At 63.8% G+C, this 112,137-nt stretch carries 113 protein-coding genes (2 of these 113 running past the window's edge); 62 read left to right on the top strand and 51 right to left on the bottom strand.

From position 1 onward, the window contains the following. Positions 1–411 carry the 3' portion of an acyl-CoA thioesterase gene (locus P3T18_RS29435; RefSeq protein WP_429303474.1) on the top strand. Its footprint begins 75 nt before the window's first position, so the window shows 411 of its 486 coding nt (coding positions 76–486); its start codon lies off the left edge, out of view; it ends in the stop codon at positions 409–411. Positions 412–612: 201 nt separating this feature from the next. On the opposite strand, the gene P3T18_RS29440 is transcribed toward P3T18_RS29435, so the two are convergent. Next, entirely contained in the window at positions 613–1,647 is a 1,035-nt protein-coding gene (locus tag P3T18_RS29440) for an MlaA family lipoprotein (RefSeq protein WP_429303475.1), read from the bottom strand. 2 nt (positions 1,648–1,649) lie between these two features. Next, entirely contained in the window at positions 1,650–4,265 is a 2,616-nt protein-coding gene (locus P3T18_RS29445) for an MMPL family transporter (RefSeq protein ID WP_429303476.1), read from the bottom strand. A gap of 213 nt (positions 4,266–4,478) precedes the next feature. Here P3T18_RS29445 and P3T18_RS29450 point away from each other — a divergent pair, with 213 nt between their 5' ends. Then, positions 4,479–5,084 (top strand): MlaC/ttg2D family ABC transporter substrate-binding protein, encoded by a 606-nt coding sequence (locus P3T18_RS29450; RefSeq protein ID WP_429303477.1) that lies wholly within the window; start codon positions 4,479–4,481, stop codon positions 5,082–5,084. A 61-nt stretch (positions 5,085–5,145) separates the two neighbouring features. On the opposite strand, the gene ispH is transcribed toward P3T18_RS29450, so the two are convergent. Beyond that, positions 5,146–6,090 carry a 4-hydroxy-3-methylbut-2-enyl diphosphate reductase gene (gene ispH, locus P3T18_RS29455; RefSeq protein WP_429303478.1) on the bottom strand — a complete coding sequence of 315 codons (945 nt, stop codon included), beginning with the start codon at positions 6,088–6,090 and terminating at the stop codon, positions 5,146–5,148. A gap of 333 nt (positions 6,091–6,423) precedes the next feature. On the opposite strand from ispH, the gene hpnC reads away from it, so the two are divergent. Beyond that, the gene (hpnC, locus tag P3T18_RS29460) at positions 6,424–7,290 is read left to right on the top strand and encodes a squalene synthase HpnC (RefSeq protein WP_429303479.1); all 867 of its coding nucleotides are present in this window, start codon (positions 6,424–6,426) and stop codon (positions 7,288–7,290) included. Then, complete coding sequence (locus tag P3T18_RS29465) at positions 7,290–8,462, top strand: glycosyltransferase (protein ID WP_429303480.1); 1,173 nt, start codon at positions 7,290–7,292, stop codon at positions 8,460–8,462. Before hpnC ends, P3T18_RS29465 begins: the two co-directional genes overlap by 1 nt. A gap of 81 nt (positions 8,463–8,543) precedes the next feature. On the opposite strand, the gene P3T18_RS29470 is transcribed toward P3T18_RS29465, so the two are convergent. Next, the gene (locus tag P3T18_RS29470) at positions 8,544–9,086 is read right to left on the bottom strand and encodes a hypothetical protein (RefSeq protein ID WP_429303481.1); all 543 of its coding nucleotides are present in this window, start codon (positions 9,084–9,086) and stop codon (positions 8,544–8,546) included. A gap of 138 nt (positions 9,087–9,224) precedes the next feature. After that, positions 9,225–10,235: a hopanoid-associated sugar epimerase gene (gene hpnA / locus P3T18_RS29475; RefSeq protein ID WP_429303482.1), complete on the bottom strand. Its 1,011-nt coding sequence runs from the start codon at positions 10,233–10,235 to the stop codon at positions 9,225–9,227. 131 nt (positions 10,236–10,366) lie between these two features. Here hpnA and P3T18_RS29480 point away from each other — a divergent pair, with 131 nt between their 5' ends. Beyond that, positions 10,367–10,660: an acylphosphatase gene (locus P3T18_RS29480; protein ID WP_429303483.1), complete on the top strand. Its 294-nt coding sequence runs from the start codon at positions 10,367–10,369 to the stop codon at positions 10,658–10,660. A gap of 83 nt (positions 10,661–10,743) precedes the next feature. Here P3T18_RS29480 and egtD read toward each other — a convergent pair whose 3' ends face one another. After that, positions 10,744–11,727, bottom strand: coding sequence for an L-histidine N(alpha)-methyltransferase (gene egtD, locus P3T18_RS29485; RefSeq protein WP_429303484.1), 984 nt, complete (start codon positions 11,725–11,727; stop codon positions 10,744–10,746). Between the two features lie 574 nt (positions 11,728–12,301). Between egtD and rarD the strand changes: the two genes are divergently transcribed. Beyond that, positions 12,302–13,198 (top strand): EamA family transporter RarD, encoded by an 897-nt coding sequence (gene rarD / locus P3T18_RS29490; RefSeq protein ID WP_429303485.1) that lies wholly within the window; start codon positions 12,302–12,304, stop codon positions 13,196–13,198. A 38-nt stretch (positions 13,199–13,236) separates the two neighbouring features. Here rarD and P3T18_RS29495 read toward each other — a convergent pair whose 3' ends face one another. Continuing rightward, positions 13,237–13,776, bottom strand: coding sequence for a DUF962 domain-containing protein (locus tag P3T18_RS29495; protein WP_429303486.1), 540 nt, complete (start codon positions 13,774–13,776; stop codon positions 13,237–13,239). Positions 13,777–13,867: 91 nt separating this feature from the next. On the opposite strand from P3T18_RS29495, the gene P3T18_RS29500 reads away from it, so the two are divergent. Beyond that, positions 13,868–14,581 (top strand): Crp/Fnr family transcriptional regulator, encoded by a 714-nt coding sequence (locus P3T18_RS29500; RefSeq protein ID WP_429303487.1) that lies wholly within the window; start codon positions 13,868–13,870, stop codon positions 14,579–14,581. Positions 14,582–14,606: 25 nt separating this feature from the next. On the opposite strand, the gene P3T18_RS29505 is transcribed toward P3T18_RS29500, so the two are convergent. The 8 genes from P3T18_RS29505 to P3T18_RS29540 form a co-directional block, all read right to left on the bottom strand. Next, positions 14,607–15,491: a 4-hydroxy-tetrahydrodipicolinate synthase family protein gene (locus tag P3T18_RS29505; protein ID WP_429303488.1), complete on the bottom strand. Its 885-nt coding sequence runs from the start codon at positions 15,489–15,491 to the stop codon at positions 14,607–14,609. A 1-nt stretch (position 15,492) separates the two neighbouring features. Next, positions 15,493–15,843 carry a hypothetical protein gene (locus P3T18_RS29510; protein ID WP_429303489.1) on the bottom strand — a complete coding sequence of 117 codons (351 nt, stop codon included), beginning with the start codon at positions 15,841–15,843 and terminating at the stop codon, positions 15,493–15,495. A 277-nt stretch (positions 15,844–16,120) separates the two neighbouring features. Continuing rightward, positions 16,121–16,477: a hypothetical protein gene (locus tag P3T18_RS29515; protein WP_429303490.1), complete on the bottom strand. Its 357-nt coding sequence runs from the start codon at positions 16,475–16,477 to the stop codon at positions 16,121–16,123. Between the two features lie 222 nt (positions 16,478–16,699). Continuing rightward, positions 16,700–16,960, bottom strand: coding sequence for a hypothetical protein (locus P3T18_RS29520; RefSeq protein ID WP_429303491.1), 261 nt, complete (start codon positions 16,958–16,960; stop codon positions 16,700–16,702). After that, positions 16,953–17,702: a DNA/RNA non-specific endonuclease gene (locus P3T18_RS29525; RefSeq protein ID WP_429303492.1), complete on the bottom strand. Its 750-nt coding sequence runs from the start codon at positions 17,700–17,702 to the stop codon at positions 16,953–16,955. The genes P3T18_RS29520 and P3T18_RS29525 overlap by 8 nt, the downstream gene beginning before the upstream one ends. Positions 17,703–18,034: 332 nt before the next feature. Then, positions 18,035–18,394, bottom strand: a complete 360-nt coding sequence (locus tag P3T18_RS29530) for a DUF3564 domain-containing protein (RefSeq protein ID WP_429303493.1) — start codon at positions 18,392–18,394, stop codon at positions 18,035–18,037. A 147-nt stretch (positions 18,395–18,541) separates the two neighbouring features. Further along, positions 18,542–20,227, bottom strand: coding sequence for an acid phosphatase (locus tag P3T18_RS29535; protein WP_429303494.1), 1,686 nt, complete (start codon positions 20,225–20,227; stop codon positions 18,542–18,544). 158 nt (positions 20,228–20,385) lie between these two features. Further along, the gene (locus P3T18_RS29540; protein ID WP_429303495.1) at positions 20,386–20,673 is read right to left on the bottom strand and encodes a hypothetical protein; all 288 of its coding nucleotides are present in this window, start codon (positions 20,671–20,673) and stop codon (positions 20,386–20,388) included. Between the two features lie 347 nt (positions 20,674–21,020). On the opposite strand from P3T18_RS29540, the gene P3T18_RS29545 reads away from it, so the two are divergent. Beyond that, positions 21,021–21,992 (top strand): IclR family transcriptional regulator, encoded by a 972-nt coding sequence (locus tag P3T18_RS29545; protein WP_429303496.1) that lies wholly within the window; start codon positions 21,021–21,023, stop codon positions 21,990–21,992. Positions 21,993–22,080: 88 nt separating this feature from the next. Here the strand turns inward: P3T18_RS29545 and P3T18_RS29550 are convergent, their stop codons facing one another. Continuing rightward, positions 22,081–23,154, bottom strand: a complete 1,074-nt coding sequence (locus P3T18_RS29550) for a porin (RefSeq protein WP_429303497.1) — start codon at positions 23,152–23,154, stop codon at positions 22,081–22,083. 441 nt (positions 23,155–23,595) lie between these two features. Between P3T18_RS29550 and P3T18_RS29555 the strand changes: the two genes are divergently transcribed. Genes P3T18_RS29555 through P3T18_RS29620 form a run of 14 tightly spaced genes read left to right on the top strand, consistent with a single transcriptional unit; the run spans position 23,596 to position 37,019 of the window. Further along, positions 23,596–23,910, top strand: coding sequence for a non-heme iron oxygenase ferredoxin subunit (locus P3T18_RS29555; protein WP_429303498.1), 315 nt, complete (start codon positions 23,596–23,598; stop codon positions 23,908–23,910). A gap of 1 nt (position 23,911) precedes the next feature. Continuing rightward, positions 23,912–24,223 (top strand): recombinase-like helix-turn-helix domain-containing protein, encoded by a 312-nt coding sequence (locus P3T18_RS29560; RefSeq protein ID WP_429303499.1) that lies wholly within the window; start codon positions 23,912–23,914, stop codon positions 24,221–24,223. A 59-nt stretch (positions 24,224–24,282) separates the two neighbouring features. Next, complete coding sequence (locus P3T18_RS29565) at positions 24,283–25,365, top strand: Rieske 2Fe-2S domain-containing protein (protein ID WP_429303500.1); 1,083 nt, start codon at positions 24,283–24,285, stop codon at positions 25,363–25,365. After that, on the top strand, positions 25,358–26,134 hold the full coding sequence (locus P3T18_RS29570; protein ID WP_429303501.1) for an SDR family oxidoreductase: 777 nt from the start codon (positions 25,358–25,360) through the stop codon (positions 26,132–26,134). Before P3T18_RS29565 ends, P3T18_RS29570 begins: the two co-directional genes overlap by 8 nt. Positions 26,135–26,160: 26 nt before the next feature. Next, complete coding sequence (locus P3T18_RS29575; RefSeq protein WP_429303754.1) at positions 26,161–26,688, top strand: cupin domain-containing protein; 528 nt, start codon at positions 26,161–26,163, stop codon at positions 26,686–26,688. Between the two features lie 46 nt (positions 26,689–26,734). Next, positions 26,735–27,655 (top strand): alpha/beta fold hydrolase, encoded by a 921-nt coding sequence (locus P3T18_RS29580; RefSeq protein WP_429303502.1) that lies wholly within the window; start codon positions 26,735–26,737, stop codon positions 27,653–27,655. Beyond that, positions 27,656–28,540: an IclR family transcriptional regulator gene (locus P3T18_RS29585; protein ID WP_429303503.1), complete on the top strand. Its 885-nt coding sequence runs from the start codon at positions 27,656–27,658 to the stop codon at positions 28,538–28,540. It abuts the gene before it with no gap. Next, positions 28,537–29,346: an SDR family oxidoreductase gene (locus tag P3T18_RS29590; protein WP_429303504.1), complete on the top strand. Its 810-nt coding sequence runs from the start codon at positions 28,537–28,539 to the stop codon at positions 29,344–29,346. The genes P3T18_RS29585 and P3T18_RS29590 overlap by 4 nt, the downstream gene beginning before the upstream one ends. Continuing rightward, positions 29,339–30,997 (top strand): thiamine pyrophosphate-binding protein, encoded by a 1,659-nt coding sequence (locus tag P3T18_RS29595; protein ID WP_429303505.1) that lies wholly within the window; start codon positions 29,339–29,341, stop codon positions 30,995–30,997. Before P3T18_RS29590 ends, P3T18_RS29595 begins: the two co-directional genes overlap by 8 nt. Further along, entirely contained in the window at positions 30,990–31,820 is an 831-nt protein-coding gene (locus P3T18_RS29600) for an aspartate dehydrogenase (protein ID WP_429303506.1), read from the top strand. The genes P3T18_RS29595 and P3T18_RS29600 overlap by 8 nt, the downstream gene beginning before the upstream one ends. Before the next feature lie 39 nt (positions 31,821–31,859). After that, positions 31,860–33,350 carry an aldehyde dehydrogenase gene (locus P3T18_RS29605; protein ID WP_429303507.1) on the top strand — a complete coding sequence of 497 codons (1,491 nt, stop codon included), beginning with the start codon at positions 31,860–31,862 and terminating at the stop codon, positions 33,348–33,350. A gap of 16 nt (positions 33,351–33,366) precedes the next feature. Further along, complete coding sequence (locus P3T18_RS29610; RefSeq protein ID WP_429303508.1) at positions 33,367–34,332, top strand: VOC family protein; 966 nt, start codon at positions 33,367–33,369, stop codon at positions 34,330–34,332. Then, entirely contained in the window at positions 34,325–35,590 is a 1,266-nt protein-coding gene (locus P3T18_RS29615; RefSeq protein WP_429303509.1) for an NAD(P)/FAD-dependent oxidoreductase, read from the top strand. The genes P3T18_RS29610 and P3T18_RS29615 overlap by 8 nt, the downstream gene beginning before the upstream one ends. Positions 35,591–35,615: 25 nt before the next feature. Next, positions 35,616–37,019 (top strand): MFS transporter, encoded by a 1,404-nt coding sequence (locus P3T18_RS29620; protein WP_429303510.1) that lies wholly within the window; start codon positions 35,616–35,618, stop codon positions 37,017–37,019. 38 nt (positions 37,020–37,057) lie between these two features. Here the strand turns inward: P3T18_RS29620 and P3T18_RS29625 are convergent, their stop codons facing one another. The 3 genes from P3T18_RS29625 to P3T18_RS29635 form a co-directional block, all read right to left on the bottom strand. Further along, positions 37,058–38,659 (bottom strand): J domain-containing protein, encoded by a 1,602-nt coding sequence (locus tag P3T18_RS29625; RefSeq protein ID WP_429303511.1) that lies wholly within the window; start codon positions 38,657–38,659, stop codon positions 37,058–37,060. Positions 38,660–38,662: 3 nt separating this feature from the next. After that, positions 38,663–40,372 carry an Hsp70 family protein gene (locus P3T18_RS29630; RefSeq protein WP_429303512.1) on the bottom strand — a complete coding sequence of 570 codons (1,710 nt, stop codon included), beginning with the start codon at positions 40,370–40,372 and terminating at the stop codon, positions 38,663–38,665. A 185-nt stretch (positions 40,373–40,557) separates the two neighbouring features. After that, positions 40,558–41,019 (bottom strand): N-acetyltransferase family protein, encoded by a 462-nt coding sequence (locus P3T18_RS29635; RefSeq protein WP_429303513.1) that lies wholly within the window; start codon positions 41,017–41,019, stop codon positions 40,558–40,560. Between the two features lie 103 nt (positions 41,020–41,122). On the opposite strand from P3T18_RS29635, the gene P3T18_RS29640 reads away from it, so the two are divergent. Beyond that, a complete protein-coding gene (locus tag P3T18_RS29640) occupies positions 41,123–42,598 on the top strand; it encodes a PLP-dependent aminotransferase family protein (protein WP_429303514.1) in 1,476 nt (491 codons plus the stop codon). Between the two features lie 27 nt (positions 42,599–42,625). Here the strand turns inward: P3T18_RS29640 and P3T18_RS29645 are convergent, their stop codons facing one another. The 3 genes from P3T18_RS29645 to P3T18_RS29655 form a co-directional block, all read right to left on the bottom strand. Continuing rightward, positions 42,626–43,729: an NAD(P)/FAD-dependent oxidoreductase gene (locus P3T18_RS29645; RefSeq protein ID WP_429303515.1), complete on the bottom strand. Its 1,104-nt coding sequence runs from the start codon at positions 43,727–43,729 to the stop codon at positions 42,626–42,628. Positions 43,730–43,871: 142 nt separating this feature from the next. Beyond that, positions 43,872–44,075, bottom strand: a complete 204-nt coding sequence (locus tag P3T18_RS29650) for a DUF3562 domain-containing protein (RefSeq protein ID WP_429303755.1) — start codon at positions 44,073–44,075, stop codon at positions 43,872–43,874. A gap of 205 nt (positions 44,076–44,280) precedes the next feature. Further along, on the bottom strand, positions 44,281–45,354 hold the full coding sequence (locus tag P3T18_RS29655) for a DMT family transporter (RefSeq protein ID WP_429303516.1): 1,074 nt from the start codon (positions 45,352–45,354) through the stop codon (positions 44,281–44,283). Between the two features lie 190 nt (positions 45,355–45,544). On the opposite strand from P3T18_RS29655, the gene P3T18_RS29660 reads away from it, so the two are divergent. The 8 genes from P3T18_RS29660 to P3T18_RS29695 all read left to right on the top strand — a co-directional run bounded on the left by P3T18_RS29660 (position 45,545) and on the right by P3T18_RS29695 (position 53,808). Beyond that, entirely contained in the window at positions 45,545–46,144 is a 600-nt protein-coding gene (locus P3T18_RS29660; RefSeq protein WP_429303517.1) for a lipocalin family protein, read from the top strand. 88 nt (positions 46,145–46,232) lie between these two features. Continuing rightward, positions 46,233–47,009, top strand: a complete 777-nt coding sequence (locus P3T18_RS29665; protein ID WP_429303518.1) for a DUF1295 domain-containing protein — start codon at positions 46,233–46,235, stop codon at positions 47,007–47,009. Between the two features lie 75 nt (positions 47,010–47,084). Further along, positions 47,085–48,188, top strand: coding sequence for an SAM-dependent methyltransferase (locus tag P3T18_RS29670; protein ID WP_429303519.1), 1,104 nt, complete (start codon positions 47,085–47,087; stop codon positions 48,186–48,188). Between the two features lie 169 nt (positions 48,189–48,357). After that, complete coding sequence (locus P3T18_RS29675) at positions 48,358–48,954, top strand: cytochrome b (RefSeq protein ID WP_429303520.1); 597 nt, start codon at positions 48,358–48,360, stop codon at positions 48,952–48,954. Positions 48,955–49,009: 55 nt separating this feature from the next. Continuing rightward, positions 49,010–50,461, top strand: a complete 1,452-nt coding sequence (locus P3T18_RS29680) for a glycosyltransferase family 2 protein (protein ID WP_429303521.1) — start codon at positions 49,010–49,012, stop codon at positions 50,459–50,461. A gap of 174 nt (positions 50,462–50,635) precedes the next feature. Further along, positions 50,636–51,883: a Rieske 2Fe-2S domain-containing protein gene (locus tag P3T18_RS29685; RefSeq protein WP_429303522.1), complete on the top strand. Its 1,248-nt coding sequence runs from the start codon at positions 50,636–50,638 to the stop codon at positions 51,881–51,883. Positions 51,884–52,040: 157 nt separating this feature from the next. Then, positions 52,041–53,045: an alpha/beta hydrolase gene (locus tag P3T18_RS29690; RefSeq protein WP_429303523.1), complete on the top strand. Its 1,005-nt coding sequence runs from the start codon at positions 52,041–52,043 to the stop codon at positions 53,043–53,045. A 343-nt stretch (positions 53,046–53,388) separates the two neighbouring features. Beyond that, on the top strand, positions 53,389–53,808 hold the full coding sequence (locus tag P3T18_RS29695; protein ID WP_429303524.1) for a rubredoxin: 420 nt from the start codon (positions 53,389–53,391) through the stop codon (positions 53,806–53,808). A 40-nt stretch (positions 53,809–53,848) separates the two neighbouring features. Here P3T18_RS29695 and P3T18_RS29700 read toward each other — a convergent pair whose 3' ends face one another. Beyond that, positions 53,849–54,703 carry an oxidoreductase gene (locus tag P3T18_RS29700; RefSeq protein WP_429303525.1) on the bottom strand — a complete coding sequence of 285 codons (855 nt, stop codon included), beginning with the start codon at positions 54,701–54,703 and terminating at the stop codon, positions 53,849–53,851. A gap of 145 nt (positions 54,704–54,848) precedes the next feature. Beyond that, entirely contained in the window at positions 54,849–55,769 is a 921-nt protein-coding gene (locus P3T18_RS29705) for a LysR substrate-binding domain-containing protein (protein ID WP_429303526.1), read from the bottom strand. 121 nt (positions 55,770–55,890) lie between these two features. On the opposite strand from P3T18_RS29705, the gene P3T18_RS29710 reads away from it, so the two are divergent. Both P3T18_RS29710 and P3T18_RS29715 read left to right on the top strand, forming a co-directional pair. Beyond that, complete coding sequence (locus P3T18_RS29710; RefSeq protein WP_429303527.1) at positions 55,891–56,658, top strand: transporter substrate-binding domain-containing protein; 768 nt, start codon at positions 55,891–55,893, stop codon at positions 56,656–56,658. A gap of 55 nt (positions 56,659–56,713) precedes the next feature. Beyond that, the gene (locus tag P3T18_RS29715; RefSeq protein WP_429303528.1) at positions 56,714–57,829 is read left to right on the top strand and encodes a succinylglutamate desuccinylase/aspartoacylase family protein; all 1,116 of its coding nucleotides are present in this window, start codon (positions 56,714–56,716) and stop codon (positions 57,827–57,829) included. A gap of 61 nt (positions 57,830–57,890) precedes the next feature. On the opposite strand, the gene P3T18_RS29720 is transcribed toward P3T18_RS29715, so the two are convergent. The 3 genes from P3T18_RS29720 to P3T18_RS29730 form a co-directional block, all read right to left on the bottom strand. After that, positions 57,891–58,157 carry a cupin domain-containing protein gene (locus tag P3T18_RS29720; protein WP_429303529.1) on the bottom strand — a complete coding sequence of 89 codons (267 nt, stop codon included), beginning with the start codon at positions 58,155–58,157 and terminating at the stop codon, positions 57,891–57,893. A 140-nt stretch (positions 58,158–58,297) separates the two neighbouring features. Further along, the gene (locus P3T18_RS29725; RefSeq protein ID WP_429303530.1) at positions 58,298–60,460 is read right to left on the bottom strand and encodes a phosphocholine-specific phospholipase C; all 2,163 of its coding nucleotides are present in this window, start codon (positions 60,458–60,460) and stop codon (positions 58,298–58,300) included. A gap of 70 nt (positions 60,461–60,530) precedes the next feature. Beyond that, positions 60,531–60,878: a hypothetical protein gene (locus P3T18_RS29730; protein ID WP_429303531.1), complete on the bottom strand. Its 348-nt coding sequence runs from the start codon at positions 60,876–60,878 to the stop codon at positions 60,531–60,533. Between the two features lie 210 nt (positions 60,879–61,088). Here P3T18_RS29730 and P3T18_RS29735 point away from each other — a divergent pair, with 210 nt between their 5' ends. The 11 genes from P3T18_RS29735 (at position 61,089) to P3T18_RS29785 (ending at position 79,316) form a co-directional block, all read left to right on the top strand. Further along, positions 61,089–63,089, top strand: a complete 2,001-nt coding sequence (locus P3T18_RS29735; RefSeq protein WP_429303532.1) for an amylo-alpha-1,6-glucosidase — start codon at positions 61,089–61,091, stop codon at positions 63,087–63,089. 51 nt (positions 63,090–63,140) lie between these two features. Beyond that, positions 63,141–65,966 (top strand): MGH1-like glycoside hydrolase domain-containing protein, encoded by a 2,826-nt coding sequence (locus tag P3T18_RS29740; protein ID WP_429303533.1) that lies wholly within the window; start codon positions 63,141–63,143, stop codon positions 65,964–65,966. 161 nt (positions 65,967–66,127) lie between these two features. Next, a complete protein-coding gene (zwf, locus tag P3T18_RS29745; protein ID WP_429303534.1) occupies positions 66,128–67,750 on the top strand; it encodes a glucose-6-phosphate dehydrogenase in 1,623 nt (540 codons plus the stop codon). A 35-nt stretch (positions 67,751–67,785) separates the two neighbouring features. Then, positions 67,786–68,595: an ROK family protein gene (locus P3T18_RS29750; RefSeq protein ID WP_429303535.1), complete on the top strand. Its 810-nt coding sequence runs from the start codon at positions 67,786–67,788 to the stop codon at positions 68,593–68,595. Positions 68,596–68,599: 4 nt separating this feature from the next. After that, complete coding sequence (locus P3T18_RS29755) at positions 68,600–68,878, top strand: hypothetical protein (protein ID WP_429303536.1); 279 nt, start codon at positions 68,600–68,602, stop codon at positions 68,876–68,878. A gap of 312 nt (positions 68,879–69,190) precedes the next feature. Beyond that, positions 69,191–71,371, top strand: coding sequence for a TonB-dependent receptor (locus P3T18_RS29760; protein ID WP_429303537.1), 2,181 nt, complete (start codon positions 69,191–69,193; stop codon positions 71,369–71,371). 67 nt (positions 71,372–71,438) lie between these two features. Further along, on the top strand, positions 71,439–72,122 hold the full coding sequence (locus P3T18_RS29765; RefSeq protein ID WP_429303538.1) for a Fe2+-dependent dioxygenase: 684 nt from the start codon (positions 71,439–71,441) through the stop codon (positions 72,120–72,122). After that, the gene (locus P3T18_RS29770; protein WP_429303539.1) at positions 72,119–72,841 is read left to right on the top strand and encodes a PepSY-associated TM helix domain-containing protein; all 723 of its coding nucleotides are present in this window, start codon (positions 72,119–72,121) and stop codon (positions 72,839–72,841) included. The genes P3T18_RS29765 and P3T18_RS29770 overlap by 4 nt, the downstream gene beginning before the upstream one ends. Positions 72,842–73,254: 413 nt before the next feature. Then, complete coding sequence (locus P3T18_RS29775; protein WP_429303540.1) at positions 73,255–78,162, top strand: response regulator; 4,908 nt, start codon at positions 73,255–73,257, stop codon at positions 78,160–78,162. 103 nt (positions 78,163–78,265) lie between these two features. Beyond that, entirely contained in the window at positions 78,266–78,955 is a 690-nt protein-coding gene (locus tag P3T18_RS29780) for a nitroreductase (protein WP_429303541.1), read from the top strand. Positions 78,956–79,004: 49 nt separating this feature from the next. Further along, positions 79,005–79,316 carry a high-potential iron-sulfur protein gene (locus P3T18_RS29785; RefSeq protein ID WP_429303542.1) on the top strand — a complete coding sequence of 104 codons (312 nt, stop codon included), beginning with the start codon at positions 79,005–79,007 and terminating at the stop codon, positions 79,314–79,316. 28 nt (positions 79,317–79,344) lie between these two features. Here P3T18_RS29785 and P3T18_RS29790 read toward each other — a convergent pair whose 3' ends face one another. Beyond that, complete coding sequence (locus P3T18_RS29790) at positions 79,345–79,695, bottom strand: DOPA 4,5-dioxygenase family protein (RefSeq protein ID WP_429303543.1); 351 nt, start codon at positions 79,693–79,695, stop codon at positions 79,345–79,347. 556 nt (positions 79,696–80,251) lie between these two features. Here P3T18_RS29790 and P3T18_RS29795 point away from each other — a divergent pair. Further along, the gene (locus tag P3T18_RS29795; RefSeq protein ID WP_429303544.1) at positions 80,252–80,527 is read left to right on the top strand and encodes a hypothetical protein; all 276 of its coding nucleotides are present in this window, start codon (positions 80,252–80,254) and stop codon (positions 80,525–80,527) included. A 78-nt stretch (positions 80,528–80,605) separates the two neighbouring features. Next, positions 80,606–80,878 (top strand): DUF1488 domain-containing protein, encoded by a 273-nt coding sequence (locus P3T18_RS29800; RefSeq protein ID WP_429303545.1) that lies wholly within the window; start codon positions 80,606–80,608, stop codon positions 80,876–80,878. 247 nt (positions 80,879–81,125) lie between these two features. Here the strand turns inward: P3T18_RS29800 and P3T18_RS29805 are convergent, their stop codons facing one another. Then, positions 81,126–81,533: a hypothetical protein gene (locus P3T18_RS29805; protein ID WP_429303546.1), complete on the bottom strand. Its 408-nt coding sequence runs from the start codon at positions 81,531–81,533 to the stop codon at positions 81,126–81,128. Between the two features lie 391 nt (positions 81,534–81,924). Between P3T18_RS29805 and P3T18_RS29810 the strand changes: the two genes are divergently transcribed. Together P3T18_RS29810 and P3T18_RS29815 are read left to right on the top strand one after the other, a co-directional pair. After that, positions 81,925–82,398, top strand: a complete 474-nt coding sequence (locus tag P3T18_RS29810) for a hypothetical protein (protein WP_429303547.1) — start codon at positions 81,925–81,927, stop codon at positions 82,396–82,398. 264 nt (positions 82,399–82,662) lie between these two features. After that, the gene (locus P3T18_RS29815; RefSeq protein WP_429303548.1) at positions 82,663–82,974 is read left to right on the top strand and encodes a hypothetical protein; all 312 of its coding nucleotides are present in this window, start codon (positions 82,663–82,665) and stop codon (positions 82,972–82,974) included. A gap of 2 nt (positions 82,975–82,976) precedes the next feature. On the opposite strand, the gene P3T18_RS29820 is transcribed toward P3T18_RS29815, so the two are convergent. From P3T18_RS29820 to P3T18_RS29830, 3 genes are read right to left on the bottom strand one after another with little or no spacing between them, the layout of a single operon-like run. Further along, on the bottom strand, positions 82,977–83,117 hold the full coding sequence (locus P3T18_RS29820) for a DUF2934 domain-containing protein (RefSeq protein ID WP_429303549.1): 141 nt from the start codon (positions 83,115–83,117) through the stop codon (positions 82,977–82,979). 52 nt (positions 83,118–83,169) lie between these two features. Beyond that, the gene (locus tag P3T18_RS29825; RefSeq protein ID WP_429303550.1) at positions 83,170–83,529 is read right to left on the bottom strand and encodes a superinfection immunity protein; all 360 of its coding nucleotides are present in this window, start codon (positions 83,527–83,529) and stop codon (positions 83,170–83,172) included. Positions 83,530–83,573: 44 nt separating this feature from the next. Continuing rightward, positions 83,574–83,849 carry a hypothetical protein gene (locus P3T18_RS29830; RefSeq protein WP_429303551.1) on the bottom strand — a complete coding sequence of 92 codons (276 nt, stop codon included), beginning with the start codon at positions 83,847–83,849 and terminating at the stop codon, positions 83,574–83,576. A 202-nt stretch (positions 83,850–84,051) separates the two neighbouring features. Here P3T18_RS29830 and P3T18_RS29835 point away from each other — a divergent pair, with 202 nt between their 5' ends. Next, the gene (locus tag P3T18_RS29835; protein WP_429303552.1) at positions 84,052–84,336 is read left to right on the top strand and encodes a hypothetical protein; all 285 of its coding nucleotides are present in this window, start codon (positions 84,052–84,054) and stop codon (positions 84,334–84,336) included. Between the two features lie 4 nt (positions 84,337–84,340). On the opposite strand, the gene P3T18_RS29840 is transcribed toward P3T18_RS29835, so the two are convergent. The 4 genes from P3T18_RS29840 to P3T18_RS29855 all read right to left on the bottom strand — a co-directional run bounded on the left by P3T18_RS29840 (position 84,341) and on the right by P3T18_RS29855 (position 88,067). Beyond that, positions 84,341–85,000, bottom strand: a complete 660-nt coding sequence (locus P3T18_RS29840; RefSeq protein WP_429303553.1) for a hypothetical protein — start codon at positions 84,998–85,000, stop codon at positions 84,341–84,343. Positions 85,001–85,052: 52 nt separating this feature from the next. Further along, positions 85,053–85,388 carry a hypothetical protein gene (locus P3T18_RS29845; RefSeq protein ID WP_429303554.1) on the bottom strand — a complete coding sequence of 112 codons (336 nt, stop codon included), beginning with the start codon at positions 85,386–85,388 and terminating at the stop codon, positions 85,053–85,055. A gap of 136 nt (positions 85,389–85,524) precedes the next feature. Then, the gene (locus tag P3T18_RS29850; protein ID WP_429303555.1) at positions 85,525–87,483 is read right to left on the bottom strand and encodes a hypothetical protein; all 1,959 of its coding nucleotides are present in this window, start codon (positions 87,481–87,483) and stop codon (positions 85,525–85,527) included. Positions 87,484–87,878: 395 nt separating this feature from the next. Next, the gene (locus tag P3T18_RS29855; RefSeq protein WP_429303556.1) at positions 87,879–88,067 is read right to left on the bottom strand and encodes a glycine zipper 2TM domain-containing protein; all 189 of its coding nucleotides are present in this window, start codon (positions 88,065–88,067) and stop codon (positions 87,879–87,881) included. Between the two features lie 203 nt (positions 88,068–88,270). Between P3T18_RS29855 and P3T18_RS29860 the strand changes: the two genes are divergently transcribed. The 4 genes from P3T18_RS29860 to P3T18_RS29875 all read left to right on the top strand — a co-directional run bounded on the left by P3T18_RS29860 (position 88,271) and on the right by P3T18_RS29875 (position 90,975). Beyond that, complete coding sequence (locus P3T18_RS29860; protein WP_429303557.1) at positions 88,271–88,621, top strand: YciI family protein; 351 nt, start codon at positions 88,271–88,273, stop codon at positions 88,619–88,621. Between the two features lie 149 nt (positions 88,622–88,770). Continuing rightward, positions 88,771–89,235 carry a YciI family protein gene (locus P3T18_RS29865; protein ID WP_429303558.1) on the top strand — a complete coding sequence of 155 codons (465 nt, stop codon included), beginning with the start codon at positions 88,771–88,773 and terminating at the stop codon, positions 89,233–89,235. A 53-nt stretch (positions 89,236–89,288) separates the two neighbouring features. After that, positions 89,289–89,696: a VOC family protein gene (locus tag P3T18_RS29870; protein ID WP_429303559.1), complete on the top strand. Its 408-nt coding sequence runs from the start codon at positions 89,289–89,291 to the stop codon at positions 89,694–89,696. Positions 89,697–89,700: 4 nt separating this feature from the next. After that, positions 89,701–90,975, top strand: coding sequence for an RNA polymerase sigma factor (locus P3T18_RS29875; RefSeq protein WP_429303560.1), 1,275 nt, complete (start codon positions 89,701–89,703; stop codon positions 90,973–90,975). A gap of 56 nt (positions 90,976–91,031) precedes the next feature. Here P3T18_RS29875 and P3T18_RS29880 read toward each other — a convergent pair whose 3' ends face one another. Together P3T18_RS29880 and P3T18_RS29885 are read right to left on the bottom strand one after the other, a co-directional pair. Next, positions 91,032–91,649: a LysE family translocator gene (locus tag P3T18_RS29880; protein WP_429303561.1), complete on the bottom strand. Its 618-nt coding sequence runs from the start codon at positions 91,647–91,649 to the stop codon at positions 91,032–91,034. A gap of 44 nt (positions 91,650–91,693) precedes the next feature. Next, complete coding sequence (locus P3T18_RS29885) at positions 91,694–92,272, bottom strand: DUF4337 domain-containing protein (RefSeq protein ID WP_429303562.1); 579 nt, start codon at positions 92,270–92,272, stop codon at positions 91,694–91,696. A 287-nt stretch (positions 92,273–92,559) separates the two neighbouring features. Here P3T18_RS29885 and P3T18_RS29890 point away from each other — a divergent pair, with 287 nt between their 5' ends. Beyond that, positions 92,560–93,468, top strand: coding sequence for an alpha/beta fold hydrolase (locus tag P3T18_RS29890; protein WP_429303563.1), 909 nt, complete (start codon positions 92,560–92,562; stop codon positions 93,466–93,468). Between the two features lie 33 nt (positions 93,469–93,501). Here the strand turns inward: P3T18_RS29890 and P3T18_RS29895 are convergent, their stop codons facing one another. The 4 genes from P3T18_RS29895 to P3T18_RS29910 all read right to left on the bottom strand — a co-directional run bounded on the left by P3T18_RS29895 (position 93,502) and on the right by P3T18_RS29910 (position 96,710). After that, complete coding sequence (locus P3T18_RS29895) at positions 93,502–93,678, bottom strand: DUF1427 family protein (RefSeq protein WP_179740064.1); 177 nt, start codon at positions 93,676–93,678, stop codon at positions 93,502–93,504. 52 nt (positions 93,679–93,730) lie between these two features. After that, positions 93,731–94,699 (bottom strand): quinone oxidoreductase family protein, encoded by a 969-nt coding sequence (locus P3T18_RS29900; RefSeq protein WP_429303564.1) that lies wholly within the window; start codon positions 94,697–94,699, stop codon positions 93,731–93,733. Between the two features lie 149 nt (positions 94,700–94,848). Beyond that, the gene (locus tag P3T18_RS29905; RefSeq protein WP_429303565.1) at positions 94,849–95,694 is read right to left on the bottom strand and encodes an AraC family transcriptional regulator; all 846 of its coding nucleotides are present in this window, start codon (positions 95,692–95,694) and stop codon (positions 94,849–94,851) included. A 71-nt stretch (positions 95,695–95,765) separates the two neighbouring features. Next, positions 95,766–96,710, bottom strand: coding sequence for an AEC family transporter (locus P3T18_RS29910; RefSeq protein ID WP_429303566.1), 945 nt, complete (start codon positions 96,708–96,710; stop codon positions 95,766–95,768). Between the two features lie 126 nt (positions 96,711–96,836). Between P3T18_RS29910 and P3T18_RS29915 the strand changes: the two genes are divergently transcribed. Next, the gene (locus tag P3T18_RS29915) at positions 96,837–97,703 is read left to right on the top strand and encodes a LysR family transcriptional regulator (protein ID WP_429303567.1); all 867 of its coding nucleotides are present in this window, start codon (positions 96,837–96,839) and stop codon (positions 97,701–97,703) included. 10 nt (positions 97,704–97,713) lie between these two features. Here the strand turns inward: P3T18_RS29915 and P3T18_RS29920 are convergent, their stop codons facing one another. Further along, positions 97,714–98,379 carry a VC0807 family protein gene (locus P3T18_RS29920; RefSeq protein WP_429303568.1) on the bottom strand — a complete coding sequence of 222 codons (666 nt, stop codon included), beginning with the start codon at positions 98,377–98,379 and terminating at the stop codon, positions 97,714–97,716. A 192-nt stretch (positions 98,380–98,571) separates the two neighbouring features. On the opposite strand from P3T18_RS29920, the gene P3T18_RS29925 reads away from it, so the two are divergent. Next, on the top strand, positions 98,572–99,105 hold the full coding sequence (locus P3T18_RS29925) for a GNAT family N-acetyltransferase (RefSeq protein ID WP_429303569.1): 534 nt from the start codon (positions 98,572–98,574) through the stop codon (positions 99,103–99,105). A gap of 51 nt (positions 99,106–99,156) precedes the next feature. On the opposite strand, the gene P3T18_RS29930 is transcribed toward P3T18_RS29925, so the two are convergent. Beyond that, positions 99,157–99,882, bottom strand: a complete 726-nt coding sequence (locus P3T18_RS29930) for a GNAT family N-acetyltransferase (protein WP_429303570.1) — start codon at positions 99,880–99,882, stop codon at positions 99,157–99,159. 105 nt (positions 99,883–99,987) lie between these two features. Between P3T18_RS29930 and P3T18_RS29935 the strand changes: the two genes are divergently transcribed. The 3 genes from P3T18_RS29935 to P3T18_RS29945 all read left to right on the top strand — a co-directional run bounded on the left by P3T18_RS29935 (position 99,988) and on the right by P3T18_RS29945 (position 102,761). Beyond that, entirely contained in the window at positions 99,988–101,514 is a 1,527-nt protein-coding gene (locus P3T18_RS29935; protein WP_429303571.1) for a PLP-dependent aminotransferase family protein, read from the top strand. A 235-nt stretch (positions 101,515–101,749) separates the two neighbouring features. Then, on the top strand, positions 101,750–102,082 hold the full coding sequence (locus P3T18_RS29940; RefSeq protein WP_429303756.1) for a hypothetical protein: 333 nt from the start codon (positions 101,750–101,752) through the stop codon (positions 102,080–102,082). A 94-nt stretch (positions 102,083–102,176) separates the two neighbouring features. After that, positions 102,177–102,761, top strand: a complete 585-nt coding sequence (locus P3T18_RS29945) for a flavin reductase family protein (RefSeq protein ID WP_429303572.1) — start codon at positions 102,177–102,179, stop codon at positions 102,759–102,761. A gap of 13 nt (positions 102,762–102,774) precedes the next feature. On the opposite strand, the gene P3T18_RS29950 is transcribed toward P3T18_RS29945, so the two are convergent. Beyond that, the gene (locus P3T18_RS29950; RefSeq protein WP_429303573.1) at positions 102,775–103,260 is read right to left on the bottom strand and encodes an N-acetyltransferase family protein; all 486 of its coding nucleotides are present in this window, start codon (positions 103,258–103,260) and stop codon (positions 102,775–102,777) included. A 159-nt stretch (positions 103,261–103,419) separates the two neighbouring features. Here P3T18_RS29950 and P3T18_RS29955 point away from each other — a divergent pair, with 159 nt between their 5' ends. After that, positions 103,420–103,821: a lysozyme inhibitor LprI family protein gene (locus tag P3T18_RS29955; RefSeq protein ID WP_429303574.1), complete on the top strand. Its 402-nt coding sequence runs from the start codon at positions 103,420–103,422 to the stop codon at positions 103,819–103,821. Between the two features lie 279 nt (positions 103,822–104,100). Further along, a complete protein-coding gene (gene thrS / locus P3T18_RS29960) occupies positions 104,101–105,366 on the top strand; it encodes a threonine--tRNA ligase (protein ID WP_429303575.1) in 1,266 nt (421 codons plus the stop codon). Here thrS and P3T18_RS29965 read toward each other — a convergent pair. Both P3T18_RS29965 and P3T18_RS29970 read right to left on the bottom strand, forming a co-directional pair. After that, complete coding sequence (locus tag P3T18_RS29965; protein WP_429303576.1) at positions 105,302–106,654, bottom strand: MFS transporter; 1,353 nt, start codon at positions 106,652–106,654, stop codon at positions 105,302–105,304. The two genes, thrS and P3T18_RS29965, sit on opposite strands and share 65 nt — an antisense overlap. Positions 106,655–106,663: 9 nt before the next feature. After that, on the bottom strand, positions 106,664–108,079 hold the full coding sequence (locus P3T18_RS29970) for an MmgE/PrpD family protein (protein WP_429303577.1): 1,416 nt from the start codon (positions 108,077–108,079) through the stop codon (positions 106,664–106,666). Positions 108,080–108,209: 130 nt separating this feature from the next. Between P3T18_RS29970 and P3T18_RS29975 the strand changes: the two genes are divergently transcribed. Next, positions 108,210–109,139, top strand: a complete 930-nt coding sequence (locus P3T18_RS29975; protein ID WP_429303578.1) for a LysR family transcriptional regulator — start codon at positions 108,210–108,212, stop codon at positions 109,137–109,139. Between the two features lie 31 nt (positions 109,140–109,170). On the opposite strand, the gene P3T18_RS29980 is transcribed toward P3T18_RS29975, so the two are convergent. The 4 genes from P3T18_RS29980 to P3T18_RS29995 all read right to left on the bottom strand — a co-directional run. Continuing rightward, positions 109,171–109,791 carry a septal ring lytic transglycosylase RlpA family protein gene (locus P3T18_RS29980; RefSeq protein ID WP_429303579.1) on the bottom strand — a complete coding sequence of 207 codons (621 nt, stop codon included), beginning with the start codon at positions 109,789–109,791 and terminating at the stop codon, positions 109,171–109,173. A 161-nt stretch (positions 109,792–109,952) separates the two neighbouring features. Next, positions 109,953–110,948: an NAD(P)H-quinone oxidoreductase gene (locus P3T18_RS29985; RefSeq protein WP_429303580.1), complete on the bottom strand. Its 996-nt coding sequence runs from the start codon at positions 110,946–110,948 to the stop codon at positions 109,953–109,955. Then, on the bottom strand, positions 110,945–111,283 hold the full coding sequence (locus P3T18_RS29990; RefSeq protein WP_429303581.1) for a carboxymuconolactone decarboxylase family protein: 339 nt from the start codon (positions 111,281–111,283) through the stop codon (positions 110,945–110,947). Before P3T18_RS29990 ends, P3T18_RS29985 begins: the two co-directional genes overlap by 4 nt. A 13-nt stretch (positions 111,284–111,296) precedes the next feature. Next, a protein-coding gene (locus P3T18_RS29995; RefSeq protein WP_429303582.1) for an NAD-dependent succinate-semialdehyde dehydrogenase crosses the window boundary here: on the bottom strand, positions 111,297–112,137 show its 3' portion. The gene runs 596 nt beyond the window's last position; 841 of the gene's 1,437 nt are visible here — the last part of the coding sequence; the start codon falls outside the window, past its right edge — the gene reads right to left on this strand; the stop codon is at positions 111,297–111,299.

Below are 112,137 nucleotides of genomic sequence, written 5' to 3' on the forward strand. Positions count from 1 at the left end.
TTGCGCTGGATCGACGAAGAAGCGGCGATTTACGCGATCTGCCAGCTCGACAATCAGCGCGTGGTCACCAAGTTCATGTCGGAGATCAACTTCGTGAGCTCGGCGCGGCAGGGCGACATCATCGAACTCGGCATGACGGCCACGCATTTCGGCCGCACCTCGATCACGCTGCGCTGCGAAGTGCGCAACAAGATCACGCGCAAGAGCATTCTGACGGTCGAGAAAATGGTGTTCGTCAATCTCGACGAGAACGGCGAGCCGGCTCCCCATGGCCGCACGCAGATTCGTTACGCCGAAGAAGCCTTTGCCCGTTATCGCGAGAATTCCCGGCCGGTGCCGCAAGGCGTCGCGGCTGCCGTGGCCGAAGAGGAAATCGGTGCGGCACGCGGCGAAGTGGACAGCCTGCACTGAGTTCGCGTCGAGGCGGCGCGCCGCTGTTGCCTCGACTGGTTGCGATGACTCGCCGCCCATCGGCCAGCGGGTTTCTTCGCCCCGAATGAAAAAGCCCCCAACGACCTTTAAGGACGAAGGGGGCGCTTCCTGCCTGCTGCATTTCCTGCCATGACCCGGCGGCGCGTTGCGCGCCGAGCTGTCTCCTCTTTCTCGAATCCCTTATTTCGTGGCCGGCACGGCCTGCTGCTGGTCGTTGCCACCGGCAGGCGCTTTTGCGCCCGTGGCCGGGGCGCTCGGTGTCTCGCCCGGATCGGAGTAGTTCGGCACGCCAGTCGGCGCACCCGACGAGCTTCCCGATGCCGCATTCGGCGCGGCGGGCGCGTTGCCTGGGTCCGAGTAATTCGGTACGCCTGCCGGCGCGCCGGCAGCGCTGCCGGACGCCGCATTCGGCGCTTCCGCCGCGTCGCCCGGATCGGCGTAGTTGGGCAGTGCGCCGCCCGCGCCCGCTGCGGCACCGGCCGGAGCCGCAGCGCCGGAATTGTCTTCGTCGTCGTAGTTCGGCAGCGGCGCGGCGTTGTCGCCGGTGCCGCGCAGACGCGCGCGGCGCTGCTGCGAATAGGCGTCGCGTACGAAGGAATATTTGTCGAGCGCGGCTTGCTGCAACAGATCGGTTGCGCCCAGCAGATCGGAACGCACGCTGATGAACTGCAGCACGTACAGCGGATTGCGCCACGCCGGCTCGATGTAATTCATCGGATTGAATTTCACGTCGACGATCAGCCCCATGCTGTCGCGCACCGTGCTCGGTCCGAACAGCGGCAGAACCAGATACGGACCCGACGGCACGCCCCAGTGGCCGAGCGTCAAACCGAAGTCCTGGTGATGCTTAGGCAGGCCGGCAGGCGTCGCCCAATCGAGCAGGCCGCCGAGACCGAATGTCGAGTTGAGCGCGAAGCGCACGATGTCTTCGGTGGCATCCGTGATCTTCAGTTGAAGCAGCGCGTTCGCGGCGTTGCTCAGGTCGCCGAGATTCGAGAAGAAGTTGCTGATCGCCGTGCGTAACGGCTGCGGCGTCACCTTCTGGTAACCCTTCGCCACCGGCACGGCAACGTAGCGGTCGAGGCCGTCGTTGAAATTGAAAATCACACGGTTTGCCGGTTCGAACGGGTCGCCCGGTTTGCGATCGGGGCCCGTCGCGCAACCTGTGATGAGACCGGTGGCGGCAATCGCCAGCACGGTGGTTCGCAGCTTCATGCTTATATTCCTTTTTGCTTCCCGCGACGCGGGCGCGGCTTACCCATCAACACTGGCTGGAACACCACTGCGCCAATCAGCGTACAAAACAGCGACAGCGCCAACAGTCGTCCCATGCTGGACGTCCCCGGATGGTGCGACAGCCAGAGGCTGCCAAATGCCGTCGCCGTGGTGGCCGCGCTGAACAGCACAGCGTGCGTGAGGCTCGACTGCAACAGACCCGTTTGACCGTTACGCCACGCCATCACGAAGTAAATCTTGAAGGCCACGCCGACGCCCAACATCAACGGCAACGCGATGATATTGGCGAAGTTTAGCGGCATGCCGAAAACCACGCACAGTTCGAGTGTCACGAGCGCCGACACGAGCAGCGGCACGAGCGTGCGCAGCATGTCGCCGAGACGCCGCAAGGCGATCCACAGCAGGATCGCGATCGACAGCAGCGCGTAGCAGGCCGCCTGCAGGAACGACTTGATGATCAGGTCTGCGGAATGCAGGATCGAGATCGGACCGCCGATCGCGTTCGGTTCGGCCTTCTTCACTGCGTGCGCGAAGCGGGCGAGCATCACGTCGTCGTTCGGGTCGGTGCCGGGTTTCACTTTCGGCGCGATATCGACCAGCGCGCGGCCGTCTTTCGACACCCAATGCGATGAAATTTCCTTCGGCAGATTGTCGCGCGTGATTTCGGTGGGCTGCAGCAGATCCGCCAGTTGCTTCAACGCGATCCGCAGCGGCGCGGACATCGCCGTTTCCGCGCGATCGCGCGTGGCGGCGTCCGCGGCGGCCAGCTTCTGCAAGGTCGCGGACAGATGCTTCGCTTCGGCGGCGCCGGGTCCGGGATGATCGTCGGCGGCGAGCGAGAGCTGGTTCGACGCGCGCTTCAGGGCGGACACGCGCACGGCGTCGGTGGCGGGCGGCGCGGGTTGCTGGGTCAGCGCGGGCAGCAGTTGCTGCGCAGCGCTCGCAATCAGCATCTGCTTTTGCTGCTGCTCGGCGGGAACGAAGGTGTCCAGCGTATTGACGCGACCCACCTCCGGCAGCGTGCGCAGTCGCGCGGCGATGCGGTCGGCGTCGGCCAGCGAAGGCGCGAGCGTATGCACGTTGTTGACCGCCGCCTCGGGCGAATCCTTCAGCGAGAGCAGCGTCGCCATCGATTCGGTATGCGGGTCTTTCAGATGCAGCGGGTTGAAGTCGAAGCGCAGGTGCGTGAGTAGCGGCGTCGCGCCGATCACCAGGATCAGCGTGCCGATCAGCACCGGCTTGCGATGCTGGTCGAGGAAATCGTCGACCGGTGCGAGTTGCTTGAAACCCGGCGAAGCCGGTTCGCCCGGCGGATTGAAGACCTTGAGCAGCGCCGGCAGCAAGGTCATGTTCGTGAGATACGCGACGAACATGCCCACGCCGGCAATTTCGCCGAGCTCGGACACGCCGCGGTAGGCGGTGGGCAGGAACGAGAAGAAACTCAACGCGACCGCCACCGCCGCCAAGGTGAGCGGCACGCCGATGCTGTGCGCCGTGTGCACGAGCGCGGCCGATAGACGGTCTTCGCGATTGCGTTCCTCGCGATACTTCACGCCGAACTGGACGCCGAAATCGACCCCGAGCCCGACGAACAGCACCATGAAGGCCACCGAGATCATGTTGAGCGCGCCCACCAACAGCAGGCCGAGCGCCGCCGTGATGGCGAGCCCGACGAACAGCGTGATGAACACGGCGACGATCATGCGGCCCGAGCGCAAGGCCAGCCACAGAATCACCAGTACGACGATGAAGGTGCCGATGCCGTTGAGCACTGCGCCGTCTTTGACCGAGGCGAACTCTTCGTCCGCGAGCGGCTGTTCGCCGGTCAGACGCACGGTCGCGCCGAAGTGCGAGTCGAGGTGGATTGCCGCTGCCGTGTCGCGGATCGCTTTGGACGCCGTCGCGCCCGGTTCCAGCGCGTCGTAGTTCACCACGGGCTGAACCGTCACGAATGCACGCGCCGGGTTGGTGTCGGCGCTTTTGTCGACCAGCGCGCGCCACGAAAACGCGGCCGGCTGACCAGCCAGCACGCGATCCATCGTCGTGGCGCTCTGCGACAGCAGGTGGCTCATGTCGGCGAGCTTCACCTGCCCGAGTTGCAGCGGCAGCAGCAGGCTGGTGGTCAGCGTGCCGGCAAGACCCGTGAGACTCGGATCATGCGCGAGCGCGTTGACGAGCGGACGCGACTGAACCAGCTGCGACGTGGTCGACATGACTTCGTCGGTGGAGGGGAACAGCAGGCCGTTGTGTTCGAAGAACGGACCGCCGGCCGGCTGCGAGACCGCAACGAACTCCTTCGGATCGGCCTTCAACGCATCCGCGAGCGCGGCAGCGGCGGCGTCCGCGAATTCCGGCGCGTGCGCTTCCACGACGACGAGCACCGTCTGCCCGCGATCGGGGAAGGCCTGGTCCATCGCGTTTTCGAGCGATGTCCATTGCTTGTCGGTCTCGATCAGCTTGCTGATGTCGGTATTGATCTTGAAGTGATGGGCGACATAGAACCCGCTCACGACGGCGAGCACGAGCGATAGCAGGATCACTCGCAGCGGATGGCGAACCGAGTAGGCGACGAGGCGGACGATAGATGACTTCAGCATGTAGGCGAAAGGGGCCTTATCACGGAGGATATTTTTAAGAAAGTGCACAAGTATACAGAGCCAGAGCGATCTGGCTCGAATCCGCTAGCAAGTCCGACACCCGACCGGCGCACAGAGGGTGGGAACGCATTATCGGTATACTGGGTCTATCCTGCTTCTGCTGCGGGTTCTGAAGCCTGTCGGCGCTTACTTCTTCTGGGTTTTGGCGAACGTATGAAACGTTATCTGTCTGCTTTTCTGGCTGCGGCCGTGGTGTCCTCGGCGGCTTACGCGCAAACCGCGCCCGACGCGGTCGTCAAGAGTGCCGTCGAAGGTACGGTGGCGGCAATGAAGGCCGATCCGCAAGCACGCGGCGGCGACATGGCGAAGATCACGCAACTGGTGGAAACGCGCTTCGTGCCGGCCACGGATTTCCAGCGCACCACGCGTATCGCGGTCGGCAAAGCCTGGGCCACGGCTACGCCCGATCAGCAGAAGCAACTGTATGAACAGTTTACGCTTCTGCTGGTGCGCACTTACGCAGCCTCGCTGTCGCAACTGCGCGATCAGGACGTGAAGTTCAACTTCCTGCCGGTCACCGTGCCGCCCAATGCCAAAGACATCGTCGTGCAGTCGCACGTGCTCAGCAACGGCGGCGACGACGCGATCGACTACCGGCTCACCAAGGGTCCGTCGGGCTGGAAGGTGTACGACATCAACATGATGGGCGCCTGGCTGATCCAGGTGTACCAAACGCAGTTCTCCGACCAGCTTTCCAAGGGCGGCGTCGACGGACTCATCAAGTTCCTGACCGCGCACAACGCGCGCAGCGCCGGATAAAGAAAAAGCGCGATGGCTGTCGAGCCATCGCGCTTTTTTCTATCGAGCCGCTGCGAGGTGTTTAAGCTTCGCGTGCGGCGAGCGGTTGCAGCAGCTTGGCCGGCAACTTGAATTCGACCTTCTCTTCGCGGCCCGCCATGGTGGAGACTTCCACCGGACCCAATGCGCGCAGCGCGTCGATCACGTTCTTGACCATTTCTTCCGGTGCCGAAGCACCGGCCGTGATGCCGACCGTCTGCACGTTGGCAAACCATTCCGGCTTCACTTCCGAACCGTCGGCAACCAGGTAGCTCGCAACGCCGATTTCGCTGCCGATCTCGCGCAGCCGGTTCGAGTTCGAGCTATTGGTCGCGCCGACCACCAGCAGCACTTCGACCTCTTTGCTCAGCTCGCGCACGGCCGCCTGGCGATTTTGCGTCGCGTAGCAGATGTCGCGCGTGTCCGGGCCGACGATGTTCGTGAAGCGGCGCAGTAGTGCATCGATGATGCCGCGCGTGTCGTCGACCGACAGCGTGGTTTGCGTCACGTAGGCGAGCGGTGTGTCGAGCGGCAGGTCGAGATGCGCGACCTCGGCTTCGCTCTGCACCAGCAGCACCTTGCCGGGAATCTGGCCGACCGTGCCTTCCACTTCGGGGTGACCCGCGTGGCCGATCAGGATCAGCGTGCGGCCGGCGGCGACATATTGACGGCCCTGCACGTGCACTTTGGTGACGAGCGGGCAGGTTGCGTCGAGCACGTCGAGGTTGCGCGCCTCAGCGTCGCGTTCGACCGTCTGCGCAACACCGTGGGCGCTGAAAATGGCCACGGCGCCTTGCGGCACTTCGTCGAGTTCTTCGACGAAACGCGCGCCCTTCTGGCGCAGGTTATCGACCACGTGGCGATTGTGAACAATCTCGTGGCGGACGTACACGGGGGCGCCGTGTTGCTGTAACGCGCGATCGACGATCTCGATTGCGCGTACAACACCCGCACAAAAGCCGCGGGGTTGAGCAAGGATGACTCGCATAAGTGGGCGAACTCCGACTGACGCGGGCTTCGAAGAAGTCGGTAAATTCGACTTTATCGCCGCGACCATCTATTTAGTTGACGTCTTGAGCCCCGGCGTCGCGCCGGTACAGCAAAACCAAACGCGCATTCTAACGCTATCAGGCCCGCTTTGCTTCGAGGGCCCCTGACGGCGTTGGGCGCGCGCCGCATTCGGCACGAGCCGTCCAGCAAAGCGTCCCGCTGAGGGGCGGCAATGATTACCCGCTGCAGCCCTTCGACGGAACCCTTAAACTACGTGGTCCTGCGGCGCAACATTGCGGTCGCATCACAGAATGGGTTCGAGGCTCGCTGGATGGACGTCGATCATTACGAAGACTTTCCGGTCGCCAGCGTATTGCTGCCGAAGGCGCTGCGCGCGCCGATCGGCATCATCTATCAGGTTGTGCGCACGGCCGGCGACATTGCCGACGAGGGCGACTGGAGCCCGGCCGAACGGCGTGCGCGTCTGGCCGATTTCCGCGCCGGTCTCGATGCGATCGGACAGCAGCGCGCGGCACCCGTGCATCCGCTGCTGTTCGGCAAGCTGGCCGGCGTCGTGGCTCAGTATAAACTGCCGCTCGCGCCGTTTTACGAGCTGTTGCATGCGTGCGACCAGGACATCGACACCCGCCGGTTTGCCGACCGTGCGGCGCTGCTCGACTATTGCCGGCGCTCGGCCAACCCGGTCGGTCATCTGATGCTGCATCTGATCGGCGCGGCTACGCCGCGCAATCTCGCGGACGCCGACGCGATCTGCACGGCGTCGCAACTGATCGGTTTCTGGCTGGACGTCGCGGCCGACTGGAAAAAGGATCGCGTTTATCTGCCGCTCGCCGACCTGCAGCGTTTCAAGGTGAGTGAAGCGCAGATTGCGCAAGGCGTGGTCGACGAAGCGTGGACGCAGTTGATGTCCTACGAAATCGACTTCGCGCGTGAGATGCTGGTTCGTGGCGCGCCGCTCGCGCTGCGCATACCCGGACGGCTGGGCATCGAGTTGTGCGGCGCCGTGCATGGCGGCGTGCGATTCCTCCAGCGAATCGAGCAAGCCGGCTATGACGTGTTTCACGAGCGGCCGGTGCTCAACACTTTTGACTGGTGCGTCGTTGCGATGCGCTCCCTGACCATGCGCCTGTCGCGGCGCGTCGGCGTGCAAACGCGTTCTATCGAGGGCAATGCTTAATGGCGGTGGTTCTGTTTCTTCTTTCATGTCTTTCCCTGCTGATCTGGTGCGTGCTGCTGTTCGCGCGCGGCGGTTTCTGGCGGGCGCGTCCGGCGGCGCCGCTCACGCTCGCACCGCGTGTCGCGTGGCCCGCGGTCGCGGCCGTGGTGCCGGCGCGCAACGAGGTCGATGTGATCGCCGAAGCGGTCACGACCTTGCTGCAGCAGAACTACGCGGGCGAATTCCACGTGATCGTCGTCGACGACCACAGCACCGACGGCACGGCCGAAGCGGCTCGCGCGGCGGCGCTTCAACTGCAATGCCCGGACCGGCTCACGGTGCTCACCTCCAAGCCGTTGCCGCCGGGCTGGTCGGGCAAGGTGTGGGCGCAGTCGCAGGGCATCGAGGCTGTGCGCACGCTCGGCCTGCCGGCAGATTTCCTCCTGCTGACCGACGCCGACATCGGCCATCCGGCTGACGCCGTCGCACAACTCGTCGCGCGTGCGGACGCCGAAAAGCGCGATCTCGTCTCGCTGATGGTTCGTCTGCGCTGCGATTCGTTCTGGGAGAAGGCGCTGATTCCGGCCTTCGTATTCTTCTTCGCCAAGCTGTATCCGTTCGCGTGGGTCAACAACCCGCGCAATCGCACGGCGGCGGCGGCCGGCGGCTGCATGCTGGTGCGGCGCAGCGCGCTGGAAGAAGCGGGCGGCATCGAATCGATCCGCGCCGAGCTGATCGACGATTGCAGCCTCGCCGCGCGCATCAAACATCGCGGCACGGGCCGTCATGCCATCCGTCTGGACGTGGCGGCGCGCAGCGTCTCGCTGCGTCCGTACGACAGCTGGCGCGACATCTGGAACATGATCGCGCGTACGGCCTTTACGCAGTTGCATTACTCGCCGCTGCTGCTGGCGGGCACGCTGCTCGGCATGACGATCATCTATCTGATTCCGCCGGTGGCCGCGCTCGTGCTCGGTCCGACGGGCTGGCCCGCGTGGCTCGCGTGGGCCGTGATGTGCTGCGCCTACGCGCCGATGCTCAGCTACTACCGCCGTTCGCCGCTGTGGGCGCCGTTTCTGCCGCTGGTCGCGCTGTTTTACGTCGGCGCGACGTTCGCGTCGGCGGTGCGTTACTGGCGCGGCAAGGGTGGTCAGTGGAAGGCGCGCGTGCAAGCGCCGGTGCAGGAGCGCTGACGCTGAGAGACGCGCGGTGGCGTGGCGCGGTGACGTGTTAAGAGAAAAGCAAAACGGCGCCCGAAGGCGCCGTTTTTTACATCAGCCCTTGGTGAGCATCATGTAGAGCTGGATCACCATGTCAGGCGAAAACGTGAAAGGCACCCAGCCGTGCCCCGTATGACGCATGACCAGCAGACGGTCGCCGTTCGACTGTTTTTGCACGGCCATGACCGGGTTTTTCGTCGACACGAAGCGCCAGCCCGGCGGAATTCCCGGCGGCGGCTCCGGCGTCATGGACGCCCGCGCATTCGACAGTTCTTCGATCAACTGGCCGATCTGTTCGGCGCGCAACGCGACCGTCTGACCGTTGATCGTCATTGTGATTTCGTTCTGCGCCGGACGATTGATTTCGAGCGTGGGCGGAGTCGGGGCCGCGGGTGGCTCGGCCGCCTCGGCAGCGTCGGCAACGTCCGCCACGTCTGCGGGCGTGGCAGCGGATGCGGCGGCTTCAACCGGCGCGTCGTGCGACGCAACGGCGGGTGCGGATGCCTCGGGAGTTTTTTCGGCCTGCGGGGGCACGACAGCCTGAATGAGCTGATCGACGCCCATTTCCAGCGCGCCGAGCTGTTCGTGAAGGTTCATGCGAAGGTTCTCTGGTAAGACTCGCGATTTTACCTGCTGCGCGTAGGCTTTGACCTTCGGCAAACAAAGCGACGTTGTAACAAAGTGCATGCGGACCGCGCGGAATCGCCCGGCGCGGCCGCCATTTTCAGGGCGTGCTCAGCGCGCCAGATAGCCGGCTTCGCGGAACCAGTCGAGCGCGTCTTTCAGACCCTCGCGATACGGCCGCGCGCGATAGCCGAGCTCACGCTCCGCTTTGGCCGAGGTGAAATACATCTTGTTCTTCGACATTTTCAGCGCGTCGGCAGTGAGGAACGGTTCGCGCTTCGTGAATTTGGCGACACCCTCGGCGCCCCACGCGAGCGGATAAAGCGGCCAGCGCGGCAGGCTGATGGTCGGAGCTTTGCGGCCGCTCAGCGCCGCAATGTCCGCGAGCATTTGCTGCAAGGGCAGATTCTCGCCGCCGAGAATATAGCGTTCGCCGATCTTGCCGCGTTCGAGCGCGAGAAAGTGGCCGGCGGCCACGTCGTCCACGTGAACGAGATTCAGGCCCGTGTCGACGAAAGCGGGCATCTTGCCAAGCGCCGCTTCGACGATGATGCGTCCGGTCGGCGTCGGTTTGACGTCGCGCGGACCGATTGGCGTGGACGGATTGACGATCACCGCGGGCAGTCCGTCTTCGGCGATCATGCGTTCCACGGCGCGTTCCGCGAGCACCTTGCTGCGCTTGTACACGCCGATCGCCTGATCGGCTTTGAGCGGCGAGGTTTCGTCCGCCGACTGGCCGGAACTGGTCACCTTCAGCGTGGCCACGCTGCTCGTGTAGACGATGCGCTCGACGCCTTCTTTCAGCGCTGCACGCATGGTGGCTTCGGTGCCTTCGAGATTGGCGCGTTCGATTTCGCCCGGATCGGGCGCCCACAGCCGATAGTCGGCGGCGACGTGCAGCAGATAGCGCACGCCGCGCAGCGCGTTGCGCATCGACGCTTCGTCGCGCATGTCGCCCACGACGATTTCCGCGTCCAGCGACTCGACGTTGCGACGCGGACTGGTGGCCCGCACCAGCACGCGAACCTTGAAGCCTTTTTGCTGCGCGATGCGCGCCACCGACGAGCCGACGAAGCCGGAAGCGCCGGTCACGAGTATCAGATCGCGATTCTGTTCGATCATTCTGAATTCATTCTTTGCGTGAGAGTCGACGGATTGTACGTGGCGCGCGCGTCGCGTGTCGCGATGTGTCCCGAGCAATCTCGCCGCGACGCGTCTAGAATGCCCGCTTGAAAGTTTGGTAGGAGAAAGGCATGTCCCCGGATCTGGATCAGCGGATCGAAACGTATTACGTGCGGGTGCGCGGCACCGTGCAGGGCGTTGGCTTCCGCCACGCCACCGTGCGTCAGGCTCACGCGCTCGGCATCAAGGGATGGGTGGCGAATCTCGACGACGGCTCCGTCGAAGCTATCTTGCAAGGTTCGGCCAATCAGGTCGATCGCATGCTGTCGTGGCTGCGTCACGGGCCGCCGGCGGCGCGCGTGACCGAGGTGGCGGGCGAAGAGCGCGCCACGGAAAAGCGTTACGAACGTTTCGAACAGCATTGAGCGCAGCGCGCGCAATAAAAACGACGCCCCATCGCGATGATGGCGCGTCGCCTGTCTGCTTCTAAAGCTTCACTGCAAAGCGCCTAGCGCGCCACCAGCAGACTCTCCGCGAAGCCCCATTCGTCCTCGATCCACTGATGGCTGCAGGCGAAGCCGGCGTCGTCGGCAATCGCCGTCATTTCTTCCGCGCGATATTTGTGGCTGCTCTCGGTCCAGATCGTTTCGCCTTCTTTCAGCGTCACCGTGAGTTGCGATGCGCCCACGCGCGCCGTGATGTTGCGAGTCGCCCTCAAGTGCATTTCGATACTGCGCGCGTCCGGATTGAAACGCGCGACGTGCTGAAACGCGTCGAGCGGAAAATCGCCGTCCAGTTCGCGATTGATGCGCGCCAGCAGATTCAGGTTGAACGAGGCCGTCACCCCGATCGCGTCGTCGTAGGCGGCGATCAGCGTCTGCGTCGGTTTGATCAGGTCGGTGCCGAGCAACAGCGCGTCGCCCGGTGCAATCATGTTGCGGATATCGCGCAGGAAACGCGTCGCCGCGAGCCGTCCGAAATTGCCGATCGTGCTGCCCAGAAACAGCACGAGCAGACGTTCGTCGGCCGCGCGGTTTTTACTGACTTCCGCGAGACCGGCCAGATAATCGCGCTCGTAGCCGACAATCGAAATGCGTTCGATGTCGCCCAGTTCACGACGGCACAACTGCAATGCGCTGCGCGAAATTTCAATCGGGCAGTAAGAAGTGGGGCGCTTTTTACACAGCGCTTCGAGAATACGCCGTGTCTTGCGGCCGCTGCCGCTGCCCAGTTCGGCCACCGTCACGTCGTGCGGCAGGTGCGCGACGATATCCGCTGCGTGCTTCGCGAGCAGACGTTCTTCGGCGCGCGTCACGCCGTATTCGGGCAGCACGGTGATCACTTCAAACAGCGCGGAACCGACTTCGTCATACAGATACTTCGACGGCAATTCCTTCTGGGGCGTGTGCGTCAAGCCGGCGCGGACGTCGGCGGCAAAGGTGGCGCGGAACTGATCGGGCGAGGCGTCATGCGATAGGGCTGGCTGGGTCATGCTGGCTCCAGTAGTCACATTCGTTGAGCGAGATTGCTGGCCGGGAAAGCGGCATGCGCAGCGCGTTGGGCATGCGGCGGCAGTGTTGGCCGGCGAGTGGATGGCTCTCCTGCCGCGAAGCATCGTTGAGGCGGCAGACGAGACGACGGTGAAAATTCAAGGGCGCTGCGAGCTTCAGCGCAAACGCCATGCAAGCGACGTTACGACACGGTGTAGCAAGATTCGCGCTTGACTCCAGCGCGCGATGTCCGACGATCGATCCGCGCCGGCGGCGCGCGAGAAGAATAAGTGCCGAATAAGCGCCGTTAGCGGCCGACGCGTGAAGTTATGTTCTAGTGCATCCACGCGCGATGCGCACGGGATAAATGCCGTAGGTTTGCCGTCCCGCCGAACCTGCCGGATGAATAAGCCGTCTAGAATGCCGGCTTGCGTCGGAAACCGATTACAACTTGCAGCGCGTCGCCTCGATGCGCCTGCCCGTGAGACATCCATTCAATGACTGCCATTCAAGGCTCCCAGCAAAACGCGCCGCGCGATGTTGCGCTGCACACACCGAACACCGACGGGTCGAACGATGATCCAGTATGACCCGAAGCGCGGGATCGCGCTGTCGGTGAGCGCGTCGGCTCTGTTTGCCCTGCTGTCCGTCTACGCCAAACTGCTCGCGCCGCTGAGCGGTCTCGACATCTTCGCGTGGCGCGTCATCTGGACCGTGCCTGGCGCGCTCGTGCTGATCGTATTGCGCAAACGTCTGCCGATTCTGCGGCAACTTGTTGACCGAATGGTGACCGAACCCAAGCTCGCGGCCGCGATGGTGGTCAGCGCGACGCTGCTCGGCGCGCAACTGTGGGTCTTTCTATGGGCGCCGCTGCATGGGCGCATGCTGGACGTGTCGCTCGGCTATTTTCTGTTGCCGCTCGTCATGGTGCTGGTCGGACGCTTCTACTACCACGAGCGGCTCGATGGACTGCAGTGGCTGGCGGTGGTCTGCGCCGCGCTCGGCGTCGCGCACGAACTGTGGGTGACGGGCGCGTTTTCCTGGCCGACCGTGCTGGTGGCGCTCGGCTACCCGCCATATTTCGTGTTGCGCCGCAAGATCAATCGCGATTCGCTTGCCATGTTCACGGTCGAAATGACGCTGCTGCTGTTGCCCGCTGTCGGCATCGTCGTCAGCGGCGGGTCGCTGGCGGCAATCGGCGGCCGGGTCGATATGTGGTGTCTGCTGCTGCCGGGGCTCGGCGCCTTGAGCACCATCGCGCTCGCGTCGTACCTGAAGGCGAGCCGTCTACTGCCGATCGCCCTGTTCGGCATTCTCGGTTACGTGGAGCCGGTGTTGCTCGTGATCGTGTCCGTCACCCTGCTCGGCGAGACTTTGAGCGCCGCGCAACTGGCCACTTATATTCCGATCTGGATCGCCGTGGCGTTGACGGCATTGCACAGCGTGCGGCTGGTTCGTCTGGCGCCGCGCTGAGCGCGCTGATGTTCATCAGCGCGTCTCGCACGCGTGAATCAGCGATGCGCGGCCGTACGATCCGCGTTGATGCGTGTCGCGCCGACGCGTGCTTCGATCGCCTCGCGCAATGCAGGCCGCCAGCCAAAACCGAACAGCGCTTCGGCGAGTACGAACAGCGGACCGATCAGCAGGCCGATCAGATCGTCGACGAAAGCCGGCTTGCGATGTTCGTACGCCACGTGGCCGACGAACTGGAACACCCAGCCGATCAGGAACAGGCCGATGCCGCTGGTCAGCCACACGAGCGTGGATTGCGCCGCGAGCCATTGTCCACACGCGACGCATACCACCGAGACCACCGCCATCATGAGGCCGAGCGGGACGTCCAGCACGAGGTAATAGAGCGTGGCCGCAACGAACAGCACCCACGCGGGCGACAGCGCGAACGGCACGCTGCCGGCTACGAAAGCGGGCCGGCTCAGCAGCACGGCGAGCGCCAGCACGATCATCGGAATGCCGACGAAATGCGTGGCGATATTGCGCCGGTCACGATGGTAAGCCGCGTATTGCGTAAGCTGTTCCGTCAGCGTTCTCATGGATGCCGCTCCTCTTTCGAAGTCAGCATAATCGCGGGCAACGGAATTTGAAACCATCGGGTAGCCGACAATTGGGCACGGAAGCCGTTCTATGACTGCGAGTTTTTCACCGGACGCGCTGGCGGCACTGCTTGAACGCAGCGCGTGGTTTCGCTCGGCGCCTGCTGCCATGCGGGCCGAACTGATCGAGGCCGGCCGCGTGGAGCGTTTGACTGCCGGCGAGCGGCTGTTCACGCGCGGCGATTCCGACGATGGCCTCTATTGCGTGCTCGACGGCCTCGTGAGAATCGGCGCGGCGAGTTCGGGCGGCAAGGAAGCGTTGCTCGCCGTGATCGAGCCGGTGAACTGGTTCGGCGAAATTGCGCTGTTCGACAACCGCCCGCGAACCCACGACGCCTATGCCGAACGCGATTGCGCGCTGTTTCATGTGCCGCGCGCCGCGCTCGCCGCACTGCTCGAACGCACGCCGGCGTACTGGCACGCGTTCGGTTTGCTGCTGACGCAGAAACTGCGCCTCGCCTTCGACGCCATCGAAGAAGCCGCCTTGCTTCCCGCCGCGCAACGCGTCGCGCGCAGGTTGCTGTTGATGGCGGGCGGTTACGGCGAAGCGGGTGCACCGCGACACATACTCAGGGTGCCGCAGGAAGATCTCGCGATGATGCTGGCCTTGTCGCGGCAAACCATCAATCAGGTGCTGAAGCAGTTCGAGACACAGGGCGCGCTCAAGCTGCGCTACGCCGAAATAGAAATCGCCGACCCGCAAAAACTCGCAACGCTGGCGGAGTTGAGTCCGCCAACGGTTTGACGATCGTCGCAGTAGCGCGCACGGCTCAGGTGCCGACGCTCGCGAACTCCGCGCGCAGATCCTGCAGGCGATCGCGCGCCGTGCCGAGTCGCTCGACGAGTTGCGCCGACGCGCGTGTGATGGGCATGCGTGTTTCGTCCGTGATGGCGTGATCGAAGGCAAGCATGGCCTTGATGGCGGACGGATTCGGCGCCGCGAATAACAGTCGCAACACCGGTAGCAAGCTGGCGAACAGGCTGCGCGCGTCGGCTTCGCGCCGCGCGTGAATCAACTCCTGTACGGCGACCAGAAGATCCGCGCAGACATGCGCGCTTGCCAGAATGCCGCCCGCGCCGCCGCTGTTCAGGCAGTCGTCGAAGGCGTCGTCGGTGCCGCACAGCACGTTGATCGGCAACGCGCGCAGTGCCTCGAAATGCTCTTTCACGCATTCCTTGATCGCGACGATATTGCCGTGTTCCAGCAAGCGTGCCACCGTGGCCGGCGCGATCGTCACACCGGTGCGATGCGGCACGTCGTACAGAACGATCGGCCGCTCGGTGGCGCGTGCGGTCTGCTCGAAATGCCATTGCACGCCGGCCTGATCCGGGCAGACGTACGAAGGCGGCGAGATCAGATAGCCCGCGCAGTCCCAACGCTCGTAGCGATGCATTTCGCGCACCACGTCATGCGTATTCGAACCGCCAAGGCCAATCAGCATCGGCAGACGCGAACCGATCACTTCGGTCAACGCCTGCAGAACCGTCAGGCGTTCGGCTTCCTGAAGCAAGGCCGCTTCGCCCGTCGTGCTCAACGCGACAAAGCCGCTGATCTCCGTGCGCAGATAGTGTTCGGCAAGACGCTGCAAGGCGTCCACGTCGATCTCGCCATGACGCAGCGGCGTGACGATGGGCAACCAGATGCCGGAGAACATGTCAGCCTGCCTTTGCCACGGCGGCGCGGCGCGTCAACGGTCCGATGAGCGCAGTGGGCAGCGTCGCGATCAAGGTGTGCAGCGTGAAGTCGAGGTCGTCGGGTGCGATGTCGAGTTCAACGCGGATGCCCTCGCGAACCGTCTTCGTGCTGGCCACATACACGCCGAGCGGCGAATGCAGCAACGCTCGGAGTTGCGCGCCCGGAGCGTCACGCAATGGATGAGGCAGCGTGACCGGCAGGCGCGCGCGTGCGGCGGGAAACGGAATGACGTTGTCGCGATGGACGGACTGCGCGCGTGGTGCGCGGGGCGACTGACTGGCGAAACCATCGACAGCTTGCTTGAGTGCCATGTAACGCGGCGTTCGTTGACGCCATGGTTGGTCGGAACAGTGTCCAGAGTAGACCTGCACGCGTAAACACGGTGCAAAAATTCGCGTGACGGCCGGAAAAATGATGCGCACGCGCGACAGCGTCTTCACGAACCGAGCAATCGTTCGAGAAAAGGCGCCCATAAAAAAAGGCGAGTCGTGAGACTCGCCCTCCCTGAACGGCACGTTTCGGCTTCGTTATAAAGGCTTCGATTCGCTACGCGAGCCAGGCCGATACACGCCGGCAACCTGACACGTGTTATTGCGTTTTGGTCGTGTCGGTTTTCAAGCCGTCGGCTTTTGCCGGGGCGTTGCTGGCCTCTTTCGCGCTCTCCGTGCTGGTCTTCCCGGCGCCTGCTTCGACAGCGCTTTTCTTCGTGGTTTTATGCGGCTTCGCCGTGTGGACGGCGGAAATCTTTTTCACATGCGCTTTGCTCGCGGTTTTGGCCGGTGCTTTCGTCGTGGCCGCGCTCTCGGTGGCTGCGCCCGTTTGCACGGCGGTGCTCGCCTTGAGGTTCGCCTGACCGGCGGGCTGCGCGTTTGCCGGCGTGGCCGTTTGTGCGAATGCGGTCGACACGAGCAGGGCGGATGCGAGAACTGCGACAAGCGTCTTCATGATGTGACTCCAGGTCAAACCGGTTGATTCTTCTAGTTTCCGAATCGCGGCTGAGATTGCTCAGCGCTGCCGGTTTAACGTTGCCCGGAACACAGCAGTTGACGCTCCTCTGGTGACAAAACGTAACGGCTGAAATATATCGGACGACGCGCACAGGCTTCGCGGTACGCGTATCCGATTGGCAAGGGTTCCTAACGTCTGCGTCCGGGTAACCGGACGCGATCAGTTGAACGGATTGTCGACGACACCGGGCTTCGCGTCCGGCTCGTCTTTCACCTTCGCGGGCAGATTCGACTGCGCCTGCAGCGTGGCGACCACGGCGTCGATCGCTTCTTTCAGGGCGAGCGCCGCCTTCAGGCCGCGCTGATCCCGAGTCAACTCGAGCGTGCCCGCTACCACGACGCGCGTCGTACCGTTGCTGACGGTAAGCGCGTCGCCTTGAATGTTGAGCACGTCGTCGTCGTTCGAATAGGGTTTAAACACCTTTGAGTCCTCCCGGTCGTTGGTCCTTGAGGTTTTCCGGAATGCCCGGAAAGCGGATGCCCGTGGCCGATTCGAGTTCGTGAATCGTCCGGATGTCGTAGCGGTTGGTGGAGACATTGTCCACCACGACGGCAAAAGCCATTTGGCGCGACGGCACGTAGACCACCTTGAACAGCTGCGTCGGTACGAACACGCGCGTCGGTCCGATGGTCTGCAATTGCTGGCCGTTGAAAATCGGACCGGTGACGACGTACGTGTCGTCGTACGAGGTCGCGATCTTGCGGACCGACGTTTCGATACGCGCCCACAGGCGCTGATTGTTCTCGCGATTTTGCGGGACGATATTGGCGAGCGAAAACGATTGAGCCATCGCTTCCTGATTCCAGCGATTGCCCGCCGGGCTCATATGACCGCGATCGAAGCCGCTGCGTTTGTAGTCCGCGAGCGTGGCGCCTTCGCCGTCGGGCAGACGCGCATCTTCGAAAAATTTGTTCGTGCGCACCATGTCTTTGGCGGCCTCGATGTGATCGCGCGTAAGGTGCTCGGCCGACCACAACGGACCGTGCGTAATGCCCGAATGCAGCACGGCGAAATCGCTGTAGCAGAGCAGGCGCGTTTTCGGCGCCATCTTCTGATTGCTCAGAACCGGCCATTGCGCATTCGGTGTGAACTGGGTGCAGGAAGGCGCTGCGTTCGCGTGCAGTGCGACGGCGAACAGCAGGGAGGCAAACCACTTCTTCATGAGTCGTAGCGTCGATTGAGGAGGGCGCAAGAGTATAGCGTTGCGCATGCAAATCGAGCGACGCCGAAGCGGCAAAAATAACGGAACGCGCACGACGTATAGCGGTTTTCGTGCGGTGTCTGCGCTGCACGAAAATCGTGCGTGGCAAAAAAATGGGCCGCCTTGCGGCGACCCCAATGCGTGGATTTCCTACTCTACGCACGCAAACTTAAAGCGGGCTTAAGCGTGCGGCGCGTTTCGGCTGTGTTCGGACGCGCGTTGTCGCGACGAATCCGCGGCGCGCGGCCGGCGGAAAACGTCGCTGAGCAGCGAGGTGCAAAGCGCGCGAGCGGCTAATTGCCGAACAGGCTGTTTTCGGCATGCACCGCCTGCCGGTCGACAGCCTGAAGACGCCAGAAACCGCTGGTCGGCGCGCGCGTGGGCACGGCTGTCCACGCGGCCGCGCCCTGTGCGGAACTGACGCGTTGTTTGCGGTCGACGTGCAGGCCGCGCAAGGTGCAGAGCGGCGCGTCGTTGCTCGGGGCGCAGAGCGTGGTCACGCCGTCCTCGTCGTGCAACTCGCCCCACGGGGGCAGATCGATTCCCTGATGCGCCTCGCGCGACCAGCGGCGTTGCTCGGTGTCGAGCCAGAGCACCGCGTAATCGTGGTTGACGGTGGGATCCGAACCGTTGATGAGGATCGTCAGACGCATGGCAGTCCCGTACAAATTGCGAAGTCGTGCTTTATCAGTCTAGGCGGCAACGCGGGTTATGCAAGTCAAAGGTATGAGGATCCGACACGAAAAAAGCCGTGCGTCGCACGGCTTTTCTTTGCCACGGTTTCGGTTGAACGCCGTGCTTCAGGCGAGATCGAGCGTGTTGGTCAGGTCGCCCAACGGCGCCAGTCCGTTCGACGCGAAGGCGCGGTCGCGCGCCACCACGCCGTCCAGCGGCGCGAGGCCATGCACACGGCTGACGAAACGCAGAATGGAGTTGGTGTCGTACACCGTATGGTCGACGTAGCCTTTTTTTGCCAGCGGCGAAATCACCAGCGCGGGAATGCGCGAGCCCGGACCCCAGCGGTCGCCTTTCGGCGGCGCGACGGGGTCCCACCAGCCGCCGTTTTCGTCGACCGTCACGATCACCACGGTATTCGCCCACTGCGGCCCGCGCTGGATGTGTTCGATCAGATTGGCGATGTGCCGGTCGCCCGATTCCACGTCCGCGTAACCGGCGTGCATATTCAGGTCGCCTTGCGGCTTGTAGAAGGTGACGGCCGGCAGGCGTCCCGCGTCGATGTCGGCGATCAGACGGTTGGTCGAGGCGTCGTCGCCGGTGCCGCCGTCGCGCAGATGTTGGCGGCGCGCGGCCGAGCCGGGCGCGTAGCTGGCGAAATAGTTGAACGGTTGATGGTGGTACTGGAAGTCCGGCACGGCGCCCGTGTCCTGATGGTCCAGCGCGTATTGCCACGCGCCGCTGTACCAGGCCCAGTCCACGCCCTTGTCGCTCAGACGGTCGCCGATGGTCGCGTAGTTTTGCGGCGGCAGCACACGCGGATTCGACAGGTCCGCGAACGCAGGATTGCCGCCTTCGGCCGGCCGCACGTTGCTCGGTTGATAAGGCGGCGCCATGGTGTTGACGGCGTAGCCGTCGGCGGTGAATGCGCCGTCGTTGACGAACTTCGGCGGCCCGTCGAGTGCCGAGGCGGGCGAGTCGGGCGCGGCTTTCAGGCGCGTACCGGTCGGGTCGTCGCCTTCGACCACGGAAGCCATCTTCTTTGCCGGACTATTGTGGATGTCCGGGTAGAAGGGCGCCTGCGCGGAGATCAGAAAAATGTGATTCAGCCACGAGCCGCCAAATGCCGCCATGAAGAAGTTGTCGCAAAGCGTGTATTGCTGGGCGAGTCCCCAGAGACGCAGCGAGTCGGCGGAACTGCGGTAATGGCCCATCACGAGGCCGCCGGAATCGCCCCACGCGGCGAACTGGTTGTTGCGCCCCGCGTTGATCTGCATCTGGTTCTGATAGAAGCGATGCACGAGGTCGCGCGTAATCACGCCGTTCGGCAGCGGCGCGCCGTGTGCGTCGGTAATGTGGAACGGCTGGTTGCGCAGCTTCGCCAGATCCTTCTCGCCGATCATGTAGCGCTTGCCGCCCACTTCCTGCGCCTGCGGCACGAGGCCGCCCCAGATGGCCGGCAGATTCGGCAGCGGCGTGCGGCCGTCGCGGTCGAGTTGCAGATAACGCTCGGCGCTCACCGTGTCGAGCGGATGCTGCACGCCCGGGAAGTTGCCGTACAGATTCGCGAAGCTGCGGTTCTCGGCGTAGATCACGACGATCTGCTTCACCTGATCGTGCAGCGCCGCGTCGAGGCGAACATCGGCTGCGCTGCGCGGCGCGCCATTGCTCGACAGAGCCGGGTCCGTTTTGCAGCCGCTTATCGCGAGTCCGAGGCCGACGGCGGCGAGTCCAGTCAGGACACGGCGGCGGTCGGGGTCTTCGGGGGCGTCGTTCGGGTTAGGCGGCAGGATGGCGTCGTTGTCGTCCATGGAGTTTCTCGCGCTTGACGTGAATAACGAAATTTAACGTGACGTGATGTGACTTGCGTGTGACAGACAGCCATTGCGTCGACCGCCAACGGTTGACGGGCAACGGGGCACAGCGTAGGTGCAACGTGGAGTAAAGCCGGACGCGTGATACATCCGGTTCAGGGAAGACGGCGCTTCACTCGCCAGCTATTGTGCGTCGCGTCAACGGCGAGCAGCAACCAGTGTCTGGCATCCACGGGATGCCGCTTCTGGGTGGCGTAGCCGTCCACGTTCAATTCCAGCTCGTCGTAGGCGAGACGATGGCAGGTGCCGCGTGCGCCGGAGCCGTCCGCAAACTCGACGATGGCGGCGGCCGCGCCTGCCGGTTCAGGCAGTTGCGCAATACGCACCGAGCAGCCCGGATAAAGATGGGAGTCGGCTACCTGAACCTGGATGGAATCGGACATGAGCGTGGCCTCCTGACGCGAGTGGAAGCGACAGCACGACACCGCAATGTCGCGCGACGGACCGGATCAAAGAATAGCACCGCATGAGCCGGCAGCGGTGATGCGCGAGGCATGGTTAACCACACAACGGCGCACACAAATCAGCGACGTCAAGACGCGGGCAGTTCGGCGATCGAGCAAGTGCTCAGGCCGCGACCAAATGCGCGGTTTCTTATCCGCCGTCATGCCGTCGCGCAGCGCCCGGTCGAGGCGGCAAACGCCATATGACGGAGCGCCGCGAGCTTCGCGCTATCATGCTGTTCTGTATCCACGAACAGCAGTGACGAACAGCAGACACGGCAGCCAAGATGGCAAAAGAAGAGCAGACAGGAGCAGGACGCAAGACCGCAAAGCCGCGTGGCGCGGCAAGCCTTGCGTCTCAGGAAGACATAGCGCCGGCTCAAACGGGCAGCGTCGATTCAGCGGACTCCGCCGACGAGGACAGCGCCGGCGGATCGACTTATCTCGTGCCGGGTCTCGAGCGCGGCTTGCGGATTCTCGCGGAGTTCAGCGCACGCGAACCCATTCTGGGCGCGCCGGAGTTGTCCAAGCGCATCGGCATTCCGCGCACCACTACCTTTCGCCTGTTGCAGACGCTGGAAGCGCTTGGGTTTCTGGAGCGCGTCAACGGCGACCGTTACTTCCGCCTGAGCGTCGCGGTGCTACGTCTCGGTTTCGAGTATCTGAGTTCGCTCGAACTGACCGACGTGGGCACGCCGATTCTCGAACGCCTGCGCGACGTGACCGGGCTCAGCACGCATCTTCTGATACGCGACCAGCGCGACGTCGTGTTCGTCGCCAAGGCGCAGACTCACGAGCCGATGTTCAGCTCGGTCAAGGTGCATGTCGGCACGCGACTGCCGGCTCATGCCACCGTGCATGGTCAGGTGCTGATGGGCGATCTGAGTTTCGAGGAACTGCGCCAGTTGTATCCCGAGCCGCAACTCGAACGCTTCACGGAGCGCACGCCGGCTACCGTCGAAGAACTCTATGGACGTGTACGCGAAAGCGCGGCGCTCGGTTTTGCATTGAGCGAAGCCTCGTTCGAGCGCGGCATATCTGTCATCAGCGCGCCGGTGCGCGATCAGAGCGGCAAGATCGCGGCGGCGCTGACCGTCACGATTCCGCGCTCCGATATCGGCGAGGCGGATGAGCGCGATCCGCTGATCGTGTCGGTTTGCCAGGCGGCGCTCGAACTGTCCGAGCGTCTCAGTTACCGGCCGCGGCCGGATGATCCGACGGCGGCGCGGGCGCGTCGCAAGCCGGTGTCGGCGAATTGATGCCTCGTTGAGTCGAGTCCGCGTAAAACGGCCCGGTGCATGAGCAACCGGGCCGTTTTTTTTTGCAGTGCGATGAAGCGTCGATCGCTTAGAACGAGTGGTGAATGCCGGTCAGGAAGATCGTCTGGTTACGGCCGCTCGATACGCCTGCCGTGAAGAACGCGGCATCCGTATTCGAACCGGCACGCTCATACAGCGCATTCACGTACAGCTGCGTCGACTTCGACAGCGCGTAGATATCGCCGATCTCGAACTGGGTCCAGCGATGGCCGGCCATCGTCGTGGTCGCGGCGCCGCCCGCGATGCTGTTGAACGGCGTGAACTGGTAATTCGCGCCGACATCGTAGCTCTGGTACGTGTCCGAATGGCCGGTCGTCTCCAGCTTCACGCGGGTGTACAGGCCATGCACCAGCAGTTTGCCGAACTGATACGACGCGCCCGCACCCATGTTTTCGACCTTGGCGGCCGTATAGATTGCCGCTGCGACACCCTGGAACGTGTTGATGCCCGTCGTCACGATCGACGGCGTACGGTCGTGTTCGTTCGCATACGTCGCGCCGGCCTTGAACGGACCGTTCGCATAGCTAAGTGCAAAGCTCAGCGTCTTGCCGGTCGAGAAGTTCGTGGTATTGCCGAGCCCCATCATTGCGCCGACCGAAAAGCCGTTGAAACTCGCCGAACGGAACTTGACTGAGTTGTCGAACGGCACCACGCCGGTGTCGGCGAGTTCGTCGATATTGCCGGGGTGGAACGCGTACCAGCTAGCCGCCAGATACGCCGTGCTCAACGGACCCAGCACGTCGAAGCTGAACGGCGTCTGATGGCCGAGCGTGACGGTGCCGATCGTGTCGGAACTCAAACCCACGTACGCCTGACGATTGAACAGGGTGCCCGCCTTGGCGAAGCTGCCGGTGTTCGTATAGAAACCGTTTTCCAGCTGGAACACAGTCTTCAGTCCGCCGCCGAGGTCTTCGACGCCTTTCAGGCCCCAGCGGTCCGGCTGCATATTGCCCTGTTCCTCGATCCACTTCGAATGGCCACCTGCATTGCTGATATACGCGATACCGGCATCCAGGCTGCCGTATAGCGTCACACTGCTCTGCGCCCATGCGCCCGTTGTTGCGCAGATTGCCGTCAAGCCGGCTGCAATGATGTGCTTCACCGTTGGTTCTCCTGATCACACGACTGAACGCTTTCGCGATTCCGTCATCCCTGATCCGTACTTTTTGGGGTTGATGCAGCTTTGGGTTTATGCGCCTAAACTGCACTGCTTTATGTTCCACCTATGGGCGTCTGTATCGCCTATGGAAAAGTATAGTGACTTCAGAAGTGGTCAAAATAAATTTTCGGACCCCGTACAAACCCGCATGAGGGTCCGCGAATTTGTCTGGCCAATGCCGTCAAACCCAAGCACCGTAAGGCTTGCGGGCCGTAGGCGCGATTCCCTTCACGCCGCGCAACACTGTGCTGCAAACACCACACTCGGTGTTTTCCCCTAACGAACCAGATTTTTATTTTTTCTCGCCGACACCGCTCCTATAATTATCCATACACGAACTGATGTTCCTTGTATGGAACATAGAGCTTCAGGAGAAGGCGAGAAATGACTGAACAATGGCGCTGCGCCGGCCATGCCGGCGACCTGTCCGATGACGCCCCGCTCGAGTTCAAACTCGACGACACCGAAATCGGCATCTACAAGGTGGGCGATGCGCTGTACGCGCTGGAAAACGTCTGCCCCCACGCGTACGCGTTGCTGACGCAGGGCTTTATCGACGGCGATACCGTCGAATGTCCGCTGCACGAAGCCGTGTTCCATATCCCGACCGGCAAATGCCTGAAAGAGCCCGGCGGCCGCGACCTGAAGATGTACTCGGTACGTCTGGCCGGTGAAGAAATCCAGATCAAGGTGGAATGACATGCGAGAACAGATCGTCAACTTCAATCCCTTCCTGAAGCCCTGGCTTGCGCCGCAACCGAACAACGTCGCGGGCAAGGGCGTGATCGAGAAGCCGGGCGAAAGCGAGAACTTCATCTGGCAGACGCGTAAGGCCGAGCCGACCCAATACGAAAACGACTTCGGCGACGCGCTCGAAAAAGTTTTCGAAGCCGGCGCGGTGGAGTTGCAGGAAGTCGTCGACGGACTCAACCGCGTTGGCTTCCGCACCCCGGAAGGCAATACGTGGAACGCCGACCGCCTCGCTGCCGAATTCCGTCTGCTCGCCGAATAAGCGCATCTCGTCGCGCTCATCCGAATACGCCTCACCGCTTTCGTCTCTGGAGTCTTTTCATGACGTCCCCCAATACAAACCAAGGCGCGGCCGATCCGATCCAGTCCTATCTGGACCGCGGACTGCGTAACTACTGGTATCCCGTGGCGCCGAGCTGGCAGGTCGGCGACGCGCCGGTCGGCATCACGCGGCTCGGCGACCAGATCGTGCTGTGGCGCGACAAGGAAGGCAAAGTCCGCGCACTCGAAGACCGCTGCCCGCATCGCGGCGCGCGTCTGTCGCTCGGCTGGAATCTCGGTTCGAGCGTGGCGTGCTGGTATCACGGCATCGAAATCGACGGCAGCGGCGAAGTCACGAAAGTGCCCGCTGTGTCGAACTGTCCGCTGGAAGGTCAGAAGTGCGTGAAGTCGTACCCGGTCGAAGAGCACGCCGGCGCGATCTTCCTGTGGTTCGGCGACGACGCCCATAAAGAACCGACGCCGCTCGTGCTGCCGGAAGAACTGGTCGGCGAGGAGTACGCGAACTTCCTGTGCATGTCGCACTGGAAGTGCAATTACCAGTACGCGATCGACAACGTGATGGACCCGATGCACGGCGCTTATCTGCACGCGACGTCGCATTCCATGGCTGAAGGCGACAAGCAGGCCGACATGCGCGTGCGCAAGACGGAAACCGGTTTGATGTTCGAGAAAGTCGGTCAGCGCGACGTGAACTTCGACTGGGTGGAACTCGGCGAAACCGGTTGTCTGTGGATGCGCCTCGCGATTCCGTACAAGAAGAAGTTCGGCCCCGGCGGCAACTTCGGAATCATCGGCTTCGCCGTGCCCGTGGATGAAGACAACTGCCAGGTGTATTTCTGGCGGACCCGCAAAGTGCAAGGCTGGCAGCGCGACGCGTGGCGCTTCATGTATCGCAACCGCCTCGAAGGTCTGCACTGGGCCGTGCTCGAACAAGACCGCTACGTGCTGGAAAGCATGGCGCCGAACGCGCGCGAACACGAATTCCTTTATCAGCACGACGTCGGCATGACGCGCGTGCGCCGCATGTTGCGTCAGCGTGCGCAACAGCATTTCGCCGAACTCGACGCGCATCGCGCACAGGCCGCCAGCGTCACCGCGGACGCGAGCCACAGCCATGCATAACCACGCTCACCAGGCACTCGCCGCACTCGAAGGCCGGCGCGTCCTCGTGACCGGCGGCGCGCGCGGTCTCGGCGCGGCGTTCGTTCAGTCGCTGGCGCAAGCCGGTGCGCGCGTGGTGTTCGGCGACGTGCTGCACGACGAAGGCCGCGCACTCGCGGCGTCGCTCGCCGAACAAGGTCATGCGGTGAACTATCTGCCGCTCGATCTCGCCGATCCCGCCAGCATCGCGCAATTCGCGCAGCAGGCCGCGACACAACTCGGCGGTCTCGACGCCCTCATCAACAACGCGGCGATCACCAACTCGGGCGGCAAGTTCGCCGACGAACTGTCGGTCGAGACGTGGGACGCCGTGATGAACGTCAACGTGCGCGGCACGTGGCTGATGAGCACCGCCGCGCTGCCGTATCTGCGCGACTCGGGACGCGGCAGCATCGTCAATATTGCTTCCGATACGGCGATGTGGGGCGCGCCGAAGCTGCTCGCGTACGTCGCCAGCAAAGGCGCCGTGATTTCCATGACACGGTCGCTTGCGCGCGAATTCGGCGCGCACGGCGTGACGGTCAACGCGATTGCGCCGGGTCTCACCGAAGTCGAGGCGACGGCTTACGTGCCTGCCGAGCGTCATCAGTATTACCTGCAAGGCCGCGCGCTGACGCGCGCTCAAGTGCCCGACGACGTCACCGGGCCCGTGCTGTTCCTGTTGTCGGATGCCGCGCGTTTCGTGACCGGCCAGTTGTTGCCGGTCAACGGCGGCTTCGTGATGAATTGATCTTGTCGAATCGTAAGGAGAAGGAAATGGCGGACGCCGATATCGAACGCAAATCGTGGGACCAGCCCGCGGACGCGAGCTTTGCACAATGGTTGGACAGCCGCGTCGCGCGACTGGAAACGCGTCGCTACGACTGGGACGCGCTGAAGTTCCAGGCCGACTACGACCCGAAGTATCGCCGCGCGCAGATGCGCTATGTCGGCACGGGCGGCACGGGTGTCGCTAAAGACATGAACACCGTGCCGGCCGGCGGCTTCACCTTTTCGACCATGGTGATTCCCGCGGGCAATATCGGACCGAGCCATATTCATCGGGACGTCGAAGAAATTTTCTTCGTGCTGCGCGGCAAGATGAAAGTGGTCTGCGAGAAAGACGGTGAGACGTGGGAAGCCGTGCTTGGCGAACGCGATCTGATCTCGGTGCCGCCGGGCGTGTATCGCACGGAAATCAACATTGGCGAAGAAGACGCGCTGATGTGCGTGATGCTCGGTTCGCCGAAGCCGATCACGCCGACGTATCCGCCGGATTCGCCGCTGGCTTCGCTCAAGCGCTGAGCCGTCCGGCACCCGCGCCGCTTCACCCGAACCCACGAAGGAAATCATGCCCGCAGTCCCGTCTACTTTCGCCGATAGCCACAGCGCCGGGCAGAACGCGACGCTCGAAACGCGTCTCGCACGCTTTCCGGCACAGCAGATCTGGCTGCCGTCGCAACGCGCCGTGAGCTATCGCGAAGCGAACAGCAGCGACGCGAACAGCGCACACGGCCGAACGCTGCCGCTGGTGTTGCTGCACGGCATCGGCTCGGGCGCGGCTTCGTGGGTTCAGCAGTTCGAAGCACTGGGCGCGTCGCGCCGTGTGCTGGCGTGGGACGCGCCGGGTTATGGCACGTCCACGCCGGTTCAGCCCGATTCGCCCACGGCGCAAGACTACGCCGCCGTTCTGCGCGAATGGCTCGACGCGCTCGGTATCGGGCGCTGCGTGCTGCTCGGTCATTCGCTCGGCGCGATCGTCGCGGGTGCGTTGGCCGCGGCCGAGCCGCAGCGCGTCGCGAGCCTGCTGCTGTTGTCGCCGGCCGGCGGTTATGGCGCGGCGTCGGCGGAACTGCGCGAGACCCGGCGCGATCAGCGTCTCGCGATGCTGAACGAACTCGGCCCGCAAGGTCTCGCGGACAAACGCAGCGCCAACATGGTGTCCGCGTATGCCGGCGAAGAAGCGCGCGCCTGGGTGCGCTGGAACATGTCGCGCGTGATTCCGCGCGGCTATGCGCAGGCCACGCATCTGCTCGCCAACGCCGACCTCGCCGGCGACCTCGCGCGTTATCGCGGCCGCATCGATGTCGCGGTCGGCGCCGACGACACCATTACGACGCCCGACGCCTGCGAACGACTCGCACAGGCGGCGGGCACCCGACTCCAGGTCGTGCCGCGTGCGGGCCATGCCGGTTATATCGAAGCCCCCGCCGCGTACACCGCGATCATCGACACGTTCTGTCGCAACAGCGACGCACAACGGAGCCAATGAATGACGCCCGACACGATCCACGCCGAGCGCGAAGCGGACGACAACCGCGCCGATGCCAACGACACCACCTACCGTGTGCCGGGACTCGAACGCGGTCTGAAGATTCTCACCGAGTTCTCGCCCCGCGAGCCGGTACTCGGCGCCCCTGAATTATCGAAGCGCCTGAAGATTCCCCGCACGACGGTCTTCCGTCTGCTGCAAACGCTCGAATCGCTCGGTTTTCTCGAGCGTGCCGATAAGGACCGCAACTATCGCCTCGGCGTCGCCGTGCTGCGCCTCGGCTTCGAGTATCTGAGTTCGCTCGAACTGACCGACCTCGGCTTGCCGATCATCGAGGCATTGCGCGACGACACCGGTCTCACGAGCCATATCGTGATTCGCGATGGACGCGACGTCGTGTTCGTCGCCAAGGCCCAAAGCCATTCGCCGATTTTCAGTTCGGTGAAGGTGAACGTCGGCACGCGTCTGCCGGCTTACGCCACGACGCACGGTCAGGTGCTGATGGGCGACATGACGCTCGACGAACTGAAGAAGCTCTACCCGGAGCCGGAACTCGAACGCTTCACGAAGCAGACGCCCGCCACCGTCGACGATCTCTACGAACGCATTCTCGACGACGCACGGCGCGGTTTCGCGATCAGCGAATCGTCGTTCGAACGCGGCATTTCCGTGGTGAGCGCACCGGTGCGCAACGACACCGGCCGCATCGTCGCCGTGATCACGACGACCATTCCGCGTCACGAGATCGACGCCACGCTGCTCGACAGCGGCCTGATCGACAAGGTGCGGCGTGCCGCCGACGAACTGTCGCAGCGGCTCAACTACCGGCCGAAGGGCGGCGCGAACGCCGGCACGAAATACATGAAGGCATTGGGGCTCAAATGATCCAGATCGACTTGACCGGGCAGGTGGCGGTGGTGACGGGCGGTTCGTCCGGCATCGGCCTCGCGACCGCCGAACTTTTTCTGCGGGCAGGCGCCTCGGTGGCGATCTGCGGACGCAACGGCGAGCGCCTCGCGCAAGCCGAAGCCGAGCTGAAAGAGCAGTTTCCCGCTGCATCACTGCTCGCGCAAACCTGCGACGTGCTCGACGCCGAACAGGTCGGCGCGTTCGCGCAGGCGGTACAGCAGCGCTTCGGCCGCACCGACATGCTGGTGAACAACGCCGGCCAGGGTCGTGTATCGACCTTCGCCGACACCACCGACGACGCCTGGCGCGAAGAACTCGACCTGAAGTACTTCAGCGTGATTCGCCCGACCCGCGCATTCCTGCCGATGTTGCGCGACGCCGCCGGCGCGGACAAGACCGCCGCGGTGGTCTGCGTGAACTCCCTGCTGGCCCTGCAACCCGAGCCGCACATGGTGGCGACCTCGTCGGCACGCGCTGGTGTGCAGAACCTGCTGAAGTCGCTCGCGGTGGAACTCGCGCCGCAACGTATTCGCGTGAATTCGATTCTGATCGGCATCGTCGAATCGGGTCAATGGCGCCGCCGTTACGCGAAGGAAGCGCAGCCGGGTCAGAGCTGGGAAGACTGGACCGCCGAACTGGCGCGCAAGAAAAACATTCCGCTGGGCCGCTTCGGCAAACCCGAAGAGGCCGCTCAAGCGCTCTTTTATCTGGCTACGACGCTGTCGTCCTATACGACGGGCAGTCACATCGATGTTTCTGGAGGCGTTGCACGACATGTCTAATACAACCACCGTTGGCGAGCTGATCGCCGCTTTCCTCGAGCAATGCGGCGTCAAAACCGCATTCGGCGTGATCTCGATCCACAACATGCCGATCCTCGACGCGATCCACAACCGCGGCAAGATCCGCTACGTCGGCGCACGTGGCGAAGCCGGCGCGGTGAACATGGCCGACGGTCTGGCGCGCGTGTCCGGTGGCCTCGGCGTGGCCTTCACCAGCACCGGCACCGCAGCGGGCAATGCGGCGGGCGCGATGGTCGAAGCCCTCACGGCCGGCACCGCGTTGCTGCACGTCACGGGTCAGATCGAAACCGAATATCTCGATCAGGACCTCGCGTACATCCACGAAGCGCCGGATCAACTCTCCATGCTGCACTCGATTTCGAAGGCCGCGTTCCGCGTGCGTTCGGTCGAAACCGCGCTGCCGACCATCCGCGAAGCCGTGCGTGTCGCGCAAACCGCGCCGAGCGGTCCGGTGAGCGTGGAGATTCCGATCGACATTCAGGCCGCGCAAGTGGAATGGCCCGCCGATCTCGCCGCACCGCACGTCACCACGCTCACGCATTGCAGCGCACGCGTCGCGCAACTGGCCGACCAGCTCGCGCAGGCGAAGCGTCCGTTGCTGTGGCTCGGCGGCGGCACGCGTCATGCGACCCAGGCCGTCGAGCGTCTGGTGGCGCTCGGTTTCGGCGTAGTGACCAGCGTGCAGGGCCGCGGCGTGCTGCCGGAAGATCATCCCGCCAGCCTCGGCGCGTTCAACGTGCATGCGGCCGTGGAGAGCTTCTACAGGACGTGCGACGCATTGCTGGTGGTCGGTTCGCGTCTGCGTGGCAATGAGACGCTGAAGTACAAACTCGCGCTGCCGCAACCGCTGTATCGCGTCGACGCCGACGCGCTCGCCGACAACCGCGGCTATCGCAACGACATGTTCATTCACGGCGACGCCGCTGCGGTGCTCGAAGAACTCGCCACGCTGCTCGAAGGACGCCTGAAGGTCGATCCGACGTTCGCGCAGGACCTCGCCGCCGCGCGCGAAAGCGCCGTGGCCGATGTCGGCAAGGGCCTCGGCCCGTACAAGCGTCTGGTCGACGCGCTGCAAAAGGCCGTGGGCCGCGACTACAACTGGGTGCGCGACGTCACGATCTCGAACAGCACGTGGGGCAACCGCATGCTGAAGATTTTCGCGCCGCGCGCCGGCGTGCACGCGCTCGGCGGCGGCATCGGTCAGGGCATGCAGATGGGCATCGGCGCGGCGCTCGCGGGCAGCGCGGCGAAAACCGTCTGCCTCGTCGGCGACGGCGGTCTGATGGTCAACGTCGGCGAACTCGCCACGGCGGTGCAGGAAAACGCCAACGTCATGATCGTGCTGATGAACGACCAATGCTACGGCGTGATCCGCAACATTCAGGATGCGCAGTACGGCGGACGCCGCTGCTACGTCGACCTGCATCAGCCGGATTTCGCGCAGTTCTGCGAGAGCCTGAAGCTGACGCACTACCGCATCAAATCGCTCGACCAGGCCGACGACATCATTCGCGAAGGCATGGCGAAGACCGGTCCGGTGCTGGTCGAAGTGGACATGCTGTCGGTCGGCTCGTTTGCCACCGCGTTCGCGGGTCCGCCGGTCAAGGAACAGGAGCCGGAACATGCATGAAGCCGGCTACGCGGGGCATCACGCACCCGTCGACGTCGCGATGATCGGCTTCGGCGCGATCGGCCAGGCGGTGTATCGCGCGGTCGCCGCCGATCCGACCGTGCGCGTCTCGCACGTGATCGTGCCGGAGCGTCATATGGCGTCGGTACGCGAAGTGGTGGGATCGTCGGTCGATGTGGTGGCATCGGTTTCCGCGCTGAGCAGCCAGCCGCATTTCGCGCTGGAATGCGCGGGCCACAGTGCGCTCGTCGATCACGTGGTGCCCTTGCTGAAGGCCGGCACGGATTGCGCGGTGGCGTCGATCGGCGCGCTGTCCGACATGATGCTGCTCGACGCGTTGTCGGCCGCAGCCGATGAAGGCGATGCCACGCTCACGCTGCTGTCCGGCGCGATCGGCGGTGTCGATGCGCTGGCCGCGGCCAAGCTCGGCGGTCTCGACGAAGTGCTGTACACCGGCCGCAAGCCGCCCACCGGCTGGCTCGGCACGCCGGCCGAAGCGCTCTGCGATCTGCACGCGCTCGCCGAAGAAACCATGATTTTCGAAGGCAGCGCGCGCGAGGCAGCGCGGCTCTATCCGAAGAACGCCAACGTGGCGGCCACCATCGCGCTGGCGGGGCTGGGTCTGGATCACACCACCGTACGTCTGATCGCGGACCCGAACGTCACGCGCAACGTGCACCGCATCGTCGCGCGCGGCGCGTTCGGCGAGATGTCGCTGGAAATGTGCGGCAAGCCGCTGCCGGACAACCCCAAGACCTCCGCGCTGACGGCGTACAGCGCCATGCGTGCGCTGCGCAACCGCGCGGCACGCTGCGTGATTTAACCCATCAGTGGACTAGCTGAAGCAACCGGAACGACCGACATGACTCACTTCGATACCAGCCTCGTGCCTACCGGCGATATTTTCATCGGCGGCGAATGGCGGCAAGGGCGTGGCAACCCGTACAAAAGCCTGTATCCGGCGGATCAGTCGGTCAACATGGAAATCTCCACGGCCAATGCCGACGACGCCCGCGAAGCCGTCGAAGCAGCGGACGCGGCCTGGCGCCGTGCCGACTGGTCGGGTCTGAAGCCGCATCAACGCGCGCTGGTGCTGTATCGCATTGCCGAGCTCATCACCGCGCGCCACGAAGCGCTCGCGCAGTTGCAGCGCCGCGACAACGGCAAGCCGATCGGCGAAACGCGCGTGCTGGTGGCCAGCGCCGCGAATACGTTCCGCTATTTCGCGGCCTGCCTCGAAACGCTCGACGAAGACGTGACGCCCTCGCGCGGCGACTATCTGACCATGAGCATTTACGAACCGATCGGCGTGGTCGCGGCCATCGTGCCGTGGAATTCGCCGATTGCGTCCGACGCGCAGAAACTCGCGCCGGCACTCGCGGGCGGCAACGCGGTGGTGCTGAAGCCCGCTGAAGTCACGCCGCTGATTTCGCTGGCGCTGGCGCGCATCTGCGAAGAAGCCGGCGTGCCGAAGGGTGTGATCAGCGTATTGCCAGGCAAAGGCTCGGTGATCGGCGACGTGCTGGTGCGTCATCCGCTGGTGAAGAAAGTGTCGTTCACGGGCGGCACCGAAGTGGGCCGCAGCATTGCGCGCCTCGCCGCCGACAAGCTCATGCCGGTCTCGCTGGAACTCGGCGGCAAATCGCCGACCATCGTATTCGACGACGCCGATCTCGACCATGCCGTGAACGGCGTGCTGTACGGCATCTTCAGTTCGTCGGGCGAAGCGTGCATCGCGGGTTCACGCCTGTTCGTGCAGCGCTCGATCTACGACACGTTCATGAAGCGTCTCGCGGAAGGCGCACGCAAGCTGCGCGTGGGCGATCCGTCGCGCGCGGAAACGCAGATGGGTCCGCTGATCACGGCGGCGCATCGCGAGACTGTCGAGCGCTATGTGGCGCTGGGTCTGCAGGAAGGCGGCCGTCTGCTGTGCGGCGGCGAGCGTCCGGTGGGCGACGGCCGCGAGCAGGGCACCTATTTTCAGCCGACCATTCTCGAAGGACTCACGAACGAAGCGCGTATCTGCCAGGAAGAAATCTTCGGGCCGGTGCTGGTCGCCATACCGTTCGACGACGAAGCGTCCCTGCTGAAGGACGCGAACGACAGCGTGTTCGGCCTCGCCGCCGGCATCTGGACGCGCGACTACAAGCGCGCTTACCGGATTGCGCGCGCGCTCGAAGCCGGCACGGTCTGGATCAATACGTACAAGCTGTTCTCCATTTCCACGCCGTTCAGCGGCTGGAAAGAAAGTGGCATGGGACGCGAAAAGGGCCGGCTCGGCATCCGCGAATACATGCAGCAGAAGAGCCTCTACTGGGGCTTGAACGACGCGCCGCTGGCGTGGGCAAACTGATACGCAAGGGCACGTTATGACGATTCTCGGCATTGAACAGATTATTTACGGCGTGACGGATCTCGCTACCTGCCGCCGTTTTTTCGCGGACTGGGGCCTGCAGGAAGTGGCGCACGACGAAACCCAGGCGCACTTCGAAACGCTGAACGGCTGCACCGTGTTGCTGGTCGACGCAGCCGATCCTTCGCTGCCGCCGGCTTTCGAAGAAGGTCCGACGCTGCGCGAAGTGACCTGGGGCGTTGCCACCCAGGCCGAACTCGACGCCTTGCGCGGCCGCTTTGCCGGTCAGCCCGGTCACTTCGAAACCGCTGACGCGGTGGGTTGCATCGACCCGAACGGCATGGCGATCCGCGTGGAAGTGACGCGCAAGCGCCAGCTCGACGTGCAGGGTTCGCCGTCGAACGTCTGGGGCCAGACGTTGCGCGTCGATCAGCCGTCGCCGATATACGAACACGCGGAACCCGTCGAAGTGGGCCACGTGGTGTTCTTCACCAACAAGCTGGCGGAGCAGGAAAAGTTCTATCAGGAACTGCTCGGCTTCGAAATGTCGGACCGTTATCCGGGCCGTGGCGCCTTCATGCGCTGCGCGCCGCACGGCGGCCACCACGACATTTTCCTGCTGGCGCTGCCCGGCGGAAAGCGTGGCCTGAATCATGTCGCTTTCACCGTGCGCGATATCCACGAAGTATTCGGCGGCGGCATGCACATCAGCCGCCGTGGCTGGGAAACGCAACTCGGGCCGGGCCGCCATCCGGTGTCGTCCGCGTACTTCTGGTACTTCCAGAATCCGGCGGGCGGTCTGATCGAGTACTACGCCGACGAAGACCAGCTCACGCCCGAGTGGCAGCCGCGCGACTTCGAGCCGGGCCCGACCGTGTTCGCCGAATGGGCCATCGACGGCGGCATCGACGGCAATACGCGTCGCCAGAAAAGCGCCAAGGCGCCGGAAGGCAAGTTCATGACGGAGCGCAAAAATGACTGACGTTGCTGCTGACAAAGCCCAGGCCGCGCATGCCGGACTGGAAGCGCCGCGTACGATCGTCGTGATCGGCGGCGGTCAGGCCGCGGGCTGGGTGGTGAAGACGTTGCGCAAGGAAGGCTTCGACGGCCGCCTCGTGATGATCGCCGACGAAATCCATTTGCCGTACGAGCGTCCGCCGCTGTCGAAAGCGGTGCTGGCCGGCGAAGCGGATATCGAAACCGTGCGCCTCGTGAAGCCCGACGATTTCGAGGCGCTCGACGTCGAAGCATGGCAGCCGGATTGCGCGACGTCGGTCGATCGCGAGCAGCGCATCGTGCGCACGCAGTCGGGCCGCGAAGTGCACTACGACCGCCTCGTGATCGCCACGGGCGGCGCGGCGCGGCGTCTGCCGGCCTCGCTCGTCAAGACCTCGCACATCGCCTATCTGCGCACGCTCGACGAAGCCGTTGCGCTGGGCGAACGTCTGCGCGCGAGTCAGCGGGTGCTGGTGGTGGGCGGCGGCTGGATCGGTCTCGAAGTGGCCGCCACCGCGCGCAAGCTCGGCGTGGAGGCCACGGTGGTGGAAGGTGCGCCGTGTCTGTGCGCGCGTTCGCTGCCGCCGCTCGTGTCGGACTTTCTGCTGGAACTGCATCGCACGAATGGCGTGGACGTGCGGCTGAATGCGTCGCTGGTTGCGCTTGAAGATCATCCGCACGACGCCAATCGCATTCGCGCCACCTTCGCCGACGGCTCGACGCTCGACGCGGATTTCGCGGTAGCCGGCATCGGTCTCACGCCGCATACGGCGCTGGCCGAACAGGCGGGCGTCAAGGTGGAAGACGGCATCGTCGTGGATCACTTCGGCGCCACCGACGACCCGCGTATTTTCGCGTGCGGCGACGTGGCGAATCATCCGAGCGCGTGGCTCAAGCGCCGCGTGCGGCTCGAATCGTGGGCCAACGCGCAGAACCAGGCCATCTCCGCGGCCAAAGCGCTGCTCGGCAAGTTCGAACCGTACGCGGACATTCCGTGGTTCTGGTCCGATCAGTACGACGTGAATCTGCAGATTCTCGGCGACATTCCGGGCGATGCGCAACTCGCGGTGCGCGGCGATCTGCAGGCCAAACGCGCCACGCTTTTCTATCTGGAAGACAGCGCGATTCGCGGCGTGATTGCGATCAACACACCGCGCGAACTGAAAATGTCGCGCAAATGGATGAATCAGGGCCGCGCCATCGACCTGGCCACCCTGACCGACGTCTCAACGGCACTTGCCTAACCACATCTACGGACGGCACCACGGCATGAGAACCATCGACAACACCATGGGGGACCGCAGCAGCGCCGGTGTCTCAGGCCCCGTGACCCGGGGCTCGATCATCGCGCGTCTTGAGCGGTTGCCGAAGAATGCGATGCAGGTGCGCGCGCGCATCCTGATCGGTCTCGCGACGTTCTTCGACGGCTTCGACGTGATCGCAATCGCGGCCACGCTGCCGATCCTGATCGCGAAGTGGCATCTGACGCCGTGGGAAATCGGCATTCTGATCGGCTCCGGCTCGGTCGGCCAGTTGATCGGCGCGTTCGTCTTTCCGTGGTACGCGGAGCGCAAGGGTCGCGTGCGCGCGATTGCGCTGAGTTCGGGCATCATCGGCATAACGAGTATTGCGTGCGGTTTTGCGCCCACGTTCGCGGCGTTCCTCGTGTTGCGCGTGATTCAGGGTCTCGGGCTGGGTGGCGAATTACCGGTGGCCGCGACTTACATCAACGAGATCAGCCGCGCGCATGGCCGTGGCCGTTTCGTGCTTCTGTATGAAATCGTTTTTCCGGTCGGACTGCTGGCCTCGAATGCGCTGGGTGCGTGGATCGTGCCGCGCTTCGGCTGGCAAGCCATGTACTTCATCGGTGGCATGCCGTTGATCCTGTTCTTCGTGCTGCGCAAGCTGGTGCCGGAATCGCCACGCTGGCTCGCCGAGCGCGAACGCATGGCCGACGCCGACGCCGCCGTGCATGCGTTCGAACGTGCCGCGAAAGGCCCGTTGCCGCCGGTCGAACATTCGGCTGAATTCGAAGCCATGGCCAATCGTCACCCGAAGCGCCGCATGGGCGATCTGTTTGGACCTGCCTATCTGAAGCGCACGCTGGCCGTGGCCATGTTGTGGATCACGTGCGGCTTCATCCAGTACGGTCTGTCGACGTGGCTGCCCACCATCTACCGCACCGTGTATCACGCGCCGCTGCAACTCGCGCTGAATCTCGCCGTGGCGGCTTCGGTGCTGGGCGTGGTGGGCTCGCTCACCTGCGCGCTGCTGGTGGACAGGGTGGGACGCAAGCCGATCATCAACCTGTCGTTCGTTGCGTGCGCCGTGTCCTTGTTGCTGGCGGGCGTGTTCCACGATTCGTCGGTGTACGTGGTGGCGACCTGCTGCGCGTTCTCGCTCGGCTTCCTCGCCTGCGGCTTCATCACGGCCTACGTGTACACGCCGGAACTGTATCCCACGAGTATCCGTGCGATGGGCTGCGGCGTCGGCGGTGCATGGTTGAAGGTGGCGGCTATCTTTGCGCCGGCCATCGTGTCGAAGACGATGATCGGCGGCAATCTGCAAGTGGCTTTTTATATTCTCGCGGCGGTGCCGTTTCTGGCGGCCGTGGCCGTGCACTTTCTCGGCATCGAGACCAAGGGCAAGGTGCTCGAACAACTCGAGGCGTGATGCCGTGACGACGAGGCGGGCGGTCGATGCCGGACCGCTCACCGCCTCGCTTTTTGCTCCTTCAATCCTTCGATGATCCACACGCTCATCAGGCCCGCACAAATGCAGGCGACGATGCCGGGCTTGACGAGCGCCAACGCCACCCACAAGAGGTGAAGGTAGCCGCGAAAGAAAGGCGGCACCGCACGGCGCACGTCATTCCACCGCGTGACACCCAGCACGCTGCCGAGTACGGGCATGGCCGAGAAAATGGCCCAGGCGAATGGCGTCGTGCGCGGGTCCTGTTGCAGCAATAGCACCAGCAAGGCGGCGAAGCCCGCAAACCACACCGACACACCTGCCCACCTGAATCGCGGCCGATGCGCGAGCCACGCGCGGCCATTCTCCTGCGCGAACGCCAGAAAGAACGCGAACAGCACGCCGTGTGCATAGGGCAGAAGCCACGCCCGCGATTCGCTTTCGAGCCGATGTCCTGCAAAGCCGAAGCCCACCGCAGTGATGGCGGCCAGCAGCGCAAGCTGTTTGACGCGCGGCCAGTTGTGGACGAGCGCGGCCCAGAACGTACAGAGTCCGAGCGTGCCGAGCGCGACGGCGCTCGCGCGGCTGTCGTCGCAGGCCATCGCGGCGGCCGTGGCGGCGAGCCATAGCGGAATCCAGCCGTCACGCAGCCAGCGATTCGCACGCAGCGCTTGCAGACGCGACTGCTGCGTCTCGGACAACGCCAGAATGAACACGCAGCCGCCGGCCATGGTCAGCATGACCGTGGCCAGGACGATGAAGAGTTGCGTGGCAGTCCAGCTGCCGTTGTCGGCGACGACCGTCGCGCTGGCGAACAGCAGCCCGCACCAGAGGCTGAGCGCGGACGCCGGACCGAACAGCCGCCCGAAGCCGACGCGTAATGTCAGGCACTGGGTCCAGAATTCGAGTTTGCCGATATCAAGCCGCAAGCGCACCACGTTCGCGTGATAGCGGCCAAGCGCGGTCAACAGTTGCTCCATCTCCGAGCGCATGTCGGCGCGAAGCAGCGTTCGCGCGCCGGCGGCTGCACGTGGCTGAGGTCCTTCGAGCAGCGCCATCGCGTTCGGAAAGCGGCAGCGCAAGCTGTCGTAGTCTTCGTCGGCGAAGACGCGATCCAGCGCGACGCTCGCCACGGCGGCATTGCGTCGACGCAAATGACCGGCGTTCTCGCGCCAGCCGAGCACCGCGCTCAGGTTGATGCGCAGTCCGGCGGGCGCATCCTCGTTCATGCAGTGACACAAGGCTTGCCACTCGAGTTCTTCACGCGTCGGAATATTGACGACCGAGGCGAACAGTTCCTGCAGGGAACGGCGTGACGCGACGTGCTCGGGTTGCGCAACGAAGTCCTGCCAGAGCTGGATGGCCGTCTCGAACGGGTTGCGCTCAGGCACGGCGAGTTCGGCTTCGTCGACGTGAGGCGCGGGCGCAGACTTCGCGCCGCCGCTCGCCAGTTGCAATGCGGATTCGTACGCGTAACGCAGACGCTGGAATGCCTCGACGTCGTCGTCGGGCCGCTGTTGCTTGAGCAGACGCGCATAGGCGCGGCGCACGGCGCGTTCGTCGGCGTTCGGGGCAATGCCGAGGACATCCCACGGCCAGGAGTGAGCAGAAATCTCGGCCATGGCTCAGTGCGTCACGTGAACGTCGAAACGGTCGAGCAGCGCGCCGAGTTCACGGCGCGCCTGCGCGATCTCATCCGTGTTCTGCCGTTCGAGCAGCGCGTGAAAGCGCGCAATGGTCGCGGCCAGATATTGGCGCTGATCGCCGAGCGTTTCTTCGTAAATGCGATCGGCGCGCGTCAGTAGTGTGCGATTTTCGAGCTGATCGCGAGGATGGATTTTCAGCGCGCTCAACGCGGCGAGGCGCGCGGCCACTTCGTGCGGCGTCATCACGCCAGGATTTTCCTCGATGACCATGGCGCGCTTCGTACCATTCGGAAACGCCGTGGCTTCCACTTCCAGCACACCGTTGACGTCGTAAGTAAAGCGCACGTCGGCGCCGGCTTCGCCCGCCGGCTGAAGCGGCACGTCGAGCGTAAATTCGCCGAGCGGAATGTTGTCCGCATTCAGTCGTGCCTCGCCCTGGAACACCTTGATGCTCAGTTTCGCCTGCCGGTCGCGCAGCGTGAAGATGCGCTGCATGCGGCTCACGGGCACGATCGTATTGCGTTCGATGATCGGCAGGAAATGTCCCGGCACGAACTGGTCGGCGCTCACCTGCATCGCGGTGTCGATACCGAGGCTGTACGGCGCGACGTCGGTCAGCACCATTTCGTTCAAGGCCGCATCGCGCGCGATCAACCCTGCCTGCACGGCGGCGCCGAGCGCGACCACCTCATCCGGGTTCAGGTGCGCGGCGGGCAGACGGCCGAACATCTTCGTGACGAGTTTGCGCGCCATCGGCATGCGCGATGCGCCGCCGACCAGAATGATTTCTTCGAGTGCGTCGACGGCGATTTTCGAATCGCGCAGCGCCCGCTCGACGGGTTTGCGCAAGCGTTGCAACAACGGCTCGCACGCTCGCTCGGCGGTTGGCGCGTCGAGTTCGAGCGAGTAGTCGCGGTTGTTCGTGAACAGCTTAAGCGTGGCGCTCTGCGCCGGAGCCTGCGTGAGCCGCTTCTTCGCGTGCTCGGCCTGCTGATGCAAACGCTGTGCGTCGCCCGGCGCGAGCGAGTCGAAACTCAGGCCGTGATGCCGGCAGAACAGATCGACGAGCGCCTGCGTGAAGTCTTCGCCGCCGAGAAAATTGTCGCCGGTGCTGGCGCGTACTTCCATGACGCCTTCGAAGAAGTCGAGCACGGACACGTCGAACGTGCCGCCGCCCAGATCGAAGATCAGAAACTTGCGCTCGGCGTTGCGCTGATGCACGCCATAAGCGAGCGAGGCGGCAGTGGGTTCGTTCACGAGGCGCAGCACGTTCAGGCCCGCGAGTTCGCCGGCAATGCGCGTGGCTTTGCGCTGCGCATCGCTGAAGTACGCGGGAACGGCGATCACGGCATCGCGTATGTCTTCGCCGAGAAACGCCTGCGCGTCGGCCTTCAACGATTTGAGCACGAACGAAGACAACTCTTCGGGACGCATGCGTTGCGTGCCGAGCGGGATGGCGCGACTCGTGCCCATGTAGCGCTTGAAGTTGGCGGCGGTCTGAGCGGGATGCGTATGCAGACGGTCGTGCGCGGGACGGCCGACGAGAATCGAGCCGTCGTCGTCGAGCGAAACACACGACGGTGTCAGCGTCTCGCCCAGCGCGTTCGGTATGAGTTCGGCCTCGCCGTTTCGCCAGATAGCGGCAAGACTATGCGTGGTTCCAAGATCGATGCCGATGATCGAAGGCATGGTCAGATTCCGATTCGTTTGTGCCCCTCCGCGAGGAGATCGCCCAAGGTTTCGCGGCCAGGCCGCGCGGAGCCGGATGTAGCTCCGTCCATTGGCGATAACGGCACGACGAACGCAAACTTGAGCGGCGCAAAGCCGCAGGCGCTGTCGGAATCGGTTGGTTCGATGCGACGTGCATCGCCGCTTCAAAGCTCCTTGCGATAGACCACGAAGCCCGAGCGGTTGGCAATGTTGTCGTAGAGCTTCATTGCGGTGTGGTTGGTTTCGTGCGTCTGCCAGTAAACGCGTTGCAGGCCGTCGGCCTTCGCGCGCGCGTACACCGCTTCGATCAGCGCGCGGCCCACGCCCTTGCCACGTTCCGTGTCGAGCGTGTACAGGTCTTGCAGATAGCAGGTCGGCGCGGCCATGGTGGTGTGCCGGTGATACAGGAAGTGAACCAGACCGAGCAACTGGCCGTCGCGCTCGGCAACCATCGCGTACATCGGCTCGTACGCGTCGAAAAAGCGCGACCAGGTGATGTGCGTAAGCTCGCGCGACAGTGCGGTTTCTCCCGAGCGGCCATAGAACGCGTTATAGCCGTCCCATAGCGGCAGCCATGCGTCGAAGTCGTCGGGCGTGACGGGGCGAATCTGCAGCGGTGCGGACATGAGACGATTCCTCCGGAATGTTGTTGGCGAACATCCGTCAGCATAAGAAGTTTGTGGCACCATTGTTAGCTCCACGCACGATGCAAAATCTGGAGCCACGGAATTGGACTACGGTCTGCTGTTGTCGAAGGTCGAGCGCACATCCGGCACGCGCAAGCTCACGCAGCAAGACCTGCTGTACGAGAGCCTGCGCCGCGCCATTCTGGACGGCGACATCGGCCACGGCAGCCGCCTGCTCGCCACGCGCGCGCTGGCGGAACAACTCGGCATTGCGCGCAATTCGGTTCTGTACGCCTACGAGCGGCTGACCGACGAGGGCTTTATCTCGGCGAGCCGGCATGGCTCCATCGTGAACCGCGTAAGCACGTCGGCTTCCACGATAGTCGCGCGTCGCGACGGCGCGCAGGCGCACGAGACGCGGCTTTCGCTGCGCGTGCGCAACCTGCCGCGCGAACGCACCAGTCCCGACGATCCTACGCCGTTTCGTCCAGGCGTCCCGGCGCTCGACGAATTCCCGCTCGCGCAATGGCGTGCCTCGATGGAACGTGCCTGGCGCACGGTGGCGCCCGGCGAACTGGGCTATGGCAATAACGCCGGGCATCCCGCACTGCGCCGCTCGATTGCCGACTATATGCGCGTCTCGCGCGGCGTGCGGTGTACGCCGGAGCAGGTTTTCATCACGTCCGGCACGCAGGCGAGTCTCGATCTGTGTGCGTGCATGCTGGCCGATCCGGGCGACAGCGTCTGGGTGGAAGACCCCGGTTACAACGGCGCCAAAGCTGCGTTTCAGGCGGCGGGTTTGCGCCTCGTGCCGATTCCCGTGGACGCGGCCGGCATGGCACCGACGCAGGCGCATTGGGATCGCACGCCGCCGCGCCTGATGTATCTCACGCCTTCGCACCAGTATCCGCTTGGCAGCGTGTTGAGTCTGGAGCGGCGCTGGTCGATCATCGAAAACTCAGTGGCGCGCGGCGCGTGGATCATCGAAGACGATTACGACAGCGAACTGCGTCACAGTGGGCCGCCTTTGCCGTCCATTCAAGGGTTGGCGCCGGATACGCCGGTGATTTACCTCGGTACGTTCAGCAAGACGATGTTCCCGGCGCTGCGCATGGGCTTCATGATCGTGCCGGCGAGTCTGGTGAACGAGGCGGACGAGGCACTCGGCGAGATTGCGCGGCAAGGGCGCGTGGCGGAACAGATCGCGCTGGCCGATTTCATCGACAGCGGACGGTATGCGCGGCATCTGCGGCGCATGCGGCGGCTTTATCAGCAGCGCCGCGCCGCGCTCGTGGCCGCGATCGAGCGGCACATGGGCGATCTCGTGACGGTGTCGTCGGACGGCGGCGGCATGCATCTCACCATGCGGCTCGACGCGCCTTTGCGCGATCGCGACGTGAGCGCCGCGACGCGCGCGCACGGGCTCTCCATCGCCGCGTTGAGCACGTTCTGCCAGCCGCCCGCGCACGATGCGGCGCGCTACAACGGTTTCATGCTCGGCTACGCGAGCATTCGGGCCGAAGATGCGGACGCCGTGGTGGCCCGGCTCGCCGCCGTGATACGCGCGCAAGGAGCGTGAGCGATTGGTTTAAACGCTACGGCTGGCCTAAGCGCTTTCGGCGCGCAGCCAGCGCGCGAGCGTTGCGTCGTCGTCGGATTCCAACGTTTCGGCGATGCGCCGGCCAACCGCCGCGCCGAATTTGTAGCCATGGCCCGAACACGCCGACACCACCAGCGCGTGGCCGATACGCTTCGAGAAAAACCGCTGGTCTTTCGTGAACGTGTAGGCGCAGCTTCGGATTTCCTCGACGGTGTATTCGTCGATCCGGCTGAACGGCGGCGAAAACAGGCGGCGCAGTTGTTCGCCTTCGTTGAAGGTCGGCGCACGGTTCGCGTCCGGGTCCACGGCGATGGTTTTACGGCTGCCCGCGCCGAATTTGAGGCCGATGCCGTCGACGGACGGCAGCGCGTAGCCCTCGCTCGTGCCGCCGATATCCACGATGGCCGGCGCAGTCGACCACGCCGCTTCGAGGTCCGCGGGTGGCTCCAGATACGCCACGACATTGCGATACGTCATCAGGTCTTCGGCGAGCGCGGGGAACAGTTGCGAGGTCCACGCGCCGGTTGTCACGACGACCCGGTCGCCCTGCACGGTGGTGTCGTCGGCGAGGCGCACGGTGGCCTTGTGCGGGTCCACCGCCAGCACTTTCGACTGCGTGCGGATGTCCGCTCCATTCAGCTTGAGCCACGTTTTGACATCGCGTGCAATGCGTTCGCTGAAGAGCGCGCCGCCGTCGTGGTCGAGATAGGCGTATCGGAACGTTGCAGGGTCGAGAAAGGGATAGCGCTCGGCGGCGGCCTGCGGGTCGAGCGCTTCGTATTCGAAGCCCATTCGGTCGAGGCCATGGCGGAATACTTCGGCGCTGTCGCCGGCGAATTGCGAAATGCCGAGCACGCCGCAGTTTGCATAGTGGGACACGCCGAGGTCGTTCCACAGCAGGTCCCAACTGTCGAAGGCTTCGGCAATGGTGCGTGCGTAGCCGTCGGCGTTGCCATACGCGCGACGAATCATGCGGTGCCGGTCGCCGGACGCGGCGAGTGGATTGGGAATCGAGCCCTGCTCGATCAACGTGACGTCGTGTCCTGTTTTCGTCAGCGACCACGCCGTGCACAAACCCGCGATGCCCGCACCTACGATGATTACCCGCATGCCTCTCCCCCCGGAGTTGCTGTGTCGGGTCTGAGTCTAGCAGCGGGAAAAATAAACTGGTGTGCGATCGTGCAGAGCGCCGCGCAAGGCGGCTCGGGTAATGCGAAATGAATAGTTCGGGTGGTCTGCGCGACCGCGATTTTCAGTGCCTTTGTTTAGACGTATGACGCAGCTTATCGCGCACTTTTTTTGCGGCGAACAGCGGAACGTAGTCGAACACGCGTGCTTCCTCGCGATAGTTCGCGAGCGTATCGGCGTACATCTTCGACACGGTTTCGGCCGGCGTGTCGGTTTCCTGCGCAATGCTGCTTACGATTTCGTCGACGTTTGGCTCAGGCTGAGACATAGATTTCTCCGGGAGGGACAAGCGGGACAGGCGGGACGTCATGCAGGCGAGCCAAGGGCGCTCTGGCTCGCCCGTAGCAGGAGTTTCATTAGAGGATGCGTTCTGCGCCGGCGCCAATTGAATCGGTCTATCGCGCCGCGCCGGGTCACAGAGATATTTGTCTTGCAGCGCGGCAAACACGTCCGCCGCGCCGTCGCGCAGGAAATCAATGGCTATGGCGATGATGGATGTCGGGAACGTGCGCATGCGCGTGGGTAATGGGCGCATGATGGTGCGGATGACTGTGCGGCTCGTGGCCGTCCCACGCAAAGTCGTGCTCGTGCTGATGATGCGCGTCGTGCCGGTGACGATGCGCGTGGTCGAGCGGGGCGTGCGTATGTGTGTGCTCATGACGTTCGCGAATGTGCAGCCACACGCCGACGCTCATGAGCGCGGCCGCGCACCAGAACGGGAGCGAGGGCATCTCGGGCCATAACAGCCACGACAACGCCACGCCGAACAGCGGCGCGACCGAAAAATACGCGCCGGTGCGCGCGGTGCCGAGATTGCGCAGGGCCACCACGAACAGGACGAGACTCACGCCATAGCCCGCAAAGCCCGTCAGCATGGCGAGGCCGACGGTGGTCGCGTGGGGCCAGTGGGCGCCGAGGCTCGATGCGAGCGCGAGATTCACCGACCCCGCGACCAGCCCTTTGACGCAGGCGATCAGCATGGCGTCGTGGGTCGAGACTTTGCGGGTGAGGTTGTTGTCCACGGCCCAGCAGGCACAGGCGCCGAGCAGCAGCAAGGTGCCCGGCATCGGGCCGGCGGCGCCGGCCGCGCCGGGCTGCCACGCCAGCAGGACGCCACCCGTCACGATGGCCGTCATGCCGAGGAAAACCTGCACGTCGACATTCTCGCGAAACACGATCCAGGCGATCAACGCGGTGAAGACGCCTTCGAGATTCAGCAGCAGCGAGCCGGCGGCGGCCGGCGTGGTCTGCAATCCGAGCATCAGCAGCGCCGGGGCAGCAACGCCACCGGTGACGATGGCGCCGGCCAGCCACGGCACCACGCGCAACGGGAAAACGCCGTGCTGTGCCGCCGCGCCCGTGGCACGGCCTTTCAACCATCTGACGAAAATGGCGATGGCGAGCCCGCAGCCGCTGCCGAGATAAAACAGGCCGGCGAGCATGAAAGGCGATAGCGAGCCGAGCCAGGCCTTGGCAAGCGGCGTCGTGGCGCCGAACAGGGCGGCGGCCAGCAAGGCGGTGAAAGCGGCGTTAAAGCGATGAGGCACGGTCGAGTCCGGTTCGAAGCTGATTGTCTGAAAGATCACTATAAGGCGGATAGGGCGGCCCGGTCCGACCGGAAGCCGCGTCATGCGCGACGCAGTGCCGACGCCTCGCGCCCCATTTAAACCACGCCGTGCGCATCCATCACGACCGCGCTTGCGTAATACGTTTATCGCCGCTCCGATCGAGGCCGTCATGCGCCGTTTTCTGTCCTGCTTTGCCGCCGTGCTTCTGCTGACCAGTGCGCTGGCGGGCTGCTCCAATGATCCGCCCAATCCCAATCCGCGCGCCAGCGTGCCGCTTTCTACGGTGCCGGTCGATCTGCCGCGTTACATGGGACGCTGGTACATCATCGCCAACATCCCCTACTTCGCCGAGCGCGACATGGTGGAGAGTCGCGCGGAATGGAAATTGCGCGATGACGGCAAGATCGACGATTCGTATTACGCCCGCAAGAAAAGTTTCGACGCCGAGGAAAAGCACTATCAGTTTCTCGACACGCCCGACCCTGCAAAGCAAAACGGCGCGTGGAGCGTGCAACTGTTCTGGCCGATTCGCGTGACGCAACTGACGCTCTACGTCGATCCCGATTACCGCTACACGATTCTCGGCTATCCGGGCAAAAACCTCGGCTGGATTTTCGCGCGCGAGCCGGACATCAGCGACGACATGTACCGCTCGCTGCTCGCACGGCTCGACGCAATGGGCTACGACACGTCGCGCTTCAGGCGTGTGCCGCAGCGGCCCGACCAGCTGGGTAAAGCCGGCTTCGCGTCGCCGGGAGACAAGGATTAGCAAGCACCGGAACGAACACCGCAGCGTCGCCCGCCGCATGCGAAGCGCGCTTAGCGGCATATCAACCGCATCTTCATTCGAGGACACCATGCCGCCACTTGCCGCCGCCGTGATTGCTCTCGTCGCGCTCGTCGTGATTTTCAGCGCCGTTTGGGCGTGGCAGTTAAAAACTGAAAACGCCGGCATGGTCGATCCGGTGTGGGCGTATTCGCTCGGACTCGTCGCGGTGCTGTACGGCGTGCTCGGCGACGGCGATCCGACCACGCGCGCGCTCACCGCGCTCGGCGGTCTCGTTTGGGGCGCGCGGCTCGGCACGCATCTGTGGAAACGCAATTACGGCAAGCCGGAAGACTCGCGTTATCGACGCTTTCGCGAGCAATGGGGCGACAAGGCGGCCAGCAAGATGTTCTGGTTCTTCCAGATGCAGGTGGTGATCTCGATGCTGCTCTCCATCGCGTTCATCGTGCCGGCCTATCGCGCGACTCCGCCCGCCGCCGGATGGATCGTGCTGGCTGTGCTGCTATGGATCGCTTCGGTGGCGGGCGAAGGTCTCGCCGACCGTCAACTGAAGCGCTTTAGCGCCGATCCGGCCAATCACGAGGCCGTGTGCCGCGTCGGCTTGTGGCGCTACTCGCGACATCCGAACTACTTCTTCGAATGCGTGCATTGGCTGGCCTACATTGCGTTGTCGATCGGTACGCCGTGGGGCTGGTTCACGCTGTTGCCGCCGGTGCTGATGGCGTTCCTGCTGCTGAAACTGTCCGGCATTCCGTTGCTCGAGGAGAGCATGGCGAAACGGCGTCCCGGATACGCCGAGTACATGCGCACCACGAGCGCGCTGATTCCGTGGCCGCCGCAGCATTGATGCGCGACGCGAGCCGCGACGTGTTCACCCGAGTCTCATCCAGCTACATAAAACAGAACAAGAGGAGCCGTTCACATGAGCCTGTCGACCACCGACCACACCCTTCCGCCGTCAACGCCCGCCGAACCGGGTGACGGCTGGCTGATCCGCAGTTGCGAACGCGGTCTGCTGCCCGATGGCGTGATTCGCTTCGGCATGCGTCAGCTGATGCGGCAGCGTTTGCGCGACGAAGCGATCGGCGACGGCGAACTGCGCTCCAGGCGGCTCAATCGTCTGCTGGACGAGTTGCGCGCGAGTCCGATTGCGATCGAAACGCAGGCGGCCAACTCGCAGCACTACGAGGTGCCGGCCTCGTTTTTTCACGCGCATCTCGGGCCGCATCTGAAGTACTCGTGCTGTCTTTATCCGACCGGCGGCGAGACGCTTGCCCAGGCTGAGACCGCGATGCTCGAACGCTACGCGGAGCGCGCGGAACTCGTTGATGGTCAGCGGATTCTCGATCTCGGCTGCGGCTGGGGTTCGCTTTCATTGTGGCTGGCGGCGCGCTTTCCGCGTGCGCAGATTGTCGGCTTGTCGAACTCGCACGGACAGCGCGAGTTCATCGAGGCGCAAGCGGCCGAACGGGGTCTGCACAACCTCAAGATCATGACGGCCAACATCGTGGATTTCGAATTCGACGAAGCGCTACTGGGCGGCGGCTTCGATCGCGTGGTCTCGATCGAGATGTTCGAGCACATGAAAAACTACGGTCTGTTGATGGCGAAAATCGCGCGCTGGATGCGTGCCGATGCGAAGCTGTTCGTGCATATCTTCGTGCATCGCACGCTGGCTTATCACTTTCAGGTGCAGGACGGCAGCGACTGGATGTCGAAATATTTTTTCACGGGTGGCACGATGCCGTCCGAAGCCCTTCTGCTGAACTTCCAGGACGATGTGAAGATCGAACGGCAATGGTGGGTGAGCGGCACGCACTACGAGCGTACCGCGAACCAGTGGCTTGCCGCGCTCGACGACGCGCGTGATCGCGTCATGCCGATGCTCGTCGCCACCTACGGCACGCGCGACGCGGCGGTGTGGTTCCAGCGCTGGCGCATGTTTTACATGGCCGTGGCCGGACTATTCGGCTACGCGAAAGGAAACGAGTGGGGTGTGGGTCATTACCGCTTTGTGAAGCGCTAGCATGTCGCCGCTCGAAATATACGGAAACACTCTATTAAGCGCATGATGGAATAAAGCGTCAAACTAGGGCGTTTATCTGGTAACGATGAGCGCCCGGCCATGCAGCATTCCGCGGGGCGATTAATTTCAACCAGCTTTCGCCCCACTGGATTTGCGCACGGACAGACTCATGAACACGCACGCCGACTCCCTCGACCACTCGACCGCCGCGCCGTCGTTGCGCTACACGCGCACCGCCATCACCTTGCACTGGCTCATCGCGCTGCTGATCATCGTCAACGTGGTGCTCGGCTTGAGCGCCGAATCGTGGCCCGACGACTGGGTGCGTCCGGTGGTCGATACGCACAAGTCGATCGGCATCACGGTGCTCGGTCTCGCGCTGTTGCGCATCTTGTGGCGTGTGTCGCACAAGCCGCCGCCGTTGCCGCGCGAGTTTCCGTCATGGGAAAAAATTGCGGCTCACATCGCGCACTTCCTGCTGTATTTGCTGATGATTGCGCTGCCCCTTTCGGGCTGGCTGCACGATTCGGCGTGGAAAGACGCGGCCACGCATCCCATGCATCTGTTCAACGTGGTGCCGTGGCCGCGCATCGGTTACGTGATGTCGCTCGATCCGGCGCTCAAGGAAACCTTGCACGACCGCTTCGGTACGCTGCATACGTGGCTCGGTTACGCGCTTTATGCACTGCTGGCCATGCATATCGGCGGCGCGCTGAAGCATCAATGGATCGACCGCAAATCGGTTCTCAAGCGCATGGTGCCGTGAGCATCGCCGCGCACGTTTTCATTCGTCAATCGCACTCTCGGGCTTCGCAGTCATCTTGAAGAAAACTCTGGAACAGGCGCTCGCACTCGCGTCGCCGCGCATTCTGCCGCGTCCCGCGACGGCCCTGAGCACGCTGATCCACCTCAGCGTGGTCGTGTTGTGGCTGTTGCTGTTCGCGCGCGCATTTTTCCTGCGCGGCGTGGTGGCGTGGTCTACCGGTATCGCCTACGTGCTGTACGACACCTTGCTGCTGGCGTTCGTCACGTGGAAGGCGTGGCCGCTCATGCGGCCCACGCCGCCGCTCGAACCGGACTACGATCGCCGCAGTTTGCCGAGCATGGGCGTGATCGTCGCCTCGCACAACGAGGCGGCGGTGCTGCCGGTCACGCTGGCCGCGCTGCTGCGTCAGACGCACGGCCCCGCGCAGATCGTGATTGCCGACGACGGTTCGACCGACGGCACCAGCGAACTCCTCACCAGCCGTTTCGGCCTGACCGCCGCGGCGGACGGCGTACTGAGCGCGCCGAGTTCGCTGCATCCGAATCTCTACTGGTTGCGCGTGCCGCACGGCGGCAAGGCGCGCGCGCTGAACGCGGCCATCGTCGTGATGACCACCGACACCGTCATGACCGTCGACGCCGACACGCTGCTCGACGACGACGCCACCTACGCGATGCGCGCGGCCTTCGCCAGCGAGCCGAAACTCGTCGCGGCCGCCGGCATTCTCGTGCCGGTCTGCGGGCAAACGGTGTCGGGCCGCGTGTTCCAGTGGTTCCAGACCTACGAGTACATGCGCAACTTCATCGCCCGCTTTGCGTGGATGCGCGCCGACAGTCTGCTGCTGATCTCCGGCGCGTTCGCGTCGTTCAGGCGCGATGCGCTGCTCGACGTGGGCGGCTTCGACGCGCAATGTCTGGTCGAAGACTACGAACTGATTCACCGGTTGCGCCGCTACTCGGTCGATCACGGGCTCGGCTGGGACGTGCGGGTGGTCGGCGAGGCGCATGCGCGCACCGACGCGCCCGACAACCTCGGCAGCTTTCTGCGTCAACGGCGCCGCTGGTTCGCGGGTTTCCTGCAAACCCAGTACTGGAACCGCGACATGACCGGCAACCCGCGCTACGGCACGCTCGGCATGCTGATGCTGCCGGTCAAGGCCATCGACACGATGCAACCGGTCTACGGCCTGACGGCCTTTGCCTTGCTGCTCGGCTTCCTGTTCGGCGGCCACGGCACCATCGTCGTGTCGATCTTCGGCGTGATCGGCGCGAAGACGGCGATCGACCTCGCCTTCTATCTCTGGAGCATCCATCTCTACCGGCGCTGGACCGGCGAGCGCAGCAGCACGAGCCTGTGGATGGCCACGCTTGCGGCGATTGCCGAGCCGTTCACGTTCCAGATCGTGCGGCACGTCGGCGCGGTGCTCGGCTGGCTGCATTTCCTGCGCGGTGGCCGCTCATGGGGCGTGCAGCGCCGCTCGGGATTGGTGGCGCGCGACGAGTCCTGACGGGACGCATTTATTGACGTAGGTCAGGTGACGACGCCGCGAGGCGTCCGCATGGACGGTGGCGAGCAGAGCGCGGAACCATCGGCCGTCGGGTTCTAGTAGACTGTGCAACGATGCCGACCTCAATTTTGCGAGGTGGCGACCTTCTATCGCCGGTGCACGGAGACCTCACCTATGCATGCTGTTCCCCCGCTCGAACAAGACACCGTCGAAGCGCCCGCCGCAGGTTCACCAGCCAGCACAACGGCTCAAACAGCCGGACAGGCCGCTTCTACGGCCTCGTTCAACGCTCATGCCCCTTCACACGCCAGCGGCGCGCCGGTGCGCGATCTGCGCCGCGTCGGTATTCACCCCGATTACTGGTATCCGCTCGCGTGGTCGCATGAGGTCAAGCGGGGCAAGACACATGGTGTGACGTTCGCGGGCGAGCCGATCGTGCTGGCGCGGAGCAAAGCCGGCAAGGCGTTCGCGCTGGAAGACCGTTGCGCGCATCGGCAGGTGCCGCTGCATCAGGGCGTGGTCGAAGGTGAATCGATTCGCTGCGGTTATCACGGCTGGACCTACGACTGTTCCGGCAAATGTATCGACGTGCCTTACCTCGGCCGCGACCGTTTGCCCAATGGCGTGCGTTCCTATCCGTGCCGCGAACACGAAGGGCTGATCTTCGTCTTTCCGGGCGATCCCGCGCTGGCCGACGAACGGCCGCTGCCCGCGCTCGGTTCCGTGTCGGACAAGAAGTACAAGACGCGCCGTTTCGGCCGTCCGGTGAATTGCCACTACTCGTTCATGCACGAAAACCTGATGGACATGAACCATCAGTTTTTGCATCGCCGCCAGATGGGGCAGATGCGTGCGCGTTCGGTGGGTCGTCGTCGCGGCGAAGGGTGGGTCGAGGTCGACTACACGTTTGCGCGCATGGCCGGCCAGCAGCCGATCGGCGAAGCGATCGTGTTCGGTCAGAGCCGCAAGACCGGCGGCGACAACGACAAAGACGTGATGACGATCCGCACCGAGTATCCGTATCAGACGCTGCAAATTCGCACGTCCGATCAGACGCTGGTGATGGACCTGTGGATCGTCTACGTGCCGCTCGACCGCGAACAGCGCACCAACCGCACGTTCGGGCTGCTGTCCATTCGCAAACCGGGCATTCCCGGCGTGCTGAATCTGGCGTGGCCGCTGCTGGTGTGGTTCACGGAACGCATCTTCAAGGAAGACCGCGAGATCGTCGAGGCAGAGCAGCGCGCGCACGATTCGCAAGGCGCCGACTGGAACCACGAAGTGTTTCCGGTCATCAACGAATTGCGCGCGTTGTTGCGCGAGGGCGGCGCGCCGGATCAGATCGTCGGCGCAGGCACGGGCGACACCGCCGTGATCCGCTTCTGGGATTCGCGTCAGGGCAATCCCCTGGCGAAAAGCTGATAGCCATTATTGGAGTATTTCGGCGCTGCGCAGGACCGTACAATCGTCGGCGACGATGAGTGCGGACCGGCAGCGCCGTTTTTGTTCTGGCGCAAGCTGAGCGGGCTCGTCGATCGGCAAAATCACATACCGACATCGCCTGAGAGGGGCTCATCCGATGAGTACCGAACTGCCTATCGTCATGCCGCTCGTGGTGCTGTGCGGTCTGCTCGCCGTCATCGCGCTGGCGCTTGCACTAGGTGGTCCGAAGCGGCCGCCGCCGCTCGCCTCGATCAACGACCCGTTCAAGTCGGTCGATACCTCCGATCTCCCCGCGCTGCGCTACTTCACCGCGCGCGACGACACGCCGCTCGCGTACCGGCGCTATGCCGGCGCGCTGGCGCGAACGCGTGGCAGCGTCACGCTGATTCACGGATCGTCCGCGACCGGAGTGAGCATGCACTCACTCGCAAAGGCGCTTGCCGCAGCGGGCTACGATGTCATCGTGCCGGATATGCGAGGCCACGGCGCGTCGGGCGACAAAGGCCGGATTGCGTACATCGGCCAGCTCGAAGACGACCTGAGCGATATGCTGGACGAACTTCAACCGCTGGCGCCACGTACCTTGCTCGGCTTTTCCGCGGGCGGCGGCTTTGCGTTGAGATTCGCGGGCGATGCGCGTCAACTGGCCTTCGACCGCTATGTGTTGCTGGCGCCGTTCCTGCATCAGAGCGCGCCGTCGACACGCAAAGCGGTGGGTGGCTGGGCGCATGTCGGGTTGCCGCGCACCATCGCGCTGGTCATGCTCAACGGTCTGCGCATCCGGGCCTTCAATCATTCGCCGACCATTGCCTACGCGCTCACGCCGGAGGCGACGGCGAAACTCACGCCGCAATACGCGTACAGCCTGATGCAAAACTTCCGGCCGCATGACGACTACCGCGCCGATATCCGCGCTATGCGGCAGCCGCTAGAAGTGCTGGTGGGTGCCGATGACGAAGTCTTCCTCGCCGATACGTTCGCCCCGGTTTTCGCGGACGCGGGCCGCGTCGTGCCGGTCACGATCGTGCCGGGCGTCGGACACATCGGTCTCACGCTCGACCCGGCGGCGCTGGCGACTATCGTCGGCGTGGTGGACGGCCAAAGGCAGGAGGCGCTCACGCCCACGGTTTCCGCGTCGTGAGGAATGAGTTCATCTCCGTCACGTAGGGAATCGGCGCAGCAGAAACGGCGATAATGCAATCGACGCACACGGAGTTTGCGCTAATCGACATGCGCCCCTTTTCTATCCGTGTACCATTTCGCTTTTTCCGACTTTCAAGAACATCCGTGACTACGCAACAAGTTTCCACCGCACCCCGTAAATCCCTCACGCTTCTGCAACTGCTGGGCCTCATCGGCGCCGCCGGTCTGATCGCCGCAATCGTGCTGAACCAGCTGGTCTGATCCCTCCGCGAAGCGTCGCTTCGCACGTTCCATTCAAAGCCGGCGCGCGTCGCCGGTTTCCTCGATATTTCCGATTTGCCATGTACAAGAAGGGCGTAGCCGTAGAAATCCAGTTTGCTCCCGAGCGGCTCAACGACGGCGCGGGCGATCCCTACTGGATCGATTTGACCCAGGCCGAAGCGCAGCGTCTGCTGGAGAGCCTGCAGGCCCGCCTCGCGGAAAGCGGCGTCGGCACGGCGGCGCCCCTCGTGGTGAGTCTCGATCAGACGTCCGGCATGCAACCGGCCGACGCATCCGGCGTCGCGGCAGCAGCGGAAGTCGCTGCCGCCGACGACTTCAAGCAGTGGGTCTGCGTGATTTGCGGCTGGATTTACGACGAAGCTGCCGGCTTGCCCGAAGAGGGCATCGCGGCGGGCACGCGCTGGGCGGATGTGCCAGCCGACTGGCGTTGTCCGTTGTGCGACGTGGGCAAGGAAGATTTCGCGCTGGTCGAGTTCTGACGACCAGCGTAGTCAGCGAGCGGCTTAAGCGCGCGTTGCCTCAGCCCGCGCCTTCCGGAAAATCCGCGCCGATCGTCGCGGCTTCCCACGCGTCGAAGTCGCCGCGCATGAAGTCGAGTTTCTTGCGCGCCAGTTCGAGCGCGGTTTTGCCGAGCAGCAGGCGCAGCGGCGGATGATCGGAGAGAGCGGCATCGATAATCGCCTGCGCCGCGCGCACCGGATCGCCCGCCTGTTTGCCGCTACGCGCCTCGGTCTGTTTGCGGCGCTCGCCGGCCGTGGCCGCGTAGTCGTCGATTACCGTTGCCGACTGTTTGATCGACGGACCCGCCCAGTTCGTGCGGAACGGACCGGGCTCGACGATCAGTACGTCGATACCGAGCGGCTTCGCTTCGGTCTGCAGCGATTCCGACAGCCCCTCAACCGCATATTTCGTGGCGTGGTAATAACCCGTTGCCGCGAAGCTGGCCAGACCGCCAATCGACGACACGTTGACGATCAGGCCGCTGTGCTGTTCGCGCATGATCGGCAGCACGGCTTTGGTCATGTCGACGAGACCGAACACGTTGGTCTCAAACATCGCGCGCACGGCGTCGTCTTCGCCTTCTTCGATGGCGGCCAGATAGCCGTAACCGGCGTTATTCACCAGTGCATCGATGCGGCCGAAACGTTGCTTCGCTGCGCCGACAACTTTTTCGATCTGCTGACGGTTGGTCACGTCGAGCGGCAGCACGAGAGCACGCTCGTCGTGTTCGGCGGCCAGATCTTCCACCTTGGACGGATCGCGCGCCGTCACCACCGCGCGCCAGCCGCGCTCCAGCACCAGCTTCGCCAACTCACGGCCGAAGCCCGTCGAACATCCTGTAATCAGCCAGACGGGGTTGTCTCGATTCATCATTTGGAAAGCTCCTGTTGAGGGTCGACTGAACTCGTGCTGTGTAGCTCGAAGCGTGCCCGCGTTCGATACGCGGCACGCATGGCGGTAGGCGCCGGGTGCGGATTTCGATTGTAGTCGCAGCGCGGGTGATCGCGCTTGCCGTGGATCAGCGCGAGCGCACCGTGCGCGAGTACGACGCGATCATGGTGGCCAGTTCCTGCGCGGCCGGCGTGATCGGAATGGCGGCGCGCTGCAACAGGCACACGTTCTGTTCGACCACGCGCTCGCGTACGTCGATGGACGTTAGCAGACTCGCGAACGGTCCGCGCTTCGCCACCACGGACGACTCCAGCGACAGACAATCCGTCTCGCTCACCAGATGCAGCGTTTCGTAAAGCCCTTCGACCGTCGCGATGATCTTCGGCGGCGGCAGGCCATGACCTTGCAGAAAATCGTTCAGCCGGTTGACCTGCGGATCGTCAGTGAGATTGGGCGAGCGCGTGGCGACCCACGTGCAATCGGCCAGTTGCGCGAGCGACGTGGCCTTCGCTTTCGGATGACCGCGCCGGCACACCACCACCGGATCGGACGGATAAAGCGGTGTGACGGAGAGGTCCGCTGTATCGGTGTTCTTCGACACCAGCGCGACGGCGAAGTCGAGCGTACCTTCGCGAATCCGCGAAATCATCATGCGCGAGGTGCCGGTACGCAGATGCACGGCAACGCGCTCGAAGCGGGCGCGGAACTCCGTCAACACGGGCACGAAGGCGTCGATCAGCGGCTCGGTGGTCATGCCGAACGTCACTTCGCCCACGTAGTCGCCGCGCAGTTGCTGCACTTCCTGCTCGGCGCGTTCGCATTCGCCGAGTATCGTGCCGGCGCGTTGCAACAAGCGCTGCCCGAGCGCGGTGAGCGCGATGCCGCGGTTGTTCCGCGTGAACAATGTCGCGCCGAGCATGGCTTCGAGATTCTGCAACTGCTGCGTGATGCCGCTCTGCGCGATGCCGAGCGCGCGCGACGCCGCGCGGATGCTGCCATGTTCGGCGACCGCCGTGAAAGCGCGAAGTTGGGAAATGGTCAGCGACATGGCAAGAAGCGGTCTGGTGATCGGTAAAAGTGATCATGATAGTCCGAACGGGACTTCTTCGATGCACTTATGGCGACTTAGTATCGGCGACGCACTGTCCCCCAATCCACCTGAATTCGCCATGAAAATCCCGCTGATGTTTCTGTGCGCCGCGCTGCTGGTCAGCGGCGGCGCGTTCGCCCGCGATGCCGACACGCTGCGTCTCGGCATCGACCCCAGCTATCCGCCGATGGACTCCAAAGCGCCGGACGGCTCGGTGAAGGGCTTCGATGTCGACCTGGGCAACGAAATCTGCAAGCGCATTCACGCGCGCTGCCAGTGGGTCGAACTCGAATTCTCCGGGATGATTCCCGCGCTGCAGGCGCGCAAGATCGACGCGATCATGTCGTCGATGGCGATTACGGAAAAGCGCGAACAGCAGATCCTGTTTTCGTCGAAGCTGTTCCAGTTCAAATCGCGGTTGATCGCGCGTCAAGGCTCGCCGTTGTCGGCGGGTCTGAACGCATTGGCGGGCAAGCAGATCGGCATTCAATCCGGCACGCAGTTCGAGACTTATGCGCAGACTCACTGGGCGCCGAACGGCGTGCACATCGTCGCGTACAAAAGTCAGGACGAAGTCTTTGCCGACCTCGTGAACGGCCGCCTCGACGGCGCGCTGCTCGGTTCGGTCGAAGCGGACTACGGCTTCCTGCGCACGCCGGCGGGCAAGGGCTTCGCGTTTGTCGGCGAGCCGCTGGCGATGGGAGATCGCGGCGTGGGCATCGGTCTGCGCAAGGACGAGACGGCGGTGCAGGCGTCGATCAATGCGGCGATTGCGTCCATGCTGAAAGACGGCACGTATGCGCAGATCGCACACAAGTATTTCGATTTCGATCCCTACGGCAACTGATCGGCAACTGATGTCCTGGTATCGTCGTCCCGCTCACGAATCGAGTTTTCCTGCAATGAACCAACAGACTATTCCGCTTCTCTCGCCCGCCGTCGGTACGCAACGCGAACTGGTGAGTTTTCACTTCGGCCCTGCTGACAGCGCGCAGAAGATTTTCATCTCGGCGTCGCTGCATGCGGACGAAACGCCGGCCATGCTGACCACGGTGCTGCTCAAACGCCGTCTCCTGGAACTCGAGAAGCAGGGCGCGCTGAAAGCGCAGATCGTGCTCGTGCCGGTAGCGAATCCGGTCGGTCTCGGACAATACGTGCTCGGGCAGTTTCTCGGCCGCTTCGATCTCGGCAGCGGCAAGAACTTCAACCGTCATTTTCTTCAGTTTCCGAAAGTGGTCGAGCAGGCCAAGGAAGTACTCGGCGCCGATCCGGTGGAGAACCTGCGGTTGGTCCGCTCGCTCGTGTCTGCGCAGATCGACGCGCAGAAGCCGCTGACCGAATTCGATTCGTTGCAACTGGCGCTGCTGAAGCTCTCGTTCGACGCGGACGTGGTGATCGATCTGCATTGCTCGCTCGAAGCGGCCATGCACGTCTACACGAGCGAAGCAGGCTGGCCCGAGTTCGAGCCGCTGGCGCGCTATCTCGGCGCAGAGGCTTCGCTGCTTGCCACCGACTCGGGCGGCGGCGCGTTCGACGAAACCCACAGCCTGCTGTGGTGGCAATTGCAGCAGGCATTGCCGCAAGACAAGCCCGTGGCGAACGGCACGGTGGCGGTCACGGTGGAGTGTCGCGGTCAGCGGGATGTGTCGTATGCCGTCGCGCAGAAAGACGCGGACGCCATCGTCGATTTCCTGGTGTGGCGCAAGGCCATTGCCGGTGACGTGAAGCCGCTGCCCGCGCTGCCGAATCCGGCCACGCCGCTTGCCGGCAGCGAGCAGTTCTATGCGCCTGTCAGCGGCATTCTGGTGCATCACGCGGCGATCGGCGATCTGATTCGCGTGGGTCAACCGCTGTTCGATATCGTCGACCCGATCACGGACGTCACCACGACCGTGTGCAGCCAGACCGAAGGCGTGTTCTACATGCGACGCGCCATCCGTTTCGTGACGGCAGGTGCGCCGCTGGGCCGCGTAACGGGTAAGAAGCCTGTGCGTACCGGTGTTCTGCTGGGCGCGTAATGCACGCGTAGTGCCGCGTAATGTCATGTCGTGCGCGTTGAAGAAGCGCGCACGGCAGCGGCTATTTTCTGCCGACCAGATAGGTCACGCCTTGCGGTCCATACTGCTCAGCGTGCGGCTTATGCGCCGGCAGATGAAACACGTCGCCGACCTTGTACAGCCGCTCCTGTTCGCCTTCGCGTATGAGTATTTCGCCTTCGAGAATGAGCGCTTTGGCTTCGAACGGATGCTCGTGAACATCCATCGTCACGTTCGCTTCGCGCGTGACGACGACAGCTTCTGGAAAGCCCTCTTTCGTCAGGCTTTCATTAAAGGCTTCGCGGTTCATGGTGTCTCCGTCGGCGGCGCATTGGGGTGACTCACTGTAGCGCGATCCGCAATTTTCTGCCGGACGCGTTGCACTTCCGGGCTTCGACCGGACAACCGCTAACGCAGTCTTTCGATCGAAGCCCGCTCCTGCTTTACACCTTAGTTTGCCACCAGCACCGGCGCCACGGCCGCCGGATCGCTAATGCTCGGCCGGCCGTTTTCCACGTGACCCGCCAGACGGCGCGAGAAGCTCGGGTCGTCGTTGCTCGTCACCGTGAGGTCGTACCAATGATGGCTCGACGCCAGCACCCACGCTTCCTCGATCTGCAGACCAGCCGGCACGAGCACCGGACGTACGTGCGCGCCGTACGCGTTGTCCGTCACGGTCAGGCGCGCGAGACCGCCGCCCTTGTTGCTGAACTTCAGGAACACGTTGCCGTTGGCCACGTCGTACTGCACCTTGACTTCGGGTTGTGCCGGCGTGTTGTTGCCGTGCCAGCCCGCGGCTTGCGCGCTTTGCGTGGCTTGCGCAGTGGCTGTCTGCGTGTTGCCCGAAAACTTGCGCACGAAGCCGTTCGGTCCGAACACTTCGAATGCATACACGCCGTTGGTGCCGCTCAGATCGAAGCTTTCCGTGAGTGACTTGTTGGCCTCGACCGTATAACGCCACGGACCATCCGTGCGGTTCGACGAGTACACATAGAAATGCGCGCCCTGATCGCCGGTGTTGGCGAGCACGATTTCAAACGTGTTTTTCTTCGCGTCGGCGTGGCCGTTCACGTGCAACTCGTACGGCAAGGCGCGCGCGAAACGGATGCCGCTTTCCTGCGGGTCGATTGCGCCGGGCGTGGCGGGCACGGTCGGCTTCGGCTGCGTGGCGCATTGATTGTCGGCGATGCTCTTGTAGTTGCTCGTGTCCGGCAGCGGCGGCACTTTCGAGTCCGGCGTGCGGAAGTCGAAGGCCGTGGTCAGATCGCCGCACACCGCACGACGCCATGCCGTGATGTTCGGCTCATGCACGCCGAAACGCGTTTCGATGAAGCGGATCACCGACGTGTGATCGAACACCTGCGAGCACACGAAACCGCCCTTGCTCCACGGCGAGACGATCGTCATCGGCACGCGCGGGCCGAGGCCGTACGGCAGGCCGTCCGCGGTATAGCTGCCGCCGCGCGCCGGATTGACCACGTTGTGGATCTCGCCTTCGGTGCTGACCGTCGACTGCCCTTGCGCGGGTGTCGTGGCCGGTTGCGGCGGCACGACGTGGTCGAAGAAACCGTCGTTCTCGTCGTACATGATGAACAGGACGGTCTTGCTCCATACTTCGGGATTGGACGTCAGCGCATCGAGAATCTGCGAGGTGTATTCCGCGCCGTAGGCCGGCGTGTAGCTCGGATGCTCGGAGTACGCGGCCGGCGGGCACAACCACGAGACTTGCGGCAGCTTGTTCGCCAGCACGTCGGCCTTCAGATCGTCGATCGTGCGAACGGTTTGCGCGCGCTCATAGAGCGGCGAGCCCGGCTGCGCGTTGATGAAGTTCGTGAAGTTCTGCAGGATGTTGGTGCCGTAGTTGCCGTTCAACGGATCGGAGCCCGTCAGACCCTGCTGATAAATCTGCCAGGAAATGCCGGCCGCTTGCAGACGTTCCGGATAGGTCGTCCACGAGAGCAACTGATAGTTCGGCGGACCGTCGCCGTCGACGAAATCGTTGTTGTCGAGCAGCGGGCCGCCGAGCGTGCCGCTCGGGTCCACCATGCCGCTCATCAGGTACGCGCGGTTCGGGTGGGTCGGTCCCGGCAGAGAGCAGTAGTACGCGTCGCAAACCGTGAAGGCGTCGGCGAGCGCATAGTGGAACGGGATGTCGCTACGCAGGTGGTAGCCCATCGTCATGTCGGTCTTGTTGGCGGGCCACTGGTCGTAGCGGCCGCCGTCGATCGCGGCATGCGTCTTGTACCAGCTGTGATCGAGGTCGCCCACGCACTGCGCGCTGGTCGTGGAAGTGTCCAGGTGGAAGGGCAGCACCGGCTTGGTCGGGTCGGCCTTCGACGGCTGATACCACACCGGCTTGCCGTTCGGCAGCGGAATCGGGAAGCGGTCGTTATAGCCACGCACGCCGCGCATGTGGCCGAAGTAGTGGTCGAATGAACGGTTCTCCTGCATGAACACCACGATGTGCTCGACATCGCGGATCGTGCCGGTGCGGGAAAACGCGGGCACGGCGAGTGCATTGCGGATCGACTCGGGCAGAGCGGTCAGCGCGGCAGCAGCGCCGGCGGATGAAGCGACAGTCTGCAGGAAACGGCGACGGCTAGTTGATGTCATCGAATATCACCTTCTGCGGGGGGAAAGATTAGCGCGCTTTGCACGCCGGTGTCATGAGATCGGCTGAGGCTTAGTTGGAACTGCCGCTGTCGCCCGGTGCGTAGTGCATGACAGGAGCGACCTGCTGGTTGTCGGCTGCGAGACTGGCTTGCATGTTCTGCGTGATGACGTCCGAGGCCGCGCTGGGGTAAGCGGCGGAATCGGCGGCGAGCGTGGACGATGCGGTGAACGTCGGTGCGGCGGAATGGTTTGCGGTATTGGGCGTGAAGTCGTTGCTGACCGGCGTCGGCGTCGAATTCGACGTGGACGCGGCGGACATCGAGCTGGAATCGTCCGCGCCACAACCATTCAACGCGAATGTTGCGAATGCAACGAAGGCAATGAAAACGCAGTTGGCCAGGTGCATGTCTCTTTTCATGTGTGCATCCGTTTTCGTGTTGGCGGGTGCAGTCTCCATTCCTTTCGAGAAATAATTGTGAAACGTTTGCGAGTTGCTGACACCACGTGAAAATGTGGGTTAATCGAAAGGCGATGGAAAGCGTGAAGCAGGAGAATGGTCACACTGACGCAACATTGAAAAAGTGCAGCACACCGAACTATTTGCGGTTTGCATAACATCGGTAAGTTCATGACACGCATCGACACACCCAGCGGTAATTCTTTCGAGCGCTCGCGTCTCGAAGACGAATGGCTCGAATCGGACGGCTTCGGCGGCTTTGCGTCGGGCACGGTCGGCACGTTGCGTACGCGTCGGTATCACGCGCTGCTGCTCGCCGCCACGCGTGCGCCGGGTGGCCGCATGGCGCTCGTCAACGGTGTGGAAGCGTGGCTCGAAGCGGACGGCAAGCGCTATCCGCTGAGCATGCAGCGCTATGTACCCGATGTGGTCTATCCCGATCTGGGCGCAAGTCTGCTCAGCTTCGATACCGCGCCGTGGCCCACTTGGCGCGTGCAGATCGAGCCGTCTGTTGTTCTGATGGCGGAAGTGTTCGTGAACCGGGCTTCGTGCGAAACGGTCTTGCGCTGGCAACTGCAAACGGATCGCGGCGCCGTAATAAAGAATGCGTTCACGTTGAAAGTCAGGCCGCTGCTCTCTGGCCGCGACTACCACGCCTTGCATCACGAGAACGCTGCGTTCAACTTCAGTGCGCAGACGAGCGTCGATTCGGCGTGCGCGAGTTGGCAACCGTACGGCGACGTGCCGTCCATCCACGCGGCGACGAACGGCGTCTACACGCATGCGCCCGACTGGTATCGCAACTTCTGCTACGTGCGCGAGCAGGAGCGCGGACTCGACTTCAGCGAAGATCTCGCCACGCCGGGCGTGTTCGGTTTCGATCTGGGCGCGGGCGAGGCCGTGATGATCCTGAGCGCGTCGATAGAAACCGGGGCGCAGCTCACGCCGCCCGCGAGCGCGGCGTCGGCCACGGCGCGTGCAGCCGAACTCGCGCGGATCGAACAGCAGCGCCGCGGCGCATTCGCTTCGCGGCTCGAACGTTCCGCCGACGCCTACGTGGTCGCGCGCAACGTGGGCCGCACGATACTCGCGGGCTTTCCGTGGTTCACCGACTGGGGCCGCGACACCTTCATCGCGATGCGTGGCCTGTTGATCGCAACGGGCCGTCTCGACGACGCCGAAGCCATCCTGCTCGAATGGGCGGGGACCTTGTCCGAGGGCATGCTGCCGAACCGCTTTCCCGATTACGGCGACACGCCTGAATTCAACTCCGTCGACGCTTCGCTGTGGTTCGCGATCGCCGTGCACGACTATCTGCAAACCGCTCACGCCGGCACCTCCACCCGCGCGCGGTTGCAACAGGCGGTGGAAGCCATCCTCGCGGGTTATACGAACGGCACGCGCTTCAACATCAAGTCGTCGGCGGATGGTTTGCTGAACGCAGGCACGCTCGGTGTGCAACTCACGTGGATGGACGCGAAGGTCGGCGACTGGGTCGTCACGCCGCGCATCGGCAAGCCGGTAGAAGTGCAGGCGCTGTGGTTCAACGCGTTGTGCGTGGCCGCAACCTGGAATCCGTCGTGGCAGGCGGCGGCCGCGCGCGCGTTGCAGGCGTTTCGCGCGCGCTTCGTCGATCCCGCCACGCAGGCGCTATTCGATAACGTCGACGTGGATTTCGTCGATGGCGCGATCGACCGTTCGATTCGCCCGAACCAGATTTTTGCCGTGGGCGGATTGCCGTTCGCGCTGCTCGATGGCGCGGCGGCGCGTGCCGTGGTGGATCAGGTGGAAGCCCAGTTGCTCACGCCGCTCGGACTGCGCACGCTCGCGCCGTCCGATCCCGCCTATCGCGGACGCTACGCGGGCTCGCCGCTGGAGCGCGACGGCGCCTACCATCAGGGCACGGTCTGGCCGTGGCTGATCGGGCCGTTCATCGAAGCCTGGCTGCGGGTTCATGGTCCGGCCGGCGCTGCGCTGCGGCAGGAAGTCGAGAGCCGCTTTCTGGCGCCGCTCTACGCTCACCTCGACCGCGCCGGCCTCGACCACGTGTCTGAAATCGCCGATGGCGACGCGCCGCACGCGCCGGCCGGCACGCCGTTTCAGGCGTGGTCGCTGGGCGAGCTGCTGCGCGTCGAGCGAATGCTTGCCCGTCTGGAGCCCGCCCGCGCCTAAACCGCGCTAGGATGTGAGTCCCATCGCCAAGCCTGAAGCAAGGAAGTCGTCATGCCCCCGCTGCGCGCTGCCAATCTGATCGCCACCACCGAAGGTTTACGTCTGCATTCCGCCGATTGCGCGCACTGGCAGCGCTGGGGGCCGTATCTCAGCGAACGTCAATGGGGCACGGTGCGCGAAGATTACAGCGATAACGGCACCGCCTGGGACTACTTTCCGCACGACCATGCGCGCAGCCGCGCTTACCGCTGGGGCGAAGACGGCATCGCGGGCTTCGGCAACGACACGCTCAGCTGGTGCGTCTCGCTCGCGCTGTGGAACCGCAAGGACCCGATCCTCAAAGAACGCCTGTTCGGTCTCACGAACGCACAAGGCAATCACGGCGAGGACGTGAAAGAGCTGTACTTTTACGTCGACGGCACGCCCACGCATTCCTATATGCGGATGCTGTACAAGTACCCGCACGCCGCCTTTCCGTACGACGATCTCGTGCAGGAAAACGCGCGGCGCGGTACCGAACTCCCGGAATACGAAATTCTTGACACCGGCGTGTTCGACGACCTGCGCTATTTCGACGTGCAGGTCGAATACGCGAAGCACGCGCCCGACGACATTCTCATGCGCGTCACCATCGAGAATCGCGCCGATCAGGCGGCTTCGCTCGACGTACTGCCGCAAATCTGGGCGCGTAATTCGTGGTCGTGGAAAGAGAACAAGGACAAGCCTTCGCTCGTGGCCGGCGTGGACCACAACGGCGGCGCACAGGTGCTCGGTCATCATCATGGGCAGCAGCCCATCGTGGTGACGGCCTGGTCGCCGGATGCGCCTGGTCTGAACTGGCTGTTCTGCGAAAACGACACGAATGTGAGGCGTCTGTTCAACATGGACGGCGCGGGCCCGTTCAAGGACGGCTTCAACGATTACCTCGTTCACGGCGACGAACTCGCCGTGCGCCGTGAAGGTGGCACGAAGGCCGGCGCGCACGCCGCGCTCGATATCGCGCCGCACGGTCGCGCGGTGGTCTATATGCGCTGGCGTCCGCAATCCACTCCCGACGACGTGCCGCTCGACGCCGACGCGGTGTTCGCGCGCCGCATTGCCGAGGCCGACGAATTTTATGGCGCGCTGCAACACGAGATCACCGATCCCGACGCGCGGCTCGTCCAGCGTCAGGCGCTCGCGGGCATGCTGTGGTCCAAGCAGTATTACCAGTTCGACGTTCAACGCTGGCTCGAAGGCGATCCGTTGCAGCCGAAGCCTGCCGAGGCTCGCAAGCACGGCCGCAATACGGACTGGCGGCATCTGTGCAACGCCGACATCATCTCGATGCCGGACAAATGGGAATACCCGTGGTACGCGTCGTGGGATCTGGCATTTCACGCGGCGGCGTTCGCCTTGATCGATCCGGCGTTTGCGAAACGCCAGTTGTTGCTGCTCGTGAAAGATCGCTATCAGCATCCAAACGGACAGTTGCCGGCATACGAGTGGGCCTTCGGCGACGCCAATCCGCCGGTGCATGCATGGGCTGCCTGGCGCGTCTATGAAATCGACCGGGCGCTAACGGGCAAATCGGACCGTGACTTTCTCGAACTCATTTTTCACAAGCTGCTGCTGAATTTTTCGTGGTGGGTGAATCGCAAGGACGCCGACGGTCACAACATTTTCCAGGGCGGTTTTCTCGGGCTCGACAACATCGGCATTTTCGATCGCTCCTCGCCGCTGCCGACCGGCGGCCATATCGACCAGGCAGACGGCACGGCCTGGATGGCCGCGTATGCACTCGACCTGATGCGGATCGCGCTCGAACTTGCTTACGCCAATCACGTATTCGTGGATATCGGCGTGAAGTTCTTCGAGCACTTCCTGTATATCGCCGAGGCCGTCAGTTGCGACGACGGTTGCGATACCGGTCTGTGGGACAGCGAAGACGAGTTCTTCTACGACAAGCTGCGTCTGCCGGACGGCAGCAACATTCCGATGCGCCTGCGCTCGATCGTCGGGCTCATTCCGCTGTTTGCCGTGCATGTGCTGGAAGAGCGTCTGCATAGCGGGCTGCCCGGTTTGCGCGAACGGCTCGTGTGGTTCCTCGAACATCGCCCCGATCTCGCCAAGCTCGTCTCGCGCTGGGATGAACCGGGCAAGGGCAATTCCTTGCTGCTCTCGCTGCTGCGCGGGCATCGCATGAAGGCGCTGCTGCGTCGCGCGCTCGACGAAAGCGAATTCCTTTCGGATCACGGCGTGCGGGCCCTGTCGCGTTTTCATCGCGATCATCCGTTCACGTTCAACCACAACGGCGACAGCTTCACCGTCAAATATTTGCCGGCCGAGTCCGACTCGCGTGTGTTCGGCGGCAATTCGAACTGGCGCGGTCCGATCTGGATGCCGGTGAACTATCTGCTGATCGAATCGTTGTACGAATTTCATCGCTATTACGGCGAGGATTTCCGCGTCGAATATCCGACCGGCTCGGGGCAAAAGTTCTCGTTGAGCGAAATCGCCGACGAACTCGCGCGCCGCGCCACCACGCTGTTTCTGAAGGACAAGAACGGCGAACGTCCGGTGATGGGTTCGTATCCGCTCTTGCAGGCGGACCCGCGTTCGCGCGACCTCGTGCTGTTCCACGAATATTTCCACGGCGACAACGGCCGTGGCGTGGGCGCTTCGCATCAAACGGGCTGGAGCGGTCTCGTCGCGCTGCTGCTGCAACCGCGCACGATGGGCGCGGCGGGCAACGTGCCGCTCGCGGGCGAACCGTTGCCGGTGAGCGCGCCGATTCCCATGGGAAATTCGACGCAAGCGTCGACGCAAGCGGCCGTGCCCGAGCCGGCGTGTGAACTGGATCCGGCGTCCGCCATGGCAACGTCCACGGTCAAATAGCCGAGGAGAAGAACGCGCCGCGCGAGGTTACATAAGCCATACAGCCTGCGCGGCGACCACGCGAATACAAGGTTTCACACCTGTTTTTGAACTGTGCGGGTTCCCGCGTGGTCTTTCCTGTATCGCCACGTCCGTTTCATTGGCTTCCTCAAGCGAATCCCATGTCGACTACTCCAGATACCTCAGCCTCCACCAACGCCAACTCCACCCAGGAACGCAGCTGCAAAGTCAGCGCGAGTCCGCATGGCGCGCCGCCTTCGCCGGCCGGCAAGCGGCCTGCGCCACCTTGCACGCTGGTGATCTTCGGCGCGGGCGGCGACCTCACCAAACGTCTGCTGATGCCGGCCTTGTACAACCTCGCGGTGGACGGTCTGCTCGACAACGGCATGAAGATCATCGGCGTGAATCACGGCGAGCGCGAAACCAGCGAATGGCGCGAGGATCTGCACAAGTCGCTGGAGCAGTTCGCCGCCGACAAAGCCAGCACCTTCCACGCCGGCAAGCTCGACGACAAGGCGTGGGACTGGGTCGCGCAGCGGCTCGAATACATGGCCGGCGAATTCGAAACCGACGACACCTTCACGCAACTCAAGCAGAAGCTCGACCAGGCGCCGGGCGGCAACGTCATCTTTTATCTCGCGGTGAGTTCGCGTTTCTTCAAGCCGATCGTCGAGCATCTCGGCAAGGCGGAACTGCTGAAGGAAAGCGACGGCGACAAGGCCGGGCAGGGCGGTTTCCGGCGTATCGTGATCGAGAAACCGTTCGGCACCGATCTCGCGTCGGCACGCGATCTGAACGCGCACATTCTTTCGTTCGCGAAGGAATCGCAGGTGTATCGCATCGACCACTTTCTCGGCAAGGACACCGTGCAGAGCATTCTCGCGGTGCGCTTCGCGAATGCGCTGTTCGAACCGGTGTGGCGGCGCGAGTACATCGACAGCGTGCAGATCACGGCGGCCGAAACGATCGGCGTGGAAGGGCGCGGCAAGTTTTACGAGCAGACCGGCGCCTTCCGCGACATGCTGCCGAACCACCTGTTCCAGTTGCTCGGCATGGTCGCGATGGAGCCGCCCAATTCCTTCGACGCCGAAGCCGTGCGCGACAAGAAAGCGGAAATCTTCGACGCGATCCAGCCGCTGACCGCCGACGACGTGGTGTTCGGTCAATACGAAAAAGGGCCGGCGGGCGTGGGTTATCGCGAGGAACCGGACGTCGCGCCGGACAGCACGACCGAAACCTATGCGGCCGCGCGCGTGTTCGTCGAAAACTGGCGTTGGGCCGGCGTGCCGTTCTATCTGCGCACGGGCAAGCGTCTTGCCGCGCGTCGCACGGAGATTTCGGTGCAACTCAAGCCGGTGCCGTTCCGGCTGTTCCGCGACACGCCCGTCGACGCACTGACCCCGAACGTATTGACCTTGCGCATCGATCCGGCGCACGGCACGAGCTTCGACTTCAACGTGAAAACGCCGGGTCCGCTCATGCAGGTGGGCGCGGTGCAGTCGTCGTTCGATTACGGTGATTTTTTCGCGGAACGCGCCAACGTCGGCTATGAAACCTTGTTGTACGACTGCATGCTCGGCGACGAAACGCTCTTTCAGCGCGCCGACAGCATCGAATCCAGCTGGTGCGCGGTGGACGACGTGCTGCATCCGAAAACCGGCGGCCCGATTCCCGTGCGCGGCTATGCGGCCGGTAGCGAAGGTCCGGCCGAAGCCGATGCGCTGCTCGCGCGCGATGGACATGCATGGCGGCCGTTGAAGCAGAACGCGGTCGAGAAGAAGTAACTTCGTTAAGTGCAACACAACAATCGGGGGATACCGTGGCGACACGTAAGACAGTCAGGAAGAAAGCAACTGCCAGCACCGAGCGGATTCTGGCAATCGACGTCGGCGGCACTGGTCTGAAGGCGGCCATCATCGACGCGGACGGGCAGATGAAAACCGAGCGCGTGCGGGTAGCCACACCGCATCCGTGCACGCCGGATCAACTGGTGGACGCATTGGCGAAGCTGGTCGAGCCGATCGTCACGCAGGAGCCGCCCACGCTCATGTCGATCGGCTTTCCGGGCGTGGTGCGCAACAACCGCATCCTCACCGCGCCGCACTTCGGCGTGGAAGGCTGGCACGACATTCCGCTCGCCGACTCGCTCGCGCAGCGCCTCGGCGGCCTGCCCGTTCGCATGATCAACGACGCTGAAATGCAGGGCTTTGCCGCGATCGAAGGTCACGGGCTCGAATTCGTGCTGACGCTCGGCACCGGCGCGGGCACCGCCATGTTCCGTGACGGCGAACTGATGCCGCACCTGGAACTCGCGCATCATCCGGTCAGCAAGAAAGGCGTGGCGTACGACGAATACATCGGCGAAGCGGCGCGCGAGAAAGTGGGCAACAAGCGCTGGAACCGGCGGGTCGCCAAGGTGATCGGCATCCTCGATTCGCTGGTGAATTACGACAAGCTGTGGATCGGCGGCGGCAACGCGGCGCGCCTGAAGTTCGATCTGCCGCCGAACGTCGCGACCGTATCGAACGACGCCGGTATCGAAGGCGGCGCGCGCCTGTGGCATCCGCGCTCGTTGCGCGAGACGCGGCAATTGCCGGACGCCAATCAGCGCACGGGCGCGTTCAAGTGAGCGCTTGGCCAAACGTAAGCGTGCCGCGGCAGTTCGGCTCGACGTGATGGCGTGGCGGCGCGGGCTCGTGGCGGTCGGTTACGGCGTCGCGCTGACTCGCGCCGCGGTGGCCGATACGGGCGCTCAACTTTTTTGGTTCATTCCCGCGCTGTCCGTACGGAAAAACCGTACTGCCAGTGCGGGCTGTTGCAAAAATGCGAAACTTTCTCAAACTTTCCGAACACGAATTCAGCGCGTTAAACCGGCAAAACTGAAGGCTTATCGAAAGCTTGGTAAAAAGTAAAAATCCGCTGAATAGGTTGGTGTAAGGTTTAAAGCTTTCGTTGTTGTAATGTTTGGATTCACGTAATCGGCTGATAATTACATCAACATTACGTCAGTAATTTTCCGAAACAAATAAGTTACGGCAAGTAACTTACGCGACCATTGCTGCGTCATTATGCGTGTGGAATGATAGCGATTCTCATTCAACCACTAGCCAGCCAACCCGTCGTCTTCGTGATTTTCTGAGGACCGGCAGCCAGCCAATTGCGGTTTTGTCATAGGTCGCGTGCCCTCCACGCCGATCGGCAAACGCACTTCTGACGGGATTCCCATGTTTAACCACACGCCGCTTGCGACTGCGTTAGCGCTAGCTTTTGCCGTTCCGTTCGCGACCCCTGCTGTCGCCCAGACCGCTCCGCAAACTGCTGCTCAACCTGCCACGCAAAGCACGTCGACCGAGAACGCAACCCTTCCGACCATCGGCGTCGCGGCACAGGCCGAACAACAGGATTTCCAGCCGGAACGCTCGACGGTCGGCGCGAAGACGCCCACCGCGTTGCGCGACATTCCGCAAACCGTCACCGTGATCAACAAGTCCGTTCTGCAGTCGCAGGGCGCCACGTCGTTCCAGGACGCGCTGCGTAATGCGCCGGGCGTGACGATCGGCGCGGCCGAAGGCGGCCAGATCGGCAACAACGTCAACCTGCGCGGCTTCACGGCGCAGAACGACATCTACCTCGACGGCTTCCGCGATCGCAACCAGTACTATCGCGACACCTTCGACCTCGAAGAACTCGAAGTGCTGTACGGTCCTTCGTCGATGCTGTTCGGCCGCGGATCGACCGGCGGCGTGATCAATCAGGTCAGCAAGAAAGCGAACCTGAAGGACTCGGCTGAAGTGACCGGCATGATCGGCACCGACGCCAAGTACCGCAGCACCGTCGACGTCAACCACAAGCTCACCGACACCTCCGCGATTCGCCTCAACGCGTTCGGCCAGAGCCTCGGTTCGACGCGCGACGAGATGAAGAACAAGGACTACGGCATTGCGCCCGAAGTGCGTTTCGGCATCGGCACGCCGACCGAAATCACGCTGTCCGCGCTGATCCAGCACAACTACGATATGCCGGACTACGGCGTGCAGGCGTTGAACGGCCGTCCGTCGCCGGTGCCGAAGAACACGTTCTACGGCCTGACCACCGACCGCACGATTCAGGACATCCAGACCTTCACCGCCGGCATCAAGCACAAGTTCTCGGACAACCTGATCCTGACGAACCAGACGCAGTTCTCGCACTCGCTCACCGACGCGCGTGAAACCGCGCCGCAAGCCGTGCTGACTGGTCCGCTCGCCACGAGCCCGGCGCTGTCGAACGGCAATTACACGACACTCTCGCCGTCGCAACTGTTCATCAAGTTGCAAAGCCACGACCGTGTGATCGAGAACCACTCGCTGTACAACGACACGATGATCGAATACAAGTTCGACACCGGTCCGATCAAGCACGACCTGATCGCCGGCGTCGACCTCGGACACGACAGCTATTCGAACCAGGCGTACACGCGTAACAACCTGCCGGTCGTGTCGATGGTGAATCCGGCGTACCTGGCGAATCCCGCGGGCGTGACGACCACGGTCGGCAACTACGCGGATTCCGGCTCGAACGAAATCGGCGCGTACGTGAACGACACGATCTCGCTGGGCCGCGACTGGAAATTCATCGGCGGCTTGCGCTGGGATCGCTTCCAGGCGCAGATCCACAATTCGATCAGCCTGCCGCTTTACGCGACGCAAACCAACTACTTCACCAGCGTCCGCGCCGGTGTGATCTATCAACCGACCGACTGGCAGTCGTACTACATGTCGTACGGCACGTCGTTCAACCCGTCGCTCGAAGCATTGACGGTGACGAACCTGACGCAGAACCTCGCGCCCGAGTCCACCAAGTCGTATGAAGTCGGCGCGAAGTGGGATCTGCTCGGCGGCGGTCTGTCGGTCACGTCGGCGTTCTTCCGCGAAGAGAAGAACAATGCGCGCACCCAGGTGTCGCCTACCGAATACGAACTCGACGGCGACATCCGCGTCGACGGATTCCAGGCGGGCGTGACGGGTCACATCACGGACAAGTGGCAGGTGTTCGGCGGCTATACGTACATGGACGCCATCATCCTGAAGGCGCTCGACGGCACGCAAGGTCACGTGCCGGCCAACACGCCGCGCAACACGCTGACGCTCTGGACCACCTACGCGATCACTCCGCACTGGGAAATCGGTGGCGGCCCGACGTACATGTCGCCGCGTTATGCGTCGAACACGAACTACGTGATGGTGCCGGGCTACACGCGTTGGGACGCGACCGCCGCGTACCACGCGAAGAAATACGACGTGCGCTTGAACCTGTTGAACATGACCAACAAGATGTACTACGACGCGCTGATTCCGTCCGACGGCGGACGCTCCGTGCCGGGTATCGGCCGTACGCTGCTGGCGACGTTCGACTACCGCTTTTGATTCGCGTCACAGGGATGCGGTAGGCTCGCTGTTTTAGCATCCGGCGAGCCTACGGAAAGGAAACGACATGCTGTTGCACATACCGAACGTGCTCGATGCCGAGCAATTGCGCATCGTCCGCAAGCGGCTCGACGAGGCCGGCGACGCCTGGGTCGACGGTCGCGCGACCGCCGGCTATCAGGGCGCGCCGGTCAAACGCAATCAGCAGATCGCCGAGCATTCGCCGGTGGCGCGTGAGCTCGGCGACGTGATCGTCGGCGCGATTGAGCGTAATCCGCTGTTCATCAGCGCCGTGCTGCCGAACCAGGTGTATCCGCCGCTCTTCAACCGCTACGAAGGCGGCATGCAGTTCGGCTCTCACGTGGACGGCGCCGTGCGGGTCTTGCCCAACGGCGTGAAGTTGCGCACGGACGTCTCGGTCACGCTGTTCCTTTCCGAGCCTTCCGAATACGACGGCGGCGAACTCGTCATCGAAGATACTTACGGCGTGCAGCAGGTGAAGCTGCCGGCGGGCGACATGATCGTCTATCCGGCAACCAGCTTGCATCAGGTCACGCCGGTCACGCGCGGCGCGCGTATCGCGAGCTTTTTCTGGGTGCAGAGCCTCGTGCGCAGCGATACGCATCGTGCCTTGCTGTTCGACATGGACACGGCGATTCAACGCCTGAACGCCACCCAGGCCGACGACACTGCGCGCCGCAGTCTCGTTGGTTGTTACCACAACCTGCTGCGCACCTGGAGTGAAACGTGAGCGTACCCGAGGCTATCGACATTCAACCGGCTTCGGCCATCGACGCCGCCACCCGCGAGCCGCACCGGCTCGACAGCGGCGAACTGAAAGCGCGTCAACAGCGCTCGCGCCGCGCCACCTTCATCAAGTGGCTGCGCAAGGTGCACGGCTGGGTCGGTCTGTGGGGCGCGGCGCTGGGTCTGCTGTTCGGCACAACGGGCTTTTTCCTGAACCATCGCGGCGGTCCGCTGCGTGTGTCGACCGGCGAGCCGCAAGTGGCCGTGTTGCAGGTGCCGCTGCCGCAACCGGTGCCCGAATCGCCGCGCGACCTCGCCAAATGGCTGAAGGGCGAATTGAAGCTGAGCGGCAAGCCGGGCCGCGTGCAGAAGGAGCCGTCGCATCCGGTGGCATGGGGCGATCGCAGCATGGTCCAGCCGGAGCACTGGCAACTCAACTTCGCGTCGCCGCAGGAAAATACGTCGGCGGAATACTGGGTTGGCAATAACTACGTGACGGTCAAGCGCAGCGAAAACACCTTCCTCGCCGCGCTGACAAACCTGCACAAAGGCGTCGGTCTGAGTGTCGGCTGGGTGCTGCTGATCGACACGCTGGCGGGCAGCATCATCCTGCTCTCGCTCACGGGCGTTCTTCTGTGGACCGAGTTGAACAAACGCAAGACGGTGGGCGCGGTTCTCGTGATCGGCTCGATCGTGGCGGCGGTGTGTGTCGGTCTGAGCTAGGCTGAGTCGCACCTGACGGCGCTGAGTTGGGCGCGTCGACGGCGCGGGTTCACGCTGGCAACGCTCGTCGGCGAGTCGCCTTGGCAATCGGGAAGTTCGCCACGGCAAACGCCTGATTCGACGTACCTTTTACCTGCATTCCGAAGCGGCTCGAGCGCAACACCCGAGCCGCGCGCGCATTCGCCGCCTGCGAAGTGCGCGCATTGTCATCCGCCTGCCGGCAGACCGTCCGTGTCTGCCCATTTTCCTCGAACACGCCGCGCTGCGCCGTGCGAAAATCCCGCTAGTTTCCGTGTCCCAACCTTTGTCGATTGCCGACAGTCCTGTCAGGCATCGACTTTGCAACGCCGGTCCACACCGAGAAATGCCCCCGCCGTGTCGAGGAGATCGCGTTGAAAATGCCGGACAGTTCCATGTCGAATGTTTCTGCCATGAACTCAGATTCGCCTGCTTTTCTTGCCGGCGGCGGTGAACTCGGCGCGCTGATCCGCGCCTATGACTGGACGAGCACCGCGCTCGGCGCGCCGCACAGCTGGCCGCAAGGTCTGAAGATCGCGATTCGCATCATGCTCACCTCGCGTCAGCCGATCTGGATCGGTTGGGGCGACGACCTGCTGTACTTCTATAACGACGCGTACAAGTCGATCATCGGCGGCAAGCATCCGGCCATGCTCGGCAAGCCGACACGCGTGGTGTGGCATGAAATCTGGAACGACATCGAGCCGTTGCTGAACACCGCGCTGAGCGGCGCGGAAGGCACTTTCGTCGAACAGAAGCTGCTCATCATGGAGCGCAACGGCTTCCCCGAAGAAACGTATTACACCTTTTCGTACAGTCCGATTCCCGGCGACGACGGCGAACCCGGCGGGATCATCTGCGCCAACAGCGACGACACGGCGCGCGTGGTCGGTGAAAGACAACTGGCGCTGCTGAAAGAACTTGCCGCCGCCAGCCCCGACGCCCGCAACTGGCGCGAAGCCTGCGAACTGAGCGCGGCCGCGCTGCAATCGAATCCCTGCGACATTCCTTTTGCGCTGCTGTACGCCGCCGAGCCCGGCAGCGACGTATTCACCCTGGCCGGCCGAAGCGGCATCGAGGCGGGCCATCCCGCCGCCCCCGACACGATCGCGCCGGGCGCGAACGCGGCATGGCCCGTCGGCGACGTGCAGCGCAGCCAGCTCGCGCAGACCGTGCAAGGTTTGACGCAGCGCTTCGGCAAGGCGCTGCCGGGCGGTCCGTGGCCGGTCGGTCCGGAACAGGCGATTGTGCTGCCGGTTGCGGCAGGCAGCGAAACGGTGCCCGCGGTGGTGCTGGTCGCGGGCCTGAATCCGTATCGTCTGGTCGACGACGCGTATCGCAGTTTTCTGAACCTGAGCGCCGGGCAGATCGGCGCGGCAATCGGTTATGCCGAGGCTTACGAGGAAGAGCGGCGGCGCGCGGAAGCGCTCGCCGAAATCGATCGCGCCAAGACGACGTTCTTTTCGAATATCAGCCACGAGTTCCGCACGCCGCTCACGCTCATGCTCGGGCCGCTCGAGGAGCTGCTCGCCAAACCGCAGCCCGATACCGCTGCGCAAGGCAGCGCGGCCAGCGAGCCGGACGTGCGCGAAGAGTCCGATCGCGCGCTGCTCGAAATCACGCATCGCAATGGATTGCGTCTGCTGAAGCTGGTCAACGCGCTGCTCGATTTTTCGCGCATCGAGGCGGGGCGCATCGAGATTCACACGCAGCCCACCGATGTCGCCGGTTTCACGGCCGAACTCGCTGCGCTGTTTCAGTCGGCGATAGAAACGGCCGGCATGCAACTGGTGGTGGAGATTCCCGCCGAGCCGGTCGTCGTGCAACTCGACCGCGAGATGTGGGAAAAGGTCGTGATGAACCTGCTGTCGAACGCGTACAAGTTCACGTTCTTCGGCAGCATTCGCGTGACGGTCGAGGCGCTGGAAGACGGCGGTGCGCGCGTGAACGTGAGCGACACCGGCATCGGCGTCGCCGCGGAAGAATTGCCGCGGCTGTTCGAGCGTTTCCACCGCGTGGCGGGCGCGCCCGGCCGCTCGGTGGAGGGCAGCGGCATCGGTCTTGCCATGGTGCAGGAACTCGTCAAGCTGCACGACGGCACGGTCAGCGTGGACAGCACGCTCGGCGAGGGCGCGCGTTTCAGCGTGCATTTGCCGCGCGGCGGTGCGGTGCCGTCGGACGCCGCCGGTTCCGTGCGCGCGCCGATGAGCAAAAACGCGCACGCCTACGTGGACGCCGCGCTGCGCTGGAGTCCCGAGAACGAAGCGGTGACGCCCCTGGCCGCGCCCGCAGCGGCCGGCAACGCGCCGCACGATGCAATCCCGCCGGGCGCGCGCGTGCTGGTAGTGGACGACAACGCCGATTTGCGCGACTACATGCGCCGCATTCTGAGCGCGGCGGGCCATGAAGTATCGATTGCGCCCGACGGTCAGGCGGCACTGGAAGCCGCACGCGCCGAGCCGCCCGACATCATCGTGTCCGACGTGATGATGCCGCGGCTCGACGGGTTTGGTTTGCTGCGCGAACTGCGCGCCGATCCGGATTTGCGCGAGACGCCGGTGCTGATGCTGTCGGCGCGCGCGGGCGAGGAAGCGCGCGTGGACGGCATCGAGCAGGGCGCCGACGACTACCTCACCAAGCCGTTTTCCGCACGCGAACTGCTGGCGCGCGTGACGGGCAATCTGCAGCTTTCGCGTCTGCGACGCGCCACCGAAATGAAGCTGCGCGAAGAGTCGCGCACGCTCGAAATTCTGAACCGGGTGGGCAAGACCGTCGCCGCCGAACTCGATCTGAACCGCGCGGTGCAGATCGTCACCGACGCGGCCACAGAGTTGACCGGCGCCGCCTTCGGCTCGTTCTTCTACAACGTGCTCGACAACGAGGGCGGCAGCTACATGCTGTACACGTTGTCGGGCGTGCCGAAAGAGAGCTTTGCGCAGTTCCCCATGCCGCGCAATACCGCGGTGTTCGGACCCACGTTCAACGGTGAAGGCATCGTGCGTGTGGACGACATCACCAAAGATCCGCGCTACGGTCATAACGCGCCGCATCGCGGCATGCCCGAAGGCCATCTGAAGGTGCGCAGCTATCTGGCCGCGCCCGTGCAGTCGCGCAGCGGCGAAGTGGTCGGCGGTCTGTTCTTCGGGCATCCGGAGCCGGGCATCTTCACGGAACGCGCCGAGCGCATCGTGGCCGGCATCGCCGCGCAGGCAGCGGTTGCGATCGACAACGCGCGTCTCTATCAGGCGGCGCAATCCGAAATCGACGAGCGCACGAGGGCGCAGAGCGCGTTGCACGATCTGAACGAAACGCTGGAGCGCCGTGTGCTCGAAGCCGTGGCCGATCGCGATCGATTGTGGGAACTCAGCGAAGACCTGCTGGTGGTCGCCGATCTCGAAGGACGTTTGCAGCGCGTGAGCCCGTCATGGAGCAGCGCGCTCGGCCACAACCTCGCCTGGCTGATGACGCGCAACTACTTCGACCTCGTTCATCCCGACGATGTCGATACCGTGCGCCGTCATCTGGCCGAGTTGCGAAGCACGGGCGTGCCGGTGCGCTACGAGAACCGCTTCAAGCGGATCGACGGCACGTGGCGCTGGGTCGCGTGGACCCTCGCACTCGATCCGGCCACCTCGCGCATTCACGGCGTCGGCCGCGACGTGACCGCGGACAAGGAAACCACCGAAGCGCTGCGTCACGCCGAAGAAGCGCTGCGCATGGCGCAGAAAATGGAAGCGATCGGCAAGCTCACGGGCGGCGTGGCGCACGACTTCAACAATCTCTTGCAGGTGATCGGCGGCAATCTGCAATTGCTGGCGAAAGACGTGGCCGGCTCCGACAAACCCGAGCAGCGTGTGCGCAATGCGCTGGCGGGCGTGGCGCGCGGCGCGAATCTCGCGTCGCAATTGCTGGCCTTCGGGCGGCGTCAGCCGCTCGCGCCGAAGGTGGTCAACCTCGGCCGCTTCGTGCGTGGTCTCGACGACATGCTGCGGCGCGCGCTCGGCGACGGCGTGGAAATCGAAACGATCGTGTCGGGCGGTTTGTGGAATACGCTGGTCGATCCGTTTCAGGTCGAAAACGCGCTGCTCAATCTCGCCATCAATGCGCGCGACGCGATGAGCGGCCACGGGCGGCTCACGATCGAAGCCGGCAATGCCTCGCTCGACGACGCCTACGCCAAGCGTCACGCGGACGTCGTGCCGGGCCAGTACGTGATGCTCGCCGTAACGGACACCGGCATGGGCATGACCGCGGAAGTGCGCGAACGCGTGTTCGAACCGTTCTTCACGACCAAGCCCGAAGGACAAGGCACGGGCCTCGGCCTGAGCATGGTCTACGGCTTCGTCAAGCAGTCCGGCGGTCACGTGAAGATCTACAGCGAACGGGGACACGGCACGACGATACGCATTTATCTGCCGCGCGTGCGCCAGGAAGAAGATCTCGAAACCAATGTCGATGCCGGGCCGGCCAAGGGCGGCACGGAAACGGTGTTGATCGTCGAGGACGACGAGGAAGTGCGCGCGACGGTGGTCGAAATGCTGTCCGACCTCGGCTATCGCGTGCTCAAGGCAAAAGACGCGCAGAGCGCGCTGGCGATCGTGGAAAGCGGCGTGCCGATCGACCTGCTGTTCACCGACGTGGTGATGCCCGGTCCGCTGCGCAGTACCGAACTGGCGCGCAAGTCGCGCGAACGCTTGCCGTCGATCGCGGTGCTGTTCACCTCGGGCTACACCGATAACGCGATCGTGCATGCCGGACGGCTCGACGAAGGCATCGAATTGCTGAGCAAGCCTTATACGCACGAAGCGTTGGCGCGCAAAGTCCGTCATGTGCTGCAATTGCAGCATCCGCAGACGCAGGACGCTGCGACGCTCGAACCACAGCATCTGGAGATCGATCCGCCCGCGACGGCGCAGAGTGCCGACACTTTTGCGGTCGAGGCGGCGGGCCCGCGCATTCTGCTGGTGGAAGACGACGAACTGATACGCGTGAGTACCGCCGAACTGCTTCGCGCCTTCGACTTCGACATTCTGGAGGCCGAAGGCGAGCACGACGCGAAGGCGATTCTGAGCCAGCATGCCATCGACGTGATGCTGACCGACGTCGGGCTCGCGGGCAAATCGGGCGTCGATCTGGCCATGGAGGTGTGCGAAACGCGGCCTCATCTGCGGGTCATTTTTCTGACCGGCTCCGACCTCGTGCTGACGCCGGAGCAGCGTCGGGTGCTGCCGCACGCCACCATGTTGCGCAAGCCGTACGAACCGCTCGATCTGGTCGACGCGTTGAACCGGCCACAAACCTGAGACGCGCGGCAAGCCGCTTGCCGCGCTCGCAGCGGGAAGGCGGCGCCTCGCGCTAGAATCGTCGCAGAGCGCTGACCCCACCGGCGCGGCCGGAATGCTGCCAATGACCACACCTGCCAACGAAGTCGACGTCGCCTTGATGTCGCGACGCTCGATTCGCGCTTTTCTTCCTACGCCGGTGCCGCGCGCCGATATCGAGGCCATTCTCGAAGCCGCGAGCCGTGCGCCGTCGGGCACCAATACGCAGCCCTGGAAGGTCTACGTCGTGACGGGCGCGGCGCTCGCGCGGCTCTCGCACGAACTTCTCGCGGCTTACGACGATCCGCAGCGCGACACGCTGTATCAGGAAGAGTATCGGTACTATCCGTACAAGTGGGTCTCGCCGTATATCGACCGTCGCCGCAAGATCGGCTGGGATCTGTATGGCCTGCTCGGTATCGAAAAGGGCGACAAGGCGCGCATGCACGAACAGCACGCGCAGAACTACCGCTTCTTCGGCGCGCCGGTCGGACTGTTCTTCACGATCGACCGGATGATGGAACGCGGCAGCTGGCTCGACTACGGCATGTTCATGCAGGCCGTCATGACGGCGGCGCGCGGGCGTGGCCTGGACACCTGTCCGCAGGCGGCCTTCACGCCGTTTCACCGGCTGATCGGCACGCATCTCGGCTTGCCACCCGGCGAGCAACTGGTGTGCGGCATGTCGCTGGGTTTCGCCGACGAAAGCGCGCTGGTCAATACGCTGCGCACGGAGCGCGAACCGGTGGCGCAGTTCACGCGCTTCATCGAGTGATTCGCCGTCACGCCGCTAACGCATTTCCCCACTTTGCATCGGACCCACAATGAAAACATCGCGCCGGCATTTCCTGTTACTGAGCGTGAGTGTCGGTTCTTCGCTCGCGCTCTCCACCGCGGCATTCGCCGACACCGCCGGCAAGCTCGCCGAGTCGGACCCGAAGGCGCAAGCCGTCGGCTACAAGGAAGACGCGTCGAAGGTCGACAAGGCGAAATTCCCCGACTACGCCGCCGGCCAGACGTGCGCGAACTGCTCGCTGTTTCAGGGCAAAACCACGGACGCCTATGGCGGCTGCACGCTGTTCGGCGACAAACAGGTCGCCGCGCGCGGCTGGTGCAGCTCCTACTCGAACATGTGAGCGAATGTCCGCGCGAAGCCGCGAAGTCTCAGCGGAATGCGCTGAGCACGAGTTCGTGCGAGCGGCCGATCCACACGGCGGCGTCGCGATGATCGCGCAAGGCGTCGCCTGTATTCGGGTGGAGAAATATGTCCAGCGCGCCGTGATTCAGCGTCAGCCAGCCGACCAGTTCGGCGAACTGATCCGGCGTGAACGCGAGCTGGTACGACCACATGGGATGCGGTCCGACCGGCCGCTCGTGAAATCGGCCCATCTGCAGTTTGCCGTTCCAGTGCGCTTCGATCTGCTCGCGGAAGGTCCACGCGGCGTCGCGTGAGGTCGAATCGAAATAAACGTGAGCGTGCCAACTCTCGATGGCGGTGGTGTCGCGGAAGGTCATGACGGGTCCGTGGCGGTTCAGTCGTTATCAGACATTCATTCTGCTTGAGTTTCCGGCGACGCGCGCGGCGTGCGTGTCATGTAAAACTGTCCTTTCAGTTTCGAGGGACATCCGGGTTGCGTGTCCGGTCGACGCGGCTAGTAAGAATGGCCGCGAATTGTCGCGCCGGCAGCGCTTTTTTACCAAACGATCATGTTTTGCGCCCTCGCCGGCCGGTGCGATGATCGCGCCGGCCTCTTTCGCAGACCGTTTGTGTCTGCGTGGAAAACACGTGTTGTCGCGCTCGCAGCCTGTTGCGGGCCGATCTGCCGAGCGTCCGATGCGGTTTGCGGGTTGCGCAAATGGCGCGGGCGGCGGTGGGCGTCACCGTATCGGCATTCGTTGGCATGCAGCTTGCTCTTGCCTCATCCGCGGCACGTGAGCGCGCGGGTTGTCGGCCCGCACGCACAGCGTCGAGCCACCGAGCCGCCTGGGAAATGGCGCCGACCTGCGATAACAACGAAAAATGCTGAACACGAAACCACACATTGTCACGCATGGGGCAAATGGCGAAGCGATGACGCTCGTCTTTTATCCCGACACCGGCTGTCTGCGATTCTCCGATGTGTATGGCGTGTGTCACGAGATGCGGCCGCCGCATTCGTGGCTCGCGATCTCGTCGGCGTCACGCGGCGTGCCGCGCGGCGCTCAGGCCATGACACAGGGATTGAGCACGTTGCTGAGCGAATTTTGCGCGCGGCGTCCGCGCTGGTTGAGCGGTCCCGTGCGTCTGGCGGACTACGCGCCGGCTGGTTTCATCAGCGGAAAGGCGCCGGTTCTGGCGCTGGCGTGAGTGCGCAGGTCTTCAGTTTTTTCCGGTGTCGTTCGTTCAGAAACGGCGAATGGCATAACGAACTTTGCGAGGTGGGCCATGGAGATTATCGAGTTTGAACCCAGCGTCTCGGCGGACGGACGCACGGTGATTTTCCAGCTTTCGACGCGAGGCCGCGACTTCGAATGTGTCGTGACGCGCGAGGCACTCGAACAGCATTTCTGGCTGCAACGCGGCGCCGGAGAAGACCGGATACTGAAAACCTTCGCAGACGGACGCAAGCGCATCACCGCCGTCGCTGAGCGCAAGATGCTCGCGCGGCCCGGCGAAAGGGTCACGCTGACAATTGCCGATTTCGCCGCGCGCGGCTGACGGACCGGCGGCGCATCGACGACGCAACACTGAAAATGAACGCCGTGCGTGCAGCGCGCGCCTGACGCGCTCCGGCCGCACGGCGAATCCGGATAGTCAGGCCGTTTCACCGGTTGAAACGGCTGTTCGGCCGCCTCCGTTTTGACGCCTTTTTATTCTGCACATCAGACGAATCCTCGGCTCCACGCCGATTCGGCAAACTGACCGCTCTATTCCCCTCGCTTCGCCCAATTGCCTTTGGGCTCGCTCACATAAACTGTTTTCCATGGCGCGACAAATCACCGAGTGCCATCGGCGCGGTCTTCCCCCGCGTTGTTTTGAACCGTACCGTTGATGGCAGTGCGCCGTGGTTGTCCAGTGCGGCGATGCAGTAAAAGCAACAGGCAGTCGAAGCAATCGAATGACGCGCAATCGCAGCAGCAGTGATCGGGCGCGATGCGCGCAAAGCAGCAGGGGATTGTTGTACCAAGGTGATGTTGAAGGCGAAGGACCAGGCTGTTAGCAGTTGTCGTTGAAGTCGCGGTAGAAGTGAATTTGATGCACCGGTTGAAATTGGGTGGTTGTCGATTTGAAACAGCAGTTGAAGTGGAAACAGCAGTTGAAGTGGAAACACCAGTCGATGTTGAAATTGCAGTTGACGTAGCAACAGCTTCAATCGTTTTTTGGTGGGTATAAGTCGGCAAGCATCCACGCGCCTGCATGACTCTTCCATCCTGTCCGGCCCTGTCCCCCGCGGGAACAGGGCTTTTTTTTGTCATCGCCGTGCATCGGCACTTGTGTGGTGGAAATTCGAACCCATATCGCAGCCTTGTCTTTTTGCGGCCCGCGCGTGCGGGTGCGATCGCGCGACAGCACGCCACCGGCAAGAAATGCGCGTGTGTGCGAGACTGAGCGCGTTTAAGTTTGTCTTAATTGTTGCTTGCCATGATGGCTACACAGACTCAGGTTAGAGCCTGTCAAGCCGCCGACGTATCGGCGGCAGTGGTCGCCGGACAGCATAGAGTTCGGTGGCAACGCCGAGAGTTAGCGAAGGAGGTTGAATCGATATGTCGAATAAATCGCGAGTCCGCAAGCATACCCAGCCGGCCATGTCCCCGTTGTTGCGCGCGCTGACCTATAGCCGCACCGCGCACGAGCCGGTCACCGAGGCGATGCTTTTGCAATGCTATGCAGCACTCGACGCATTCCAGCGCGGCCACGGCTCGCGCGATCTGCACATGACCTTGAGCCGGCATTTGCTGGTGTCGCAGGAACTGGCGCTGCTCGGTCTCGGTGAAGACCTGCTCGGCGACGTCGAACGCGCTCACGCGGCGATGGTGCAACTCGACGCGCGTGAACAGCAGGGCGAAGGCTGGGTCGTCACGGAAAGCGAATACGAACGCCTGTGTACCGCTTTGGCGATTCTGGATGCGCAACTGGCGGTTGCGTCGCTGAGCGAGATCGCCAGCGCGGAAGCGAAGATGATCGAAGGTCTGATGCGCTCGGCGCGTATTCAGGCGGTGGCCGAAGCCACGGCGTGATCCAGGGGCTGACTGGATAGCCGCCGGTACGAGCAAGTCTCGGCCGGCGTGTTCATCGGTGCCGGACAACGCAGAAAAGAAAATGCCCCTGTCAGGGGCATTTTTCATTGGGACGCGAGTTACTCCATTCCACGCAAAGAGAATCGACCAGAACACAACGCCCGCGAGTGTCGCCTACTGGACGCCCACAAATAGAACCGTTAGTCTGAACGTGCTGGATGACGTTGCCTGGCTTTACCTTAATCACAACAAGGAGCCGACGCCATGAATGTAAGCACCGAAACGCTGGTGGATCTGCTAAAGGAAGTCGAGGCCGACGACCCTATCGATTACGCCGATCTGCCCTTTGGGGAACAGGAACTGCGGCGCCTCGTCATCAGCTCGCTCGTGGAGCGCCATCATCGTGTCGAGTCCGGCGATATGTCGGTGTCCGACATTCACGCGCTTTATCTGCTTAGCACCGCCAAACTCGTACTCGAAAACACCGTGCTCCACGCGCGCCTGCTGCTTCTGCAAGGCCAGCAGGTCGACGTGCAGTCGCTGCTTGCGCCGTTCACGCTCAAAGGTCGATCGTGATGTCAGGAGTGGACCGCGCCCACGCCTAGTTGCTGCCACGCTTTTTCCCAATACTCTTGCGAGCGGCCTTCGGGGCTTCCATCCTGTTCCCAAAGGTAGAACGCGAGCGTCTGGATTTGCTCCTCGGTAACTGGCACTTCCATTTTCAATCTCCACAAATTTACGTGGGACGGAGCATCGCTCCGTCGCCGACAATCAGCCTTTGGCCCGATGACGCATGCTCATATCGATGCGCGCAACGATCGGCACCAGACGCCGGTTCAACATGGGAATCGCGCCGGCCCGGCCTTCCACCCGGGCCACGAGGGCATTGATCGTCGCCCTTGCCGCCCTGCGTTGTGCCCGCTTCGCGAATTGCCTCAAACTGCGGTTGCTCACCGGATGCCGCGCCCAGAACAGCGCGGCGAACCAGCCGATCACCGTCCAGCCGAGCAGGATATTCACCAGCGTCACGACGAACGCATCTTTGCGCTCTCTCGCGTCCGCAATCATGGCGGGAGCGAGATACACGAGCAGCGCGCCAATTCCCGCGGCACCTTCCAGAATCTTCAACATGTCGATTACCTCTTTGCTGCCGCAACCGCCCGATATCCGTTCAATCAGTGACCGTTGTACACGCGGGCAACCGAGTCGTCCGAGTGACGGACGCCGGATTCCGAGGTGGACGACACCACGCCACCGTACGAGCTGTTGACCGAGCCGACCGAGTCGTGACGCTCGGCAGCAACAGTCTGTGCGTTCTGGCCATGCTGCGATGCCGGCGCGCCGACGGAAGGACGGTAGAACGGTGCCGGGCCATAACCGCTTGCGAAGGCAGGAACAGCGAACGACGTGGTAGCTGCAATCAGCAAGGCTGCGATAACTTTGGATTTCATGATCACTCTCCAGCAGGATTTCAGGGGGCGGCGGTAAAGTGGTACGCGCCGCCGACAAGAGTCAGTTTAGGCGTCGCCTATCTTTTTTCTATACCGATAGCGTGAAATCACAATTGCTGCAGACCGAACAATGCTCGCGGCCGCGCCGGCATTGGGCGACAGCCGGCGCCGGAACAACCGTGGAGAAGGGGGAGAACCTGGAATGTCATCACGTATCGACAAATCCTGGCTGGTCTTCGAGAGCATCGAGAACGCCGAGCACGACCGTTGTGTCGACCTCTTCCTGCGAACCGACAACACGTACGGGTTCGAAGAATTCCGGCGCGATGTCGAAGACCGGGGAATCTGGACGCCAGTCCAGTTTTATTCAGGCGTGGTTTTTCCTTCGAGGGAAGACGCCCTGGCTGCCGCGCTCAACGCCGTCGTGTGGCTCGAGGAGAGAGTTCGCGAGGCGCAAGACCGTCCCTCGAAAGCGACGGCCCGGTGAGGCGTCAACGCGTGCCGTCGCGCCTCTTGCGACGATAGACGAATGCGCCGAGCGCAACCGCGACCGCCACGAGCACCAGCCATCCCGCCGACGATCCCGAGCCGCCAGCAGATGGCGCGGCGCTCGAAGCCGACTGCGCGACTTCCGACGCTGACGAGGCCGGCGGGTCGACCGGTTGCGGAAGCGCCACCCCTGCCGCACTGCCCTGACGCACCAGCGACGCCTCGGACGTAGGCGATGCCAGTGCCGCCGACGCCGTGCTACTCATGGAGGCGGCCGCATACGCGTCGGACGTCGGACCCACGGGCGCCAGCGCCGTCGCGGATGCCATCGCCGGTGCCTGTGCCGCGAGACCATTGGCCGCGACGGGTTTCGCCATCGCTTTCCATTGCGCGAACACGGTGTCGATGCAATGGACGTCGGTGCAGGCGTTGCGCGCCTGTCGCCATTGGGCGAGCTGTCCCGCAGACAATTTGCCCGCGCCGAGCATGGCTTGCTGCTGGGCGACGATGTCGTCGTACTCGTTGTTCAGAATGGCGTGATCGCAGATGACGCGCTCGGCGGGTTGACGGGTCGTCGCGCACTGGATGTCGCTTGCTTGCGCGCCGGTCGAAGCCAGCGCCGTGAGACAAAGCAGCATCGGAAAAGTATTTCTGAAACGCACGAGTTCTCCTTTCAACGGGCGTAGTACGTTGGCAACGAAGCAAACGTTGCGCCTAGTCCGCGGAGAAGACCACCGCCGCTTCGTCGCCGATCTGCGTAAAGGTGCGCACGAAACGGTATGTCTCGTCGCCGATCTGCATGTGGTTGGCGCCCGAATTCGTCGATTCGAGTATGGCGTTTGCCATCGAGGTCGCCATCGTGCCGACCTGCTTCAGGTCTTCGGGCAGACCCGAGGGATCGCCGAGATAGACGAGGCAGACGTCTGCGCTGGGTCGCGTCAGCACGACACTCGTCGCACGGTCGAGCGCGCGCTCCAGATACCCGGCAAGGGTCTGCAGCGATGCCTGCGCCGCCCCGGCGTTGTGTTCCACTCCGCTGTCATCTGTCATTTCGACCTCCCGCGCTCTTGGCGGCCGATGGCCGCTATTCCTGTTCGTTGATTGACATCATGACATGCCAAACAGAAAACGCCCCTGCGGGGCGTTTTCTGCTGCGTGCATCGTCCGTGCGATGCGGTCGGCCTGATTAGTCGTTGTACTTCGTGATGTCGAAGAACGATGTTCCGTTGCGGCCGCCGCCCAGTTGCACGAGCCGCGAGCCACCCGCGGTCAGCGCGGGGAACGGGCAGTTCGTGCAGGTCGTCACGCCTTGTGCGTTCACGCCGGAATGAACCGTGGTCTGATACTGGCCGAACGTGGTGTTGTTCGGCGCGCCGACCGAGAAGCCGTCCACTTCCGTGGTCGAACCCGAAGCCGTTCCCGGATACGCCTGAATCTGCACGGATGTCACCGGATACGCGAGATTCTGCGAGTTGATGAGACTCGACCACGTCAGGCTCATCGCATATTGCTCGCCGGCCAGCGAGCCGTTCGGCGTGAGGAATCCGATGGTGCCGGTGTCCATCAGCAGCGAGGGCCACGGCACGGTGCTGCCTGCCGCCGCGCTCAACGGGCTGCCCGGATTCATGATCGACGACTGACCGAGCTGTGCGCCGGTGCTGTCGTAGAAGGTCACGGTGTAGCTCGAATAGAGCGGCACGGTGCTCGCGTCGATCGAGGTGGTCGAGTAGTAGCCGCTCGCTGCCGGCGTGAACGTGGACGACGTGAGCGACTGCCATGACCAGCGATACAGCGACGTGTTGCTGCTGGTGGTGGCGGGCGACACCGGCGGCCCGCTGAGCGCGAGGTCGGACAGACCCAGCGAACTGCTACCCAGCGCATTGCGCCGCGTCAGCCAGATCGAGCCGTTCAGGCCGGGGCCGCTGACCGACGCCGAGTACACCGTCGGATTCGACGCAGTGGGAATCGAAATCGCGAGGCCGGACTCGTAGCGGTTGATGTCGTTCGGACGCGAATCGAGGAACGTGCGGCGCTGGATCTGCGACATGATCGACGCCGCGAATTGCGACTGATTGCCGACGAGGTCCCAGCCGAGTTGCGTGCCGTTCGCCAGCGTGACCGGCGCCGCGAGTTGTTGCGCGATGGTATAGAGCACGCCGCTCGACACGCCGGGAATCGTGAACGGCAGTTGCACGAGCGCCTGCTGTTTGCCATTCTTCGTGAAGAACGCGAGCGTTTTCGGCGAACCGAAAATGGCGCTGGCGAAGTCCGCGTCGGTCGAGCCGTGGCCGACGGCCAGATCGGTCGAGCCGTTGTCGAGGAAGGTGGAATCGATTGCCGGCGAGCACGCTGCGTTCAGCGTGCCGCTTGCGGCGCAGTTGGTCAGCAGCGTGGCGAGCGGTTCGAGGTAGTTGGCGGCGGCCGGCGGCGCGGCGAGTGTCACGCCTTGCACCGTTTTGCTGTTCAACCCGACAGTGGTGCCGGGCGCGGCATTCGACACCAGCAACAAGCCGCCATTTGCCGCCGACACCAGCGAGACCGTATCGATCACGGCGTCCGCGCCCGTGTGATTCGGCGTGAAGGCGTTGCCGATCGGATCGAAGCCGGACATCTGGATGCCGTTCTGCGCGAGGATGCTCGCGAGCATCGTGTCGAGCGTGATGGTGGCGATCTGCACCGAAGGCAGCGTGACTTTAGCGAGCGCCGTGCTCACGGCGAGATCGTTTGGATTGCCGGACGCCGTCAGCATCGCGGTGATCGCGGTGGTCAGCGAAGTCACGTTGACGACGGCGGGCGCGGTGCCCGTCGGCAGTTTGGCGAGCACGGAATAGAGCGGTGCGGAGATGCCGTTGGCGTCGGTGGCGACGATCAGGAACGGCGCGGTCATGCCCTTCACGGAGATCGAGTACGCGCCTTGTGCGTCGGCCGTGGCCGTGGCTTGCGTGCCGGTCGCGTCGATCAGCGTGATGCCGGCGCCTGCCAGCGCGCTGCCGCTCGCCACCGTGCCGCCCACCGCCGTGGCCGTCACGGCCGGCGTGCTGCTCGAACCCGCGCCGGAGCCGCTGTCGCCGCCGCAGCCGCTGAGTTGGATGAAAGCAAACGCCGCGGCGGCCGCCATGCCCGTGCGCGTGAAGGATCGACGCATGAATATCCCCGATGTCTTAATGTGCAATTCGTTTTTTTGCTGGCGATGAATGCCGGTCATTCTGGCTGCTTTATTGCGCTTCGCTCGCACGATGAAACGCGAGGGTAATGATCGGCGCAGTGCGCGCAGCTGGCAGGTCCACAGCGGCTTTCGCGCGTTGGGAGAATACTGCAAAGCCGGGGAGTTGTGTCGTCGCGACGGGTTAGACGTCTGCCTGGCGTGGCGTGTAATCGACGCTTGAATTAATCCCGCTCAGTTCGTGGTAGTGGGTGGATAAAAGCGAGTGGATAAAAGCGAGTCGATAAACGCGCGTTCAATACGCAAAAAAATATGACGGGACCTCGAAGAGAGTCCCGTCATGGTCGACCCGTATCTGTGCGCCGGGCGCGCATGGATTACTTGCCGAGTTCGTGGCCGATCACCCCGCCTGCCACTGCGCCGCCAACCGTCCCGACCGCGCTGTGATTGGTCGCTTCGTTACCGATGACGCCGCCCGCTGCCGCGCCGCCGACGGTGCATCCGGTCGTCAGCGCGAGCAAGGCCAGCGTGATGGCGGCGAGTCCCAAACCAGTTCGATTCCGCATTTTTTTCACCTTCGATTTATGTCGATATCCTGACCAAGCAATCGTCATGCCGCGTTCGTATTACGACTCTCCGTAAGTTGCGCGACTGTGCTGCACGTCAGGGCCGAAACGGGTTTGCGGGGGCGAGGCGCGCTTGCTAGACTGCCTCTCGAAAGCCGTTCGCAAGCGCGTTTTTTTCCTCGTGCGCCACTCATGGAGACACCATGTCCTACATGCTGCTCATCGTCGAACCCCCAAATCAACGCGTCGAACGCGGCGAGACCAAGGGGCGCGAAGTCTACGATCAGATGGTGCGTTTCGCGAACGGTCTGAAGGAGCGCGGCAAACTGCTGGCGGTCGAATCGCTCGCGTCCACCGACGCCGTCCGCGTTCAGGTGCGCGACGGTCAACCGAAGCTGCTCGACGGACCGTTTGCCGAAGCCAAGGAAATGATCGGCGGCTTCTTCCTGCTGAACTGCGAGACGCGCGAAGAAGCCGTGGCGATTGCGCAGGCTTGTCCGGCGGCGTCGTGGTGTACGGTCGAAGTGCGCAAGCTCGGGCCGTGTTTCGAATAGTCCGCTTGCCGATACGTGCCGCAGCCACTTCGGGGTTTTCCCTGGCGGCTGAAAAAAGGTGTCGAGCGGGTGTCGATCGGGCACGGCATCGCGCGTCGTGAGAGTGAGGCTGGCAAAGTCGCCGCTCATTACCACCGGGAGTCAGCGCGATGCGATTCATGATCATAGTCAAGGCAACGGCGGTCAGCGAAGCCGGTGTTCCGCCGGAACCAGCGCTGTTCGATGCAATGGACGCCTATCACGACGACCTTGCTAGGGCCGGCGTGCTGCTCGACGCAACCGGACTGCAACCGAGCGCGAAGGGCTGGCGCATTCGCTTCAGCGGCGGCAAGCGCACCGTGATCGACGGACCGTTTGCCGAGCCTCGCAATCTGATTGCAGGCTACACGCTGATCCAGGTGCGTTCGCGTGAAGAAGCGATGGAGTGGGCGCGGCGGTTTCCTTCACCGTTCGGCGAAGCCGCCGAGGGCGAAATCGAAGTGCGTCAGTTGCTCGAACCCGAGGACTTCCCGCCTGCCTCCGACACGGCGCACACCCGCGATGCAAGTGAGGCGAACGACGCGAACGACGCGAACGATGCGAACGATGCGACTGCGCCGCGCCGCGCCGATTGAGCCCGCCGCCGCGCACAGCCTACGCAACTCGCCCTTCGAAAACGGACTTCATCATGCACAAGCAGATTTACGTCAATCTCGCCGTGAGCGATCTCGAACGCTCGAAGGCATTCTTCAACGCGCTCGGTTTCAGCTTCGACGCGCAGTTCACCAACGACAAGGCCGCCTGCCTCGTGCTCGGCGACAACCTCTACGCCATGCTGCTGGTCAAGGATCTCTTCCGGTCGTTCACGCGCAAACCGCTGTGCAACCCGCAGGAGAGTACCGAGGTGCTGGTGGGGCTGTCGTGCGAAAGCCGTGGCGAAGTGGACGCGCTGGTCGCGAAAGCGCTGGCCGCCGGCGGCAGCGTGCCGCGCGCGCCGCAAGACTACGGGTTCATGTACGGCCACGGCTTCGAGGATATCGACGGACACATCTGGGAGCTGATCCACATGGACACGAACGCCAGAGCGGCGAGCTGACGCCGTGACGATACCGGCCACTCACCGTGCCATCGAAGCCGTCTGGCGGATCGAGTCCGCCAAGGTCATCGCTCACGTCGCGCGGATCGTGCGCGACGTGGGGCTCGCCGAGGAGCTTGCTCAAGACGCGCTCGTCGCGGCGCTCGAACATTGGCCGGACGCGGGTGTGCCCGACAACCCGGGGGCATGGCTGATGGCGACCGCCAAAAACCGCGCGCTCGACCGCCTGCGGCAGGAAGCGCTGCATGCGCGCAAGCGCGAAGAACTCGGTCACGATCTCGATGCACGGGAGGCGCACCTCGTACCGGATTTCGTCGACGGTCTCGACGCCGCGCGTGCCGACGATATCGGCGACGATCTGCTGCGTCTCGTGTTCACGGCCTGTCATCCCGTGCTCTCCACGGATGCGCGAGTCGCGCTGACCTTGCGTCTGCTCGGCGGTCTCACCACCGAAGAAATCGCGCGTGCCTTTCTCGTGCCCGAGCCGACCATCGCGCAACGTATCGTGCGGGCGAAACGCACGCTGTCGGCGGCCAAGGTGCCGTTCGAAGTGCCGCAGGCGGACGCGCGCGCGGCGCGGCTGGCGTCGGTGCTGCAGGTGATCTATCTGATTTTCAACGAAGGCTATTCGGCCACCGGCGGCGACGACTGGATGCGTCCCGCGCTGTGCGAGGAAGCGCTGCGGCTGGGGCGTGTGTTGTCGGGTCTGGTGCCGGACGAAAGCGAGGTCCACGGACTCGTCGCGCTGATGGAGATTCAGGCTTCGCGCACCCGCGCGCGCACCGACGCGCAGGGACGCCCCGTGCTGTTGCTCGACCAGGATCGCAGCCGTTGGGACCCGCTGCTGATTCGTCGCGGACTGGCGGCGCTGGCCAGCGCGCAGGCGCTCGGCGGCGCGAGCGGGCCCTATGCGCTGCAGGCTGCGCTGGCCGCGTGTCACGCGCGGGCTCGTCGCGCCGAAGACACCGATTGGGCGCAGATCGTGGCGTTCTACGACGTGCTGGCGCAGGTCGCGCCGTCGCCGGTCGTGGCGTTGAATCGGGCCGTGGCGGTGGGCATGGCGTTCGGGCCGGCGGCCGGGCTGGAGATTGTCGACGGACTCGCCGCCGATGCCGCGCTTGCGCACTACCACTGGCTGCCGAGCGTGCGCGGCGACCTGCTCGCAAAACTCGGCCGCGTGGAGGAAGCGCGCGCGGAGTTCGAGCGCGCCGCGAACATGACGCGCAATGCGCGCGAACGCGAGTTACTGCTGGAGCGAGCGCAGGGTCTGCCAGGCTGAAGGCGCGCGCCTGGCTAGCTCGCCTGACTATGCCGCGAACGCGTCGTCGAACCGGTCTAGCGGATCAATTGCCGCACGCCGAGCGCGACGATCAGACCGCCGCACAAGCGGTCGATCCACGCCTTGCGACGCCGGTAGCCGATGGCAATGCGCGCGTGCGACAGTGTGAGCGCCACGAAGCTGTACCAGCCGCCCGCCACCACGCACACCATGCCGAGCATCGCGACAAACGTGCCCACGCCCACATGCGCGGGCGCCGCCGACGAAAACACCGCGGCGAAAAACGCCATCGACTTCGGATTCGCAATGTTGGTCGCGAAGCCTTGCGCGAACGACTGACGGAAACCGCCCGCGACAGGTCGTCCGGCCTGCATCGGTTTGCCTGCCGACGCGTTGACGATCAAGCGTCCGCCGAACCAGATCAGGTAGCCCGCACCGGCCACCCTGACGGCGAGCGCGAGCCACGGAAACGCGGCGAACACGATACCCACGCCGAGAATTGCGCAACTCGCCCAGAACAGATTGACCAGCACGATGCCCGCCACCACGGCGAGTGCTTCGACGCGTGTGGCCGATGCCGCCTTGTGCGCGACCGCGACGAAGTTCGGCCCCGGAATCACCACGCCGGCCACGTACACAGAAAACACACCTAAAACCGCTGCACCATCGACCACACTTCACTCCTGAAACTTGCCCTACTCACTCGACTGCCCCGGCGTCAGGCCGAGAAAAACGCCACCGCGCCCGTCACGACACCAGCGGCCGCCACCACGAACGACAGATTGCGCAGCCACTTCTTGCGCGTGAGCAAGGTGATCGCGCTCAGCGCAATCGCCACCTGGATCAACGTGGTTGCCTGCGCCCAGCGGTGATGGCCGTGCAGCAGTTCTTCGCTCTTCGCGTCCGCGTCCACCACTTCTTTTTCGATCGCTTCGGCTTTCGCGCGGATCGGTTCCTTCTGCTGCTTGTACTTGTCGACGTCGGCGGCGAACTTGGCGTGCGCGTCTGCGTTACTCGCCGACAAGGCCGCGCCGAGTTCGGCCAGGTTCTGCTTTTCGCCCTTCGCCTGGTAATAATTCCATTGATTCGATGCTTCGGTTTTCTTGATGGCCGCCTCGTTCTTGTAGTACAGCGCGAGGTTTTCGCTATTGCCGCTTTGATACGCGCACAGCGCGCCGATGGTCGCGAGAATCGCCGTCATCACGGCCATGCGGCTCGCGAAGGGGTCCGCGTCGTGGTGACCGGCGTGCTCGACGGCATGGTCGTGCAGACCATGCACTTCATATTCTTCAGACATCCGTTTCTCCGAGGCGATGCTTTTCTTATGAGGCCCGCGCCACGCGGTGTAACCGGCGTGCGGGACTGGCGGCCTCAATCTTATCGTGTGACGCGCACCGGCGGAAAAGGGCGTGCGACGACGGCCACGCGAGACAGCATCTTTTTGTAACCTTCAAAAATAAATTTGACAAGTTACTTGGTCGGGCTATTCTGTAACCGTAAATTGAGTTTTTTAAAGGTTTCTCGTCCAGCGAATTTCACGGACCGGCAGCCGCGCCGGTCCTCATACCCTTCGTGGAGCACGCCATGCCGAATTCGTCGCCGTCCCCAGCCGCTTTACCCGTCATCCCGCGCGTCGCCTACAAGCGTGTCGAAGTCGACGGCGTCGAGGTGTTCTATCGGGAAGCCGGTCCCGCCGATGCGCCTGTGCTGTTGCTGCTGCACGGTTATCCGGCGTCGTCGCATATGTTTCGCGAGCTGATGCCGCGCCTGGCGACGCGGTATCGCGTGATCGCGCCGGATCTACCCGGCTTCGGTTTTACGCGCGTGCCGCCGGAGCGCCGTTACACCTACACGTTCGACGGACTTGCGCAAACGGCGGTGGCCTTCGTCGATGCGTTGAAGCTGGAGCGTTACGCGCTGTACGTGTTCGACTATGGCGCGCCGGTCGGCTTTCGGCTGGCGCTCGCGCATCCGGAGCGCGTCACGGCGCTCGTGTCGCAAAACGGCAATGCCTATGAAGAGGGTCTGGGCGACGCGTGGGATCCGATTCGCGCGTACTGGGCCGACCCGACGCCGGAGAACCGTCAGGTGATTCACGACGCCGTGCTGAACCTGGACGGCACGCGTTGGCAATACACGCACGGTGTGCCGAATCCGGACGATGTGGCGCCGGAGTCCTACACGCTCGACACGTTTCTGTTCGAACGGCCGGGCGGCAAGGAAATCCAGCTTGATCTCGTGCTCGACTACGCGTCGAACCTGAAACTTTATCCCGCGTTTCAGGCATTTTTCCGCGAGTTCAGGCCGCCCACTCTGGCGATCTGGGGCAAGCACGATCCGTTCTTCATTCCGCCGGGCGCGCTCGCCTATCGACGCGACAACCCGGACGCGATTGTCGAGTTGCTCGACACGGGACACTTCGCGCTGGAGACGCACGTCGATGAAATCGCCGTGGCGATCGACCGTCTGCTGAGTGGAGTCGCGGCGCGCTAGAAGCCGGCGGTTCGCAGTCAGTCGGCGAGTGAATCAGTGAATGCCGGCCGCGAGCCACGTCCGCACGAAGGGAATGACGTGCTCGCCGGCCAGCATGCCGAGCAGTCCGACCAGCGCCACGGTGGGCGGCGCCGGCGACTTCACCTGCATCACGCTGTAGATCAGGCCGACCACCACGCCGGCCACGAGCGAAATCAAATACGCTTTCATGTTCGTCTGTGCCTGGTTGCAGCGCGGGCAACCATGTGCCCGCGCCGCGTGTTCATTGCATGGTGATGACGACCCGGCCACGCGTGCCGGCCGCTACCGCTTCATAGGCCTCACGCGCGCGCTCGAGCGTGAAGGTCTGCGCGATGGCCGGCGCCTGCAATTTGCCGCTCTCGAAGCCTTCCACCAGCGCGCTCATCAAGGGCGCCGATTCCGCGACGCCGAGCTTGGCGCTATCCACCCCGAGGAGTTGCGTCTCGTTGTGATAAAAGTCGATCAGATCGAATTCGACACGGCGTTTGCCCGTGCCGCTGATTTCGAGTACGCGGCCCCGGCGCTTGACCAGACTCAGCGCGGTTTCGAATGCCACGCCGCCGACGCTGTCGTACACCACGTCCACGCCTGCGCCGTCCGTGAGCGCGCGGACTGCCTGCGTCGCGTTGTCGTCGAACGGGACGTAGTGATCGACGAGCTTGCCGGCAGGCGATTCCGCCGACAGCGGATGACGGTCCACCGCGATCACACGCGCGCCGCGCGCCTTCGCGATCTGCACCACCGCGCCACCTACACCACCGCCCGCGCCGATCACGGCGATGGTCTCGCCCGCCTGCAGATGCGCATACTCCATCGTTCCCAGCCACGCGACCACAAAGTTCACGCCGATCGCCGATGCTTCGGCATGGCTGAGCGTCGAAGGCTTGCGCGACAGCGCGGCGAGCGGAACCTTGATGAACTCGGCATGCGTGCCATCGCGCGTGAAGCCGATGTCGCCGCCGGTGCCCCACACTTCGGCGCCGAGCCATTCCTGCGGGCCGCCCACCACCACGCCGCTGAAGTCGCGGCCCGGCGTGCGCGGCAACTCGGTGTGCTCGAAATGGCCGGAGACGTTCTTGACGTCGCTCGGATTGACCGAGGCGGCCATGACGCGCACCACGGCGTTGTCCGCGTCGGCTTGCGGTTGCGGCAGGTCGACGTGTTCGAGCACGTCCGGGCTGCCGAAGCTTTTGAACTGGATCGCTTTCATCGCGTATTGCTCCTGTTGAACTGGCGCGGCCATCGGGTTGGCCAGCGAATGATGCGTAGTCTAATTGGCCGGTGTGAAGGTGTCAGGACAGATGCTTTCGAATATCGGACAAGCATGAGGGATGCGGACGGCGCCAGGCCCGGCGTCGTCTAGCGGGTGTTCGCTGCCGCGCCGGCGTCGGCGTTGTTCGCTTCTGAGCGGTTGGTCGCGCTTTCGCCGAGGGTGGCGCGCGGATCGAAGGCGGTGGGCGGCGCGCCCAGTTCGCGCCGGAACATGTCGCTGAAACTGCTCGGCTGAAAACCGAGCGACCGCGCAATGCTGCTGACCGGCCGCCCTTCGGCGAGCCACGACACGGCGACCGCCAGTTGCACCTGGCGTCGCCATTCCGCGAAGCCCACGCCGAGTTCGCGCGTGAAAAGCCGCGCGAGCGTCCGCACGCTTGCGCCGACCGAGGCCGCATGCTGTTCGAAGCTGACCGTGAGCGACGGGTTGTCGATCACGGCGCGGCACAGGGCGTCGAGCCGCCGGTCCGACGCGTCGGGCAGCGCGATCCGCAAGGACGAGCGCGGCGCGTGTCCCAGTTCCAGCATTGCGAGACGGTAGGCGGCTTCGAGATAGACGCCGTCGCGCGCCTGGGTCTGTTCATGCTCTGCAATCGACGTAATCAGTTCGCGCAGCAAGCCGTTGATCTCGAACACGTCGCTGCGGCGGCTCAGATGACCGGCGTTGCGTTCGTGCAGATACAGGTTGCGCATGTCCACGTCGCTCATCATGTGGATCGAGTGGACCGTGCCGGCGGGCAGCCAGACCGCGCGCTGCGGCGGCACGACCAGTGCTTCGCGGCCGACCTCCACCCACATCACGCCCGACACCGCATAGAGCACCTGCGCCCAGGTGTGCGAATGCGGATCGATGCGCAGACCGCGCGGGTAATGGCGCGCGAGCGAGCGGGCGTCGGCGTCGTCGTCGAGTCGGGGAGGGCGGGCTTGGGGCACGGCGGTTCAGGTTCGCGCAAGGTTCATCGCGGACCGGACGGGTCCGCTGACGAAGCATAGCGCGAGGCGTTTCAGGTGTGGTGGCCGAGCACCAGCAGCAGCAAGGACAGCGTCACGACGGACCCGACGGTGGACAGCAGAATGGTGCGCGACGTGATGTGCGCTTCGCGCTCGTAGAACTCCGCGAGCATGAACGGGCCGGTGCCGGTCGGCAGCGCGGCCAGCACCACGGCCATTTCCACCAGCGCCGGCGAGAGCCCGAACACGCGGGCCGCCAGCCACCATGTCAGCGCCGGTTGCACCAGCAACTTGACGCCCGTCAGCAGCAAGGCGACGCGCGGCGCACCCGCGTCGGACGGCCGCTTTTCGGCGAGAAACAGACCGAGGCTCACCAGCGCGCACGGACTCGCGGCGCCGCTCAGCAGCTTGAGAAAGGTCTCGGCGCTGGCCGGCAACGGCACGTGCAGACTGGCGTACAGCACGCCCGCAATCGGCGAGACGATCAGCGGATTGCGCGCCAGCGAGCGCAGCACTTTCAGACCGAGCTTGTGCGGCGCGCGCTCGGTTTGCAGACCGATTTCGATCAGCACGATCGCGAAGGCGAACAGCACGCACGCGACGAGAATCGTGGCGATGGTGGTCGGCGTCAGGCTGGCGGGGCCGAAGGCGATCAGCCCCAGCGGGAAGCCGATATAGCCGGTGTTGGGATACGACGCCGCGATGGCGTCGACGCTGGCGTCCGCGAGATGACGGCCGCTCATGAGCCGCATGATGAGGATCAGCGCGAATACGGCGGCGCAGGCAATCGAGAACGTCGCGACGAAGGCCGGCTGATACAACTGCTGCCACGTGGCTCTCGCCATGGTGTCGAACAGCAGCGCCGGCAGCGCCAGCCATACCACGAAGCGATTCAGTTCCGAGGCGGAGTTCGGCCCCAGCACGCCGCGTCGCCGACACGCGAAGCCGGCAAAAATCAGAGCGAAAACGGGAAGCAGAATCTCGAGGGTGGCTAACATCGGCGCAATCGAATGGAGCGGAAAAATGGCGATCCGCCAGCGTAGAGGTTGGCGTTGATACAATCCAATACTGTTTTTCGCGGTTGTTAATACCTTTTTTGCATCGTCAATCCGGGCGGGTTCATCGTGATCGATATCAAGCCACTGCGGTATTTCGTGACGCTCGCCGAAACGCGCCATTTCGGCCGGGCCGCGGCGCGCCTGAATCTGTCGCAGCCGCCTTTGAGCCGGCAACTCGCGGCGCTGGAGGCGAACGTCGGCGTCACGCTGATCGAACGCAGTCCGCGCAGTGTCACGTTGACGGCGGCGGGCGAGCGTTTCTACGCCGACGCGAAAGCGATTCTCGCGTCGGTCGAGCAGGCGGTCAGCAATGCGCAGGCGGCGGCGTCCGGCGAGGCGGGCAAGCTCGCCATCGGCTTTACCATGTGCGCGGCGTACAACGTCGTGCCGGGCTACGCGCGCGCGTTCGGCGCCGCTTATCCCGAGGTCGCGCTGAATCTGCGGGAAGTCGTGTCGAACGATCTCGCGGCGCAATTGCTGGCAGGTCAGATCGACGCCGCCATCATGTTCCCGAACGTGCCGGACAAAAGTCTCGCCACGCGCACGATTCTGAGCGAACCCTTGTGCGTCGCGTTATCGCGTAGTCATCCGCGCGCCCGCGCCAGGCGGCTCGGCATCGCGCAACTGGCGGGCGAGCCGTTCGTGCTCGCGTCCGAGGAAGTCGCGCCCACCTTGCGCGCCACCATTCTCGAGCACTGCCGCTCGGGCGGTTTCGTGCCGGACATCCGTTTCGAAGTGCAGTTGCAGCAGACCGTGCTGAGTCTCGTCGACGAAGGCGTGGGCGTGGCGCTCGTACCGGCTTCGATGCGCAAGGCACAGATGGCCGGCGTGGTGTTCCGGCCGCTGGTGGATGCGCCGCTGATCGAGCAGGTGCTGGCGTGGTCGCCGGCCAATCGCAATCCGTGCCTGGCGCGTTTTCTCGAACTGGCGTGACGGCCGTGCTTCAGGAGCGCGCGAGGCCTGGGTCCGCGGACGGCGCGGTGTCGGCGGGATAGCGCAAGGCGTCCTGTTTGATGCGGCGGCGGCACCAGAACGTCCACACGGTTAGCGCCGCATAGACGCCGTAACGCAGCGCCTCGGAAGCGAGCACCGCGTGCGTATCGTTCGGCCAGCGCCAGACGATGAAACTGCGCAGCATGTTCTCGCCCGTCAAACCGAGTCCCCAGACGAGCGTCATCAAACGGATCGCGTTGGCGAGAAACGGACGCTCGCGCCAATGCCGCTCGAAGGCGTCGGCGCTGCGATGATCTTCGCGCGACATGGTGGAGCGGGCGAGATAAAACACCAGCGGTCGCTGCAAGATCAGCGAGACGAGAAACGCCACGCCGACCATGCCGGAGACCATCGGTTCTTCCACGGCGCCGATCAGCCGGTCGCCGCCCGCGGCCACGGCGGCGAGCGAGAGCAGAATGCCGACCAGCACGAGCGCGCTGAGCGCGTCGAAATGACGATAGCGCAGCAGGTCCCAACTCATCCACGCAACCAGCGGCAGCGCCGACGCGGCCAATGCACCCGCATGTCCCCAATGCGGAAACGCGGCGCGATAGGCGAGCCACGGCAGGGCGACGTTCACGAGCAGCGCGGCGAGATAGCGCGGGCGAGGTTTCATGAGCGGAGCGACGGTGGGCGAAAGGCCGAAGCGCGATTCACGAAGTGTAGATCAAGGCGGCCGTCACGCCAGGCGTTTGCGCCGAGTTGGCGCCGAGTTGGCCCGGCCGCTTTTTGTCGACGGGCGCCGTGTGGTCGAAAATCTGCCATGATCGAACGCAGGCTTGTCCGATCCACGTCCTTCACTTCACTCATGCCCAGCGCCACGACTCTGACCACCGACCGCCTCGTCATGCGTCCGCACACCATGAACGATTTTCTCGACAGTTACGCGATGTGGTCCGATCCGGAGGTGATCCGCTATATCGGCGGACATCCGTTCACGCGCGAGGAAGTCTGGGCGCGTCTGCTGCGTTACGCCGGTCATTGGGCGATGCTCGGCTACGGCTACTGGGTGGTGCGTGAAAAGGACAGCGGCCGTTTTCTCGGCGAGGTCGGCTTTGCCGACTATCACCGGGAAATCGAGCCTTCCTTGCTGGGCACGCCCGAGATCGGCTGGGCGCTCGACCCCGCTGTGCACGGCCGTGGCTATGCAACCGAGGCCGTGCGCGCGGCATTGCGTTGGGCCGACGCGCAGTGGCCGGACGGCGAGACCGCCTGCATCGTCGCGCCGGAGAATCTGCCGTCGCTACGCGTCGCGCACAAATGCGGTTATCGCGAGCGCTATCGCACCACGTACAAGGCCAAGCCGACCATCGTGCTGGGCCGCGCGGCGCAGGCCGTCTGAAGCCCAGTTACGCCTACGCGCGCACGCACCTGTGCGCGAAATCGCGCTGCGTCAGAGCGACTTGCGCTGGCGTGCGATCAGGTTCGCCAGATTCGCTTTCTGCTGGCCTTGTGCATCGAAGTTGCCGGCGTCGAGCCATTGCGCGTAGCCGTCGCGCAATGCAGGCCATTCGCCGTCGATGACGGAAAACCATGCCGTGTCGCGATTGCGTTCGTGATACACGATGGCCTGCCGGAAGATCCCTTCGAAGCTGAAGCCGTAGCGCAACGCCGCGCTTCGTGACGGGCCGTTCAGCGAATCGCATTTCCATTCGAAGCGGCGATAGCCCAGTTCGTCGAAGACATGTTGCATGAGCAGAAACATGGCTTCGGTGGCGACGCGAGTGCGCTTCAGTCGCGGCGAATACGTGACGTGTCCTACTTCGATCACGCCGTTCGCACGGTCGATGCGCATCAGCGCCAGGGTGCCGATTGCCTTGCCCGTCGCCAGATCGATCACGGCGTAATGGAGCGGATCGGGGGACGCGGCGGCGCGCGTCAGGTGCTCGCGATAGGCGTCGAGTGTCTCGAACGGGCCGACTGCGAGATAGGTCCAGTCGCGGCCGTCCGTCGCCGAGCGATACGCGTCGAACAGGTCGGCCGCGTGGCGCTCCACGTTCACCCGTTCGATGCGGCAATACTGCCCCGCCAGCGGTTCGCGGCCGGGCGCCTGCGCGCCGTGCCAGTCCGGCACCGGTGCGCCGATGGGCTGCTCGTACGCGTTACGTCTGGGTTCCATGTCTGCTCTCCTGTGGGTAATGGGTCGTGGCCTGACGCAAACGATACGGCAAACGTGGTATGTTAAAAAGATCCACGCGAAGCGCATTTGATGGGTCCAGGCGGCATGATCGAAATCATCGGCCCGCTCGGCACGGCGGCGGCCGGCAGCGGGCAAGGCGGCACGAGCGGCGCCAGCAGCGCCAGTGGCACGAGTGGCACCAGCGACCAGCGTGCGACGCTGCAAAAGCAGCTCATCGAGCGATTGCAGCAGGCGATCCTCACGGGCCGCTTGCCGGCCGGTTCGCTGCTGCCGTCGTCGCGCATACTCGCCGCGGAGATGGGCGTCTCGCGCAATACGGTGGTGATTGCCTACGAGCATCTGGCGGCGGTCGGATACGTGTTCGCCGACCGCAAAGGCACGCGCGTGAGTCCGCTTTCCAGTCCGACGGCACGCGGCGAGTCGCGGGTGACGGCGCCGCAGCCCGAGGTGACGTATGCCACGCGCGTGGATCAGTTCACGGCCACTCGCACATACGCCGACAACACCTTGCCGCTCACGCCCGGCATGCCCGCGCTGGATCGTTTCCCGCTGGCCGCGTGGCGGCGCGCGCTCGAAAAATCCATGGACCAGGCTTTGCCGCTGGCGCTGGGTTATGGTCATCCGTTGGGCGAGCCGGCGTTACGCGACGCGATTGCCGCGCATCTGCGCATGGCGCGCGGCGTGCGCTGCGACGGCTCGCAAGTGGTGATCACCGAAGGTGCGCAGGAAGCGTTGAACCTGTGCGTGCGTCTGTTCACCAATCCGGGCGACATCGCCTGGGTCGAAGATCCGGGCTATCGCGGCGCCAAAGCGGCTTTCAACGTCGGTGACCTGAACACGCTGCCGATGCCGGTCGACGCCGAAGGCATCGCCGTGCCGCCCGACGCCTGGCGCACGCATCCACCGAAGCTGATCTACACCTCGCCCGCGCATCAGTATCCGACCGGCGCGGTGCTGTCGGTGGCGCGGCGGCTGGAGTTGATCGCGCAGGCGCGCCGTTGCGGCGCGTGGCTGGTGGAAGACGACTACGACGGCGAATTCCGTCACACCGGCGAGCCCATCGCCAGCATGCAAGGTCTCGTGGACGACGCGCCGGTGCTGTACGTCGGCTCGTTCAGCAAAACGATGTTCCCGGCGTTGCGGATCGGTTTCGCGGTGCTGCCGCGCGCGATTGCCGCGCGCACGGCGGTGGCGTTGCACGAGATGTTGCGCGGCGGTCATCGGCTGGAGCAACTGGCGCTCGCGCAGTTCATCGTGAGCGGCGAATTTGGGCGGCACCTCGGACGCATGCGGCGTCTGTATCGCGAGCGTCAGCAGGCTTTGCGCGACGCGCTCGCCGCGCATTTCGAGCCGGCGCAGATTCTCGGCGGCGATTGCGGCATGCATCTGACCTTGCGGCTGCCGCCCGCAATCGACGATCACGCCCTTGCCGAAGGCGCGCGGGCGCACGGTCTCAACCCGCGCGCGCTGTCCGGTTTTGCGCTGCAACCGCGCGCCGACGCGAACGGTCTCGTGATTGGCTACGGCAGTACGCCAGCCGAACAACTCGCCCCTGCCGTCGGCGTTCTGGCAGGCCTGGCGGGGCGCCTGACGAAAACGTACACCGTGTAACTTTAAAGGTTTGTCCGCGTGGCCCATGTCGCGCTATCGTGTCGTCTATGCGCGGCGATTTTCGAAGCGTGACGCACGCAGAACTGACGAAACAATCGCCCGCAGGTCATGCCCGCCGCACCGTCAGGCCACACCGGCCGGCAGGCGGCGCGCGCCCGTGGGCTGGTGGCAGACCCGGGCATGAAGCATGCCTTTAATGTGCCTATCGATGACGATTTATCTGACCGGAGACGACATGAAGGAAATCGAACCGACCGCATGGTTTGAGCTGGCCGCCCACACGCCTGTACGCGAAGGGTGGTACGAGGTGCAGTTGACGAGCGGCGACACGGCGTTTGCAAAATATGGCGACGGCGTCTGGACTGAAAAACCGCTGCTGGTCTTCACGCACTGGCGAGGCTTGTCCGCCGATCCGTCGAAGGCGGCCGAGGGCGAGACCGAGTCGATCGGCGCCGAAGCCACCGCGGCCCAAGGCGTGCGCGCCGCATGGAACGCATTCTTCCCGGGGCTCGGCGAAGAACAGCACAAACCGCTCGACGCCTTGCCGAACGGTAAAGCGCCTCACTGAGCATCGAGGTAAACGAGGCGGCGCCCGAGCGGCGGCCGCCTTCCCGGTTCCGGGTGCCCTACAATCGCCCTCATCATTCGATGCGGAAGAAAGTATGAACGTCACCCGAGAACCCGTGGCCCTGTCGCGCGCCACGCAATTGCTGAATCACGGACCTGTCACGATCGTCACCAGCGCCCACGGCGGCCGCTCGAACGTCATGGCCGCCTCCTGGGCCATGCCGCTCGATTTCAATCCGCCGAAAGTGGTCGTGGTGGTGGACAGCCGCACGCTGACGCGTCAGCTGATCGACGCCAGCGGGGTGTTCGGCCTGCAATTGCCGAGCCGCGGATTCGCCGCGCAGACCCTCGCGGTGGGCTCCAGTGCGGGTGCCGAACTCGACAAATTTTCCGCCTTCGATCTCGAGACATTTGCCGCCCAGCAGATCGACGTGCCGATGCTGGCAGGCTGCCTCGCCTGGATGGAATGCAAGGTCATTCCGGACGAGAGCCAGCGCCACGATCTGATCATCGGCGAAGTGGTGGCTGCCTACGCGGATAGCCGCGTGTATTCGCAGAACCGCTGGCATTTCGGCGACGACCCGAACCTGCGCACCTGCCACTACATTGCAGGCGGCGCGTTCTTCGCCACGGGCGACGCGTTCGAAGTCGAACCGGTGGCGAGCAGCGCCGCGCAGTAATGCGCTTCGCGCGTCAAACGCGTCCTTCCGCAAACGCTGTCAGCGCATCGCCCGCGAGCCGGTAACGTACCCACTCGCTCTGCGCGCTCGCGCCGATTGCTTCGTAAAAACCGATGGCCGGTTCGTTCCAGTCGAGCACGCTCCACTCGAAACGGCCGCAGCCTGTCTCGCAGGCAATGCGCGCGAGATGACGCAACATCTGTTTGCCCGCGCCGCTGCCGCGAAATTTCGGCGACACGTACAGGTCTTCCAGATACAGCCCTTGCTTGCCGAGCCACGTGGAATACGACAGGAAGTACACGCAGAAGCCGATGGCTTCGCCGTCCATTTCGCAGATCAGCGCTTTGGCCGGCGAGCCGGGCGAGAAGAGACTGGTCTCGATGTCTTGCGCGGTGGCAACCACTTCATGTTCGGCTTTCTCGTACACCGCGAGTTCGGTGATGAAGCGGAGAATCAGCGAGGCATCGGCACGTTGGGCGGGGCGGATCTGGATGGACAAGATAAATGCTCGGTCGGAGTGTGGATCGAAGTTGACGCAGCAAGCCATGGTCGGCTCGAATCCCTATCCTATCGTTTATCCTGCCGATGTGGCGAGCCACGCTGCGCGATTCATGCGGCGGCTTGCTCCGTTTCCCATTCCAATGTTCGAGGTTCTTTCATGAAGCGTTTGTCGATTCTGGCCGTGGCGTGCGCGTGTGTGACCTTCGGCGGTTATGTCCGCGCCGAATCGATCGATTGCAGCAAAGCCGTGGACCAGGCTTCGCTCAATCATTGCGCCGGTCTCGACTATCAGTCGGCCGACAGGAAGCTCAACGACACCTACGGCCAACTGCTGAAAAAAGTCAGTCCGCACGGCAAGCCGCTGTTGCAGAAAGCCGAGCGCGCATGGGTGGCGTATCGCGACGCGCAATGCAATTTTCTGACGTCCTCGCCCGATTTTTACAGCGCCCAGCCGATGATCCACGCTTCCTGTCTGACGCGCCTGACGAAAGATCAAACCCGTCTGCTCGACGAACAATTGCATTGCCAGGAAGGCGATATCGGTTGCGGGCAGCAGTAAGGGGAAACGACCTGCTGCATCACAATTGCGGTTGACGTCCCCGCACAAAATCGATTACTGTCGATTCATGCACTCTCTCCCGATTCGCGCCGCTGCCGTCACCACCACCACGACCACCCTCAGGGGCGGGTCGTCGGGAGGTAGTGCGCGCTAGCAGTACGAAGCAGTGGCAGACCACCGAAGGCCCCGCCGGAAACGGACGGGGCCTTCGGCATTTCTGGACCTCCGTTTGCGGCATCACTCACGACACCGCAGGTTCATTCAAAACGGAGCAGCACTGTGAACGATATCGATCATCGCGTACTCGGCAACAAACTCGACCTCTTCCATCAACAGGAGGAAGGCGCCGGCATGGTGTTCTGGCATCCGCGCGGCTGGGAGTTGTATCGCGTGCTGGAAGAATTTATCCGCGCACGCATGCGGCGCGCGGGTTTCCGCGAGATACGCACGCCGCAATTGCTGGCGCGCTCGCTGTGGGAGAAGAGCGGACACTGGGAAAAATTCGGCGCGGCGATGTATTCGCTTGCCGACGCGGAAGAGGGCCGCGCGCTGTGCCTGAAACCGATGAGCTGTCCGTGTCATGTGCAGGTGTTCAATCAGCGGGTCAGGTCGTATCGCGAATTGCCGGTGCGTTATAGCGAATTCGGCGCATGCCATCGAGACGAGCCGTCGGGTTCGCTGGAAGGACTCAAACGCACGCGCGCGTTCGTGCAGGACGACGCTCATGTGTTCTGCGCGCACGCTCATATCGAAGCCGAGGTTGCGCGCTTCTGCGCCTTGCTGCGCGGCGTGTATGCCGACCTCGGTTTTCCTTCGTTCAAGGTGGCGCTGGCGACGCGCCCCGTGCAGCGCGCCGGCAGCGACGAGGTCTGGGACCGCGCCGAAGCCGCACTCGCGCAAGCGGCACGTGCCGCCGGACTCGAATTCGAGGTGCTCGAAGGCGAAGGCGCGTTTTACGGCCCGAAGCTGGAATTCCATCTGACGGACAGCCGCGAGCGCAACTGGCAATGCGGCACGATCCAGCTCGATTTCGTGTTGCCCGAACGGCTCGACGCGGAGTTCGTCAACGAGCGCAACGAACGCGAGCGGTCGGTGATGATCCATCACGCTGTATTGGGCAGCATGGAGCGCTTCATCGCCATGCTGCTGGAGCATCACGAGGGCTGGCTGCCGCTGTGGCTCGCACCCGAGCAGATCGTGGTCGCCACGATCAGCGACGCCAACGTGGACTACGCGCAGGAGGCAATGCAGATGCTCGACGATGCCGGACTCCGAGCCGTGCTCGATGCGCGTCCGGAACGGCTGGAGAAAAAGATCGTGGACGCGCGCGAGAAGCAGGTGCCGATTCTCGTGGCATTGGGTTCGCGCGATCAACGCGACCGGACGATCAGCATCCGCATGCGCGATGGACAGCAGCAGACGCTCCCCATCGCGGACGGCGTCGAGCAATTGCGCGCGGCGTCGCTGCCGCCGCCGAATCTCAACGACGCGCTTCTTCGTCGATCACCGAACGATGCCGCGTCTCCGGCATCAGCACGTACGTGATGAGCGAAATGGCGGCGCACACGCTGACGTAGTAGAAGAACCACGATTCGTGACCCGCATGCTTGAAGCGTAGAGCCAGGTACTCGGTGGTGCCGCCCATCACCGAGGACACGATCGCGAACGGCAAGCCGACGCCGAGTGCGCGAACCCGCGCAGGAAAAAGCTCCGACTTGACCAGCCAGTGAATCGACGAAAAACCGCTCAGAATACCGAGCGCCGCGAGATTCAAGGCGAACGCGGTGAGCGCGCTATGTGTTTCGCCGAGCGCATGCATCAGCGGTACGGTGAGGAACGTGCCGCCTACGCCGAAGATCATCATGACCGGCCGCCGTCCGATCAGATCCGACAGCAGCCCGAAAAGCGGCTGAAAACCCATGTAGATGACGAGCGCGAGCGTGGCGATGAGCGTCGCGGTGTCGCGGCTGAAGCCCGTGCTGTTGACCATGAACTTCTGCAGATAGATCGTGAACGTGTAGAACGCGACCGTTCCGCCGATGCTGATGCCGATAGTCCAGAGTGTCTGGCGCCGATGCTGGATCAACAACTCCAGCAGACTGCCGCGCTGCGTTTGCCCTTCAGACGCGGCGTTTGAATTGAGGGCGCCTTCGCGCTCGAATGCATCGGTCTCGGCAATGCCGCGCCGCAAATACAGCGCGAAGACGGCCAGCACGCCGCCGATCGCAAACGGAATCCGCCATCCCCATTGTTCGAGTTGCGTGGGGGTCAGCACGAGCCGTTGCAAAACAAGCATGAGCGCGAGCGCCACCAGCTGACCCATCACCACGGTCACCTGAACGAAGCCGACGAAGAATCCGCGTCGCCCGGTGGGCGCCATTTCGCTCAGATAAGTCGCGCTGGTGCCGGCTTCGCCACCCATGCTGAAGCCTTGCAGCAAACGCGCGCAGACCAGCACGGCGGGCGCGGCCACGCCGATGGTCGCGTACGTCGGCGTGAGGGCGATAATCAGCGAGCCGACGCTCATCATCGCGACGGAAACGCTCAACGCCACGCGGCGACCGCGCCGGTCCGCGAGTGCGCCGATGGCCCAGCTTCCGAGCGGCCGCACCACGTAACCGATTGCCGCAACCGCAGCGGCGTTCAGGAGTTGTGCGGTCTGATTACCGCCGGGAAAGAACGCCTTGCTGAAGTAGATGGAAAAGATCGAATACGCGAGAAAGTCGTACCACTCGATGACGTTGCCCGCGCTGCCGCCGATAATCGAACGTAAGCGTTCGCGTCGAGCGGCGGGCGTAATGGGCAGGCTGACGGTGTGCGCTGTGGCGGCCACGTTAGCTCCTCAGGCGGCGATCGCGAGAAGGCGCGCAAGCTCGCTTGCGTCGGCCTGATCTTCGGCGTGCATGACCCAGTCTGCGATGCGGGCAATCTGCTCCGCGCCGACGCGGTGCGATGCCAGCTTTCGCATCTTGCCGACGATATCCGCTTCGCTGGCAAAGGCGTGTTCGCTGCCGCGCTGCGACTCGACGGTTTCTTCGAGCCGCGTGCCGTCGCGCAACAGCACCTCGACACGCACCATATGCCGCAGCAGCGAACCGCGTGCCGTGATCGCCGGATCTTCGACAACCTCGACGCGCTCGGCGAGCGCCATGCGCTGCGGGTCCGCCACCTTTTCCTCGCTGAACTGGTCGACGAATACATCGCCTTCCAGCAGGAGCGTGGCGACGCAGTACGGCAGGTTCAACTGGGCGGATGTGAGCCCTTGCGGCACGTATTTCCAGCCGACGTGGTCCACCGTCACGCGCGAACCGTGCACGATGACGCGCTCGATGTCGTCCGCGCCGAACGGATGACGCGCCTGCATGGCGCGAATCGCGTCGAGCGTCGTGTGATTGCTGCCGACGCAGGAGTAGAACTTGAGCGCGATGCGCATCGTTTCGAAGCGTTCGCCGAGGCCGTCTACGAGTTGCGTCAGATCGTAGCGGTCTGTCGAGCGCGAGAACGTGCTGCAAAATCCGCCGTATGGATTTTCGAATACGTCGACGATACCGGTGAAGCCGTTCTTCGCGAGCAACGCGCCATACAGGCCGCTTTGGGCGGCGCGTCCCGCGTGCATCCGTTTGACCATCGCGCCGAACTGCGCGGCCATCAGTCCCGACGCCTGCGTGCCGCCGATGCCGAGCGCGTGCACGGTCTGCTGCGTATCGAGCCGCAGCGCGGCGGCCGCACCGGCCGCCGCCGAGAACACGCCGACGGTCGCGCCCGAATGCCAGCCCTGCGCAATATGCTCCGGTCCCATGCACATGCCGACACGCGGACCCACTTCATATCCGGCCACACAGGCGCGTAGAAACTCGCGACCCGTCATCGGCTGAGTCGCGGACAACGAATCGGCGACGGCCAGCACGGCCGGCAACGTCACTGCGCCCACATGCAAAACGCCGACGCGATGCACGTCGTCGAGTTCGAAGCTCTGGATCAGGGTGCCGTTCACCAGAGCGGCGTGCGGCGCGGACAAACGCAGCGGCATGCCCCACACCTGCGAACCCGGCGTGGAGTCGACCTGCTGCAACGTGTCCGCGAGGATACGACTCCACGGCAAACCGGCGCCGAATAGCGCGCAGCCGAGCGAGTCGAGAATCAGCAGCTTGATACGCGCCAGCACATCGGCCGGAATCGCCTCGTACTGCAAGCCCGCGACGAATGCGGCCATGGCGCCGGTGTAAGGGTTGGCGCCGACTTCTTTCTGCTGATTCATGGGTCTCCTCGTGCTCTTTGAATGAGCTTGCTGAAATGTCTCGCCCTCAGTATGTCCAGCCCCGGCGTGTTTGTGAATTGCACGCAACGTGATTATTATTGCGTCACGTGCAAGAGTGGAAGGAGTGTGGATGAACCGGTTTCCGGGTGTCGATCTCGATCTGTTGCGGGCGTTCGTGGCGGTCGCGTCGCATGTGTCGTTCAACGACGCCGCGATTGAACTGAACCTCTCGGCGTCGGCGTTGACGCGGCGCATCAAGCGGCTCGAAGACGCGCTCGACGTGATGTTGTTCGAGCGCACGACACGCAACGTCGCCCTCACGGCGTCCGGAGACCTGTTGCTGCCGCGCGCCCAGGGCGTGCTGCGCGAACTCGACGCCGCGCTCGAACTCGTGAGCGACGCCACGCGGATTCGAGCCGGGCAATTGACCATCGCGTGCATTCCGACAGTTGCGAAATTCATGTTGCCGAAAATTGTCGGCAGCTATCACAAGCGGCGGCCGGAAGTGCGGCTTAGGCTCATCGAAGCGAATCTCGCGACAGTCGTGCAGCGCGTGACGAATGGCGAGGCCGAGTTCGGCATCGCGTTCCTGGTGAACGACTCACCGGAACTCGCCATCGACGAATTGCTGGTCGATCCCTACGTGCTGGCCTGTCCGGCGGATCACCCGCTGGCTGCGAACGAGCATGTGAGCTGGCCGGAGCTGCGGCCTTGGCCGCTGATCGTCTCCGGTACATCGAGTGGCAACCGGCGCATGCTCGACGCCGCGCTCAGACATATCGACTGGCGGCCCGACCGGCTGATCGAAATCGAACATTTGACCACCTCGCTCGGGCTCGTCGAAGCGGGTCTCGGCATCTCGATCATTCCGCGCTGTGCTGCGCCGCGCGATGCGAATTCACGCATCGCCATTCGTCCGCTGGTGGAGCCGACCGTCGCGCGAACCATTGGTCTGATCCGTCGTCGCGATGCAGCGCTCTCTTCGATTGCGCGTGACTTCCGCCTCGCGCTGCGCCGCATGGCGCCATTCGATCCGACGATATTGCGTGAAGCGGTTTGAGCGGCGACGTCGTCGCGCACTCACCACCCAATCAGAACGACGAGTGCCCGTTTTTCGCTTCAGTCGTCGCGGGCGTTTTGCCGTTCGGCGTTTGAGTCGCACCAGTACCCGTTTTTATGCTGCCGTCGGGTTGCGGCACTTCGATCGGTTTGACTTCGACGGGCGCCGTGCCGTTTTCTTTCAGACCGAGTTTGTCGGCGGTCTTGGGGGACACGTCGACGATCCGGTTCTTCACATACGGGCCGCGATCCCTGATTTCCACCACTTCGCTCGCACCCGTTTGTAGATTCGTCACGCGCGCGGTGGTACCGAGCGGCAGTGTTTTGCTCGCCGCGGTATTCGACTGCGGATTCATCGGTGTGCCGTCGGCCATTTTCTTCTGATAGAAATTGCGGCCGTAATACGAGGCCACGCCTTTGCGCGTTTTGCCGCTGTGGTCGAGCGGCGCGTGATTCGCGCCGGTCTGGCTCGTCGACACGACCGGCATGGCCGGGCGACCTGGCGACGATGTGGCGGTGTGAGTGGACGCGGTGGAAGCGGTCGGGGGAGCAGCGGCGGCGAGCAGACAGCAGGGAAGAAGCAGCAGCGGTGCCGCTCGGTGAACGAGTCGAAAGAGCGAATTCGCCGCAGTGGTATGAAGAATGTCTTTCATCGACCACTCCTTTTGCGCCGGTCGAGCAGTAGCTAACGCCATGCTGGGTACGCTCTGGATAGCAATCAGGATACCTGACCGGTAATTCGTTCCCGTCTCGCGATGAACCGATCGACACTGCGATTTCCTCAGCTTAATGTCGCCTACTCGCCGCGTCGCGTTTAGCGCAATGCGTCCATGGTCAGAATGATCTTGCCGACATTCGCGGACGACTCCATGCGCCGATGCGCATCCGCTGCACGCGCGAGTGCAAAGGTGCTGTCCACGACCGGCTCCAGACTCGCTCCGCCTTCGAAGCGCTCGAGCCAATGCTCGCGAAAACGCTTCACCATATCGTGCTTGTCCGCTTGCGGGCGCGACTTCATGACGGTTCCCATGATCTGGAGATGGCGATAAAGAATCTGCTCCAGTTCGACGCCGACATTGCCGCCGCCGCCGAGTATGCCCACCTGCACGAGCCGTCCTCCGTTGGCCAGCGAGGCGATATTGCGCGCGAAATACGGCGCGCCCACAAAGTCGATCACGACATCCACGCCGCGTCCGTTCGTCGCTTTGGCGATGACGTCGGCGAAATCCTGCGTGCGGTAATCGATCGTGACTTCCGCGCCGAGTTGCGACACGCGTTCGAGTTTGCTCGCCTCGGCCGTGGCGAAAACCGCTGCGCCGGTCGCGTAGGCGAGTTGCACGGCGGCCGAGCCCACGCCGCCCGCCGCCGCATGAATCAGCACGGCGTCGCCACGCTTGAGTCGGCCAAGATGCAGCATGGCCTCGTGTGCGGTGACGAACACCTCGGGAATCGCCGCGGCGTGGACGTAGTCGAGCGAGTCGGGAATGGGCATCGCCATGCGGTAGTCGATGCGCGCCAGCTCCGCATACGCGCCGCCGCCTACGACGCCCATGACGCGATCGCCCACCTTGAAGCCGTTGGTGTCGCTGCCCGCCTCGATGACTTCGCCCGCGATTTCGAGTCCCATGATCGTCGATTCGCCGAAGTTGGGGCGGCCGTAGCCGCCGCGTCGGTGTGTGAGGTCGGCGCGATTCACGCCGGCCGCGTGCACGCGCACCAGTAGATCGGTCGGACGCACGTCGGGTGCGGGTGCGTCGTTGAGTTGCAGGACGTCGGCGTCGCCGAATTCGTCGAATGTGATGGCTTTCATGCTTTGGCTTCCGGTGATTGATCGAGTGTGGCCTGCGCGACGGCTGACGCCGAAATGGCGGCCGGGAATCCGGCGTAGAACGCGAGGTGCGTGACGGCCGCCGAGAGTTCGTCGCGCGTCACGCCGTTCGCGAGCGCCCGGCGCAGATGCGCGGGCAGTTCGTCGAGATGGCCGCCCGCAATCAGCGCGGCCACGGTGATCAGGCTGCGATCGCGCGGCGCGAGCGCCGGGTCGTTCCAGATGCGCGGATACAAGGTGTCGTCGACGAACTCTGCGAGCTTCGGCGTAAAGGCGCGCGCGGCTTCGCGCGGGCTGCTGAAATTGGCGTGTGACATGGCTCGCTCCCGCTCAGACCTGGCTGATGAATTTGTTGGTGAGATAGAAGCCGATACCTTCGGCGCCGCCTTCCGACCCATGACCGCTTTCCTTCATGCCGCCGAACGGCAGTTCCGTCGACACGATGCGGTACTGGTTGATGCCGATCATTCCGGCTTCGAGTCCGTCGCCCACGTCGAGCGCGGTGCGCGCGTTGCTGGTGAACGCATAAGCCGACAAACCGTACGGGAGCCGGTTGGCTTCGGCGAGACCGTCGGCGAGCGTGTCGAACGGCATCAACACGGCGATTGGTCCGAACGGTTCTTCGTGCATGACACGCGCGTCCATCGGAACGTCGGCGAGCACGGTGGGTTCGAAGAAAAACGCGTCACCCTCGATCCGCTTGCCGCCCACGAGCACGCGCGCGCCTCGTGCCACCGCGTCGGCAATCAGTTCTTCCATCTTGGCCAGTTGACGTGCGTTGGCGAGCGGGCCGACCTGAGTGCCCGGCTGCATGCCGTCGCCGACCTTGAGCGCGCGTGCCGCCGTCACGAAGTGCTCGACGAACTCGTCGTAGACACCGCGCTGAATCAGAAAGCGTGTCGACGAGATGCAGATCTGGCCGGTGCCGCGAAACCGGTTGGCGACGCCGCCCACGGCCGCGCTGCGGACATCGGCGTCGTCGAATACCAGCACGGGGCCGTGGCCGCCGAGTTCGAGTGTGATCGGCTTCACGCCTTCGGCGGCACGCGCCGACAGCAAGCGCCCGATCGGCACCGAACCCGTGAACGTCACCTTGCGGATCACCGGCGAGGCGATCAGGTGCTTCGAGACCTCGTCCGGCACGCCGAAGACCACTTGCAGCACGCCCTTG

It is taken from the genome of Paraburkholderia sp. GAS199, from assembly GCF_050436585.1.
Classification (GTDB): domain Bacteria; phylum Pseudomonadota; class Gammaproteobacteria; order Burkholderiales; family Burkholderiaceae; genus Paraburkholderia.

What these genes read in the sequence shown, in the direction of transcription:
- P3T18_RS29480 (WP_429303483.1), top strand. Translation starts at nt 10,367, where the DNA reads ATGTCCCCGGATCTGGATCAGCGGATCGAAACGTATTACGTGCGGGTG.
- P3T18_RS29735 (WP_429303532.1), top strand. Translation starts at nt 61,089, where the DNA reads ATGACACGCATCGACACACCCAGCGGTAATTCTTTCGAGCGCTCGCGT.
- P3T18_RS29620 (WP_429303510.1), top strand. Translation starts at nt 35,616, where the DNA reads ATGAGAACCATCGACAACACCATGGGGGACCGCAGCAGCGCCGGTGTC.
- P3T18_RS29525 (WP_429303492.1), bottom strand. Translation starts at nt 17,702, where the DNA reads ATGAAGAAGTGGTTTGCCTCCCTGCTGTTCGCCGTCGCACTGCACGCG.
- P3T18_RS29515 (WP_429303490.1), bottom strand. Translation starts at nt 16,477, where the DNA reads ATGAAGACGCTTGTCGCAGTTCTCGCATCCGCCCTGCTCGTGTCGACC.
- P3T18_RS29740 (WP_429303533.1), top strand. Translation starts at nt 63,141, where the DNA reads ATGCCCCCGCTGCGCGCTGCCAATCTGATCGCCACCACCGAAGGTTTA.
- P3T18_RS29890 (WP_429303563.1), top strand. Translation starts at nt 92,560, where the DNA reads ATGCCGAATTCGTCGCCGTCCCCAGCCGCTTTACCCGTCATCCCGCGC.
- P3T18_RS29600 (WP_429303506.1), top strand. Translation starts at nt 30,990, where the DNA reads ATGCATGAAGCCGGCTACGCGGGGCATCACGCACCCGTCGACGTCGCG.
- hpnC (WP_429303479.1), top strand. Translation starts at nt 6,424, where the DNA reads ATGGACGTCGATCATTACGAAGACTTTCCGGTCGCCAGCGTATTGCTG.
- P3T18_RS29990 (WP_429303581.1), bottom strand. Translation starts at nt 111,283, where the DNA reads ATGTCACACGCCAATTTCAGCAGCCCGCGCGAAGCCGCGCGCGCCTTT.
- zwf (WP_429303534.1), top strand. Translation starts at nt 66,128, where the DNA reads ATGTCGACTACTCCAGATACCTCAGCCTCCACCAACGCCAACTCCACC.
- P3T18_RS29440 (WP_429303475.1), bottom strand. Translation starts at nt 1,647, where the DNA reads ATGAAGCTGCGAACCACCGTGCTGGCGATTGCCGCCACCGGTCTCATC.
- P3T18_RS29605 (WP_429303507.1), top strand. Translation starts at nt 31,860, where the DNA reads ATGACTCACTTCGATACCAGCCTCGTGCCTACCGGCGATATTTTCATC.
- P3T18_RS29625 (WP_429303511.1), bottom strand. Translation starts at nt 38,659, where the DNA reads ATGGCCGAGATTTCTGCTCACTCCTGGCCGTGGGATGTCCTCGGCATT.
- P3T18_RS29820 (WP_429303549.1), bottom strand. Translation starts at nt 83,117, where the DNA reads ATGGAAGTGCCAGTTACCGAGGAGCAAATCCAGACGCTCGCGTTCTAC.
- P3T18_RS29675 (WP_429303520.1), top strand. Translation starts at nt 48,358, where the DNA reads ATGAACACGCACGCCGACTCCCTCGACCACTCGACCGCCGCGCCGTCG.
- P3T18_RS29565 (WP_429303500.1), top strand. Translation starts at nt 24,283, where the DNA reads ATGACGTCCCCCAATACAAACCAAGGCGCGGCCGATCCGATCCAGTCC.
- P3T18_RS29505 (WP_429303488.1), bottom strand. Translation starts at nt 15,491, where the DNA reads ATGTTCTCCGGCATCTGGTTGCCCATCGTCACGCCGCTGCGTCATGGC.
- P3T18_RS29800 (WP_429303545.1), top strand. Translation starts at nt 80,606, where the DNA reads ATGGAGATTATCGAGTTTGAACCCAGCGTCTCGGCGGACGGACGCACG.
- ispH (WP_429303478.1), bottom strand. Translation starts at nt 6,090, where the DNA reads ATGCGAGTCATCCTTGCTCAACCCCGCGGCTTTTGTGCGGGTGTTGTA.
- P3T18_RS29760 (WP_429303537.1), top strand. Translation starts at nt 69,191, where the DNA reads ATGTTTAACCACACGCCGCTTGCGACTGCGTTAGCGCTAGCTTTTGCC.
- P3T18_RS29570 (WP_429303501.1), top strand. Translation starts at nt 25,358, where the DNA reads ATGCATAACCACGCTCACCAGGCACTCGCCGCACTCGAAGGCCGGCGC.
- P3T18_RS29695 (WP_429303524.1), top strand. Translation starts at nt 53,389, where the DNA reads ATGTACAAGAAGGGCGTAGCCGTAGAAATCCAGTTTGCTCCCGAGCGG.
- P3T18_RS29935 (WP_429303571.1), top strand. Translation starts at nt 99,988, where the DNA reads ATGATCGAAATCATCGGCCCGCTCGGCACGGCGGCGGCCGGCAGCGGG.
- P3T18_RS29670 (WP_429303519.1), top strand. Translation starts at nt 47,085, where the DNA reads ATGAGCCTGTCGACCACCGACCACACCCTTCCGCCGTCAACGCCCGCC.
- P3T18_RS29715 (WP_429303528.1), top strand. Translation starts at nt 56,714, where the DNA reads ATGAACCAACAGACTATTCCGCTTCTCTCGCCCGCCGTCGGTACGCAA.
- P3T18_RS29885 (WP_429303562.1), bottom strand. Translation starts at nt 92,272, where the DNA reads ATGTCTGAAGAATATGAAGTGCATGGTCTGCACGACCATGCCGTCGAG.
- P3T18_RS29945 (WP_429303572.1), top strand. Translation starts at nt 102,177, where the DNA reads ATGAACGTCACCCGAGAACCCGTGGCCCTGTCGCGCGCCACGCAATTG.
- P3T18_RS29595 (WP_429303505.1), top strand. Translation starts at nt 29,339, where the DNA reads ATGTCTAATACAACCACCGTTGGCGAGCTGATCGCCGCTTTCCTCGAG.
- P3T18_RS29845 (WP_429303554.1), bottom strand. Translation starts at nt 85,388, where the DNA reads ATGACAGATGACAGCGGAGTGGAACACAACGCCGGGGCGGCGCAGGCA.
- hpnA (WP_429303482.1), bottom strand. Translation starts at nt 10,235, where the DNA reads ATGATCGAACAGAATCGCGATCTGATACTCGTGACCGGCGCTTCCGGC.
- P3T18_RS29825 (WP_429303550.1), bottom strand. Translation starts at nt 83,529, where the DNA reads ATGTTGAAGATTCTGGAAGGTGCCGCGGGAATTGGCGCGCTGCTCGTG.
- P3T18_RS29730 (WP_429303531.1), bottom strand. Translation starts at nt 60,878, where the DNA reads ATGAAAAGAGACATGCACCTGGCCAACTGCGTTTTCATTGCCTTCGTT.
- P3T18_RS29765 (WP_429303538.1), top strand. Translation starts at nt 71,439, where the DNA reads ATGCTGTTGCACATACCGAACGTGCTCGATGCCGAGCAATTGCGCATC.
- P3T18_RS29795 (WP_429303544.1), top strand. Translation starts at nt 80,252, where the DNA reads ATGACGCTCGTCTTTTATCCCGACACCGGCTGTCTGCGATTCTCCGAT.
- P3T18_RS29585 (WP_429303503.1), top strand. Translation starts at nt 27,656, where the DNA reads ATGACGCCCGACACGATCCACGCCGAGCGCGAAGCGGACGACAACCGC.
- P3T18_RS29835 (WP_429303552.1), top strand. Translation starts at nt 84,052, where the DNA reads ATGTCATCACGTATCGACAAATCCTGGCTGGTCTTCGAGAGCATCGAG.
- rarD (WP_429303485.1), top strand. Translation starts at nt 12,302, where the DNA reads ATGATCCAGTATGACCCGAAGCGCGGGATCGCGCTGTCGGTGAGCGCG.
- P3T18_RS29775 (WP_429303540.1), top strand. Translation starts at nt 73,255, where the DNA reads ATGTCGAATGTTTCTGCCATGAACTCAGATTCGCCTGCTTTTCTTGCC.
- P3T18_RS29500 (WP_429303487.1), top strand. Translation starts at nt 13,868, where the DNA reads ATGACTGCGAGTTTTTCACCGGACGCGCTGGCGGCACTGCTTGAACGC.
- P3T18_RS29930 (WP_429303570.1), bottom strand. Translation starts at nt 99,882, where the DNA reads ATGGAACCCAGACGTAACGCGTACGAGCAGCCCATCGGCGCACCGGTG.
- P3T18_RS29785 (WP_429303542.1), top strand. Translation starts at nt 79,005, where the DNA reads ATGAAAACATCGCGCCGGCATTTCCTGTTACTGAGCGTGAGTGTCGGT.
- P3T18_RS29555 (WP_429303498.1), top strand. Translation starts at nt 23,596, where the DNA reads ATGACTGAACAATGGCGCTGCGCCGGCCATGCCGGCGACCTGTCCGAT.
- P3T18_RS29545 (WP_429303496.1), top strand. Translation starts at nt 21,021, where the DNA reads ATGGCAAAAGAAGAGCAGACAGGAGCAGGACGCAAGACCGCAAAGCCG.
- P3T18_RS29690 (WP_429303523.1), top strand. Translation starts at nt 52,041, where the DNA reads ATGAGTACCGAACTGCCTATCGTCATGCCGCTCGTGGTGCTGTGCGGT.
- P3T18_RS29900 (WP_429303564.1), bottom strand. Translation starts at nt 94,699, where the DNA reads ATGAAAGCGATCCAGTTCAAAAGCTTCGGCAGCCCGGACGTGCTCGAA.
- P3T18_RS29540 (WP_429303495.1), bottom strand. Translation starts at nt 20,673, where the DNA reads ATGTCCGATTCCATCCAGGTTCAGGTAGCCGACTCCCATCTTTATCCG.
- P3T18_RS29530 (WP_429303493.1), bottom strand. Translation starts at nt 18,394, where the DNA reads ATGCGTCTGACGATCCTCATCAACGGTTCGGATCCCACCGTCAACCAC.
- P3T18_RS29865 (WP_429303558.1), top strand. Translation starts at nt 88,771, where the DNA reads ATGCGATTCATGATCATAGTCAAGGCAACGGCGGTCAGCGAAGCCGGT.
- P3T18_RS29630 (WP_429303512.1), bottom strand. Translation starts at nt 40,372, where the DNA reads ATGCCTTCGATCATCGGCATCGATCTTGGAACCACGCATAGTCTTGCC.
- P3T18_RS29940 (WP_429303756.1), top strand. Translation starts at nt 101,750, where the DNA reads ATGAAGGAAATCGAACCGACCGCATGGTTTGAGCTGGCCGCCCACACG.
- P3T18_RS29830 (WP_429303551.1), bottom strand. Translation starts at nt 83,849, where the DNA reads ATGAAATCCAAAGTTATCGCAGCCTTGCTGATTGCAGCTACCACGTCG.
- P3T18_RS29575 (WP_429303754.1), top strand. Translation starts at nt 26,161, where the DNA reads ATGGCGGACGCCGATATCGAACGCAAATCGTGGGACCAGCCCGCGGAC.
- P3T18_RS29450 (WP_429303477.1), top strand. Translation starts at nt 4,479, where the DNA reads ATGAAACGTTATCTGTCTGCTTTTCTGGCTGCGGCCGTGGTGTCCTCG.
- P3T18_RS29535 (WP_429303494.1), bottom strand. Translation starts at nt 20,227, where the DNA reads ATGGACGACAACGACGCCATCCTGCCGCCTAACCCGAACGACGCCCCC.
- P3T18_RS29815 (WP_429303548.1), top strand. Translation starts at nt 82,663, where the DNA reads ATGAATGTAAGCACCGAAACGCTGGTGGATCTGCTAAAGGAAGTCGAG.
- P3T18_RS29980 (WP_429303579.1), bottom strand. Translation starts at nt 109,791, where the DNA reads ATGAAAGACATTCTTCATACCACTGCGGCGAATTCGCTCTTTCGACTC.
- P3T18_RS29560 (WP_429303499.1), top strand. Translation starts at nt 23,912, where the DNA reads ATGCGAGAACAGATCGTCAACTTCAATCCCTTCCTGAAGCCCTGGCTT.
- egtD (WP_429303484.1), bottom strand. Translation starts at nt 11,727, where the DNA reads ATGACCCAGCCAGCCCTATCGCATGACGCCTCGCCCGATCAGTTCCGC.
- P3T18_RS29920 (WP_429303568.1), bottom strand. Translation starts at nt 98,379, where the DNA reads ATGAAACCTCGCCCGCGCTATCTCGCCGCGCTGCTCGTGAACGTCGCC.
- P3T18_RS29650 (WP_429303755.1), bottom strand. Translation starts at nt 44,075, where the DNA reads ATGTCTCAGCCTGAGCCAAACGTCGACGAAATCGTAAGCAGCATTGCG.
- P3T18_RS29445 (WP_429303476.1), bottom strand. Translation starts at nt 4,265, where the DNA reads ATGCTGAAGTCATCTATCGTCCGCCTCGTCGCCTACTCGGTTCGCCAT.
- P3T18_RS29510 (WP_429303489.1), bottom strand. Translation starts at nt 15,843, where the DNA reads ATGGCACTCAAGCAAGCTGTCGATGGTTTCGCCAGTCAGTCGCCCCGC.
- P3T18_RS29660 (WP_429303517.1), top strand. Translation starts at nt 45,545, where the DNA reads ATGCGCCGTTTTCTGTCCTGCTTTGCCGCCGTGCTTCTGCTGACCAGT.
- P3T18_RS29710 (WP_429303527.1), top strand. Translation starts at nt 55,891, where the DNA reads ATGAAAATCCCGCTGATGTTTCTGTGCGCCGCGCTGCTGGTCAGCGGC.
- P3T18_RS29725 (WP_429303530.1), bottom strand. Translation starts at nt 60,460, where the DNA reads ATGACATCAACTAGCCGTCGCCGTTTCCTGCAGACTGTCGCTTCATCC.
- P3T18_RS29895 (WP_179740064.1), bottom strand. Translation starts at nt 93,678, where the DNA reads ATGAAAGCGTATTTGATTTCGCTCGTGGCCGGCGTGGTGGTCGGCCTG.
- P3T18_RS29685 (WP_429303522.1), top strand. Translation starts at nt 50,636, where the DNA reads ATGCATGCTGTTCCCCCGCTCGAACAAGACACCGTCGAAGCGCCCGCC.
- P3T18_RS29855 (WP_429303556.1), bottom strand. Translation starts at nt 88,067, where the DNA reads ATGCGGAATCGAACTGGTTTGGGACTCGCCGCCATCACGCTGGCCTTG.
- P3T18_RS29985 (WP_429303580.1), bottom strand. Translation starts at nt 110,948, where the DNA reads ATGAAAGCCATCACATTCGACGAATTCGGCGACGCCGACGTCCTGCAA.
- P3T18_RS29465 (WP_429303480.1), top strand. Translation starts at nt 7,290, where the DNA reads ATGGCGGTGGTTCTGTTTCTTCTTTCATGTCTTTCCCTGCTGATCTGG.
- P3T18_RS29790 (WP_429303543.1), bottom strand. Translation starts at nt 79,695, where the DNA reads ATGACCTTCCGCGACACCACCGCCATCGAGAGTTGGCACGCTCACGTT.
- P3T18_RS29470 (WP_429303481.1), bottom strand. Translation starts at nt 9,086, where the DNA reads ATGAACCTTCACGAACAGCTCGGCGCGCTGGAAATGGGCGTCGATCAG.
- P3T18_RS29810 (WP_429303547.1), top strand. Translation starts at nt 81,925, where the DNA reads ATGTCGAATAAATCGCGAGTCCGCAAGCATACCCAGCCGGCCATGTCC.
- P3T18_RS29870 (WP_429303559.1), top strand. Translation starts at nt 89,289, where the DNA reads ATGCACAAGCAGATTTACGTCAATCTCGCCGTGAGCGATCTCGAACGC.
- P3T18_RS29975 (WP_429303578.1), top strand. Translation starts at nt 108,210, where the DNA reads ATGAACCGGTTTCCGGGTGTCGATCTCGATCTGTTGCGGGCGTTCGTG.
- P3T18_RS29860 (WP_429303557.1), top strand. Translation starts at nt 88,271, where the DNA reads ATGTCCTACATGCTGCTCATCGTCGAACCCCCAAATCAACGCGTCGAA.
- P3T18_RS29720 (WP_429303529.1), bottom strand. Translation starts at nt 58,157, where the DNA reads ATGAACCGCGAAGCCTTTAATGAAAGCCTGACGAAAGAGGGCTTTCCA.
- P3T18_RS29955 (WP_429303574.1), top strand. Translation starts at nt 103,420, where the DNA reads ATGAAGCGTTTGTCGATTCTGGCCGTGGCGTGCGCGTGTGTGACCTTC.
- P3T18_RS29580 (WP_429303502.1), top strand. Translation starts at nt 26,735, where the DNA reads ATGCCCGCAGTCCCGTCTACTTTCGCCGATAGCCACAGCGCCGGGCAG.
- P3T18_RS29850 (WP_429303555.1), bottom strand. Translation starts at nt 87,483, where the DNA reads ATGCGTCGATCCTTCACGCGCACGGGCATGGCGGCCGCCGCGGCGTTT.
- P3T18_RS29780 (WP_429303541.1), top strand. Translation starts at nt 78,266, where the DNA reads ATGACCACACCTGCCAACGAAGTCGACGTCGCCTTGATGTCGCGACGC.
- P3T18_RS29590 (WP_429303504.1), top strand. Translation starts at nt 28,537, where the DNA reads ATGATCCAGATCGACTTGACCGGGCAGGTGGCGGTGGTGACGGGCGGT.
- P3T18_RS29700 (WP_429303525.1), bottom strand. Translation starts at nt 54,703, where the DNA reads ATGATGAATCGAGACAACCCCGTCTGGCTGATTACAGGATGTTCGACG.
- P3T18_RS29610 (WP_429303508.1), top strand. Translation starts at nt 33,367, where the DNA reads ATGACGATTCTCGGCATTGAACAGATTATTTACGGCGTGACGGATCTC.
- P3T18_RS29970 (WP_429303577.1), bottom strand. Translation starts at nt 108,079, where the DNA reads ATGAATCAGCAGAAAGAAGTCGGCGCCAACCCTTACACCGGCGCCATG.
- P3T18_RS29910 (WP_429303566.1), bottom strand. Translation starts at nt 96,710, where the DNA reads ATGTTAGCCACCCTCGAGATTCTGCTTCCCGTTTTCGCTCTGATTTTT.
- P3T18_RS29705 (WP_429303526.1), bottom strand. Translation starts at nt 55,769, where the DNA reads ATGTCGCTGACCATTTCCCAACTTCGCGCTTTCACGGCGGTCGCCGAA.
- P3T18_RS29495 (WP_429303486.1), bottom strand. Translation starts at nt 13,776, where the DNA reads ATGAGAACGCTGACGGAACAGCTTACGCAATACGCGGCTTACCATCGT.
- P3T18_RS29615 (WP_429303509.1), top strand. Translation starts at nt 34,325, where the DNA reads ATGACTGACGTTGCTGCTGACAAAGCCCAGGCCGCGCATGCCGGACTG.
- P3T18_RS29665 (WP_429303518.1), top strand. Translation starts at nt 46,233, where the DNA reads ATGCCGCCACTTGCCGCCGCCGTGATTGCTCTCGTCGCGCTCGTCGTG.
- P3T18_RS29925 (WP_429303569.1), top strand. Translation starts at nt 98,572, where the DNA reads ATGCCCAGCGCCACGACTCTGACCACCGACCGCCTCGTCATGCGTCCG.
- P3T18_RS29635 (WP_429303513.1), bottom strand. Translation starts at nt 41,019, where the DNA reads ATGTCCGCACCGCTGCAGATTCGCCCCGTCACGCCCGACGACTTCGAC.
- P3T18_RS29645 (WP_429303515.1), bottom strand. Translation starts at nt 43,729, where the DNA reads ATGCGGGTAATCATCGTAGGTGCGGGCATCGCGGGTTTGTGCACGGCG.